The organism is Helicobacter sp. 11S02596-1, assembly GCF_002272825.1.
In the GTDB taxonomy this organism is placed as follows: Bacteria; Campylobacterota; Campylobacteria; order Campylobacterales; family Helicobacteraceae; genus Helicobacter_J.
Genome location: NZ_MLAM01000001.1, coordinates 57672 through 173014, shown reverse-complemented (window position 1 = coordinate 173014; position 115343 = coordinate 57672). Strand labels below are relative to the sequence as shown.

Below are 115343 nucleotides of genomic sequence, written 5' to 3'. Positions count from 1 at the left end.
TCAAGATAAAATAAACATTTCTTATCAAGCCTGACTCCATTGGAGCAATCGACCCCCGTTTAATGGGATGATATTATTTTGGATCAATCGGATTTGGCTCGGGATTGCGGTGTGTTTTTTGTGTAACTTGACTGCCTTTTTTGGGAGTTTTGAGATATTGTAGTTGGTTTTTGCATTGTCGCTGATAAAGGCTTGGAGATTGTGGAGTTTGTCGTGTTTTTCAAAAAGCTCACACAGCATAGCAAGCATATTGGGGGCAGAAAAGATACCCGCAGCGCCATTGTCTTTGAGCTTGTTTTTCTCCAGATGGGGGGCGCTATCAGAGCCAAAGCTTACTTTTGGGTGGGCATTCAAGGCAAGTGCTAAAAGCATATCTCTGTCTTTTGGGGTTTTGAGGATGGGTTTGCAGAAATGATGGGGTTTGAGTCCCGCACCCAAAACATCATCGAGCGTCATTGTGATATGGTGGAGTGTGAGGGTGGCATAAATGTTTTCATAATCTTCTAACAAGGCGATACTGCGGTGATCGCTCATATGTTCGATGATGATTTTGAGCTTGGGGAAATCCTTGGCAATGGCGGCAAATATCGGACCAAATTCGTATTCTCTTTCCATAGAAAAGCCACCCGTTTCGCCGTGAATGGAGAGCATAAAGCCAAGATCTTGAGCGATTTCAAATATTTTTAGCGTTTGAGGCGTGAGGATTTCTGCCAACCCATTATCAGAATTTGTCGTCGCACCTTTGGGATAAAGCTTGAGGATTTTGATCCCATTATTTTTGGCGGTTTTGAGTTCTTCTTCATTGAGGGCGTCGGTGATATAAATAGCGATGAGGGGCATAAAATCTTTGTCTTTGGCACTGCTTTGGATTTCTTCTTTGTATTCCATCGCAAGCTGGGTGGTTGTGATGGGGGTAGAGAGATTTGGCATTACAACAGCGCCGCTGAATTGTGAGGTGGTAAAATCGATGATATTTTTGAGCATTTCCCCTTCTCTTAAATGCAGGTGCATATCCAAAGGGTTTAACAAGGTGATTTCTTCCATAAGCTTGCCTTTAAATTTATCGTTTAATTTTACTATGAATTATTATATAATCAAAATATTTCCCAATATCCCCTAAGAAATGCGAGTATTTTTGCAGACATTTTTATCGATACATAAAATACCGCACGCGAATCCTAATAAGTGTCGTTGTGCTGGGTCGTGGGTAGTCTTTATAAGCGATTTGTATGGTTTTTAGGGTATTGCGATCCAAGATGATATAGCCTGATTTTTTGAGGATTTTTAAACCCGTAATATCGCCGTTAGGGTGGAGATAAAATTCAACAGCATTTTGCCCATCTTGCCCTAGATAGGCGGCAGTTCTGGGGTATTCGAGGTATTTTTGGGTAATCCTGCCAATTTCACGCAGGTTGTTTTCAATAAAATCTTTTTCTGCCTCGCCTAAATCCCCAAATTCTTCGCCATAAAGCTCATCAATATCTTTTTTGGTTTGTCTATCCATTCCTTGATTGTTATCCCCATTGATACTCGCACGTGAAGATGGGGATTGAAAAGCTAAGGATTGTTGTTGGGAGAGCAAAGAAAGGTTTTTGGGATCGATATAGCCTTTTTGATAGGGGTGTAGGGCTTTATTTGGGGAATTTTCTTGTTTTTTTTGCTCGGTGGTGTTATTTTGTTTTTGTTTGTTTTTTAATGGCGGGGCGGGGTTTGGTTGGGTAGAATTGGGAGGTGTTGGGCTGGGCTTATTTGGCGGGGTTTGGGGATTTTGCTGGGGCGTGGGGGTGGTGTTTGTGCTATGGCTTGCCAGCGTTGGAGGCACTGCACCGGGTTTTTGCTTGGTTGGGTCAGTGGAATGCCCGCGTTTTAGGATCAAAAGATTGCTGGGGTCTATTTTTGTGAGTTGGGGTTTTTGTGTGTGGATAAATTTGTTTAAATTATAGATAATCAGAGCAATCAGCAAGTGAATGAGGATGGAGATAAGCAAAGAGATAAGAAAACGTTTTTCAGATTTTTTATCTTGCATTTTTTTTGTTTATAGAATTTTGTTTTTGTTTCAATGACGCCCAGAAATCATCATCAATGATTGTCTTTTTGTTTTCTTGACTATCGAGATCGATTTTATCGATAAGTAAATTTTGTTTATTGCTCAAAAGCACGATATATCGGTAGTTTTGGCTTTGAATGAGGATGATTTTGTTATGGGTATCGATAGTTTTTGTCGAGAGAATTTGTAACGATGTGTATTGATCGAGTTTGTTTTTTCGCCAAGGATTCTCCGAGCTGAATTTTTTTCGCACCAGCACCAGCACGACGATGAGAAATCCCATAATGCCCAGAACTATCCAGTAGGGATAGTCTTCATCGAGTAAAAAATTATGTTGGGGCAGGGTGATGGGCTGGGATTTGATTTGGGGGGTTTTGTTTAAGAGGGCATTGATGTGGCTAGTGGATTCTTCAGGGGTGAAGCGAAATCTCAAGGTGTAGCCATCTTTTGACTTGGAAGCTTGGATTTTAAACGGCTTATTGCTTTTTGGCACGATGTAGAGATTATCATTTTTTGAAAAAATTTCTATGGATTGCAGAACAGAAGATGAAAATTTTTTTTGCCATTTTTCACTGATAGAAAGATTTTTTAGTGCGATGATTTTTTCATTTTGGATTGTGAGGATTTTGGGATGAGAGGAAAAAATGCCATCAGAAAGCAAAAGCAAATCCAAATGCCCTTTGCGATCAAAGGTTTGGATGTCTTTGATTTCGATTGATTGGGCAATACTCAATGCAATCGCAAGGATCAGAAATAATCGCTGTAGCATAAAATTTAGAAATCCTTAGTCAAATAATAAACAATAGCATTGGAGTCTAAAATCTCATTGAGCCTGATGGCAAGATTTTTCTCATATACCATCACTTCTCCCTTGCCAATAACCCTGCCATTCACAAAGGTATCGACGCTTTCGCCTGCGGGCTTTTGCAAATCAATAATCGAGCCTTTTTCAAACTTCAATATTTCTGCTAGTGCGATTTTGGTCGAACCTAGTTCTGCCATAAAGCTGACTTCCATATCCAAAAGCCCTTCATAATTGCTCATTAAATCCTCAAGATACGTAGCCAACTCAATGTCTTTTTGGGAATGGATTTTTTGTTTATCTAAAATAGGGTTTTCTTTTGCCATTATTGACCTCTTATAAAGATACTGCAACGCCCGCTTTGGAGTCTAAAATGCAGACCTTTGTCGTAATTTTTGATGAGTTTGATACCTAGATATTTGGGTGTGGAGATGTCAAAATGACTGCCTTTTTCTTGCACGATGACTTTCGCACGCCCTACCGTGAGGTTGGTAAGCTCTTTTGCCATATCGATAAGCGCGTCTTCTGAGGGGTCTTCCTCTGATAAAAAATGCTTGCACATAATCTTTAAAAACGCTTTGTTAAAAGCCAGATAAACAACGATACCGCTTTGAAGCATTTCGATCGACGATAGATAACCTCTTTTTAGGGGCATAATGGAATCTTGAGGCATCATATCAATGCTTTTTTGGATGATATCAAAAAAACTCTCGTGAATAATTTGCATCCCAAGCCTTTCTTAAGTGTATTCGTAGGATTTTTGATTATACCTAGATTTTCTTTATGCGGGTTTGAAATTGCTCTTTGAGGTGCAGAAATCCACCACAAAACAATTATGGCATTCTGGTTTGATGGCTTTGCAGATATACCTGCCAAAAAGCACAAATGCCTGATGGAGAATGCTCAAATCTGTCTTGAAAAGTTTTGTGAGTTCTACTTCTGTGGCAATGGCGGTTTTTTCTTTGCTTAGCCCCAATCGATGCGATGTTCTAAATACGTGCGTATCCACAGCCATATAATTGGCCTCAAAATATTCGATCAAAACGACATTCGCCGTTTTTTGTCCCACGCCTGCGAGGGTTTTTAGCTCCTCTTGGCTGGTGGGGATTTTGCCATCAAAATCATTGATGATTTGGTTTGCCATTTTGATGAGATTGCTCGCTTTGTTGTTAAAAAACGAAACCGATTTGATGATTTCTTTGAGCTCTTTTATATCGGCTTTTGCGAGCATCTCTGGCGTGGGGTATCTCGCAAAAAGTGCGGGAGTAACGATATTGACCCGCTTGTCTGTGCATTGGGCTGAAAGCATTACACAAACCAATAATTCATAGATATTGCGGTATTTGAGTTCAGTTTTTGGATTGGGGTAATGCTCTAAAAACCGCTTTTTTATCTCTAAAATGCGTTGTTTTTTTGTCATTGTGGCATTTGCTCGACTTCGATGTATTTTGCCTCGTGCTCTCGCAGGGCGATTTGGGATTGGTTGATAGAGATAGCTAGGGTTGATTTTTTTGTCGAGCAATATAGGAGTGTAAAAATTGCATTTTTGGCAATCCCAAATGATATGAAGCGATTTTTTAGAGCATTGTCGCAAAAATCAATATTTTTTATTTTGTATGATTTGCCTTTTTCACATTGATCGAGCGTCATTGCGATCCTTTGATTTGAAATTTTTGCTTATTCATAATTTGATTCATTATAGTATTGAATATTAAATTTAATATTCAAATCAATTTTTTTTCATTTCGTTTTTTATCTCATCGACAATAATATCAATGGGTGTAAAAACCCTACGCAAGATGTTAAATGGTGCTTTGATGGTGTCTTCAGCCAGCGTGATTTCTGTTTTGGGTTTTTCTAGCGTGCCATTGACAATAATATTAGTCGAGATTTTTCCCTCATCACCAAGTATCAGATAGCCCACTACGGGTATTTTGTTGATGATATTGCTGAGATTTTTGATGGTCGATATAGTGAGATTCATATTGATTTCATCTGATCCGAGCTCGATGATACCATTCCCATCGATATCCATCGATTGCCCGATGAGATTGATATGTTCAAATCCGATATATTTGGAGTTGATCGCAAATGTGATACTGCCTTTTTGGATTTCATAGCCATCAATGCCGATATTGGGATTTTTGAATACGATGAGTGAGGGGACGGTATCGATGAGATTAATGATATTTTGCAAAAGTGCAAAATCTTTAAAAAGTGTGTTTTGGAGTTTGAGTTCGCCATTGAAAATATCATCTCTATAAGCGCCTATAAGGGTATAAAGCCCGCCCCTGATCATATTTTTTTTGAGGATTTTATTGACGAAATCACCACTGAAATTATTGGCTTTGATGAGGATATTTTGATGGGCGATGTCAAGATTGGCGACACCATTTTTGTAAGTCCCATCAGCTCCAAATCTCCCATCGCGGATTCTTGCATTGATATTTTCTAAAGGGATTTGATAGCCCTTATACGTGATGGTAGTGTTGTCTGAATCAATCGTAGTGATTTGGGGTTTGATATTGTGGAGGCGTTCATACCTTTGTTTTTCGCGTATAAAATGCGTTTCTTCTTCGATTTGTTTTTGTGTGAGCTTGAGCTTTGATGGGGCAAGCATTTCTTTGATTGCAGGGATGTCGCTTTTGAGAAATTCATCGAGGTTGAAATCAAGATTTTTGAAGGCAATGTTGGTTTGATTGTCTTTGATGTTGAGGGTAATATCTTGGCTTGGAGAGGAAGCGGTGATGACATCATTATTGATATTGCCTGAAATAGCAATCTTATCAAGCTGGCTACCATCTTTTTGGTAAAGTGGGAGATTGAGACCCGATAGTTGGACTTCAAAGTCAATATTTTCAAAACGATGTGTTGCGATTTGGAGGTTGCCATTTTTGATAGCAAGGTATTGCATTAGCGGGGAATAGGGGGCAAATTTGCTTAAATCTTTTGCGTTGAATGTATAAAAATCATCATCCATCTTTGCTTCAATGTCAAACTCAGGTATGTCTAAAATTACGGATTCTGGGTTTGAAAAATCGACGTCAAGAGCAAGCGTGGGGAGATTTTGGCTGTCGGCATAAAAAATATCTTTCGTGAATTTTTTTTGAGATTCTGCTTTGATAGCCTCGATGATTTTTCTTTTGAGGGATTCTGGGTTTTGGGGCGTTTGAGCGGGCAATTTTTGATCATTTTGGTTGGCTTGGGCTGTTTGGTTTGTGGGTATTTCGTTTGGCACTTCTTTATCTATTGATGTTTCTTCATTTGTTGGCGTTTCTTTGTCTGCTGGTGTTTTTTGTGTGTCTTCTTGATGTTCTTGGTCTTTTTGCTCGTTTTGTTCTTGGCTCTCTTTAGCTACTATAGGGGCTTGATAGGGCTGGGTATTGATGTCGTTATTGGTGCTGATTTGGAGTTTGTGGATGGCTGTGCTGGCTTGGAGATTTTTATCTTGGAGATTGAGAGTGATATTCGTGTCAATATCAGCGATATTTTGGTATCTGGTGTGGATCGTATTGATATAAACGTATTTGGATTCAGGCGTGATGTCAAGGGAGACATTGGCATTTTGGATATCTAAGGGGATGTCATATAGCAAGAAATGGTTTTCTTGGGAGCTGATGAGCCCTTTGGCGCTAAAAATAGGCTCAGAATCTTGCAAAAACTGGATAGAAAGATTGATATTTGTATCCAGAGGCGATTCGATGGCTTCTAATGGCAACGTGATGCCATAGACGCCCAGTAAATTTTTGATAGCTTGGGTGTAGCGGGCTTGTTTGGAAATGATCTTTATATCAAGTTTAGGGGATTCAAGCAGATTAGAGACGCTAAGTGCTGAGCCATCTAGGTCGGTATCTCCATACACGGGATTTTGTAAGCCAATAGCAACTTTTTGATTTTCTAGTTTTAGGTTGGCTTGTTTGGCACGGATGGGTTCGAGATTGTTATCAAGATAAATTTCTGGATTTTTTAGACGCATTTGGATGTTGGCATTTTTAATCAATGTTGCTAGAAAGTGCCTTTTTGTGAGCGTTGCTTGAATCTTTGTTGCAAAGATTTGGAGGCTGGAGAATTTTATTTTCTCAAAAATCCATTCTTGCAGTTCGGGTTCGTCGATTTTCTCAAAAAATGGTTGCAAGAATGCAATATCTTTGATTTCAGAGGTTTTGGCTTTGAGTTCAAGCGTTTTGAGATTGGTGATGCCTTGCAGATAAAGCACGGCATTTTTTGATTGCAGTGGGGATATAGCGAGATTGAAACCGAGTTTTCTGGTTTGGGTCGAGTAAATGATATTCCCATCGGTTTGGATACTGGCATTTTTGAAGATGAGGTTGAGGATTTTGAGATGGATATCTTTGCCATCATTTTCGATCGCAAAATCCGCTTGGATATTGGGGAATTTTAGTTGGTATTGCTTGCCATCATAAATCACAGAGGCTTCTCTGTTCTCATCTAAAACGATTTTTTTGATACTGAGTCTTTGGAAATAAGACACCGCCCAAATGCCGTATTTGATATTTTCAGTAAAGGCTTCTATGTCGAGGGGTTGTTGGGTATCTGCTTTGAGATAGGCGGATACATCGAGCTTGCCGATGTCAAGTATGAGCTTATTGTCTAGTTTTAGATACAATGCATCGATATTAATTTTACCAATTTTGAGATGTTGGATAGAAAACCCATCAGATAAAACTTTATACCCTGCAAAAAGAAGTGTGATGATAATAACAAAGAAAATAATGAGGCTAAGTATTTTTTTTGATACGATTTTACTCATAGCGGTGTCGATCTTTTTTTATTTAAGTATTCCTATGCGTTCGAGTAGCGTTATTTATATGCCACAGGGGTCGATTGCTGGGATTATAACATATTTGTCTAAAAATAATTTTGATGTGAATGGTTTTGATAAATATATTTTGCGCATAATGGGAAAGCCACAAAGCGGGTGGATAGATATTGGAGAGACTGAGCTTACTAAGGGCGATTTTTTATACCGCCTCACCAAGTCCAAGGCTGCTTTGAAAGATATTACACTTATACCGGGTGAGACAATGTATTTTTTTATCCGTGATGCGAGCAATATTTTTGGACTCAAAGAAGCTGATCTATGGGAAGCTTACCACCGGTATGCGCCATTTCCAGATGGGGTGATTTTGCCAAATACGTATAAATTACCATTGGGGATTAGTGCGAATTATTTAATGCAATATCTCGTGAGCCAATCAATGAATAAGCATAAAGAATTAGCGATGAAGGTTTTGGGGCGTTTTGATGAGAAACAATGGTTTCGTTATGTAACGCTTGCTTCGATCGTGCAAAAAGAAGCCGCAAATCAAGAGGAAATGCCTATCGTGGCTGCAGTTATCTACAATCGGATAAAAATTGGTATGCCACTACAAATGGATGGATCGCTCAATTATGGGCAGTATTCGCACACAAAAGTAACGCCTGAACGTATCAAAAAAGATACCACGCCTTATAATACCTACAAATATCGTGGTGTCCCTCCCTATCCAGTCGGGAGCGTGAGTATGGATGCGATTTTGGCAGTCATCAACCCAGCAGATGTGAAATATCTGTATTTTGTAAAGACAAGGAATGGGAATCATATTTTTAGCACCACTTACCAACAACATTTGAAAAATATCCGCTAGATTCTATTGAATTTTATAGAGACGATGGTAAGATTTTGATGGCAGATTTTTGAAAGTTTTTTGGATTTGATTTTTTAAGGCTAATAAATTTTTAGAAAGCGCAATGGGTTTCAAAGGCGAAGTCCCATTTTGAAATTTTTGACAAAGATACAATTGGGATTATTCAAGATTTTATGTTACTATTTTTGGATTGAAGGTTGAATCTGCCGTTTTAGGGGTGGGGATTGCTGAACTGAATATGTCAATCAAAGGAGAAAATGATGTCTAATATGGTTGCTCCAAAGGATAAGCCCGTCTGGGTGAATGAAGATCGTTGCAAGGGTTGTGATATTTGTGTTTCTTTGTGTCCTGCTGGTGTTTTGGGTATGCGACTTGATGCGAACAAGGTGCTAGGTAAAATCGTTGAGGTTGCCCATCCAGAGAGTTGTATCGGTTGCTTAGATTGCGAATTGCACTGCCCGGATTTTGCGATTTATGTCGCCGATAGAAAAGAATTCAAATTTGCAAAGGTTTCTCAAGCTGCACAAGAAAGGGCGCAAAAGGTCAGAGAAAATAATTTTATGTTGTTGAATTAAAACTTTATCTAAAAAAGGGAAGATAATGCGAGAAGTTATTTCTGGTGGAAATGAATTAGTGGCGATGGCTGCTATCGAGGCTGGGTGTAGGTTTTATGGGGGTTATCCCATCACGCCATCCTCAGATATTATGCATCAAATGAGTGTTTTGCTTCCAAAATATGGTGGGCATTTTATCCAGATGGAAGATGAGATTAGCGGGATTTCAGTTTCGCTTGGGGCGAGTATGAGTGGTGTCAAATCAATGACGGGAAGCTCGGGACCGGGGATTTCTCTCAAAGTCGAGCAAATCGGGCTGGGCTTTATGGCTGAAATCCCGCTCGTAATCGCTGATGTAATGCGTTCAGGTCCCTCCACGGGGATGCCTACCCGTGTCGCACAAGGTGATATTTCTTTTTTGAAACACCCCACTCACGGCGATTACAAATCTGTCGCTATTGCGCCGGGGAATCTAGCGGAGTCTTATACAGAGGCATTTCGGGCATTCAATCTAGCAGAAGAACTGATGACACCGGTATTTTTGCTAATGGATGAGACGATTGGGCATATGTATGGTAAGACGATGATTCCTGATCTGGAAGAAATGCAAAAAACAATTGTCAATCGAAAAACCTTTGATGGCGATCCTAAGGATTACCAGCCCTATGGTGTCCCTGAAAATGAGCCGGCTGTTTTGAATCCATTTTTCAAAGGCTATCGCTACCATATCACGGGACTTCATCACGGACCTATCGGATTTCCAACCGAAGATGCGAAGCTCGGTCAAGCCTTGATTGATCGCTTGTTTGGCAAGATACAATCCCGCATTGATACCATTAGCAAAAACGAAGAGCTTGATCTTGAAAATGCTGAGGTCGCTATCATTGCGTATGGCTCGGTGTCTTTGGCAGTAAAAGAAGCGATGGTGGAGCTCAAAAAACAAAATGGCAAGAAAGTCGGGCTTTTCCGTCCGATCACGATTTGGCCTAGCCCTGAAAAACAAATCAAAGCGTTGGGTGAAAGATTTGAAAAAATCTTAGTCATTGAGCTCAATAAAGGGCAATATATCGAAGAAATCGAGAGAATCCTGCAAAGAAAAGTGCATTTTATGGGGCAGGCAAATGGGCGCAGTATCTCGCCTGCACAAATTATCTCTAAGCTAAAGGAGATCTAAATGGCATTTAATTATGATGAATATTTACGAGTGGAGAAAATGCCCACTTTGTGGTGTTGGGGCTGTGGCGATGGCGTTATCTTGAAGTCAATCATTCGGGCGATTGATGCGATTGGCTGGAAGATGAATGATGTGTGTTTGGTAAGTGGGATTGGTTGTAGCGGGCGGATGAGTTCTTATGTGAATTGTAACACCGTTCATACCACGCACGGCAGGGCTTTGGCTTATGCTACGGGTATCAAGATGGCAAATCCAGACAAACACGTCATCGTTGTATCAGGCGATGGTGATTCGCTTGCGATTGGGGGGAATCACACCATTCACGCGTGTCGGCGGAATATTGACATCAATTTGGTAGTGGTAAATAACTTTATCTATGGGCTTACAAACTCACAAACCTCACCCACAACACCCAAAGGGATGTGGACGGTAACTGCGCAATATGGGAATATCGATAACAATTTTGATCCCTGCAAACTTGCTGATGCGGCTGGGGCGACATTTGTTGCGAGGGAGAGTGTTTTAGACCCCAAAAAGGTCGAAAAAGTTTTGATTGAGGGATTCAAACACGAGGGATTTAGTTTTTTTGATATCCATAGCAATTGCCATATCAATCTCGGGCGTAAAAACAAGATGGGCGAAGCTGTCCAGACGCTTAAATGGATCGAATCGCGCACGATTTCAAAACGCAAATATGATGAGCTTAGCGATGAAGAAAAAGAGGGGAAATTCCCTACGGGCGTCTTGAAGCACGACACGACAAAAACCGAATACACCCAAGCCTATAAAGAAGTCATCAAAAAAGCCCAAGAAAAAGGAGGGCATTGATATGGAAGCCCAATTGCGATTTACTGGTGTTGGCGGGCAGGGGGTTTTGCTTGCTGGAGAGATACTCGCTGAGTCTCGTATCCGTGGCGGGGGTTATGGTGTGCAGGCATCTACCTATACCAGCCAAGTGCGGGGCGGACCTACAAAGGTTGATATTCTTTTGGATTCTGATGAGATACTTTACCCTTATGCTAATGAGGGCGAGATAGATTTTATGCTTTCTACGGCACAAGTGAGTTATAATCAGTTCAAATCTGGTCTCAAAGCAGGCGGTATTGTGGTGGTTGAGCCAAATCTAGTATTCCCAACGCCAGAGGATTTTGAGAAGTTTCAGATTTATAAGATCCCCATCATCACCATCGCAAAAGAAGAGGTTGGGAATGTCGTAACCCAATCGGTAGTTGCACTGGCAGTAACGGTAACTTTCACCAAATGCGTCGATAGGGACTTGGTATTCAATACAATGATTAGCAAAGTCCCCGCAAAAGTGGTGGATTTGAATAAAAAAGCATTTGATTTAGGCGAAAAACACGCTTTAGAAGCGATGAAAGCTGGCGTAGCAAAATCTTAGAACTCATTTTGATTTGGTGATTTTGCGAATCATCAAATCATCTAAAAATCATCTAATATCAATCGCACGCTTGACGATTTTTTCAAAATCGTTTTTCAAATTTGTATTCAAATCAGTTAGTTTTTTTTGTGTTTCAAGAATGATTTTTGAATCGGCTTTTTTGTGTAGGCAGATTGCAAACAAAAAGTTCTTCTTTTGAGATTTGCTCAAATCCCATTGCTCATAATTGCTGAAAAAATATTCAATCGCCCTTTGAAGTTCTTTATCCGTGCTGTATCTCGAATCAAGCAAAAGCATTACGGTGTTATAATCAATGGGTTTTTCATTGTTTAGGGCAAATTCTTGTTTGTTTTTGCTTAAAAGTTTCAATAGAGTGATAAAAAATACTCCAAAAACAATAACAAATGAAACAATAATAAAAAACTCGTTAGGATTCATTGCACTCTCACCTGTATTTGAATGGTTGTATTAAAGACTTTTAGTTAGAATTGTAGCCTTTTTATATAAATTCTATTAAAGATAAGGACAAAGATGGATTTTTTGAGCCTTGCACAAAAATACAAAACGCCTTTGTATGTATATGACCTCGATAGGATAAAAAAGCAATTTTTGAGTTTCAAAAATGCTTTTTCTGGTAGAAAAAATTTAATCTGCTATGCCCTAAAAGCTAATTCCAATCTCAGTGTCATCCACACGCTTGCAAAGCTTGAAAGTGGCGCAGATTGTGTATCTATCGGCGAGGTGAGGCGTGCGATTTTAGCAGGTGTCAAAAAATATCGCATTATTTTTAGTGGCGTGGGGAAAAGTGATGAGGAAATCTATGAGGCTTTGAAACTAGATATTTTGTTTTTAAATGTCGAATCTAGCGGAGAACTCGAACGTATCGAGACAATCGCAAAAAGCTTGGGTAAAAAAGCCCGCATTTCTATCCGTGTCAATCCCAATATTGATGCCAAAACCCACCCTTACATCTCTACAGGGCTACATCAGAACAAATTTGGCGTGGATAAAGAAACTGCTTTGAAGCTTTATCTTTATGCCAAAAAATCCTCGTTTTTAGAACCTATCGGCATTCATTTTCATATTGGTTCGCAGCTTAGCGATCTCGCACCTATCGCTATGAGTGTCGAAAAAATCGCCGAATTTGCCAGATCACTGCTTGCCCTTAAAATCGATTTGAAATTTTTTGATGTGGGCGGGGGGATTGGGATCGCTTATGATAATGAAAACACTATCGCACTTTATGACTACGCTCAAGCGATTTTAGGGGCACTCAAGGGTTTGGATTTTACCATCATTTGTGAGCCGGGGAGATATATCGTGGGGGAAAGCGGGTATTTGGTAACGAAAGTTTTGTATGAAAAACATACCCAAGAAAAACGCTTTGTGATTGTCGATGGGGCGATGAATGATTTAATGCGCCCAGCGCTTTATGGGGCGAGGCATCGCATAAAAGTGTATCGGCAAAATCACCCCCAAAGTGATACGCAAAATCAAATCCCAGATACCCCAATGCAGGCAGAGAGCCTGTGTGATGTTGTCGGGCCGATTTGTGAGAGTGGGGATTATCTTGCAAAAGATGTTATGCTCCCACCATTGCGTGCAGGGGATTTGATCGTATTTGAGAATGCGGGGGCTTATGGTTTTAGTATGTCGAGCAATTATAACACCAGAAAAAGAGCCGCAGAAGTTGGGATGGAAGCGGGTAAAGATAGATTGCTAAAACATCGAGAAAACTTTGCTGATATGGTGAATGATGAGCTTGAAATTCTTTATGGAGACACGAATGGATCTGACTAAAAAAAGAAATGAAATCGATGCGATTGATGATGCGATATTTGAGCTTTTAAACCAGCGACTTGCCGTTGTTGCAGACATTGGCAAGCAAAAGGTTCAAACAGGCTCTAGCATTTATAGACCCGAGCGAGAAAAGCAAATCATTGAGCGCTTAGCACATAAGAAATCTGCCTATCTTAATGCCTTGGCGATCGAGGCGATTTATCAAGAGATTTTTGCGATTTCTAGGAATTTGGAATTGCCCGAAAAAGTCGCTTATCTCGGACCTTTGGGGAGTTATACGCACCAGGCGGCTGAGGAGAGATTTGGGGCGATGAGTGAATATTTGGCGATGACAAATATATCCTCAGTTTTCAAGGCTGTCGAGCTGGGGCGTGCTAAATACGGCGTCGTCCCTTTGGAAAACAATACCAACGGGATGGTGGGCGATACGATTGATTTGCTGGCTAATTCCGAACTCAAAATCATCGCAGAAATTATCTTGCCGATTCACCATAGTTTTGCAAGTGATTGCGAGCATTTAGGCGATGTCAAGCGTATCTATTCCAAAGATATTGCATTTGGGCAATGCAATGAGTTTATCAAATCCCACCAACTCCAAGACATCGATAGGATTCCTGTAGATTCCACTGCCAAGGCTGCCCAGCTTGCCAAAGAAGATAAAAATGCCGCAGCGATTTGCTCAAAGATTGCTGGGAAGCTGTATCATTTGCCTATTATGTTTGATAATATCGAAGATTCCAACAAAAACAAAACCCGCTTTGTCATCATCAGTGATTTTGTCAATGCCCCGAGTGGCAAGGACAAAACATCGGTTTTTGCGACCCTCAAAGAGTTTGACAAATCCGGAACATTGCTTCTTTTGCTAAAAGATTTTAGCCAAAGGGGTATCAATCTCACTAAGATCGATTCTCGCCCTATCAAGACAAAATCAGATTTTAGTTTTGGTTTTTATATTGATTTTGATGGGCATCGTGATGACGTGCATATCCAGGAGCTTTTTGAAGCACGCAAGGGCGAACTCAAATGGCTGGGTAGCTATGTGAAGATGGATGAAAATGCCTGATGGGTGATAGGGAGAATGGAAGGAAAAAAATGCAAGCAAAAGCACAGGGAAAAATGCAAGAAAAAATGATCGCCTATAAAAAAATTTCCCTAGAAGACAAGCCGTTATTTGACACGTTTTTAAAGAAAGATTTTTTTACTATTTCAGATATTAGTTTTGGCAATCTTTATATTTGGCACACAGCTAGAGAGATTTCTTATGCGATTGTGGAAAATTTTTTGGTGATACGCACGCAGGTTCAAAACCAACCGCCGTTTTATTTCTATCCCATTGGCGAGGGGGACAAAACCCCTTGTATAGAGGCATTGGTCCGAGATTGTGCGATTCGAGATGAAACGCTAGAGTTCCATTCGCTAGAAGAGCGCTGGGCAGAGGAGCTGGAGGCGAAATTCCCCCAAAAATTTCGCATTACCCCCAATCGCGATCGCAGTGATTATGTTTATCATATCCGAGAGCTTATCGAGCTTTCTGGGCGTAAATACCACAAGAAAAAAAATCACCTCAATCAATTTTTGCAAAATTATCCTGATTTTGTTTATACCCGTATCGATGGTTCGAACAAACATCGTGTGCTTGCGGTGTGGGAGAAATGGTTTGCACAGATCCAAGATGGGGCAAGCGAGGGGCTAATAAATGAAAATATCGGGATTATCAATGCACTCAAACATTACGAATCGCTCGACTTTGCTGGCGGGTTTGTGAGTGTGGGGGAAGAAATCGTTGCTTTTAGCTTTGGTGAGGTCATCAATACCGATATGGTCGTCGTGCATATCGAAAAGGCAAATGCGAGCTACCACGGGGCATATCAAATCATCAACCAGCAATTACTTTTGAATGAATTTAGCAATTATGCCTATGCCAATCGTGAGGAAGATCTCGGTATAGAGGGCTTACGCCGAGCAAAAATGAGCTACAATCCTGCATTTTTGGTTGAAAAATTTGAGGCGATTTTTGCGGGATGATTTTTGGCGATAGGGTCTATGAAGATAGCCTAAAAAAACTAATTGCTTTTGATAAAACAGGGCTTCAAAAAGCATTAGAATACATAGACGCACATCGTGAGAATGGGTATTTTCTTGGCTATATAAAATATGAAGCCAAAGATATTTTTTTAGGCAAAGATGTCGTTTCAAAAACCCCGCTTTTGTATTTTGAACATTTTAAAAAAAGCCGTCCTTTTATCCGCCAAAAAAACATTTGGAATGTTTTTTACCCGCATTTAAAATCTTCGATGGATTTTGACACTTATGAGGACAAAATCGCCCAGATAAAAGCCGCTATCGCTAGGGGAGACACTTACCAAACCAATTTTACCTATCCCGTTGATGTGATGACCCATTGTGAAGCGATGAGTATTTTTTCTGCTATTTTAAACAATCAAGATACGCCTTATAAAGCATTGATTATTAATGAATTTGAAAGCATTTTGAGTTTTTCTCCCGAGCTTTTTTTTGAGGTTATTTCTGATGGGGCAAACGACACTATTATTACCAGACCGATGAAAGGCACGATTGCTAGGGGGAAAGACCAAGAAGAGGACGTGAAAAACAAAGAATTTCTCAAAAATGACCTCAAAAATCAAAGTGAAAATGTGATGATTGTCGATTTGTTGCGGAATGATTTGAGTAAAATCGCTTTGAAAAACAGCGTCAAAGTGAGCAAGCTTTTTGAGATAGAAACCCACCCAACACTTCACCAGATGATTTCAGAAATCACTGCCAAGATTCCCAAGCGCACGCCACTTTATAAGATTTTTGCATCCCTTTTCCCCTGTGGTTCGATCACGGGTGCGCCCAAAATCAAGACGATGGAGATAATTAGCGAGCTTGAAAACACCCAGCGGGGCGTTTATTGCGGTGCGATTGGGGTTATCCATCCAAAAGGTATGACCTTTAGCGTGCCTATCCGCACGCTTTATAAACGCCATAATGACAAGGTTTATACGCTCAATGTTGGTGGGGGTATTGTCTGGGATAGCAAGGCAAAAGATGAATGGGATGAGAGCAAACTCAAATCGCTCTTTGTGCGCCCAAAGGTTGATTTTTGTTTGGTTGAGACCCTGCGGGTGCAAGATCTTATGATTGCAGATTTTTCACTCCATCTCAAACGCCTCAAAAATACCGCAGATTATTTTGGTTTCACATTTGATGGCACGCTAGAGGATTTCACGCCTACTCAAGATGGGATTTTGAGGATTTTGTTGGATAGGGATGGACGCACGCACAAACGTTATGCGCCATTTGTGCCTGCAATGAGTAATCAAATCATCTTGAGCGAGGAATTTTTGGATAATCGCAATGATTTTTTGTATCACAAAACCACCTATCGCCCCTGGTATGAGCAAAGTATGCAAAAGATTGCAGCGGGGAAGATTTTTGATGAGGTGTTTTTTAATCAATATGGCGAACTCACCGAGGGTGCTAGGAGCAATCTGGTGCTACAAATTGATGGCGAGCTTTTTACACCCCCTATCAAATGTGGGCTGCTTGCTGGGGTGTATCGAGAAAAACTGCTTACCCAACATCGTTGCACACAAAAAGTCCTGTATCTATCGGATTTGAAAAAAGCCGAGAAGATTTATTGTGTCAATTCGGTTCGGGGGGCTACTTTGGTGGAGGTGTGGCAATGAAAATCGCGATGATTGATAATTATGATTCTTTTACTTACAATCTTGTCCATTATATCGAGGCGCTCGACCATTCTATTGATGTATTTAAAAACGACGCCATCACCTTAGAAGCGCTCGCCCCTTATAGCCATATTTTGATTTCACCCGGATTTGGAAGCCCAAAGGATGCCAAAATCAGCGTGGGTGCTATCAGGCATTATGCCAAGAGCAAAAAGATACTTGGTGTTTGTCTGGGACACCAGTGCATTGCAGAGGCTTTTGGCGGGGAAGTCGCAAGACTTCCTGAGCCTATTCACGGGAAAGCCTGCAGGATTGATTTGCTTCCTTGTGCGCTTTTTGCGGGGTTGGGGACGTGCTTGGAAGTAGGGAGGTATCATTCGTTGCACGTTTGTTCTTTAGGCGAGGAGCTTTTGGGTATCGCTTATGATAAAAATGGGGTCGTGATGGCGCTCAAGCACCGGTGTTATGATATTTATGGCGTGCAGTTTCACCCCGAATCGGTGCTTTCTTTTGGCGGTAAAAAAATATTAGAAAATTTTTTGAATCTTTGAGGGGCTTGATGGGATTTTAGCAAGGTAGTAGGGCGTTAGCGCCCTTTGTATTCTTTTGTGCCACAATAAAAGCGCTTGCGTTTGCTATCAAACTGCGGGCTAAAGATATTTTTGGCTTCGATATTGTCTTTGGTTGTAATACCGATTAGTGGCAGGAGCGATTGGATAAAATCATCCGTCATAAAGGGCTTTTTGAGTGCTGATTTGATTTCTTCGACCTTGTCTTTGTGCTTTGCCATAAAGGTTTTGCTTACATAGATGATAAAAGGAATCTCCACGCCAAAATCTGAACATTGATGCCCGGCAGAATGCTTGGTTTGAAACACATCTTGGGCGTGATCGCTCAGATAAAACACAATTGAATCGCTATCTTGAAAGCGTTCAAATATTTTTGCCAACACATCATCAGTGTAATAAAAAGTATTCACATAATCGCTTACGATTTGGAGGTCTTTTTGGGATTTTATATGCAATCCTTTGGGGTTGATATCGGCGGGGTGAAATTTCGCATAGGATTTGGGAAATCTGCCCGAATAGCGTAAATGCGAACCTATCAAATGAAAAATAATGAAATTTTTATCGCCTAAAAAATGTTTATTTTTATCGTATAGATCGAGCAGTTTTCCATCATAGGTTTGTGGTGCTGTGTTAGTTATATCTGTATAGCGTTGAATATCTGCCCTATCGGACAAGGTGGCTGGGATATTGCCAAAAATGCTAAATTTGCCTTGATTGGAGAGCCACATCGTGTGATACCCCGCCAATCGCATAATATCCAAGAGATTCATCTGGTAGAACCACGGCATTTCTTTATTTTCGTAATCGCTAAAATTTAGTAGCGTGTGAAAAACAGCATTTGTGTTTGCTTCTGGACTGATAACATCATCAAATACAAATGCCTGCCCCCCCCCCAGTAGCCCTTTAGAAGCTTTCTGCAGATTTGGCGTATTGGCGAGATCGTAGCCATAAATCTGCATAAAATCCCTTGAGGCACTCTCGCCGATGACAACCACGACATTGGTGATATTAGCGTTATTTTGGGTGATATAATCGGGGTTATTTTTGAGATTTGCTTCCAGGGCTTGTTTGCTGTTTTTGTATTCATTGAGATAGGTTTTTGTATGAATAATCCCTTCTCCCGCAGAATAGGGGATTTTGAGGATATTTACCCGTTCGGCAAATTTTTTAAGCAGGTGGTAAGGGGGTTTGTCTTTTAAAATCCAATTGCCAATAGGAATCAGAATCGCCACAGCACACAAAATCAAAAATCCATTCACAAATTTTTTGTTGATGGTGAGGATAAAATCTTTTTTGATGACAAAAATTAGCACACAAAGTGCGACATAAATACACATCAAAATGAGATTATCATTCATTCCCAGATAAAAATCTAAAAAATTCTTGATTTCATCGGTTTGTGTTGCTAATAATATATCCATAAACGAAGCAGAAAACGGGGTGTTGAAATTTAAGATACAAAATAAATCTATAAAACCTGCGACCATACACCAGATAATAATAAAATTTTTAAATTTTATTTTAAAATTTTCTTTTTTACTTAAATCTAATAGAGAATAAATAATAAAGATAAATAGGATAGTATTAAAAAGTATTTTTGCACCATTAGCCATTGTCTGAAAAGGTGTTAGACAGGCAATAATAAAATTGATAAGGATAAACGCATAAAATCTTTTGTCAAGTTGCATAGTATTCCTTTGATATGGATTGTTAGATGGGATGGGGTTTGTGAGGCAAAAGCCACGATTTAGCCAGACTGAAACTATGGTTTTAGCCACCCCAAAAGCTTAATGAATTGCCATCAATGTTGCTTAATAGCTTTATTCAATAACCCTATTCGATAATTTTAGGAACGATAAAATACCCATCTCTTGCTTCGGGGGCATTTTTGAGCACATTTTGTGCGATGGTGGGGTCGTTTGCTTTGATGTCTTCTCGCAGGGGCGTTTGTGCCTGCGTGCTTTGTGTGTCGCCATCGTTGAGGTCGAGTTCAGAAATATTTTCTACAAAACCCAAAATATCGTTCAAATCCTTTTTGATCGCTTCTTTTTTATCTGGTGCGATCGCTATCATCCCGAGTTTTTCAAGTTTGCCTAACAATGTTTCATCAATAGTCATTTTTGCCCTCACAATTATGAAATTAAAAGTTTAAAAATGTTATTGTATCGAAATTTGGAGCAACGATAAGCAGGCGTATAAAACAATGTATGAAAATATTGAATTTTGGGTATTTATTGCACTTTGTGTGGCATTTTTTGTCGCGGGCTTTGTCGATAGTATCGCAGGCGGGGGCGGTTTGATCTCGATGCCCTCGTTACTTTTGGCTGGTATCTCCCCCCAGCTTGCCTTAGGCACAAACAAATTTGTCGTGATATTTGGCACGGCAGTGGCATTGGGGAATTTTATCCGCCATAAAAAGCTTATTTATAAAATCACGCTTTTTAGCATTGGATTTTCCCTGATAGGGGCTTATGTGGGGACAAAACTCATTTTGTTGTTTGATGAACGTGATGTAGCGTCGGTTATTTTGTTTTTGTTGCCAGTAAGTGCTTTGGCGATTTTTATCCCCAAAAAATTTTCCAAAACCCATCAAGAGAGCTTTAGCGGGGTGCAAACCTTTGTTTATGCCCCAATGATTAGCTTTTTTATCGGGGCTTATGATGGGTTTTTTGGTCCTGGGACAGGGACATTTTTGATTTTGAGCTTTTATCTTTTTTTGCGTATGGATATGCTCAATGCCGCAGCAACGGCTAAAGCCATCAATCTCGCTTCTGGGATGGGATCATTTTTTGCATTTGCACTTTCGGGGCATATCCTTTATATGCTGGCGTTGCCTTTGGTGGTTGCTAATATCTGCGGGGCTTATATTGGGAGTAAATTTGCCATCAAACGTGGGGCAAAAGTGGTGAGAATTTTTGTCATTTTTTCTTTTTTTGTGATGTTTATTTCTCTTATATTTAAATATTTTTTTTCTTAATATCTTGCGTGAATCCCTATGGGAGACTTGCGATGAAAGTTTCAAGAATCCTAACTAATAAAATTTATTGAAAAGTTTTGGGTAAAATAATAACTTGATTTTTATGTATTTTTATGTGATTGGAGTGCAGATGAAAGAATGGAATCCCAAATCTTGGAGAGATTTTCCGATAAAGCAACACCCGATTTATCCCGATATTGCAGAACTTCAAGCGGTTGAAAACGAGCTTAAAAGCTATCCCCCACTAGTTTTTGCCGGGGAAGCAAGAAATCTTCAAGAAAGGCTCAAAGAAGCTTCTAAGGGCAGGGCTTTTTTGCTTCAGGGTGGGGATTGCGCGGAGTCATTTTCGCAATTTGATGCTATCAATATCCGCGATATGTTTAAGGTTATCATCCAGATGGGGGCGATACTGACATTTGCAGGGAGTTGCCCGATTGTAAAAGTCGGCAGGCTTGCAGGGCAATTTGCCAAGCCAAGGTCTTCTGATACCGAGATTATCGATGGCGTGGAATTGCCAAGCTATCGGGGTGATATGATTAATGGGATGGCATTTGATGTTAGCAGTCGCAAGCCTGATCCGCAAAGATTGCTTCGAGCTTACCATCAGAGTGCTGCAACACTCAATCTCATCCGTGCGTTTGCACAAGGGGGTTTGGCAGATCTCAATGAAGTCCATCGGTGGAATTTGAGTTTTGTCAAAAATAATGATTTTGGGAAAAAATACGAAGAATTAGCCGATCGTATCACGCAAACTTTGGGCTTTATGAAAGCCTGTGGTATCAACACACAAAGCACCCCCATCCTCAAAGAAACCGAGTTTTATACCAGCCACGAGGCATTGGTGCTAAACTACGAAGAACAGCTGGTGCGCCAAGACAGCTTGAGCGGGCAATGGTATGATTGCTCAGCGCATATGCTTTGGATAGGTGAGCGCACCAGAGGGCTAGAGCAGGCACATTTGGAGTTTTTGCGTGGGGTCAAAAATCCTGTGGGCGTAAAGATCGGCCCTAAGGCAACCAAAGAGGATATTTTGGGGATTTGTGAGATACTCAATCCCCATAACGAACCCGGACGCCTCAATCTCATCGTGCGTATGGGTGCAGATGTGATAAGGGAAAATTTACCCAAGCTTTTGAGGCAGATAAATCCTGAGGGTAGGGAGATTCTCTGGAGTTGTGATCCAATGCACGGCAATACCATCAAAGCAAGCTCGGGGTATAAAACACGGGTGTTTGATAGCATTTTGAGTGAGGTAAAAAGCTTTTTTGAGATTCACCAAGCAGAGGGAAGCTATGCTGGGGGTGTGCATTTGGAGATGACAGGGCAGGATGTAACAGAATGCGTGGGGGGGTCTTGTGCGATCACGGAAGCTGGGCTTGCTTGTAACTACAACACCCAGTGCGACCCGAGACTCAATGCCACACAAGCCCTTGAGCTAGCATTTTTGATTGCTGATATTCTCAAAGCTAGAAATTCGGCTTGATGGATAGATTGTTTTGTGGGATTTGATATAATCAAAACGCAAAGAGATTCACAAAAGAATTTTTTTGGAGTTTCAATCTTAGGTTAAAGGAAGGAAGATGTTGCAAGTTTTGATTACAATGGGATTATTGGCGATGGTGTTTTTTAATGGCTGTGCAGTGAATGAGAAAAAAGTTCATCAAGATGAATCGAATTACACCCCATCAGAAAAAACTATTTGGAATGCCGAACAAAAATAAATCAATTCTTAACTATGTTTTACTCGGTTCTGGGCGAACCTGAAGACCATTCACGGGAGCTTAGCCTATGGGTGGGCGGGTCAGTTTCGCTCCTAAAGTAACCATCTCACACCCACCTTTGGCTGTGCGTTCGAGATAAATTTCTAAGGTTTTCATTAATGCTTGCTTGATTCATATTGTGAATCTAAAGACCACCCCGCAAGGCAAAACACTACGTTGTCCTTACTAAAGCAAGTTTTTTGGAGTTTTAATCGGTGGCGGACGGGAAAAAAATGTTACTTTTTTTGAAAAATTCTCAATTTCATCTTTTTTATTCTCCCGCAATCCTTTCAAATATGAATTTATAGTTTATTATTGAGGATAAAAATCTCTAAGGAACGTTAATGAAGCGAATTTTGGTTTTTGGTTTCTGGGCTTTAGTTGCCGTTGTTGGCGCATTTTGTTTTGCTGTTTTGGCGCTAAATAAAGGCGAAAGTATTAGTGCGATATGGTTGGTGCTTGCTAGTGTGTGTATTTATGCTATTGGCTATCGTTTTTATAGCAAGTTTATTGCCTACAAAGTCCTCAGGCTCGATGATTCTCGTGCCACGCCTGCTGTTGTGAATAATGATGGCAAGGATTATGTTCCCACCAATAAAATCATTCTTTTTGGGCATCATTTTGCTGCGATTGCGGGCGCTGGACCGCTTGTTGGGCCTATTTTGGCTGCGCAGATGGGCTATCTCCCTAGTATGATATGGATTTTGGTTGGGGGTGTGTTGGCTGGGGCGGTGCACGATTTTGTTGTTTTGTTTGTTTCGCTCAGGCGTAATGGCAGGTCTTTGGGCGAGATGATAAAAGCAGAAATGGGGCGCATTACCGGTGCATTTGCGATGTTGGGGATTTTTGGGATTATGCTTATTATCATCGCCATTTTGGCAATGGTAGTTGTCAAAGCATTAGCCGATAGCCCTTGGGGGCTTTTTACCATAGCGATGACTATCCCGATTGCTATCTTGATGGGGGTTTATATGCGCTTTATCCGTCCGGGTAGGGTTGGGGAGGCTTCAGTCATTGGTTTTGTTTTGTTGATGGCTGCCCTTTATTATGGTAGCCATATCGCTGCTGATCCTTATATGGCAAGTTTATTCACTTTTGACGCTCCGACATTGGCGATAATGATGATGGCTTACGGCTTTGTGGCTGCGATATTGCCTGTGTGGTTTTTGCTTGCGCCACGAGATTATTTGAGCACTTTTCTCAAGATTGGTGTGATTTTGTGTATGGCGATCGCGATTATTATTGTCGCACCCCCTTTGCAAATGCCTAAACTCACCCAATATCTCGATGGGAGCGGGCCTGTGTTTGCTGGCAGTCTTTTCCCGTTTTTGTTTATCACGATTGCGTGCGGGGCTATCAGTGGTTTTCACGCTTTGATTGCATCAGGCACGACACCCAAAATGATCGAAAAGGAATCCCATAGCCGATTGGTCGGTTATGGATCGATGATAATGGAATCTGGGGTGGCGATGATGGCATTGATCGCTGCTTGTATCTTGCACCCAGGTTTGTATTTTGCTATCAACTCCCCTGAAATCACTATCGGGAGCGACATCGCTTCTGTCGCACAGACGATAACGAGCTGGGGATTTGTCATCTCACCTCAAGAGATAATCTCTCTCACCCATAACATCGGCGAGCAGACTATTTTGAGCCGGACTGGGGGAGCGCCGACGTTTGCGATTGGCTTGGCACTGATTATGCATAAGATTATTGGCGGGGAAGCGATGATGGCATTTTGGTATCATTTTGCGATTTTGTTTGAGGCGTTGTTTATTTTGACAGCCGTCGATGCAGGCACAAGGACTTGTCGTTTTATGGTCCAAGATATTTTGGGGAATATTTATAAGCCCTTAGCCAATACGCATTCTTATGTTGCCGGTGCGATTGCTACGGCGATTTGTGTAGCGGGATGGGGGTATTTTTTGTATCAAGGGGCTATCGATCCTAAGGGCGGGATTTATACGCTTTGGCCTCTCTTTGGGGTCAGCAATCAAATGCTTGCAGGGATGGCGCTCTTGCTTGTTACAGCGATTTTGTTCAAAATGGGTAGGGGCAAATATGCGTGGGTAACGATATTGCCTGCTACATTTGTGCTGGTAGCGACGCTTTATGGGGGTATTTTAAAGGTAATGCCAGCAAGTGGGGATAAGATCGCCGATAGTGTGAGCCACGTTGCAACCGCACAGATTCTCAAAGCCAAGTTGGCAGATTTGGATAATCCTGCGCAAATTGCAGCAACAAAAAATGCGATTACCAACAATATTGTCAATGCGGTTTTGTGTATTTTCTTTATGTTTGTTACATTGTTGGTGATTATTGCTTGCTTTAGGATTTCTTGGAGTTGCTATAGACGCGGGGCTCAAGGCGTGTTGCCTCCATTGGCTGAAAGCCCCTATGTCAAGGTTTCTTAGCGTGAAGTGGTTTGCTAAGATTTTGGAGATTTATCGGCGTTCTGATAGGTTTTTGTATCTTTTGGTTGGGTTGCCAAGCTATGATAAATATCTCGAACATATGCAAAAACATCACCCAGATAAAATCCCCAAAACCCGAAAAGAGTTTTTTACAGAGGCTCAGGAAGCCCGCTATGGTGGGCGTATTGGAAAATGCTGATAGGGATAAAAGGGCGTCGGGAATGCCATACAAAAGCCCCCAAAGGAAGACAAAAGTAAAGTAGAGGAAAGGAAGGCAAAAGAAAACAAAATCTTTAAGTCGCTAACGCTTTGATTTTGTTTGTCCTTATCGCTTTAACAAGGGATTTTCTGAAGCAATCAAGTGGGTTTTAGAACCTCTGATAAAGAGAATATAAAAGCTAAAATAACCCGCAATTGAGATCAATCTCGGTGTAAGATAGGATTTTGATGATAATAAGTGTGCTGATACCTGCAAGTAGCCCAGCGAGTGCGTCATCACCCACGACACCCAAACCGCCTGTGATTTCTCGGTCGATTTTGCCAATATAAGAGGGTTTCCAGATATCATAAAGGCGGAAAAAACCAAATGCTAAAAAGATCCCAACAAGAGAAAAGCCTGCCATCCCCATCGCTAGCCATAAGCCCACGAGTTCATCGATTACAATGCTCTTATCATCGTGGGTCCCGCCGTTTTTTTCATCAAGATCGATTTGTTTAACAGCAATAATCCCGATAAAAATAGCGAGCAAAAAAAGCGTCTCTGCCGAAAAATACAAAATCGGCGCACCGATGATAAGGGCGAGCAAGCTCCCCATCGTTCCGGGTGCAACGTGGGATTTCCCACTATAAAACAGGGTCAAAAATAGTTTTCTCATACAATACCTTAGATTTGAAATGGATTTTGATATAACTGCATTAGTTGGGTATAAAATTCTTCTTCATTCCCATCGCCGAGAATCCCGCTTGAGGGCACGAGATCGTAATAAAGTTTTTTGAGATTTTTAAAGCGATTGGGATAAAAGCTAGAGAGTATCATCGCTGAAATTTCTTCTCTCACCAAGATAGAGGGGGGCAAAATACCGAGTTTGAGGAGTTCGAGAATCGATTCGGCATTGTAGTTGGTGTGGTGGTGATGGCCGTGGGGGCAAGTTGATTTGCTCACGAGTGTTTTGCAAAGCGAGCAATGAACATATTCGCTAATGATTTTGGTTTCGATATCCACGCCTTTGAGCCTATCAAATACCGAATGCCTGATATTATCGGTGTAGTAGATGGAGAGATTGGGTGTATTTTCTCCCACGATGAGCTTGGTGCAGCCGTAATTTTTTGCAACGATGGCGTGCAAGAGCTTTTTGTTTTGACCAGCAAAAAGATAGGTATCATCCAAAGGGAGGATACAGATTTTGTCTTTGAGGAGAAAATGATTGGCGATGTATTGCGTGCATTTTTCTCTCAAAGCATAGCCCATCAGATCCTTTTTGTAGGGCTTTAGAAGAAAGATAACCAACAAATCGCAATCATCAAGTTCCTCACGCAACATCCTTTCGTGCGCCCTGTGGAATGGCTTTGCACTCATCATCACGCCGGTGATTTTTTTTGCATTCAAGAGTTTGATTTTTTGGTGCAAGGTTTCTTTAGCGATTTTGATATCATCAAAAATCACGTTGTATTCCCCACTGATAGCGTATTCTCCAAGTCTTTGGAGTGTCATCGTAGCTTCTTCGGTGGAGAGATCCCCGCCCATTATTTTTTCAAGCCTTTGGAATTTATCGATTTTATAAGATTCTTCGGCAGTGATTTCGCCTACGATTTTGTTTTCACTCACAATATCGAGCGTTTCACCTTTTTTGATCGTTGAAAGCACCTCGTGATTGCGTTTGCCACTAGGGCTGAGTAGAAACGGGCAAGGGAAACTTTGATTTTTGTAAAATCCGGTTTGATTGACTTCTTCCATTTCTTTTTGATTCATCAATGTGCTAACGGGATAAAGCAGTCCCTCTTGCACGAGTGCGAGCGCCCAAAGCGCCTCTTTGTCAATGTATATTTTATTTTTTTCTTGAGATGCCATATTTTTTTCTCTTTTCCCATAGGCTTTTTCGGCTCATCCCGAGTTTTTTTGCTAGCTCAATATCAGGGTATCGCCCTTCAAACTTCGTGATGATGGCTTTTTCGTATTCTCTTATTGAGAGGATTTCTGCTCCGATTTCTTGATTGTTGGGGATATTGGAAATATCCATTATCTGGGGAAAAACGATCTTATCGGTGGATACGAGTGAAATAATCATCGAATGTTTCAAGGCGATTTCAAGAAAATCTTTTCTTTCTTGTTTTTTGAGTTCTTCGAGGTTGGTGATGTAGATCATCGTTGATTTGGGCGGATTGTTTTTCAAAAATGCCTTGTATTTATCTTCTTTGAGTGTGAAAAATTCAAAACAAACATTTTTTTCTCTGGCATATTTCATCGCATAAATATCTGCGCTACGTTGGGAGTTGCTTTTGATGATAAAAGGTGGGTTGTATTGGAATGGCGTCGGGGTATTGAGTTCTTTTTCAATAAAATTAAAATAAGAATTATAAAAATTTATTTTAGTAACAATATTTTTGTAATTTCGATAATGTTCGATTTTTCTTATCAATTCATCAATCATAAAGGGCTTGAGGATATAGTCCTTTGCCCCCGCTTTGATAGGCTTACTCACGGTATCATCGCTCACGTATGAAATCATCATAATGATGATAGATTCAGCATTGTTGCGGATAAATTTTTCATAATCATCCCCGCAGATCCCCGAAGATATAAGGATAACATCATAATCATTTTTGAGGTTGGTATCCATAATCGAAGTTATGTGGCAATCGTGCCCAACATCAGCAAGTTTTGAAGCGATACTTTGGGCGAGATAGGTTTCATTTTCGATGATTAAGATATCCATATATTTTCCTTCCAGTTGATAAATTTCATATGCACATTAGCACTCACGCCAAGCCCCTCTTTTCTGCCGATAAATCCGAGATGTTCGGTTGTTGTGGCTTTGATATTTACACGGGATTTGTCGGTATAAAGGAGCTCTGCGACGCTTTGGCGTATGGCTTGTTTGTAAGGGGCTATTTTTGGGGTTTGTGCGAAGATCGTAATATCGGCATTGATGAGTTCAAATCCCACGCTGATGGCAAAGTCATAGATTTGTTTGAGTAATAGCCTGGAATCAGCGTTTTTGTGGGCTTCTTCTGTGTCAGGAAACCATTCGCCAATATCTCCCCCGCCAATCGCCCCGAGGATAGCATCGCTAAGTGCGTGCAACAAGACATCCCCATCGCTATGGGCTTTGAAACCAAAATCTGAAGCGATAGGGACGCCTCCTAGCACCATCTTTTTGCCCATTTCAAAGCTATGGACATCAAACCCGCTACCGACAAATATCTCCTCTGAGGGCGCTGGCAGGTCTTTTGCGCTAAAGAGATCGTTTTCATTGGTGAGTTTGGCAAGCTTGTGAGAGCCTTTGATATAGGCGACTTTGCCCCCATTTGCTGCTATCGCAGAGCTTTCATCGGTAAATTCTCCGATTGAAAGGGCGTTTTTGAGCGTTTGGGTGTTGCATAGTTGGGGGGTTTGGATGCGTTTGAGGGCATCTCTTTTGATGGTTTGTCCCTCATAAACGGCTGTGTCAGGGACTTCCAAATAGGGTGCGACGCAGTCTATTTCTTCATTCCAGGCAAGGAGGAGATTTTCTAGAACATTTTTGTCTAAATTCCATCTAGCTACATCGCTGATGAGGACTAGGGGCGTTTGGATGTATTCTAGGGCATTTTGAACGGATTCTTGACGGCTTTGTCCCCCGCATACAAACGTATAATCATAACTATTTTGCATATAGGTAAAATCTTGCTTGGAGACAGCGAGGATGATTTGCTTAAAATCTGTGAGTTTTTTAAAGTCATCTGCTACTTTTTGCCACAAAGGCATAGCACCCAAGCGTAGCCATTGTTTTTTGATCCTGCGATGGGGGGGCATATCTGAAGAAAATCGGCTTGAAGCCCCTGCTGCGGTGATAATGAGCGATATTTCTGGTTTATTTTTCATAGTTAATGGTGCTTCCAATTCCTAATGCAACTCCTGATGTGTCAAAACTTGTTACCAAATTATACACAATTTCTGCGTTTTTGAATGTGGATATTTTGTTTGTTTTGAAAATTTTGTTACAAGGTTTGATGTATAATTAAAAGTTAAAAATCTAAAAATATGATGTTGCATAGCTGTTAAGAAGATTTGCCCCACAAACTGGGTAAAAATAATGAAAACCTATAAAACTTATTTCCAATACCCAAGCTTCGCTTGGGTATGAAATGGTTACTTTAGGAATGAACTGGGGCAACGCTTCCGTGAGTGGTCTCCAGATTCGCTTGCGAATCGCTTAGACAACAATGTTTTTTCCATAGCACTATCGCTAGTTGTTATTTCTTATACTAGCTAGTAAGGGGTCAGGGGGGCTTAGAATTGCGAAGACCGCCCCCCTAGACCCCTTAAAACCCCTACCCCCGTCACGCCCCCTTAGTGGGTGAGATGACAAGGCGTAGCGGGCTTTGGTTTGTTAGCAGTTCTAAAACTGCTTGCCTTTGTCGCGCTTGTGTGCTGTGAAAAATCGGAAACAAGGTTGCAGAAGTATAACCGCCGATTTTTCGCAAGGAGACACAAGCAAGCGACTTCCCCGCCCTTGTTTGCCGAAAAGAAAAGCGGAGGCTTATTCTTTTCGGGGTTAAAGGCGGGGTTAGGGGTGGGATAAACCTCTTTTCTTTTGCCATAAGAAAGTTTAAGGCATTAGAAGAGATAGCAGGCGGAAGCCTTTAGGGATAAACACCGATTGAATCGGTGTAAGCGGTCTTCAGGTTCGCTTCAGCGAACCGAGTTAAAATCCTATGAAACTGGGTTGATGATGTGCGAAGCACAGAATAACCCTGAGCTTTAGGAACGTAGGGCAGTTTCACTGCCCGTAGTGGTCTTCAGGTTCGCTTTGAGCGAACCGAGTAAAAAATAATCTTTAGGAGCTAAAATGAGAAAAAAATGGGTAGAACAACGCAAAAATGATAAAATCAAAACACAATTATATTATGCTAAAAAAGGGCTGATCACTCCCGAGATGGAATACATCGCCAATAAGGAAAATTTGAGCGCTGAAAGTGTGCGTAAGGAAGTGGAAAAAGGCAGGCTGATTATCCCGGCAAATATCAATCATACCAATCTTGAGCCGATGGGGATTGGCGTGGCTTTGAAGACAAAAATCAATGCAAATATCGGGAGTTCTGCGATTATTAATTCGATCGATGAAGAAGTCGAAAAGCTCAAAGTTTCGATCAAATATGGTGCAGACACCGTGATGGATCTCTCTACTGGCGGGAATCTCGATAAAATCAGAGAGGCAATCATTGGGGCTTCTAGCGTGCCAATCGGGACGGTTCCGATGTATCAAATCCTCCACGATGTCAAAAATGACGTGATGAAGCTCGATATTGATGTGATGCTTGAGGTGCTAAAGAAGCAAGCCCAACAAGGTGTGAGCTATTTTACGATCCATTGTGGGTTTTTGCTTGAGCATATGCCCTATGTGAGCCGAAGAAAAATGGGGATCGTGAGTCGGGGTGGGAGCTTGATGGCAAGCTGGATGATGCACTATCACAAGCAAAATCCATTCTATGAGGCGTATGATGAGATTTTGAAAATCTGTCAGGAATACGATGTGAGCTTGAGCTTGGGGGATTCTTTGCGACCAGGTTGCTTAGCCGATGCGAGCGATGAGGCACAATTTGCAGAGCTCAAGGTATTAGGCGAGCTTGCCAGACGAGCCTATGAAGCCGATGTGCAGGTGATGATCGAGGGTCCTGGACACGTGCCACTCAATCAAATCGAGCGCAATGTCAAGCTCCAAAAAGAATACTGCAACGAAGCCCCGTTTTATGTATTGGGTCCTTTGGTAACAGATATTGCAGCGGGGTATGACCATATCGCTAGTGCGATTGGGGCGTGTGTGGCGGCGTGGAAAGGCGTAGCGATGTTGTGTTATGTTACCCCAAAGGAACATCTGGGCTTGCCAAATGCCAAAGATGTCAGGGAGGGTATTTTGGCTTATAAGATAGCCGCACACGCTGCAGACATCGCTCGTGGCAGGGTAGGGGCGAGAGATAGGGATGATGCGATGAGTGATGCACGCTATGGATTTGATTGGAACAGACAATTTGAGCTGGCTTTGGACCCTGAAAGGGCGAGGGAATACCACGATGAGGGGCTACCTCAAGAAGTTTTCAAAGAAGCAGAATTTTGTTCGATGTGCGGGCCAAAATTTTGTAGCTATAAAATCAGTCAAGATATTTTTAAAGAATACGCCCAAGAGCCACAAACCCAAGTTTAATAAGTGGGTTTGAGCTGGCTTTCTCGCTTGTCGTTTGTGCTGGATTTGTGAGGATTTGAAACCTATAAAGTCAAACAATTGGGGTATTTTTGTAAAAATACCCGGGGTTTATGGGTAATTAAGCTTGATTGCATTATAAGATTTCTGCATTTTTAGAAAATGAATGTAGGGTAGCTAACCGCCCGAAGTGGTCTTTAGATTTACAACGTGAATCAAGTGGAAACCTTAGAAACCTATTTCCAACACACAAGCACTGCTTGGGTGTGAAATGATAACTTTAGGAGTGAAGCAAGGCTTTGCCTGCTGTAGTGGTCTTCAGGTTTGTTTTTCTAAAACAAACCGAGTAGGCATAATGTTTATGAGGCTTTCGCCTGTAAGCTTTTCTAATGCTTTAAGCTTTCTTATCGCAAAAGAAATTTCACCCGCCCGCCCGTTGTTTAACCCACGAAAAGAATAAGCCTCCGCTCCTTTTCGGCAGGACATTTAAACGATGGGAGGGGAAGTCGCTTGCTTGTGTCTCCTTGCGAAAAATCGGCGGTTACACTACTGCAACCAAGTTTGCGATTTTTCACAGCACACAAGCAACGACAAAGGCAAGGCGGTTCAGAATTTCAAACCTTAGATGGCTTTAAAATCCTATCCGCTCACAAACCCAGTCCGCTACGCCCTGTCATCTCGCCCACTAAGGGGGCGTGCAGTGGGTTTCTGACCCACCCACCCGATTGTTGCAAGGGGGCGGGCGACGCTTCGCAGGTAGAACCCGCCCCCTGCATAGATAAAAAAATAAAGAATAAAGCAGGCTGGGTTTGATATTGGTTTGTGAATAGAAACCTTAGAAAACGGGTTGATGTCCCTGCGAATGCAGGGCATAACTCGGGTGGGTGGGTCAAAAAACTTTAGGAATGAAGCAAGATTTTACATCTTGCGGAGTGGGTCTTCAGATTTGCTAAAGCGAATCAACACCGATAAAACTTATCTCGAATACCCAAAGCAACGCTTTGGGTATGAGATGGTTACTTTAGGAATGTAGCGGGGCTTTGCCCTGCGGAATGATCTTCAGGTTCAGTTTTATAAAACTGAACCGAGTAAAAAAATAATATAAAAGGAACGAAAATGATCACGCAAGATACAATACTAGAAACACTAAAAACGATTATATACCCCAATTTTGAAAAAGATATTGTGAGCTTTGGTTTTCTCAAAAACATCACATTGCACGAGGATAGATTGGCACTTTTGCTAGAGATCCCATCGAGTGCGCCAGAGGTTTGTGAAGAACTCCAAAAAGAAATCAAAGCAAAGGTCTCTGCACTAGGGATCAAAGAATGCCAAATCGATATTAAAACCCCGCCCAAACCCCAAAGCCAAGCCCCCATCACCAAAAATCTCGCCCCGCAAATCAAGCATTTTGTAATGATAAGTTCGGGCAAGGGCGGTGTGGGCAAGAGCACCACGAGTGCCAATATCGCTATCGCATTAGCCCAGCAAGGCAAAAAAGTTGGCTTGCTCGATGCGGATGTTTATGGCCCCAATATTCCTAGAATGCTTGGACTCAATACACAGAAGCCAAATGTCGATAGTAGCGGGAAAAGACTGATCCCGCTGAAAGCATTTGGTGTGGAGATGATGAGTATGGGGGTCTTGTATGAAGAGGGCCAAAGCTTGATTTGGCGAGGTCCAATGCTGATGCGTGCTATCGAGCAAATGCTTACCGATGTGCTATGGAGCGATTTGGATATTTTGGTGATGGATATGCCTCCAGGCACAGGCGATGCGCAATTGAGTATGGCACAAAGTGTCCCGGTGAGTGCGGGGATTACGGTTACCACACCCCAACAAGTAAGCCTAGATGATAGCTCAAGGAGCTTGGATATGTTTGTGAAGCTCCATATCCCTATCGCAGGAGTGATTGAAAATATGAGCGGGTTTGTTTGCCCAGATTGCGGGAAAGAATACGACATTTTTGGCAAAGGCACGAGTGAAGTCATCGCCAAAAAATACCATACCAATATCCTTGCAGAAATCCCTTTAGAGCCAAAGGTCAGAGAGGGTGGCGATAGCGGGAAGCCGATTGTATTTTTTGATCCTGAGTCATTTAGTGCCAAAGCCTATGTCAAAGCCGCGCTTGCTTTGATAGAATTTCTAAAAAAAGTTGAAGAAGAAAAATTGGCTGATAATCAAAGTATCCAGCCTACCCAGGATAATTCCCATCTGCATAGCTAGTCCAAACGGGCTAAAAGTATTTTTTTGGGCTAGGTGCGATGGTTGATTTTTCCAAAATACCAAAAAGCAACGATAGCTAGGATACCCAAAGGGGCTAAAATCCCTATTTCGGGTAAAAATAGCCCGCTGATACTAAGTTTGCCTAGCGCAAAAAATAATCCCCAGATCACAAGTGAAATCACAATAAATTCAAAGCTTAGCAACGCTAAGTTGCCATATCGTGCCAAACTCGGGGTGTAATAGGCGATAATCATCGCAGTCAATGGCACAAAAAAGGGAATCAAAATAAAGCTATAAAGCATTGCACGCACTTTTTCGCTACCGGCATTTTGATGTTTCAATATCACGAGGGATTGGACCGCATCAACGATGGATACAGAGGGTTTGTTTTGATAGATCGTATCTAGGATTTTTGGGCGGAAGCCTTTGAGGATTTTTAACTCTTCAAGATGTGTGATACCTAGCCCCTTGCTACCGAGCAAAAAGACTTCTGGAAGCGTGGAAATACTGGCATTTTGAAGCACCCAATAGCCGTTTTGAAAATGCGCGGTTTCTGCTTGGGTAAAGGATTTTAAAACACTATCTTGGAGCTGGAAAATTTTGATGTTTTGGGCTTTTTGCAGGATCGGATAAATCTTGCCAAAATAAACATAATCTTGCCCGTATTTGACTAGCAAATCTTCTGTGGTATTTGAAAAATTGCCCTGATAGATGATCGCCTCTGCCTTTTCTTGGGCATATACAAAGGGGGTGGCATTCAAACCGATATACCCTAGACTAAACAATAAACTGATGATAAGGATGGGTTTTAGCACGGCTTTTTTGGAAAAACCGATGGCGAGCAAGGCGGTGTATTGGTTGGATTTGATCATACTGATATAAAAAATCACCAACCCCAAAAGCAAGGATATTGGCAGGGTGTAATTGAGCGCATAAAGCCCATCATAGACAAAAAACAAGATGGCGAGGTTGGCAGAATCGGGGAATTTATCGACATATTTGAGGCTGTCAATACTGATAAAAAACATCTCAAGCGCACAAAAAATAATAAAAACATATTTGAGATAATAATACCCCACGAATCGAAAAATCATTGCGATGCCTCTGAATCGATGTTTTTGGGCTGAGTATTTTCGGGCTTGATGTTTTTACTAAAACGCCCTTGCAGGGAAGAAAAATCGTTATTTTGGATGAAAAACTCCAGTGCTTCTGTGGCGTGCTTGAGTGTGTGGGATTTGACTTCAGACTCTGCGGGAGCAAATGCTTGGAGGACATAATCAACCACGGGGATTTTTTCATCCCTGCCAATCCCAAATCGTAAGCGGTAATAATCGCTCCCATAAAGGCTGTCAATGGATTTGAGACCATTATGCCCTCCGCTTGAGCCACCTTTTTTGAATCGCACGCAACCTAGTGGCAAATCAAGATCATCGTGGGCGACAAATAACATCTCGATTTTGTAAAACCCCATCAACGAGGCGATGGACTCACCAGAGAGATTCATAAATGTTTGGGGTTTGCATAAAAATACATTTTTTGAGGGAAATTTTGCGATTTGGGCGTTAAATTTGACAGAAAAATCAAAACAAATCCCAAGATTTGAGGCGAGGGAATCTAAAATATCAAAACCGATATTGTGCCGTGTGTGCTGGTATTTTGCGCCTGGATTCCCCAATCCTGCAATCAAAAGGGATGCCATTATGTTGTTGGCTTATTTGGCTTTGATAACGCCCACAACAGCAACAGATGGATTTTCGATGATCTTTACTTGGGAGGTTTCAGCCAAATCTCTAACCAAAACAGAATCGCCCACATCGAGCTTGGAGACTTCAATATCATAGCTTGCGGGTAGATTTTCAGGTGCGCTTTCTACGGTGATCCGTTTTTTTGAAAGCAACAAAACCCCTTTGTTTTTTAGCCCGACAGGTGTGCCGCTGACTTTTACAGGGACTTTGTATCGGGAAACTACCCCTTTTTGAGCCAAGAGCAAATCAACGTGGATGATTTGGCTAGTTACGGGGTCTTTTTGATACTCTTGCACGACGACTTCAAGGGTTTGTGAGCCCACTTTTACGGGGAAAATCAACGTGGTTTTTGTCTTTATGGTTTTGATAAAGTCATTGACTTTAAAAGCGCAATGAATATTTGCCACCCCTTTGCCGTAGATATTGGCAATTAGATAACCATCATTCTTCAAGGCTTTGGCATTTGCCTTTGAAATACTCTCTCTAATTATTCCTTCTAACATTTTTTATCCTTTTGTGAAATTAAAGCGTTGATTTTAGCCAATAAAGGCTTTAAAGTTTCTAAAATCAGGCTTGAAATTTTAGCTAGAGATGGTGCGCAATAAATCTTCAAACGATTTAATAAAAGCTCCCAAACCCTCTTGCATTAGGGTTTTATAAAGGGTAGGCATATCAATACCTAGATTTTTGATTTTTTGCATTTGGCTTGCTAAATCTTTGGGGCTTAGGGGGGTTTTTAGCTTATGGGATGAGGTTTTTGCAGGGTTTTCTATATAGGCTTGGATGGCATCAAGGGGTGCGGTGTTGATACAATGAGCCAACAAAAGTGCGTCAATGTAGTAGTCTTTGGGGAGTTCGGGGGTTTTTACACCTGTTGAGGCAAAGAGCGTTCGGGTGAATGGGTCGTGCTTTTCTTCGATGAGATGGTAGCATTGCATTGCGTTATAAATCCCGATTTTAGTCTGCAAATCGGGGCATTTTTCTTGCAAGAGGGAATCGATTGCACGATCAAATCGCGATACAAATACACTGATAACCGCACGATTTTGCTCGCAATCTGAGGAGGTTTTGGCATTTTTAAAAATATCTGAACAAATTTTTGCTTGCTGGGGTGAAAAAATCAATGTCGCATTGATGGAGATATTGCTCCTAAAAAGTGCGTCCATCACCTCATAACCCGCCTCTGTGGCAGGGACTTTTATCATCACATTTTCTGCGTCTATGGTTTGAAAAAGTCTCTTGCCCTCATCGATACTTTTGGGGGCATTTTCTCCTAGAAGCGGGTCGATCTCGATACTGATATAGCCATTGTCTTTGTTGGCTTCCCATAAGGGTTTGAGGATAGAAGCAGCTTTTTTGATGTCTGCAATGGCAAGGGCTTCATAAATATCTTTGGCTTTTTTGCCTTTGAGTGAGGTGAGCTGGCTTTTGTAGGCCGGTGAGGTCAAGATCGCATTGGCGAAAATGCTTGGATTACTTGTCGCGCCTTTGATGGCTTCTTTTTGCAATAGGGTTTTGAAGTTATTTTCTAAAAAATCCCTTTCGACAAAATCACACCATAGACTAAAACCTGCCTGTTTTTGGCTTTCATCGATGGTTTGATGGTCAGTTTGATTCGCCATTTTTTTGATGGTCTCCATAAAAACTCCTCTAATTTTTTGGTATTCTAACGGATTTGGGCTTAAGGCTTAAATCCTGCCTAGTTCTGCTAAAGCCTCCCTCACGATTTCTCTATCATCAAAATGATGGCTTTCCCCCGCGATGATTTGGCAAGTCTCATCGCCTTTTCCCAAAATCAACAAGACTTCATCAGGCATTTGTTCCTTTACGGCTTGTTTGATGGCTTTTTTTCTATCGGGTTCTATGGTGAGGCGGTGGGAATGGTTTTGGGGGAAATCTTTTAAATACGATTGGGGGATACCAGCAAGGATGTCATTGATGATGGCATTAGGGTCTTCTGTGCGTGGATTATCAGAAGTGATGGTGATTTTTTGGGCATAGTTGGTAGCACATTCACCCATTTTGGGGCGTTTGCTTTTGTCTCTATCCCCACCAGCCCCAAAAACTACCGAGATTTTTTTGGATTTGAAGCTTTCAAAGATTTGCTTCATCCCATCGTGGGTGTGGGCAAAATCGACAATGATAAGCGGGGTTTGCGAGATGACTTCCATCCTGCCACTCACGCCTGCGAAGTTTTCAAGATGTTTGGCAATATCTTGGAGTGAGGCTTGGGTCAGGCATTTGATACAAGCAAGCGCTGCTAGGATATTATAAAGATTATGAAGCCCATAGAGCGGGGAATCGATCAGGGTTTCTTCGATAGTTGTTTGGGGTGTTTTTTGCCCGTTTTGTTTGGTAGAAAGGCTGGCGTTTTCTTTCCAGTTCAAATGCGCGCTAATCCCTTGAGTGAGCGAGTAAGCATTCACGCTGAGATGGGTTTTTGAGCTGATAGCATAGCCACGGGCGTTTTTGGGATTAAAAAGCGCTTTGGGTTCATCACGATTGATGATTTTTAGCGTTTCATCATCAAAAAAACTATTTTTCACCCGAATGTATTCTTCCAAACTTTTGTGATAATCAAGATGGTCGCTGGTGATATTCGTAAGGATTTTCGCACAAAAGCTTAGCCCCGCAATGCGTTCTTGCTCGATGGCGTGCGAACTCACTTCCATCACAAAATATTCACAACCTAGCAAGGCGGCTGTTTCTATGTCTTTATAGAGTTCTAAAACCCCGGGCGTGGTCAGCCCTTTTGGCTTGATTGGTTTGTCATTGGCAAAAAACCCCCTCGTGCCTAGCAACGCACACGAATGCCCCATATCCAAGAGGATCGAATAAATAATAGCTGCGGTGGTGGTTTTGCCATTCGTCCCTGTGATACCGATGATTTTGGGTGTAAGACTAAAATGGTGCTTTAGATCCCCTGCGTCTAGTATATCAAGCCCTTTGGTGGCAATCTCATCTGCAAATCTTGCGTTTTGCTTCGTGCGAACAAACAAGACATTTGGCTCACTAAGCACGCACCTCGTATCATCGCTCAAAAAAGAATATTCCTTGTGGTTGTATGCAATCTGTTTGGCTATTTTCACTTGGTTTTTCTGACCGCCTTTTGGAGAATTTCGTTGATTTTTTTATCATAAAGCGTGAAATGGCGCATATTTTCGATATAGCTGATAGCCATCTCATAAAAACCATTTTCTACCAAAAGCTCCAAAAAATCATAAAAATCGTTTTTGTTGGTGAAAATAATCTTGCTACTAAACATCAGATTTTGAAATATTTCTTTGAAGTTTTTATTCTGGCACATTTGCTTGAAATCTCTATACAAAATCCCATCAATACTTTCGGCTTTGAAAGCATCTTCATCATAGAGAATATGTGCCATCTTGTTGAGGTTGGCATCAAAAGAATCGATGAGTTCTAAAATCTGTTTTTGCACTTTGGTTCTTTTGGCACGGGGCTGGGTGTCGATGAGGTTTTGATAGAGTTCATAAAAACCACTGGCTTCTCTGGGAAATTCCATCGCCATATCGGCGATAAAAAGACCGATTTTCGCACTCAAATCGTCTTTGTCCAAAAAAAGTGCTTCAGAGAACAAAAACAGCGCACTTTTGTATGCCCCATTCCCAATAGCCTTGAAACCTTTGTTGATAAGAGTTCGTTTTTTAGGATTATTATTGATTTGAAATGTATTTTCCATCAAATCTCCTTGAAATTTTAGAAGTTTTTTGTTTCGCCACCGGGGATATTGATGACTTCAATATCGGGGTGAATATCGGTTTTGAGCTGTTTTTCTACCCCAAATTTGAGTGTATTCGCACTCGCAGAACAACTTCTGCACGCCCCCTCAAGGCGAACATATACTTTGGCGTTTTTGATCCCTAGCAAGGTAATATCCCCGCCATCAAGCGTGAGAGTGGGGCGAATTTTTTGAATCGACTTTTCTACAGGCTTTTTGAGTTCTTCATCGCTGAATGGAAACATCGCTTTCTCCTTGTAGATAATTATAGGTAATTTGGGATTTATAGCATAAATTTTTGTGTTTTTGTAAATATGATTTTAGAAGATAAGTAATCATTTACTAGGTATTTGTCGTTGCTATCAAAATCTCTAAAAATTGGGCTGATAATCGTGTGCTAGCAGGGTATAACTCAGATGGGCGGGTTGAGATACTTTTTAGGAGCGAAGCGAGGCTTTGCCTCTTGAAATATTCTTCAGATTCACGCAGTGAATCGTTTAAACAATAATGATTCTTTTCCATAGCCGTGCAACTAGTAATTTTTTCTCATACTCGCTAGAAAGGGGAATGGGAATTCCCACCCACCCTATCTGACTTGCGAAGCGCTATTGGGTGGGCGGGTAAAAGCTCACCCCTTTAGAACCCCGCCTCCCCCTGCACGCCCCCAATACAATGTAAGATTAAAAAGCGTAGCTGGCTGGGCTTGCGAGCTGATAAGATTTCCAAACCTTAGAAACCTATCTTGAACGCACAGCCAAAGGCTGGGTGTGAGATGATTACTTTAGGAGCGTTTGGAGGCTTGCCACCAAAAAGCGGTCTTCAGGTTTGTTTTTACTTTGGTAAAAACAAACCGAGTAATCAAATAAGTTAGCTTTATTGAAGTTTTTGGTATGATGTGCCGAAATTCTAAGGTTTGGAGATACCAACGTGGAGATCCAGGACATCAATCAGTTTCAAAAAGCGAACAAGAAACTTCAAAAAGAGAGTTCAAAAATCGCCATTGTGATGGTTTTTGCGGTTTTTATTTCCATTATTGCCCTGTATTTTGGAAATACTTCCAATCCTTTGCTTTTAGTTTTTACCACCATTATTGGTGGGTATATGGCGATGAGTATTGGTGCGAATGATGTTGCAAACAATGTCGGGCCTGCGGTGGGTTCCAAAGCCATCACGCTTTTTGGGGCTATCATCATCGCAGCATTTTGTGAGGCTCTGGGCGCTATCATTGCAGGCGGTGAGGTTGTCGATACCATCAAATCAGGCATTATCGATCCCATCAGTATCGCTGATCCCAAAGTCTTCGTGGGTGTGATGATTGCCGCTCTAGTTTCTGGGGCAATCTGGGTGCATTTAGCTACGATCATTGGCGCACCGGTTTCAACGACACATTCTATCGTTGGGGGTATCTTGGGTGCAGGCATTGCTGCAGGTGGCTTGGGAGTTGCCAATTGGGGCGTTTTTGGTAGCATTGTGGCAAGCTGGATTGTCTCGCCGTTGCTGGGGGCTTTGATTGCGATGATTTTCTTGATGGCTATCAAAAAGACCATCACCTACAAACAAAACAAAAAACTCGCAGCCAAAAAGGTTGTGCCATTATTGATTTTTATAATGACGTGGGCATTTACGCTGTATTTGATGTTAAAAGGATTAAAAAAAATTTATTCTATTGATATTTCTTTTGCTTTGGGAATAAGTTTTTTGTTCGCCGTTTTGGTGTATTTTCTCATCAAACCATTGGTAGCCAAAAAGGCTCTTAGCCTCCAAAATACAAAAGAAGACATCAACACCCTTTTTACGATCCCTTTGGTTTTTGCTGCGGCGTTATTGAGCTTCGCACACGGGGCAAATGATGTCGCTAATGCTATCGGTCCGCTTGCTGCTATCAATCAGGCATTAGGCAGTCTTGAAAGTGTCGGTAAAACCGCAAGCGTGCCGTTGTGGATTATGGTAATTGGGGGGCTTGGGATTTCTTTGGGATTGGCACTTTATGGACCCAAGCTCATAAAAACCGTTGGCAGTGAAATCACCGAGCTTGACAAAATACGGGCTTTTTGCATTGCGATGTCAGCGGCTTTGACCGTGTTAGTTGCTTCGGCTTTGGGATTGCCAGTGAGTTCGACGCATATTGCTATCGGGGCGGTTTTTGGGGTGGGATTTTTGCGCGAGTATCTTAAAAAAAGATATTATGAAATGCAACAAACCATCATCAATGCACATAGTGGCAAAGATTCAAAAGCTATTGAGGAATTTTTGGAAAAATTCAATAAAGCTAGCGTAAAACGAAAAGGTGCGATGTTAGAGAGTCTCAAAAAGATGGACAAAAAATCCAGCCTGCCAAATCTCAACAAAAAAGAAAAAAAATCGCTCAAAAAAGTCTATAAAAATGAGTTGGTCAAGCGGAGCGCTATCAATAAAATCGTTGCTTCTTGGATTATTACCGTGCCGGTTTCTGCGGTTTTGGGGGCGGTGGTTTATTTTATCGTGATGGCAGTGGGACCTGAACTTTAAATCATTTGGAATATGTTTTTATGATAAAATATTTTTATTATTAGGACGTATCCGATATTTCGGCACATTGATGGCATTTTAAAATCGCGTTCTAAAATTTAAGGAGTATTAGTTGGACCCGTATGAATCGGTTTTGATGTTTATTTTTGCGATATTTTTGGTGTTTTTAAACGCCTTTTTTGTTCTTTCTGAGTTTGCGATTGTTAAAGTGAGAAAATCCCGTCTTGAAGAACTCTCCAAAACAGGGAGCTTGAATGCCAAGCTGGCTTTGAAGATTTCTCATCAACTCGATACGTATCTGAGTGCGACGCAACTAGGTATCACACTCTCATCTCTTGCGCTTGGTTGGATAGGGGAGCCAGCGGTTGCTAGGCTTATTGGTATCCCACTTGCGATGCTTTTTGGGGAAAATGTTATTTTACTCCATACGATCAGTTTTATCATCGCCTTTACGCTCATCACGCTTTTGCACGTGGTTTTAGGCGAGATTGTTCCCAAATCTATTGCGATTGCCAAATCTGAAAAATCCGCCCTTTTTGTTGCGCGACCTTTGTATTCTTTTTGGGTTATTTTCTATCCTGTTATCCGACTTTTTGATATTTTGGCGGCGTTTTTTCTCAAGCGTATCGGTATCGAGCCTGCCAGAGAAGCTGAAAGCGCGCATTCTGAAGAAGAGCTTAAAATCATCGTCGGGGAAAGCCTCAAAGGTGGCGTGATTGATTCGATTGAAGGGGAGATCATCAAAAATGCTGTTGATTTTTCTGATACGATTGCCAAAGAGATTATGACCCCTAGAAAAGATATGATTTGTCTCAATGCTGAAAAAAGTTATAAAGAGAATATCCATATCGTGATGGAAAGTCGCCACACACGATACCCGTATTGTGAGGGCAGCAAGGATAATATTATTGGGATGATTCATATCCGGGATTTGCTGATGAGCTCGGTATTTGATGCTAACAAGCACGATCTCAAAGCCCTTGTGAGGCAAATGATTATTGTGCCAGAAAGTGCCTCAATTTCTCAGATCCTCATCAAAATGAACAAGGAGCAAATCCATACCGCCCTTGTTATTGATGAATACGGCGGGACAGCGGGATTATTGACGATGGAAGATATTATTGAAGAGATTATGGGCGATATTTCTGATGAGCACGATCTCAAAACAGAAGATATGCACCGCATTGATGAAAATACTTATGAATTTGATGGGATGATGGATCTTGAGAGTGTCGAAGAAGCGATGGGCGTTGCCTTTGATGATGAATGCGAGCAGGTTACGATTGGCGGGTATGTCTTTGGTTTGCTGGGGAGATTGCCGGTTGTGAGCGATCGTGTGAGCGATAAATATTGTGAATTTGAGATTTTGAGTATGGATGGGGCAAGGATCAAAAAACTCAAAGTCCGCAAAATGCCCCAACCTGAGCAGATGGAGACAAAAGAGGCTTGAGGCTTTATATTTTTGGCAAGATTAATGTTTGTGCAAAAAATAAAGTCCCACGCAAATCGCTAGGATCGAAATAGAAAAATAAAGCATATCCACAGAGACCGCAATCCCCATATTGAGGACTTTTGAGAAAAATGCCACAATCAAAGCCATCACGATGACTTTTGCCAGCTTGTCTTTGAGCTGATCGAGTGTATGGATTTCTAGGACCTTTGAGCTATTCTCATCTTTGATGGTTATCTTGCGGATAAAAAGCTCATAAAGCCCGAATGAAAAGATAAGCAACACCACAGCAATCAAATACAAATCAATCGCTGAAACGATGGTATGCAACAAGACATTATGGATATCTGCATCCGCTCCTAGCAAGCCAACATAATATTTGTAAGTATTGATAACCGCCTTGATAACATCGATACTTGCCACGACAAAGAGCAGTGTAGCCCCCACCATCGAAAGCACGACAGCAAGGATGATAAAAAGCCTAGAGTTCCAAAGCAGTTTTTCAAATAATTGTTGGATAAAATTCATTCTCGCACCCTTTGATGGAATATTTTTAGGCGGTAATCATAACAAAAAATATTATGTTTTGCTTTTCATTATGTTTTACTCGGTTTAATTTTTTCTCTGAAAAATTAAACCTGAAGACCATTCCAGCAGGCAGAGCCTGCTTCCATTCCTAAAGTAACCATCTCATACACAAAGCGAAGCTTTGTGTATTTGAGATAGATTTCTAAGGTTTTTAAATCTTATCCGCCAACAAACCAAAGCCCTCTACGCCCTGTCATCTCGCCTACTAAGGGGGCGTGCAGGGGGAACAGGGGTTTAAAGGGGTGAGCGGGGGGGGGGGGGCGCTTCGCAAGTCAGATAGGGCGGGCGGGAATCCTCAACACCCCTTTCTAGCTAGTATGAGAAACAATCACTAGTCGCACGGCTATGGAAAGAATCATTATTTTTACTCGATTCACGTTGTGAATCTGAAGACCACTCACGGGAGCAAAGCCCCCGTTCGCTCCTAAAGTTATTGGGTTATTCCCAGCTACCGCTGGTCATCAACTTGGGGCGGGTGGGTAAAATTTCTAAGGTTTGGAAACCTTATCCGCCAGCAAGCCGAGCCCGCTACGCTTTTTAATCCTGCATTGCATTGGGGGCGTGACGGGGGTAGGGGTTCTAAAGGGGTCTAGGGGGGCGGTCTTCGCAATTCTAAGCCCCCCTGACCCCTTTCTAGCTAGTATGAGAAACAATCACTAGTCGCACAGCTATGGAAAAAAATTATTATTTTTTACTCGATTCAGTTTAAAACTGAATCTGAAGACCACCCCAAGAGGCAAAGCCTCGCTTCGCTCCTAAAGTATTTTGACTCGCCCGAGTAATCCCCTGCTAGCACACGATTTCAGCCCAATTTTTAGTGGTTTTTATAAATATTGTGTTATAGTTACCGCATTTTTAGAGTTTGTGGCATTGTGTAGCAGAGGGGTAGTAGGATTTGCGTGATAAGGCGTATTTAATGAAAAATTTTTTTGTATTTTTTATTTTTTGTATCGTTTTTATTAATGTTTTTGCCGATAGTTTTACCCAAGAAACGCAAGAAAAAAAAGAAACAAAAGAGACCAAGCCAAAAGAAATAAAGCCCAGCACAATTGCTTTGGTGGATGAAGCCATCACGATCAAGCAAGCTTGGGAAAGGGTGTTACAACACCACGATGGTATCAAATCTGAAGAAATCGGTATCCAGCGTGCGCAAAAACTCAGCACAGCTACCAAGCTTTCATTTTTGCCAAGCATTGATCTGAGTGCATTTTACGTGCATTTGGCAAAGCCTATCGAGCTCGATTTGATCCAAGACAAAAGTTTGATTCCTCAAATTCCAACATTGCCACCCATCAACAGCTTTTTGCAAACGCTAGCTTCGCCCATCCCACTTTCCAAACAAGACATCGTAATGGGGGCGTTGAATATCGTTTATCCACTCTATACGGGTGGGGCGAGAATCTATGCGAGCAAAATCGCAGCTTTAGAGATCAAAGATGCAAACGAAGCCCTTCGATTAAAAAAACTCGCAACCTTTGAAGAGCTTGTGAGGATTTATTATGGCGTGGTGCTCCATCAAGAAGTGCTTCACGTCCTTGAAAATATACAAAACGGGCATTACCAGCATTATCAAAACGCCATAAAACTCCAAAAAGCAGGGCAAATCGCAAGGATTGAGGTTTTGAGCGCTCAAGTGGCATATGATCGAGCCAAAAACAAAACCGCAGAGGCAAAAAATTCTTTGGAGATCGCTTATCTGGCGTTTCAGACTATCTTGTCCTCTAAGGACAATCTTTTCCCCAGCTCACCGCTAAATCTTGGAGACAAAACCCTGCATATAACAGATTTTGGTGCGGATTTTTTTGTCAATGAAACACTCCAAACCTATCCGGCACTCAAGACTCTTGAAAACAAAACACTCAGTGCCAATGAAGTCAAAAAGCTCCAAATGAGCAAATTTTTGCCAAAAGTGGGACTTTTTGGGTCTTATGTGATGAAAGATAAGGATTCTATCTTAAACAAAATGATCCCTGATTGGTATGTTGGCATTGGGGCTTCCCTCCCGATCATTACGCCCGAGGGGCGGATTCAAAAATATCAAGCTGCCAAGCTTGCCCAACTCCAGCTTGAAGCACTAAAATCCCAAGCTCGAAAAGAACTCGAGCTTTTGACCCGCAAGACCTACAAACAGGTCGTTTCGGCTATACAAGAGTATGAAAGCTTGGATTCGAGTATCGAGCTTGCTAGAGAAAATCTCAAGCTTCAAGAAGAAGCGTTCAAGCAAGGGGTCGCAACGAGTGCGCAAGTCGTTGATGCTAGGAATGCGCTTTTGGCAGTTTTGATCGAGCAAAAAAGTGTTACATATAAAGCCATCACGTCGTTAGCGGATTTGATGGCTTTGAGCAATCATTTAGATATGTTTTATGATTACCAGCATTAGCCCAAGAGATCAAAAAGCTATGGACATAAAGGATGGTGTATGAAAAAAAATATTCAAATTTGGTTAGCAACTGCCATTGGGCTAGTCCTCTTGATATGGTTGGGTGGGACATTTTATATCGCTTATGCGCCCAAGCCCCAGATACTCCAAGGACAAATTAATGCGAGAGAATACAGCGTGAGTTCCAAGCTTGCGGGGCGGATTGATCAAATTTTTGTCAAAAAAGGCACACAGGTTAAAAAAGGGGATGTGATCTATACCATCAAAAGCCCCGAACTTGAAGCCAAGCTCACCCAAGCCCAAGCGAGCTATGAAGCTGCCAAAGCGATGAGCGATGAGACAAAAAAGGGTGCGCGTGTCGAAACCATCGTCTCCGCTAGGGATTTATGGGAAAGTGCCAAGGCGATGGCAGATCTCGCAGAAAAGACTTATCAGAGAATACAAGGGCTTTATGATAATGGCGTAGCAAGCCTGCAAAGAAGAGATGAAGCCTACGCAACCTACAAAAGTGCAAAATACCACGAAAACACCGCTTACCAGCAATACAAAATCGCGCTTGATGGGGCGAGTGCAGAAACTAAAAAAGCTGCCGAAGAAAAAGAAAGAGCCGCAGCAGGGCAGGTCAGCGAGGTGGAGGCGTATATCAAAGATATTGAAGCGTATGCACCTATCGATGGGGAGGTGAGCAATATTTTGCTTTATAGCGGGGAACTAAGCCCGAGCGGCTTCCCTGTAGTCCAACTTGTCGATATCAAAGACGCTTGGTTGCAACTAAGCATCCCTGAATCTTATCTGAAAGATTTTGCACTAGGATCGGAATTTGAGGGCTATATCCCGGCATTGGGACAAAATGTAAAATTTAAGGTCGATTATGTTTCTGTGATGGGCGAATTTGCCACGTGGAAAGCCACATCAAGCACGCAAGGCTATGATATGAAAAGTTTTGAGATTGAGGCCAAACCCCTAGGTGAGATTGCGGGCTTGAAAGTGGGGATGAGCGTGATGGTAACATTGCATTAAAGCGATGAATGGGCGATGAAACATTTCAAAAAACAAATCCAAAACCTCTGGCAAAATAAATTTTTGGCAATCATTTGCTTTGTTTTGCCCGTGTTTTTGGGGATATTGGTTTATAGTATTTTTTATATGGGCTTACCCCAAAAGCTCCCCATTGGCATTATCGATGATGATAAAAGTTTGCTAAGTAACCAGATCTATTTTAATCTGAATGCAACTTCTACGCTAGAGATAAAAAAAGTCTATGATTCGCTAGAGCGGGCAAAAATCGATCTAAGTAGTGGGGTAATTTATGGCGTTGTGGTTATCCCAGCAGGCTTGGAGCGCCATAGCAAAATCGGGGTGAAAACAACAATCCCTTTTTATTACAATGCCCAATTTGTGCTGATTGGCAAGGCAATCCAGAGTGCTTTTTTGCAAGTGATTGCCACGATGAATGCCAAAGCTCTCTTTGCAAAAGGGCTTGCAAAAAATGCTGACATCAACATTGCTCTATCAGAGGCAATGCCGATTATCTCGAATATCCACGCCCTTTATAATCCTAACAATAGTTACGCCCAGTTTTTATTGACACTGATTTTGCCGTGTATGTGGCAGATTCTCATTGCTTTGGGGATGCTAAATTTTTTGGGTAAGGCTTCAGGATATAAAGACACGCTCTCAGGCTTAATAATAAATAGCGTTATTTTTGTGTGCTGGGGGATGGCGATGATGGCGACTTTTAGCACTTTGGGGTATGCTCATTTTGGCAATATTGGGATAGTGTTTTTGGGCGTGGTGGTGATGGTGGGTGCGGTGAGTTCGGTAGTGATTTGCTTGCAATCTTTCTTGCGCGATAGCACCAAGACGGCGAGTTTTATTGCTGCTTATACCGCACCGAGCTTTGCTTTTGCAGGCATTACCTACCCGCAAAATAGTATGGATAGCTTTGCATTGTTTTGGAGTCATATTTTGCCGATTTCGTATTTTATGAAATTTTATTTACAGCAGGCAAATTACGCCCTTGATGGGCTCTATAGTCTCAAAACTATCGCTTTGATGTTGCCGTTTTTGCTTTTTTTGCCACTGGGTTTGCTCCTAGAAAGTTTGAGGGCAAAAAAATGAGTTTTTTTGCTGTGCTTTTTAAAGAATTTAAAGCCATTTTTACCAATATTTCGGTGGTTTTTGTTGTGGTGATCGGCTCGCTTCTTTATGCTTTTTTGTATCCCTCGCCTTATCGCAATGACATCTTAGATTCGCAAAAAATCGCCGTGGTCGATCGGGATAATACATCGTTATCAAAAAAGTTGATTTTTTTGGTGCAAGCTACGCCCCAAGTCGATGTAAAAGCCGTGTTTATCTCAATGAAAGAGGCAAAAAACTTGCTAGAAAAAGATGAGATTGGAGGGATTTTGGAAATCCCGCAACGATTTGAATCCAATGTGTATCGGGGAATCCCTAGCCGTTTGGATTACTTCGCTAATGCGTCGTATTTTTTGATTTATGGGGCGGTGATTGATGGGATTTTGAATGCAAGCAACGAGCTCTCAAACCAAATCAAGCACCAAAAAATCCTCCTAGAAAAAGACAGAGGGCATCAAAATACGCCACAAGATAGCGAATTGATCCAGCCTAATGCTATCCCGCTCTATAACCCGAGTGCCGGCTATATCAACTATGCTTTGGCTGCGATTTTGGTGTTTATCTTGCACCAGACGATGATTGCTGGGGCGGGGATTTTGGGTGCGTCTCAAAATCAAAAAAACCTTTTAATCCAAAAAAACCTCCAAAAAAACACTTCAGACCAAAAAAATATCGAAGAAAATCTCCAAACAAATTACTTCTATCTCGCCCCCGCCGTTAAACTTGTGCTTGCGAGAATCACGGCTTTTTCGATGATTTATATCGTGTTTTTTATATTTTATTTTGGTTTTTTATTCCAGTTTTATGGCGTCCATATCGGTGCAAATATCATTTCATTTTGGTGCTTTGCATTGATGTTTATTTTGTGTTGTGCGAGCTTTGGGGTTTTGTTTGGATTGCTTCTTTCTCGCCCTGCTTTGCCTACGCAAATTGTTTTGATTACTTCGTTGCCTTTGGTGTTTATGATGGGCTTTATTTGGCCCCTAGATCTCATACCCGCTCCCATCGTGTTTTTGGCACATTTTATCCCGGCATTTCACGGCATTGCTGGCTTTGTGCAGATGAATCAAATGGGCGCACCCCTTTTGGCAGTGATGGGGCATTTTTATTGGCTGGCAGCCTTGTGTGTTGTGGCGACAAGCTTGTCGATAATGATTTTGAAGCACAAAAAACAACATATTGGGGTTTTGAATGGATAAACAAAAGGCTTGGGAGGCACTCAAGGACGCTTTTCCTCATACGATCCCGATTATGCTCGGCTATGTGTTGATGGGGATGGCATTTGGGGTGTTGCTACAAAAAAATGGTTATGATTTTATCTGGGCGTTTTTTATGGCGGTGTTTATCTATGCGGGTGCGATGCAATTTGTCGCTGTGGGGTTATTGGCTAGTGGGGTGGGGATTTGGAGTGTGTTTTTGCTCTCTTTGATGGTAAATGCGAGGCAGATATTTTATGCTATCGGGATGTTGGGGGCGTTTGAAAAGATGGGGAAAAAGTTGCCTTATATGATCCACGCCCTCACAGATGAAACCTTTGCTTTACTCAATCTCAAAAAACCATCTCCTGGCATTGATAAAGCGTATTTTATGTTTTTTATTGCCTTGCTAAACCACATCTACTGGGTGATTGGCTGTGTGAGCGGGGCGCTGTTGGGTTCAAAAATCGTTTTTGATCCTGCGGGTATTGATTTTATTATGACAGCGATTTTTATCGTGATTTTTATCGAACATTGGAAAGCTAACCCTAGCCATATCCCCGCTCTCATCGGACTTATTGTGAGTTTTATTTGTTTGGTTGTGTTTGGTGCGGGGGTGTTTTTGCTCCCGGCGTTGGTGTTGATGACACTGATTTTGGGTTTGCTAAAAAACAAATTGGAGTGATGATGTTGGATGCGATAATGGTGGTGTGCGTGATTGTGGCGACGACATTTTTGATGCGTGTGTTACCTTTTGTAATATTTGGCTCAAAACGCAAAGCCCCTGATTTTTTGTTGTATCTCGGAAAGGTCTTGCCCGGTGCGATTGTGGGGATGTTGATTGTGTATTGTTTCAAGGATGTTGCTGTGAGCACTAGCCCTTATGGGCTCAATGAGCTTTTAGCGTTTTTATGCGTGGCAATATTGCAGATTTTGTTTAAAATGCCGATTGTGAGTATTGTTTCTGGAACACTTTTGTATATGTATTTGCTCCAAAGTTCTATTTTGAATTTGATTTTATAAAATTCTCCCCGAAATTCATCAATAATTAAGTTTTGATTCTGTAAAAATTTAAAAATAAAAATAAATACTATTTTTGTTTTTAAATAAAAAACTAAAAAAGGTCAATTATGAGAAAAATATTTAATCATATGTTATTTTTTGTGCTAACGGGGGGGGGGGGGCAAATCCTCTTAGGTGCTGATGAGCCGGCTGCTTTCACGCTTTCAAAAATCACTGCTACCGCTACGGCAGCAGGGTATGAAAATGTCGATGCGACGACGATTGGCGTGCGCCAAGCTTCGCTATTGCGGGATATTTTGCGCGATATGCCCGGCGTATTTGTCGGCGGGACCAATGGACTCAACCAGCGTGCCTATATCCGTGGGATGAATCAAAGTGCTTTGAATGTCCAGATCGATGGGGCAAGGCAAAGCGGGATCGCCTACCACCATACCCAGTCATTCCTTGTCGATCCCGATATTCTCAAGGCTGTCGATGTGAGCGTGGGGACAAGCTCGATTGTAGGGACTTCTGGCGGGCTTGGCGGGAGTATTTTGTTTAAAACCATCAGTGCTGAAGATATGCTTGAGCCTGATAAAAACTTTGGCTTCAAGCTCAAAAGTGGCTACTACACCAATGATAATCAATTCCAAGAATCGGCGATGGTATATGGGCGCACGGGCGGGTTTGATATTTTGGGTTATGTGAATTGGCGCCATCACGATTTTGGCTTCACGGGTAGCCAATTTAGTCTTGGCAAGCAGTATTATTATTATGAAAAAGAAGATACAAAGAAAAAGACCATTACCCCTACACAAGATACGCGTCGGCATACCGGAGGCAAGGGCTATGAAATCAATACACTTCTCAAAGCCGGCTATCGCTTTGATGAAGCCCAGAGGCTTGAAGCGAGTGCAGAATATATTCGTTATGATGGGCTTTACCCGGTGCGAGCAGAGTTTGGCTCAAGTCCGGATGATTACAAGACAAATAAAGACGTTGATTATGGCCCGCAAGTCTTTGATCGCCAGACTTATACCTTGCATTATGATTATGCACCCAGTGATAATCTCAAGATCAAGGCAAATACTTATTATTCCAATGTTTCTTTGGATAAAAGTAAATATAATTTGGAATATTACAACAGCTCTAAAGTAGAATTATTCCAAGCAATCGCACAAAATTTTGGAGCAAAGGCGGAGGCTTTTCAAAAATTTGACTTCAATCCGACCCTTGCGATGGATCTCATCTATGGTCTGGAGTATTATGGCGTGGTTCAAATCACCAAAAATAATAAAAAAGTGGAATTTAAAGATAAAAAAGTAGATAAAGAAACCGCTATCCCCAATCGCCCATCAGAATCTTCTCACGATGTCAATCTCTACATCCAGCCAACTTTGGCTATCAAGACAGGCGATGTTGGCGTGTTGCGTGTGATTCCTGGATTTCGTGTGGAATATTATCGCCTCAATCAACTCAGAAAACCCGATAAAACAAAAGAGGAATATTCTATCTATGGCGAAAATTATTTCAAACCTTTGGGGGCATTTGGTTTGGACTACAAAACAGATGTAGGCGTGGGCGTGTTTGCCAACTGGACACAGGTCTTCAAAGGCCCGCAAGTAGTCGAAGCCAAACGGCTAGCAGAAGCAGAGATTATTTTTGCTGATGTTGAAAAGCTCAAAGCAGAAACGGGCAACAACTTTGAAGGTGGCTTGACTTATAAAGGCAGATTTGGCAACTATGGGCTTGATGTGATTGCAAAAGGCTTTTATACCAAATATGATAATTTGATCTTGGAAAAACGGGATAGAACAAGTAAGGCTTATACACGCACCAATTCGGGCGAAGCCGATGTTTATGGCTCAGAAGTCGGTATCAAAGGCAAGATCTATGATTTCACAGCGACCTTTGGCTATACGCTGACTAAAATCGACTACAAATACCCACAAGGCAACTCTGATAAAGGCACGAACATCGCCCCAGAAACGGGTGATAAATACACGCTCAATCTGCAGTATTTCATCACACCCATCGATGTGCTAGTCGGCTGGAATACCTTGCTTTATACCAATTACAACAAAAAAGAACACGGCGTTTTTGAACACAAGCCCGGTTATAGCGTTTCAGATATTTATATCAGCTATATGCCGAGCCAAAAGAGCCTGCAAGGGCTAGAAATCGATTTTGGTGTGTATAATCTCTTTGATGAGGCTTATATCGCCCAGACGGCAAAATTTACCTATGTTGATTCCTCTGCGGACTACGAACCCGGCAGAAACTTCCGTGTGAGCGTGTCTTACCAGTTTTGATTATATGGACTCGGTTTGGGTTTTACCCAGACCTGAAGACCGCTCATCTATTTTAAACTCGGTTTAATTTTTTCTCTGAAAAATTAAACCTGAAGACCATTCCAGCAGGCAGAGCCTGCTTCCATTCCTAAAGTAATCATCTCATATTTAAGTTTGCCTTGAATATTGGAGATAATTTTCTAAGGTTTTCATTTTGCTTACTCGATTCGCTTAGCGAATCTGAAGACCACTCACGGGGAATAATTTAAGGTTTGGGCGGACTGCTATGCTCCTTATAGTCGCACATCGCAATCGCCGTGCGGAGCTAGTGAAGCCAAGCAGTTGGCTTAACCTTAACGCTCCTCCTGTTCCTAAAGTATTCTGACCCACCCACCCGTTTTATTCCCAGCTACCGCTGGTCATCAACTTGGGGCGGGTGGGTAAAATTTCTAAGGTTTCTAAATCTTATCCGCCAACAAACCAAAGCCCGCTACGCCCTGTCATCTCACCTATTAAGGGGGCGTGTAGTGGGAGGCGGGGTTAAGGGGGAAACGGGGGGCGCTTCGCAGGTAGAACCTCGCCCCCTGCATAATAAAAAAAATAAAAAGGCGGGAGACCAAAAACATTATTTTAAACTCGATTCGCTTAGCGAATCTGAAGACCCGTTTATTGTTTCTACTCGGTTTGTTTGGAAGCAAACCTGAAGATTGCTACGCAGGGAGTCTGTAGAGAATTGAATAAAATCAATAAAAGCTTTATGGGGTAATATTTTAGGATTCGCAGTGATGGCGTGGTTAAAATAACCCGAATGCACGGCGTTTTTCCAGACTTACTACAGCGATCGCAAATCCCCCATCGTGGCTGATACTCAAATGGATAGATTTGATACGAAAGGCTTGCATTTTGTTTTGTTCTAGCCTCATTATTGGGGCATTTTTGGGGCTTTTGGATAGGTGCATATCAAAAAATCTCAACTCCTCGCTTATCCCCACACCCAAGGCTTTCGCACACGCTTCTTTGGCTGCCCAAAAGCCTGCTACGCTCGAAGCTTTCCAACCCGATGGGGTAGCGAGCAGTTTGATTTCTTCATCTGAAAGAAATTTTTTTAAAAAAATATCGCCATAACGCGCAAGATTTTTTTCAATGCGTGCGATGGAAGCGATGTCAATCCCAATCATTGGATAACAAAATCGGTGAAAAAGACGTTTTTGACATAGCCATCAATGAGAAAATTATTGATACGATTGACGATTTCATCTTTGAGCCTATCTTTGCCCTTTGTGGTGGCGATTTCTTCGATGGATTTCGATGATAGGATCTCAATAATCGTATCTTGAATGATGGTGGATTTCGCTTCGATTTCGTTTTGGAGCTTTTGATTGCTAAGCTCGAGCGTGATAGAGGTTTTGAGGTAGCGCCTCCCGCTTTGGGTTACGAGATTGACAATAAATGGCTGGGCGATGGGATAAAGCGGTCCGACATTCATATAATCGGAATGTCTAGAAGCTGAAGCCTGCGGTTTTTTTTGGACATTTTGAGTTACTGGCGTCGGTTGGGATTCTATGCTTTCCTCTGAACCCCCGCTCAAAAGGAGCATTGCGACAATGCCCCCTAAAATAAGCATAAAAATAACCGCCCCGATGATAATAAAAAGCAGGGCTTTGCTTTTATTTTGCGTTTGTTGCTCGGTGTTTTCTTTTTCTTCAGCCATTGGATTCCTTTGCGTATTGGGATGGGGCGTAATAGCTCAATGAGCTTTTGCCAAATTTTTTTTGCCTTATTATACTGAAATGTCCGATATTTTTGGGTAACTTTTCATCGCTTAGATGTTCAAAAATAATCAAAAATAAATTCAAATCTAAAATTTCTTGCAATAATAAAATACATTTTTCATAAATGCCCGCACAATCTTGTCTAAAACTAAAAGGCGGGTCGAGGTAGATGATTTTTGGGGTTTGGATTTTTCTGATGGCTTCAGGGAGCAGTGCAAAGGTGTCTCCCAAGAAGCAATTCGTGGAGATGGCGGGATCTTTTGCGTGCAAAAAAGCGATATTTTTAGCGAGGGTTTGGAATGCTGCTGGGTTTTGTTCAAAAAACAACGCTTCTTTAGCGCCTCTGCTGAGGGCTTCTAATCCGATAGAACCAATCCCTGCAAACGCTTCGATAAAGCACGTGCCAATGACTTCTGCCCCAAGCGTGTTGAATAGCGATTCTTTGAGGATAGATTTGCTTGATCGTGTCTGCGATGAGGGGGGCATTTCCAGATGGATACCTTTAAATTTACCCGCAATGATCTTGATGGTGGATTTATTTTTTGCTATTTTCATTCCGTTGATTAAGGGGTTTGATTTTTTAGGGTTTGGTAGATTTTTTTTGAAAATTCTTCCAGAATCAAATCGATTTGGGTTTTGAGCTCGGGGTTTTCAAGCAGTTTGGTTGTGATGGCGTTATTTGTGATTTTGGTAGGTTTTATTTTGGAATGATAAAACGTTTGAATATCTCTCAAAAGGCTTGCCTGCGTGAATGGCTTGCAGATGTTGGTATTTTGATCGGCGGTGATGAGACAAACGGGCTTGTGGGCATTCATCGGCATATCGGAGATGACAAAATCACATCCCTCAAAATCACTCAAGCTGTCTTTGAGATAGTAGCTTAGCGCCTCTTGGAGGAGGGTTGATTGGCACATAATAGAAATTTTCACGCATAACTCCGAAAATATTTTGGCTAATCATACAGATTTAACCTTTAAATTCCATACAAGCCAAACAATTACCATCTTGCTTGCAGGCAGATTTTGAATCAATAATTTGATACAATACCCAAAAAATCAAGGTTTTAGTTGATGGCTGGAATGCAACATATACGGAATTTTTCTATCATTGCCCATATTGATCACGGCAAAAGCACGCTTGCTGATCGCTTGATTCAAGAATGTGGCGGGATTAGCGAGCGCGAGATGAGTGCGCAGATTATGGATACGATGGATATCGAAAAAGAGCGTGGGATAACTATCAAAGCCCAGTCGGTGCGATTGAATTATCATCTTGATGGGGAAGACTACGTGCTTAATCTCATCGATACGCCTGGACACGTGGATTTTAGCTATGAGGTTTCTAGGTCGCTAAGTTCGTGTGAGGGGGTGTTGCTCGTTGTCGATGCGACGCAAGGTGTGGAAGCCCAGACGATTGCAAATGTCTATATCGCCCTTGAGAACAACCTTGAGATCATTCCTGTTATCAACAAAATCGATTTGCCCGCTGCAGATCCCGCCCGTGTCGCCGAAGATATCGAGGCTACGATTGGAATTGATTGCACGGATGTGGTTTGCGTGAGTGCCAAAAGTGGCGTGGGTATCGCTACTTTGTTAGAGAGGATTGCCCGCCAGATTCCCCCGCCAAATGGTGATGAAAATGCCCCGACGAAGGCATTGATTTATGATTCTTGGTTTGATAATTATCTTGGAGCGCTCGCCCTTGTGCGTCTCAAAGATGGCAAAATCACGCTAGGTCAGGAAGTCTTGGTGATGAGCACAGGCAAGAAACACGAGGTTTTGGGGCTGTATTATCCCCATCCGGTGCATAAGATTGCTGCCAAAGAAATCCAATGCGGTGAAATTGGTATCATTTCATTGGGTCTAAAAAGCCTTACAGATATGGCAGTAGGCGATACGATAACTGATGCCAAAAATCCCGTGAGTAGCCCTATAGATGGCTTTATGCCTGCAAAGCCATTTGTTTTTGCTGGGCTTTATCCTATCGATACGGATAGGTTTGAAGAACTCCGTGAAGCCCTCAACAAACTGCGTTTGAATGACTCAGCATTGAGTTTTGAGCCTGAAACTAGCGTGGCTTTGGGCTTTGGGTTTCGGGTGGGGTTTTTGGGCTTGTTGCATATGGAAGTTGTCAAAGAACGCTTGGAGAGGGAATTTGGACTTGATTTGATCGCCACAGCCCCGACCGTTGTGTATGAGGTGATACTCACAGATGGGACAACAGCGTGGGTGCAAAACCCCAGCGAACTCCCGCCTGAGCAAAAGATCGCCTGTATCAAAGAGCCTTATGTGCGGGCTTCTATCATCACACCTAGCGAATACTTGGGTAATATCATCACATTGCTATCAAAGCGTCGGGGGATCCAAGAAAAAATGGAATATCTCAATGAATCCCGTGTTATGCTTGTTTATGCCCTCCCAAGCAATGAAATCGTGATGGATTTCTATGATAAATTAAAATCTTGCACCAAGGGTTATGCGAGCTTTGATTATGAACCCATTGCTTATCAAGAGGGCAATCTGGTGAAGCTTGATGTGCGGGTTGCTGGGGAGGTTGTGGATGCGCTTTCTGTGATTGTCGATAAGGACAAGGCTTATGAGAAAGGCAAGGCGTTGGTAGAATCGATGAAAGAAATCATCCCCAGACAGCTATTTGAAGTCGCTATTCAGGCAAGCGTGGGGAATAAAATCATCGCACGCGAGACCGTTAAATCGATGGGCAAAAATGTAACGGCAAAATGCTATGGGGGTGATATTACCCGAAAAAGAAAACTTTTGGAAAAACAAAAAGAGGGCAAAAAACGAATGAAAGCCATCGGCAAGGTCGAACTCCCTCAAGAGGCATTTTTGGCGGTGCTGAAAATCGATTGATTATAAAAAGGTGGCGTTTGTAAATTGTTAGCAAAGGGGGAATAAAAGATGAAAAAGTTTTTATTTTGCTGGGTATTGGCTTCAAATCTTTATGCTGATAATACGATGAATATGATTGAGATAATGCAACGTTTGGAGTATTCGGTTCGTTTGATATTAAAAGGATTTTTACACAACCAACGCCCTTTGATTGATGAGGGAAGAGAGAAAATAAAACAATCTTTTATCGAGCTTCAAGGCATCAATCCTAAGGTTTATCTTCCTTTGGAAAAAAGGCAATTTGATGAGATAATTTTTAATAATTTTTCCCGAATGGATGAGGAAATGGCACTGATGGGGAAATATCTCAATCAAAAAAATATGGCGGGTGCTTACAAGGCTTTTGATGGGATACTTACCGGTTGCTTGCGTTGCCATATCATTGTGCGGGGATGGTAGGCTTTAGTTGATATTGGTATAAACAGCTTGGACATCATCATCATCTTCGATTTTATCGAGCAATTTTTCGACCTCGCCCAGCTGGGTGTCATCTAGCGAAATAGGGCTGTTGGGGATTCTTTTTAGTAGGGCATTTTTGATAGGAATCCCTAGCTTTTCAAAACCCTCTGTGAGCTTGCCAAAATCGGTGTAATCCCCGTAGGCTAAGAGGATTTCTCCCTCTTGAGTCTGGAGACTTTCAAGCTCCTCTAATCCATAATCAATAAGCTCAAGTTCAAGTTCATCAAGCGAAAGCCCAATAGCTTCGATGTTTTGTCTTTCAAACTCAAACACACCTTTTCGTGAAAACATAAATTCTAGCGAGCCATTCGGCACGATACTTGCTCCGGGCGTTTTGTTAAAATAGCTTTTGATGTTAGCGATGGTTCGTGTGGGGTTGTCTGTGGTGCATTCGATGAAAATCAGCACCCCATTGCTTGCCTTGCCCTCATAAGTAACTTCTGAGAATATGCCATCTTTGCCCAAAGCCCGCTTGATAGCGGCATCGATATTATCTTTTGGCATATTTTGGGCTTTTGCATTAGCGATGGCGGTGCGGAGTTTGGCATTCATTTCAGGGTCGATACCACCCTCCTTGGCAGCTACGGTGATGGTTTTGGCAAGTTTGGGGAAAACCTTACTCATCTTGTCCCATCGTTTTTCTTTGGCAGCTCGGCGATATTCAAATGCTCTTCCCAATCTATCCTCCTAGTTTTTAGGCTAGATTATATCAAAAGCGCTATAAAAGTTTCAATGAATACCCGTGATTGCTTGGGATTAAAATCCTAATGCCACCTTGAAAGGATAAATATTTATTTATTCCCATAAAGCATTTTGACCTGCGTACGCGAGTTTGTTCGGTGTGATATAGAAATATCAACGAGTTTTAGCGGTTTTTGTTATAATATTTGATAAATAAGGTTGTGATTTTAAGGATAGGGATGGATAAGATTAAATTTTTGATAATTACTTTATCGTTTGCCACCCTGGGGTTTGCGAGCGATTTGAGGCTGTTTGTCGGTGTGGATACGCGGGGCACAGATAGTATTTATAGCTCCAAGCTTTATGAAGCAGGTGTGGGGTATGTAGATGAAAAGCGCTATGGTTATGCGGGCTATCTTGGAGGCGATATTGGGGTGGAGTATTTTTTTAGTCAAAAAAATGCGATTCGCGCGTCGTTGGGATTGGGGTATTCTAATATCAAATTGCTCAATAGTTTAAATAAATTTGATTTATTTTCTGGAGTGGCGAGCAGGATTGGGGTGGATTATTTGTTTAATTACTACAGCGATGGCAAATTTGATTTTGGATTTTTTAGTGGTTTGGCTTATTTCAATTCCTATCATCGGCGAAAAAATGAAAACATTATCTCCAATCAGCTGTTATTTAATCTCGGGTTGAATATAACTATCAATGGGAGACATCGCCTCGAAACTGGCTTGGGGATACCATTTTTTTCAAAAGGCAAATACGATTCAGACCAATACAAAAATATCCCGATAACGAGGCAATTCAATAACCTTTATTACGGGATTTCTTACCAGTTTTTATTTTCTATCTAAAAGATATTTAGCGACTTCTTTGGCGTGGTAGCTGATGATGATATCTGCACCTGCTCGCTTGAAGCTAAGCATCGTTTCTATCATCACGCTTTCATAATCAATAATCCCAGCCGTTTGGGCGGCTTTGAGCATTGCGTATTCGCCACTGACATTATAGACTGCCAAAGGGAGCAGTGTCCTCTCCCTGATGTCTCGAACGATGTCAAGATAGGCTAGGGCGGGTTTGACCATCAATATATCAGCACCTTCGGCTTCATCATTGAGGCTCTCAAGGATGGCTTCTTTGCGGTTAGCGGGGTCTTCTTGGTAGCTTTTTCTATCCCCAAAGCTTGGGCTTGATTGGGCGACTTCTCGAAATGGTCCATAATACGCACTCGAAAACTTTGTCGAATAGCTCATTATTGGGATATGGCTAAAACCTGCCTTATCAAGTTGGTTTCTAATCATCCATACCATACCATCCATCATCGTGCTGGGTGCGATGATATTCGCTCCCGAGCTACAAAGCACCACAGCTTGCTGGGCTAAGATTTCAAGCGTGGCATCATTATCGACGGTTTTGAGTTTGGTATCAATAATACCGCAATGCCCGTGATCAGTGTATTCGCAAAAGCAAAGATCAGCGGTGATGGTAATATCAGGGTGTTTTGCTTTGATAGCACGGATGGTTTTAGGCACAATGCCCGTATCACTCAAGGCTTCACTCCCGCAAGAATCCTTGTGTGAGGGGATTCCAAATAACAAAATATGATAAATCCCAAGCGTTTTGAGTTGCTCGCATTCTTCTACGATAACATCTGGACTCATTTGATAAACGCCTGGCATTGAGGGGATTTCATTTTTTATGCCATTGCCACTAATTGCAAAAAGCGGGTAAATAAAATCCCTAATATCAAGCCTTGTTTCTTTGATTAGTTCCCTAATATTTGAGCTTAGGCGCAAACGGCGCAATCTTTTGAACATCTTTTTCTCCTTGTCTTAGTATTCAATCCCCGCACTTTTGAGTTTTTCACGCAGATAGCGCATCTGGATATTTTTGTCAAAGCACCATTTTGGGGCGAGCAATGTCTCATCGTGTGCGCCTGCACTCACGCGCTGGACAACAACATCTGTGGGGATAATCTTGAGTGATGCAACGATCAAATCAGCGTAGTCAGCAAGCGCAATGGGTGTGTAGTTTTTGGAAAGATAGAGTTTTTCTAAATACGTGCCAGAGACAACATAAAGGGGGTGGATTTTTAGCCCATCAACGCCCCATTGCAAAATCGTTTTTAACGAATGCAACATCATTTCAGGCGTCTCTTTGGGTAGCCCATAAATAAGGTGCGCACAGACTTTGATCCCTCGTTGTCTCGTTTTTTTGAAAAGTTCTGCCATCCCTTGTGTGGAATGCCCTCGATTGGTGGCTTTTAGCGTTTCATCATAAACCGATTGTATGCCGTATTCCAGCCAGATTTCTTTGCCTTTTTTGACATAATCACCCAGTAAATCTAATACCCTATCTTCGACGCAATCAACCCGTGTGCCGATACTCATCCCCACGACATTTGGCAAGGCAAGGGCTTCTTGATAGAGCCGTTTGAGCGTGTCAAATGGGGCATAGGTATTGGTGTAGGATTGAAAATACACCAGATATTTTCTGACTTCAAATTTATTTTTGTGAAATTCTGAATGCCATTTGAATTGTTCTTTGAGCTGGGCGACTTGATTTTCTAACAGCGGGTTTTGTGTGATTTTGAAATTCATCTCAATTTTTGGTGCATTCGCTGGTGTGTCTAGGTTGGAAATCTTGACAATACTGGGTGAGAAGCTCTCATTCCTGCAGTAGATACACCCGCCTTTGGCGACGCTCCCATCGATATTGGGGCAAGTAAATCCTTGTAGTGAAATGGGGATTTTTCTGACCCTTTGCCCAAATCTGGATTTGAAATATCTTCCAATAGTGAGTATTTTTTTCACTTTTTATTCCTGCGGTATAGTGATATAGTTGCCATCAAAACAGGCTTGGCAAAATGCTTCATCATCACTGCTTTGAATGCTTTTTTTAAGCCCCTCTAAGGATAAAAATGCCAATGAATCCGCACCGATAAACTCTCTGACTTCTTCAAGGGTATGATTCGCACAGATGAGCTGGGATTTCTCTGGAGTATCTACGCCATAATAACAAGGAGAAATCGTTGGGGGCGAACTGATAAAAAGATGGATTTTTTTTGCACCGGCTTGTTTGAGTATCTTGATAATTTGCTTGCTAGTCGTCCCACGCACGATGGAATCATCGATAACAATGATTTCTTTGTCTGCGATGAGTTCAGCGATGGGGTTTAATTTTAACTTTACTTTTAGTTCTCTGGCGGTCTGGGTGGGTTCGATAAATGTCCTGCCAACGTAGTGATTGCGGATGATACCAAGCTCAAAAGGCACGCCACTCTGTTTTGAAAACCCGATGGCAGCAGCTACCCCGCTATCAGGGACAGGGATAACCATATCGGCTTGGATGTTGTGTTCTTTAGCAAGCTCGATACCCATTTGTTTGCGGATTTCATAGACATTTCTTCCAAAAACCTTGCTGTCTGGGCGGGCAAAATAAACATATTCAAAGATACAGGGTTTGGGGTTTGGTTCAAAGATTTTGATGGATTTGGGTATGGGGATATGCTTGGAATACGCCCCTTCAAAAACAAGCATTTCGCCAGGATTGACATCACGGATATATTCAGCCCCGATGAGATCAAACGCACAGGTTTCGCTCGCAACGATATAGCCGATACTGCCATCGGGATTGGTGATTTTCCCTAAGCTCAAGGGGCGTAGCCCATATCGGTCGCGCACAGCAAACATTTTGGTTCGGGACAAAAATACCAGCGCATACGCCCCTTCTATTTTGCCTAGGGCGTCAGTGATCCTATCGACAAGTTGGGATTTGTGGCTTTTTGCGATGAGGTGGATGAGGTTTTCGGTATCAAGATGGCTTTGAAATATCGCCCCCTCATCAATCAAGCCTTTTCTGACTTTTTTGGCGTTAGTGAGGTTGCCATTATGGACAATTGCTAGCTCACCGAGGCTGTATTTTGCAAAAATCGGCTGGCAATCATCGATAGAGTCTTCCCCCGCTGTGGAGTAGCGGTTGTGTCCGATACTTGCGATTCCTTGGAGTTTTTTTAGGGTGGGTTCATCAAAAACTTTGGTTACAAGCCCATTATTTTTGTGGGTAAAGATTTTTTCTCCATTTGCAGCACTGATACCGCTGGCTTCTTGCCCCCTGTGTTGCATTGCAAAAAGTGCGTAATAACTGAGTATCGAAGCGTTGTGAGCGTTGTAGATGCCGACGACGGCGCATTTTTCATTCCAATCTTTCAAGCGAGTCTCCCTTTTAGCTCAAGCATTATTCCATAATGTAACCAATAAAATGATAAAGGCATTTTATGTCTGTGGGCGGGATTTTTTCGGCACGATACAGAAATTTTCGACAATACAGCCGTGAATGATAAAATAATTTGTGCCCTCTTTGTGTTCATAGGTGATATTAAAGCCTTGCGCATCTAGGGTGTTTTTGATGATATACATTCCCAGCCCGAAGCCTTGTGAAGTGCCTTTTGTGGAATCTTTGAAATAGGGTTTGAAATATTCTTTGAAATGCATTTTCAAGGGGTTGCCTTTGTTGGCGATGATGAGGCTATATTTGTCGGTATTGATGAGGACTTTGCCATCGGAGCTGTATTTGATGGCATTATCCAAGATGTTTTTGACCGCCATAGCAAAAAGCTCAAAATCAGCCTTGATAAGGTCGTTTGGCGATAAAAGCGTGATAGGGTCGCAACTCATTTTGTCGATCAGGAGCATTTTTTTGGTGTGTTCGATGAGTTCATCGACTAAAAATTCTCTTTTGTGGATTTTGTAGGTTTGCGAGGAGAGTTGCTCGATTTGGGCAAATTGATTGATAAGGGTGTTGAGGCGCTCAAATGCTGAGGTCAAGCGTTCTTTTTGCAAGGGATTTTCAACCATTTCTGCGGTGATTCTGCCTTTTGTAATCGGGGTTTTGAGCTCGTGCATTACCGATCTTAGGAATAACGTTCGTGATTCATTCAAGGCACTGATTTTTTTGATGGCATTGTTAAATTCATTCGCAAGCTCGCCAATCTCATCTTGTTGGTTGATTTTGCAATTGATATTGAGTTTGCCATTGGAAAAATAGCGGATTTCTTGGCGAAGTCTTTTGAGTGGCAAGAGGCTTTTGATGACAAGTGTGAATAAAAATATCAATAGAAGTATGCCCGCAAATGTGATGAGGTAATAGTTTTGATAAGAGGTTTTGAACGTATCTTTATAAAGCGTGGCTTTGTCTTGGGTCTCCAAAAGGATAAAAATTTCGTTATTGTTTTTGATGGTTTTAGCGAGTAAGCCACTAAATCCAGGCGGGAGTTTTTTGTAATTAAGCAAGGCTTGCTTGATATTGGCTTCTGAAGTTGTCTCAAAGCCCAAATCTTTGAGGTATTTTTCAATGAGTTCGATACTGCCATTATGGGCGATGATTTGGTTGATGGTGGAGGTGAATTGGCGGTATTTGATTTCAGATTGGTTGTTTTCGTATTCGATTTGGGTTTTGATAAAATAAAATGAAAAGGCGGAGAAACTAAACAGGGCAAATAAAAATAAAATGGTAATCTTAAAAAATATCGAGGTTTTCATTGTGGGGCTTTTAGGATTCGAGTTTGTAGCCTACGCCCCGAACAGAAATGATGTATTGTGGTTTTTTGGGATCTTCTTCAATTTTGGCACGCAATCTCCCGATGATGACATCAATGCTTTTGTTTGAACTTTCGGGGTTGATGGATTCTGATTCGATCGCAATGGCTTCTCGTGAGAACACGTGTCCTTTTTTGCTGATAAGGAGCGTGAGGATTTCGTATTCTGCACGGGTGAGTTCGAGTTTTTTGTCTTTAAAAAACACTTCTCGGCTGTCTTTGTCTATCCTGAAAATGGTGCTTTTATCTTTTTCTTCGTTTTTTGCACCTTTTTTGTTGTATCGTCTCAAAAGAGAATGGATTCTCGCAAGCAATTCTTTGGGGTCATACGGCTTGGGAATATAATCATCAGCGCCGTATTCAAGGGCTTTGACTTTGTCATCAAGATCGCTTCTAGCAGATGAAATGATAATAGGGATATTTTTTTGTTTCGCAACACGTTTGCAAACCTCAAGCCCATCAAGGTTTGGCAGTGTCAAATCCAGCAACAAAAGATCATAGGGCTGGGTCGCAATCGCACTCATTCCCGTATAAGGCTCATCATAATTGGTAACTTCAATATCGTGGGCTTTGAGGTATTCGCTCAAGATCTCTGCGAGTTCTATATCATCTTCTATCATCAATACTTTTAGCATTTTTTACCTTATATAAGAGATATTTTTTGGTCTGAATCATACTATAAATTTTATAAATAACAGATATTTTTTCCAAGTAAAAACATAGGGCAAAAGCATACGCAATGAGGGGCTTTGTATGTGTTAGCATAAAATGACTAAAAGTCTTGCGCTTTGGTAATATCAACGAGGGATTTAGCCTTTTAGTTTCTCATCAATCATACAAAGCTGGTATTGCAGATAGTTGATTACAAGATCGAGTTTCATTGGCAAATCCTTGATTTGTGGGGATTGCAACCCCTCAAACAGCACGAGCGTTTTTTCTCTCAAAGAATGCAGTAATTCCAGCTCGCTTTTGGGTAGATGGGATGGATTTTGGGCTACAGAGACATTCGCTTTGTCTGTGTCATCGCTTTGAGAATTGCTAGGAACGTTTTCTATTTCTGAGAGGGTTTGGAGAATCATATCTTTTAATTCCATTGTAATAACCACCTTTCAAATGTTTTTAATTCTTCTTGGCTGGAGGCGTGTATAAATAATTCTTTGGCTTTTATGTTTGTTGTGGCGGGTTTGGGGGTTTTGGCATTCTCGCTGAGGCGCTTGATCCCGCTTTTTGCTTCGTGATTATCCGGGTCTGTTTTGAGGATATTTTCATAAATCTCTAATGCTTCTTCTTTGAACCCTTGAAGCTCATAAATGCTTGCCAGCGTGATGGTTTTAAAACTCATTGCGACCTCATTGCACGTTTTTTGCTATCAGATCGCCCATCTGGGAGGTGCTACAAACTTCTTTTGCACCAAATTGTGCGATGTCTTGGGTGCGATAGCCATCTTTGAGGACTTTTAGGACCGCATTATTGATTGCTTGGGCTGCTTGGGATTCTTTGAGTGTGTGCTGGAGCAACATTGCAGCACTGAGTATTGCTGCAATCGGGTTGGCAATTCCCATCCCAGCGATGTCAGGGGCTGATCCGTGAATGGGTTCATACAAGGCGGCCTTCCCGCCAATGCTTGCAGAGGGGAGCAAGCCGATCGAGCCGGTAAGCATACTGGCTTCATCGCTCAAAATATCCCCAAAAAGATTCCCTGTCAAAATCACATCAAATTGTTTGGGATTTTTGATGAGTTGCATACTGGCATTATCGATGTATTGATGGGTAAGCTCGACTTCGGGGTATTCTTTTGCGATTTGCTTAACGACCTCACGCCAAAGCTCGCTGACATCAAGCACATTTGCCTTATCGACTGAGCAGAGTTTTTTTCTTCTGTTTTTGGCAAATTCAAACCCCACCCTGGCGATCCTCTCAATCTCTGCTTTGGTATAAACCATCGTGTTGTAGGCTCGATTTTCATCTTTGCCCTTGGGTTCTCCAAAATAAATACCCCCGACAAGCTCTCTAATAACGATAAGATCGACGCCTTTGATGACTTCAGGTTTTAGCGTGCTAGCTTCCAAAAGTTCGTCAAATACGATAGCAGGGCGGATATTCGCAAATACTTCGAGCTTTTTTCGCAAAGACAAAAGCCCGCTTTCAGGGCGCATTTCTCGGGGTAGATTATCCCATTTGCTCCCCCCAATCGCCCCAAAAAGAATGCCATCAGCTTGGAGGCAGCCTGTAATAGTCGCTTCTGGCAAAGGGGTTTTGTGCGCTTCATAAGCACATCCCCCCATCAAAAAATCCTCATATGCGAGCCTAAAGCCATAAATCTGGCTGGCTCTATCTAAAACTTTGGTAGCTTCAGCGATGACTTCAGGTCCGATACCATCGCCTTTGATGAGGGCTATATTGTAGGTTTTCACATACTTTCCTTTATCTGTTGTTTCGCATAAGCCATCAAGCCCCCGCACTCAAGCAACTCCAGCATAAATGGCGGGATTTTGGCATAAGCGTATGTGAGATTTTTTGTGAGATTGGTGATTTTGTTTTCTGTGAGATTGATTTGGAGTTTGTCGCCCTCAGCGATGGTGTCGATGTCATTTTGGGCAACTTCTAAAATCAATAGGCCGGTGTTGAAAGCATTGCGATAAAAAATCCTTGCAAACGATGGGGCAAGCACTGCTGTGATACCGGCTTCTTTGAGTGCTAAGGGGGCGTGTTCTCGGCTACTGCCACAACCAAAATTTTCATCAGCGACAATAAAATCCCCCGGGGAAATCAGGTGCGAAAAACCACTCCTAGCATCTTCCATAATATGTTTTGCTAATTCTTTGCCATCGCTGGTGTTGAGGTATCTGGCTGCGATGATAATATCAGTATCGATGTTTTTGCCAAATTTCCAAACACTTCCTGTTTTGTTTTCCATAGCCACTCCCAGTCATTTAGTTTTTGTTGATTTTAGCAAGTTTGATTTAAAAATTCCTTTATTTTTGACCCATATTGCCAAAAAATTCAAGTTTTGCCTTTGATTTTTTTTATCCAATCGTGGAGATTTTTTTCAAACCCTTTTTGGGTGTGCTTGAGGAAAACGAGGGGCTTTTGTAGGTATTTTTGCTCGATCCAGCCACCATAATCGTGGGGATAGCGGTAGGTTTTTGAATGGGGGAGGATGTTTTTTGGGATAGGGAGAATCTCACCTTTATTGATGGTGGCTATAGTGTCATTAATAGCGGTGTAAGCGCTGTTTGACTTGGGTGAGCAGGACAGATAAATCACGCATTGTGAGAGGATGATTCTGGCTTCAGGATAGCCGATTTTAGATACCGCTAGCATTGTTGAGGTGGCGAGATTGAGCGCATTGGGGTTGGCATTACCGATGTCTTCACTTGCCAAAATCACCAGTCTTCTGGCGATAAATTCAGGATTTTCGCCCCCGCAAATCAATCGGGCAAGATAATAAAGTGCGGCATTTTCATCACTGCCTCGGATAGATTTTATCAATGCGCTCGCTAGGTTGTAATGCGTGTCATCATCGCTACTGCCGTCATTGAGGCTAGTTGGGCGTAGGGATTTGAGCGTGGTGATGGTGATGGGGGTTTTTTGATTTTTCTCATCAACCACCCCACTCATTGCGACATCCAATAGATTAAGCATCGCACGAGCGTCCCCACCACTTGAGCTGATGAGGTAATCTTTGGCTTCTTCTTCGATGGGATAGGGATAATGCTTGAGGGCATTTTGCAAGACTTGATCCATTTCAGAGGTTTTTAGTCGGCTAAATTCAAACAAAAATGCACGGGAGCGAATCGCCCCTGTCAGGCTGTAGTAGGGATTTTCTGTGCTTGCACCCAAGATCAGTGCGTCGTGATTTTCCATAATGGGAAGCAAGCATTCTTGTTGGTTTTTGCTGAGGCGATGGACTTCATCGATAAAAATAACGGGTTTTAGGAGTGCGTTTTGGTATTGCTTTTGTGCGAGGCGAAATTCTTCGAGCTTGAAATGCGTGGCATTGTATTGCAAAAAAGGTCTTTGCAACTCTTGTGCGATCAATCTTGCGAGCGTGGTTTTGCCTGTGCCAGGAGGTCCCCAGAAAAATGAATGCGGGAAATTCCCTGTTGCTATGGCGTTTTTTAGGGGGGTATCTTGCCCGATAATCTGGCTTTGCCCGATGAATGCCTCAAGGGTTTTTGGACGCAAGAGATTGGCTAGATTTTTCATAAAACGCCGTTTAAATATTATTTTTTAAACAAAATAAGTTCATACGAGCTTTGTTTGATACTTACGTTACTGCTGGTGGTATGGGATTTTTTTTGGAGATTTGAGCGCAATTCTTCATTGATGGTATCGAGTTCATCAAGCTTTTCTTTGAGGCGCAAGATAATATCCACCCCAGCGAGATTGACCCCCATATCACGGGTGAGGCGGAGAATGGTTTTGATTTTGTCGATGTCTCTTTGAGAGTAAAGTCGCATTTTTCCATCGGTGCGACCTGGTTCGATCAAGCCCTCTTTTTCGTATTGCCTGAGTGTTTGGGGGTGGATTTCAAGTATTTTTGCAACAACGCTGATAAGATACACGGGTTCATCATAGCTATACATTGGGGTTGTTTCCTTTCAATATTTTTTTCCTCGTTTTTTGCTTCCATTTTTTAAGAAAACCTTAGGGCAATTGTTCCTCAAGGGTTTTTTTGAGTTCATCAGAAAGGGTGTCTGTATGGGGTAGCACGATGTTTGTCTTGAGATACAAATCGCCCATCTGACCGGTTTTTCTGTTTTTGACCCCCAGCTCTTTGATACGGAATCGCTGGGCGTTTTTCGTATTGGCTGGGATCTTGAGACTGACTTCTTTGTGCAGGGTGGGGATACTGACTTTCCCCCCAAAAAGTGCGATTTTTAGCGGGAGATCAAAGGTTTTGGTTAAATCATTACCATCTCGTGAATATGTGCCATCATCAGCGATGGCGATTTTTAGCAACAAATCCCCTTTGCCCGCTCTGCCAGCCTTGCCCTTTCCTCTGACCCGAATGGTTTCGCCACTTTGGATGCCTGCGGGGATTTTGATATCAAAGCTATCATTTTGTATATTGATATGGTGTTTTCCCCCAAGCACGGCTGTTTCAAAAGGAATAGTGAGATTGGCACGGATATCCAAATCAGGCTCAAAGCCAAAACCACCGCCAAATCCAAAGCTATTTGCCCCCGAGCTAAACCCCCCGCCATTGCCAAAAATCTGTGAGAGAATGTCATCGAGATTGATACCTGATCCCCCTTGTGAGCGGGCAAAATCGCTGAAATTCTGCCCGCCGAACATATTGTCGCCAAATTGGTCGTATTGGGCGCGTTTTTTTTCATCGCTCAAGATTTCATAAGCAGCGTTAATTTCTTTGAATTTTTCTTCGGCTTCTTTGTCTTTGTTGATGTCGGGATGATATTTTCTCGCTAGTTTTCGGTAAGATTTTTTGATCTCATCAGCCGTTGCATTTTCGCTGACATCAAGAGTTTCATATAAACTTTTACTCATCGAATGCTCCAGATAGTTTGTTTGAGTTTTATTGTATCATAAAAGTTTAGTATAAGTCAATCAACTTTATTCATATTGATTTTGTTCGATCGGATTGTGGAATCCTTTTTGCTAGGGTATAGATTAAATTATCAAGAAGTCTTATTGTCGCTTATTGAGATAAAAGGATATGAATGCTTAGGAAGCTTGTTTTGTGTTGTTTGTATGGAAGTATTGTTTTTTCAGCAGGTCCTAGAACTCCCCAAGAAGCATTGATGAAAGGCGTTATCAATGGGCATATCGGGGCTTTTTTCCAGCAATCAACAAAAGAAGATCCTACTTATGGGGATTTGAATATGGCGCTATCCTATGATAGCCAAAGGTTTATGGGCTATAAGATTGGTGCGCAAGCCTGGTTGGTCCCCAAACTCTATGAGGCAAGGGGAGGGGATTTTAAGCGTGCGCAAGAATTTTTTGTGATTTCTCGGGTTTATGCTGATTTTTATAATGAATATGAAAAATTCCAGTTGAAGCTCGGGCGTTATGATATTGATGAAGAGTGGATGACCCACGATACTGAGGGTCTAAGCGTTTCTTATGATAAATTTGAGAATATCTCGCTGTCTTTTGTGTGGGCGCTTCGGAATGCTTGGGTAACGAATTATTATTTGAGTGATTTTAGAAAAATGTTTGATTGGTCGGGTGCGCTTTTGTTTCGTGGTGATATCCAAATACCCAATGCCCCTGTGAAAATCAAGCCCTATCTTTATATCGCACCGGGATTTTTTATTTCTCCGGGATTAAAAGTTGAATTGCATTTGCCACTCAAATCAGGGATCTATTTTGATAGCCATATCCATTTGCTTTCTTATGTCGCAGACAAGCGATATTATGGCAAATCTAGCAGTAGTGGCTTGGTTTGGGCTGAAGGGTTAGTAGGGTGGAATGGCTTGGAGGGTGGTGTTGGTATCATAACCGTTGGGGGCGGGGCTGGGGCAAATCGAATTGATGCGTTTGGACAGCATACGCGGTTTGAAAGGACCGTGGGGATGTTTTATGGCAATGCGGTAACTGCTTATGGATTTGCTTCTGCATCAATAACGCACTATCTCTCGTTGTATGGGGCGATGAGGGGAACATTTATCAATAACAAAAATATCTTGAACTGGGATCTTAAAGTCAATTTCAATCTTCAAAAAGGCATTGAATTGGGATTTGGGCTTTTAGGAATGTTTAATCAAACTGATGCAACTGGATATTTTGGCGGGACAAAAGATTATTTAATGGGACGCGGGTTTATTCAATATAGTTTTTAGTTTCAATTGGTTATAATTTAGTTTAAAATCTCAAAAAGTGTAAAGGAGTTTTATGAAAAGAATTATTTTCAGTTCAATGCTTTCGTTTAGTTTGTTGGGTATTCACTTTGCCAAAGCACTCGAGGTAACCGTCGATCCGTTTGGTTATTTGGGTGTTTTATACAATCAAGGTATCCAATCTGCCCCGCATAGCTATATCGGGCTCAATGCACGGGCGGGAGCAAATTTTATGCTTGATAATAATTGGAGCTTAGGGCTTGGAGCGATTGGGGCTTGGAGCGTGTTTAGCTATAGGGATAGTAATGCCCCTTACGCAAACAGCGGGGATATTTCGGATGCTTATGTGCGTTATGATACCGAAAAGCTTAAATTTGCCCTTGGGAGATATAACACCAATTTCCTTGAATTTGACTGGATTGCCGGCAATGTGCAAGGGGCTTCTATCAAAATTCACGACAGAAAGATGAACTATTGGGGAATCTTTATGGATTCAATGCTCTATAATGGCTATCAAACCAGCGGGCAACAAGGCAATCGGATTGCTACGGATTTGAATGCTTTGGTCGCTTACAATCCGGGTGCAAAGACAGGCATAGTTGGCGGGGAGGTGATCGCTGGTGGGGTGGATTATACGTATAAGGGGTTTCGTATCTCTCCTTTTGTGCTGATTGATACCCAGCTCCCAACACGCACAAAAGGGGTTTTGGTCCAGGTTGGAGCAAAAGCAGGGTATGCGACTAATATTGGCAAGGAGTTCAAATCCACGACGCTTTTGCGTGGGATGTTTCAATATGGCGATACTGATGGCTTGGCTGGGGATGATATTGCAGGGTTGATTTGGATTGATCAGACTTTCCAGCACAAAATATTTAATTTTGGTGCGGGCTTTTATGCCGTTCCTGGTGCAGACAAAAAAGGCTCGCTTTGGACATTTGCTGATAGGACGAAATTTTATGGCAGGGGAATCAACTCTCCGGGTGTGCCAGCGGTTTATTTTGCCAATGCTACGATCACGGGTTATTTCTTTGGTGGTTTAGAGACTAATAAGGTCCGTGTCGATGCGATGGTGGCATTTGGAAACTATCAGGAATATTCTGTGATGGCAGATTATAAGTTGTGGCACTATCGGAATATGCGATTTAATGCCGGCGGGGGCTATGTCTATTCGCATTCTTCAAAAGTTGCCAATGGTATCGGTGATAGCTCGTTGCTATTTTTTGGAAAATTTTCATATTGATTCAAACAAGATGTAAATTGGTCGATATAGAAATGTTTGATAATTATCTAACAAAACTTGTTTATTAAGGATGGTGAAATGAAAAATAAAGTTGTTCGATCGATTGCGCTAGCAGGAGTTCTTTTGAGTGGAGCAGGAGCAGCGGATTTTGATGTTTTTGGGCATATCGGAGGCTTTTTTGACAAGGGTTTTGGCGATGGTAACAAAATGATTGATGCCAAAGATGGCAAAAATAAAAATGCTGATTATGCCGGTATCACCGCACAACTAGGCGTGGATGTGGGATTTGGAAATCTCCATATTGGTGCGGCAGGCTGGGGGGCTTTCCCTGTGTATGGCGCTCCCCAAAAAGCTTTTGGGACAAATGATAACTATGCCCAACATATGTATACCACCGATTATGCTGATTTATCTGATTTGTATGTGAAGTATGATGGCGAGATCCAGCTTGCAGTGGGTCGTTTTGATAATGAATTTTTGGATTCTGATTGGATAGTCGGGCATACCCAAGGGGTGGCTGCAAAATGGGATACCAAATATTTTGGTGCTTGGGCTACTTGGGTGAATGATTATTCTACCTTTGGTTATCAACCCAATCGTTTTGGCTCTGAGCTTAGCAGGTTCAATAGATATTCTTCTAGCTTCAATCACTTTGACATCGGCAACCGAGATCTTTTTGCCGGCGGGATTAATATTGATTTAGGATTTTTAAAGATCGATCCATTTGTGCATTATTGGTTGGGTGGTAACTATTATGATACCAATCATTCAATGATCCAAGCAGGAACTAAAGTTGCTCTTGAATTAGGCAATGATAATGGTATCAAGTCGATTTCATCAGTCCGATTTTTGTGGCAGAATATTTTAGATGTCAATAAAGATGACACAACGCTAATTTGGCTCGATGAAGAACTCCGCTTTAAAAATATGGTCAAAGTAGGTGCGGGCTGGTATAGCGTGGGCAATCACAATAGTATTTATGCCATCAATGATAAGAGTAGATTCTACGGCTGGAGATACTTGACTGGCAATAGCAGTAATTATTATTTTGGCTCTAATGAAAGCAGTTGGTATGCTTTTGCTGGACTTGAGACAAAAGTCGTGAATTTTGATTTGCTTTATGCCAATGGCGATTATAATGAATTTTCTGCGATTATTTCTTGGAATGTTTTTGAGATGAAAAACGATATGGGTCTTCAAATCGGTGGGGGCTATGTCAGCAATGGTTTCCAATCCAAGCAAAAACAGCAAAATAATGCGGTTGTTTTTGCTAAGTTTTCTTTCTAAACACGCTTCATTTTCTTCTGACCATCTTCGGATGGTCGCTTCTTTATTCTTGACTTAAGTCTAAAAAATTCTTTTTGATTATTTGTAATATTCCTCGTCTCAATCAGACGTAACAAAAAGGAGTGAGAATGAAGAAAAAATATTTTGGTTCGATGGTGTTAGCGCTTGTGGCGGGATTTAGCCTGAGTAATGCGATGGAGCTCAAGCAATTTGGCTGGGTCGCTGGATTTTATAATCAAGGGCTACACAATACCGAGACAGCAGGTAGCAACGCACAAAGCTCTTATGCGGGTCTTCAATCACGGGTTGGTGTGAGTTGGAATATGGGTTCTGGCTGGAGTTCTGGTGCGGGTGTGGTCGCTGTGCTTCCTCTTTTCTATAGTTCAGAGGCTTATTCAAAGTCTTACTATACCGATTTGGGAGATTTTTCTGATTTGTATGTGCGGTATGGCAATGAGGGATTCAAGTTTGCTTTGGGTAGATTTATGTCTGATGAGTTTATCGGATCAGATTGGATAGCTGGACCCATCCAAGGGGGTGCGATTCGCTATACAAGTGGGTTTTTTGATGTGTGGGGAACCCTGATGGATTCAAAGCTTGGTCTTGGGAAACAGCTAGGCAGATATGGTTCAGAACTCAGCTGGATGAAAACTTACAATCCCACAATCAAAGAAAAAGTTATCGGTGGAGAGGTTTTGTCTGGGGGTCTTGGATTTAAAGCATCCGGCTTTAGCTTCAATCCGTATGTTCTCTATAATACCAATGTTGTTTCAGCCGGCGGTGTTTATAATAATAAAGGTCTTTTGCAAGCGGGCTTCAACGCTGGTTATACTTATTCTAATGATTCTTTCAAAGCCACTACAACGTTGAAATTTATGTTCCAAAATACGGAAGCTAGAAATGTTTCTATAGGGGTTTATGGCAATTTGCCCTATAATGATACTGCTAATGCAAAAAGCAAAGGCGATAATACGTTTCTGGTGCTGATTGAAGAAGAGTTGAAATACCAGGCTTTTAAGGCTGGGGCAGGGTATTATCAGGTTGATAGCGGGGCAGGCATTTGGTCAGTGAATGACAAAATGAGATTTTATGGAAAATATGTCAATGGCTTGGGGTCTTCGAATTATCTGGCTAGAGGGGCTTACTCGGGTTATGTCTTTTTAGGCTATGATACCGATAAATTCAAGATCGATTTTCTCTATGCCGGCGGGTCTTATAATGAAATTTCTTTGGCAACGATGTATCGTGCCTATAAAGGCAAGGACGCTGCTTTGGATGTTGGGGGTGCTTATGTAAATTCTGGCGGTTCTCTTTCAAAAAATGCTAATTCCTTAGTGCTGTTTAGCAAACTTTCTTTTTAAGTATTTTCCAAATAGGGTGTTTCTATCCTATTTGGGCGATTGATTTTAGTGCTTTATCCCCTTGTTTTTGATACTATTGATTCATATTCTGCTTGTGTGTTGTTATCGTGTAAAATCCTTTTCAAGACTTGTAAATCCTAAAGAAATGATAAAGGACTTGACTTTTTGAAATTGTTTTTAAGATTCATAAGGTCGTAATAAAAACCATAGGCGTGGGGTAATATGCCACAAAGCTATAAAATAACCACGCAAACGGGTAAAATATTTTTTAAATACAATCATTGGCTTTTGTTGTTAGAAAATAGTTTTTGGATTTCTTTATAAATCTTGATAAAACCTATGCAGCTTGTCTTGAATACACAAACTCATCACTCCAGCGTGAGAAGCGATTTTAAGAACGAATGAGGGCTATTTGGTGCGAGCAATCTTTAGGATTTGGGCTTTTAAACAGCGAGTTGGGCAAAATATAAACGTATCAAATTTCCAAACTATAGCAGGGTGTTTATCACCCTATTTTGATTTTTCTTTCACATCTTTCGATGGTGCTGAGTCTGTGGGCGATGACAAGGAGGGTTTTATCCTTGGCGATTTTGTAGATTTCATCCATTATTTTTGTCTCCGTGTCCGTATCTAGGGCGCTTGTAGCCTCATCAAGCACGAGGATTTCAGGGTTGTCATAAATTGCCCTTGCGATCCCAACACGTTGTTTTTGCCCCCCGCTGAGTTTGATACCCCCATCGCCTACAAGCGTATCCAAGCCATCTTTCTCCATCAAAAAATCATAAATATTTGCCATTTTGCACGCCCAAATCAGCCTGTCTTTGTCTATTTTGCTCCCAAAAGCTACATTTTCTGCGACACTGCCATCAAACAAATAAATGCTTTGGGGGATATAGCCTATTTTTTTTCTCCACGTTTTGATATTTTTGTTTGTGAGCTTGGTTTTATCGATAGTGATTTCCCCAGAATCAGGCTCATAGATGCCAATAATCACATCAATGAGCGTCGATTTTCCTGCCCCGCTTGGACCGATAAAAGCGATTTTTTCACCTTTTTGGATAGTGAGGTTAAAATCCTTGATAATAGGTTTTTGGGGTGTATAGCCAAAAGTGATATTTTTGAGTGTGATACTATCGTTAAAATCAAGTTTTTCATTCCCTTCTTCTTGGTTTTTGTAAGTCAATTCACTATAGATGACATCGAGGGATTTTTGGCAAAAAGCTACAAAGCTATAGCTTTGCATTATTTTATTTATGGAGGGTAAGATACGATAGAGCGCTAAGGCATACATCGAAATGATAGGCAACACGGCACTGGCATCATTGTATTGATAAAGCACATATGCCACGCTTCCAATGAGGATACCAAAACCCACGGTTTCTAAGATATTTTTAGGGATCTGCCCGACGACTTGATAGATGGTTTGGGCATTGGCTCGTTTTTTGCCCGTATCATCAAAGGCTTCATAAACATTTTCTTCATTGCCCTTGAGTTTGATAATCTTAAAATTTCCCAGATTTTTTGAGAGGATTTTAAAAAATCTTTCTTCCATTTGCACACGGATATCGCCTTGATTTTTGATGACTTTGGAGAGCCATTTTGTGATAAATAGTATCTTGATCCCCAAAATCACACTCAAAACGATCGTCATCTTCCAGCTCACCAAAAGCAAGAGAACATACAAAAGCAAGACGGTAAAAATTTCTGAAACTATAATCAAAATATGATTGATAGAGTTGGCAACCACAAGGCATTCAGAAACGATGGCACTCCGAATCTTGTCGGCATTTTTGTTGGTAAATTCCAGATAGGTCAGATCCATATTTTTGCAAAAAAGTTTGTAAGAAAAATAATGGTATTTTCTGAAAGCAAAGCGGTTGATGGCGTAGGTATAGCCAATATTGTAAAATGCTCTGAAGATATAAAAAACAATCAATCCAAAGCTAAAAGTAAGCATAAAACTTAATGTTGAACCAAAGCCAAAAAAATCATAAATAAATTTTGAAATCTTGTTTTGAAAAATCATATCCGGCGTGCTGGCAAATGTGATGAATGGCATAATAATGCTGATACCAAATGTTTCGATGACTGAAAGCAAAATGGTCGCAATCAATAAAAAGATAATGATAATTTTATCTCTCCGATTGATAAGCTGGCGGAATTTTTTTATACTGCCAAAAAAAATACTTTTTTTCATTTTTGTTTTAGATACCATTCATATACCTTTTGAATACCTTGTTCAAGCGTGATTTTGGGTCGCCAGCCGAGTTGATTGAGTTTTGAGGAATCTAGGAGTTTTTGATACGTGCCATCAGGTTTTGAGGCATCAAAAATGATTTCGCCTTCAAAGCCCACGATTTTTTGCACCAACAAAGCCAGCTCTTTGATACTAATATCGCTTCCATAACCGATATTGATGTGCGTATTTTTGACTTCTTGGGATTCTTTTATTAGGTCTTTAAAATCGATGTTTTCCATCATATAAACACAAGCTTCTGCCATATCAAGACTATGGAGAAATTCCCTCCTAGGCGCGCCAGTGCCCCACAGAGTTACGGAATTTGCGGAGTTTGTTTTGGCTTGGTGGAATTTTGCAATCAAAGCGGGCAAGACGTGGGAGGTTTCCAGATCAAAATTATCATTTTCCCCATAGAGATTTGTAGGCATTGCGGCGATAAAATTGCAATCATATTGGAGATTAAAAGCCTCGCACATCTTCAATCCTGCGATCTTGGCAATAGCGTAGGGTTCGTTTGTGTATTCAAGTTCATTGCTAAGCAGGTAGGATTCTTTGATGGGCTGGGGGGCATTTTTGGGATAAATGCAGCTTGAGCCCAAAAACAAGAGTTTTTTTGTTTGGTGCTGGTAGGCATTATAGATGATATTGTTTTGGATAGAAAGATTTTGGTAGATGAAATCAGCGCGGTAGCGATTGTTTGCATAGATACCCCCGACCTTTGCAGCTGCTAAAAAAACATATTCAGGGGCTTCTTTTTCAAAAAAGGCTTGCGTTTGGGCAAAATCGCACAAATCAAGCTCGGCGTGGGTTTTTACAATGAGATTGTCATAACCTTTTGCTTTTAAGGCATTAATAATAGCTGAACCTACCAATCCTTTGTGCCCAGCGACGAATATTTTAGAATTTTTATCCATTTTTTTCCTTGGTTTTAAAAGCTTTTGAGGGGTTTATTCAAAATAACTCAAGATCTCATAACCGCCATCTTGGAGATATTTGTCTTTTTGCATTAGTTTGAGATCGGCACACATCATTTCTTTTACGAGTGTTTTTAGATCGTATTCAGGGATCCAACCCAATTCGTTTTTGGCTTTACTAGCATCGCCAATGAGCAGATCGACTTCTGTAGGGCGGAAATATCGAGCATCTACGCAGACGACTTCTTTGCCAATAGGGAGCTGGAAATCTTTGTTTTCGCATTGGGCGATGTAGCCTTTCTCATCTATGCCCTCGCCTTTGAACTCAATCGTAATGCCCACTTCTCCAAACGCCATCTTGACAAATTCACGCACTTCTGTCGTAACGCCTGTAGCGATAACCCAATCATCGGCATTCTGGGCTTGGAGTATCATCCACATCATCCGAATATAGTCTTTGGCGTGTCCCCAGTCCCGCTTGGCAGAGAGATTCCCAAGATAAAGTTTGTCTTGAAGTCCAAAGGCAATTTTTGCCACAGCCCGTGTGATTTTTCGTGTTACAAAAGTCTCGCCACGAATCGGGCTTTCGTGATTGAATAAAATGCCATTGCTTGCAAAAATCCCATAAGCTTCTCGGTAATTTATTGTGATCCAATAGGCATAAAGCTTGGCGCACGCATAGGGAGAACGGGGGTAAAATGGGGTGCTTTCTTTTTGGGGGATTTCTGCTACTTTGCCAAAAAGTTCGCTTGTTGAGGCTTGGTAGATTCTGGTTTTTTGGATTAAGCCTAGCAATCTCACAGCTTCTAAAATCCTCAAAGTCCCAATACCATCGGCATTTGCGGTGTATTCGGGGGTTTCAAATGAGACGGCTACGTGGCTCATTGCTGCGAGATTGTAGATTTCATCGGGCTGGACTTCTTGGATAATGCGTGTGAGATTCATCGAATCGGTCATATCGCCATAATGGAGGATAAAATCGCGATTGTGAATATGGGGGTCTTGATAGAGGTGATCGATACGATCGGTGTTAAAAAGTGAGCTTCTGCGTTTGATCCCGTGGACTTGGTAGCCTTTTTTGAGTAAAAATTCTGCTAAATAAGCCCCGTCTTGTCCGGTGATACCTGTAATCAATGCGACTTTCATCTAGTGCCTTTCGTTTAATGTTTTTATTTGAGATCTTTTGGGTCGGGATAAAAATTTTGCCTTATTTTAACATATTTAACGGCATTGGCTTGATTATATGCTTGCTCGGTTTGTTTTGCCAACAAATTTGAACTCACTATCAGGATAAATCGCCCTGCATTCTTAAGGGATTTTGATTCTCTCGCCCCAATGTTGTTTTGTGCTTATGCCACTTGTTTAACTTGCGGGGAGTGGGTTTTCTAAGGTTTTGTTAATGCATCCTTTAGATGGGTTTTGTGTGTCGTTAGCACCTTTTGAAATCATCTTCAATCCTGATAATATCGTCTTCACCAAGGTATTCCCCAACTTGTATCTCGATGATTACCAGATCGATTTTGCCTGGATTTTCCAAGCGGTGGAGCTGCCCCATCGGGATATAGGTAGATTCATTGGCTTTCAAAAAGATTTGCTTTTCCCCGATGGTAACCACAGCACTCCCGCTGACTATGGTCCAGTGTTCGTTGCGATGAAAATGTTTTTGCAGGCTGAGGCGGGATTTGGGCTTGACAATGATTTGTTTGATTTTGTAGTTGGGGGATTCGAGCAAAACGGTGTAATTTCCCCACGGGCGATAGGCGGTTGTGTGGATTTGGGCGAGATTGGGGTGGGAGATTTTGAGTTGCTTGAGGACATCTTTTATTTTTTGGGATTGCCCTTTTTTGGTGATAAGTAACGAGTCATTTGTATCGATAGCGATGAGATCATCGACCCCAATGGTAACGACAATTTTATCTGAAATGACAAAATTATTTTTGCTTTCTGTGGCGATGAGCGTGCTTTTGGAAGCATTGCCATTTTCGTCTTTTTCCCATTCTTCATCGAGGGATTCAAAGCTCCCTACGTCATTCCAGCAAAAATCCCCGATGACACATTTGACATTTTGGCTTTTTTCCATCAGGGCATAATCAATGCTGATATCAGGGATTTGTTTTGATATTTCAGGGTCTAGGCGAATGTATTGCCCATCTTTTTTGGATATTTCATAAACACTTTTGCAGATTTCATAGATTTCTTTTGCGTAACGTTGCATTTCATCAAGCAAACAGGAAGCCTTGAAACAAAACATCCCGCTATTCCAAAAATAATTTTTCTCTTCAAGATAGGTTTTGGCAAGCTCCAAACAGGGTTTCTCGACAAATTTTTCGACATCTTCGTTGTTTTTGCATTGGATATAGCCATAGCCAGTATGGGGGCTTGATGGCTTGATACCAAAGGTTACAAGATAGCCTGCTTGGGCGTATTGCACAGCTTTTTTGATAGCGTCTTGGTAGTTTTGGGTATTTTTGATCAAATGATCGCTAGGCAATGCCAAAATAATCTCATCTTCTTCATAATTTTTGATCGCATCTAATGCGCTAAAAACAAGCGCTGGTGCGGTGTTTTTGCCGATGGATTCTAAGATATAGTTTGCGATATTGACACCGGCTTTTTTGGCTTGGTCTTGGGCGAGAAAATAATGATCTTGATTGGCAATGATTTGATAATGCCCCCCGAAAGCCTCGATAATGGGGATATTTCTCAGCAATGTTTGTGTGAAAAATGATTGATTGTCTAAAAGTGGGACAAACTGCTTGGGCAATAATGATCGTGAAAGTGGCCACAATCTTGTCCCTGAACCCCCACAAAGTATGGCTATTGTCATAAGAATTTTTCCCTTCCGGAGTGAAATTTCTTCAATTGTATAGCTTTATGGATTAAAACTATATCAATATTTATAGCCGAATTCTATCCAAAATTGCCTTCCTAGTTGATAAACATTGGTTTGGACAATATTGATATTGTCTAGGAGATTATAAATATCAAGATTGACAAATAGCTTGTTTTTGCCACCCATTTTCACTTCTGCGCCTATGTGGGTATCCCAGTTGAATGAATCTCTAAAGCTTACTTTTTCATATTCATCTAGCCCGCTTTCGCTTTGCTTTTGGTTTCGCCCTATAGGCGTGGCATAGGCGACTTGAACAATGTCTTGATAGCCTGAAGAGTAATTGAAAAAATTTGTCCAAGTGAAGTTAAAAGGGGCAATACTAAATTGTGAAATGGTCGTGATTCTGCCTGTCCAGGGTTTTGCGAAGTTGCTTGCAGGGCGTTGTGAGTAAAGAATTTTTTTGCCATCATAAAGAATATAGGGATCTTGGTATTGGCTTTTATTGAGGCTTTCTGCATAGCTATTAAAATCCCTCTGGATCATACTAAAATCTGCTCCTAGTATAATAGAATGATAGGTATGGAGGATTTCTAGGGGCTTGGTCGTAGAGAGATTGAAGGTAAAAATATCGCTATTGCTCTTGCCGTTATTCGTCCAGATGGCGTATCGTGGCAAGCAGGTTTTGCTAGAACACAATGCATCATACTCAGGGTCAATGGGTAATTTGGCAGTAGAGGAATGCACTTTTGTGATTTGATCGCGTCCATTTCGCCTGACATATTTAAAATTACTTTCAAATTGCCAAAATTTCTGAGAAATCCCAGCAACAAATTCATCATTGTAGGGAACTTTAAGTTCTCTGAATTTGGTATTGCTTTTATTTACCACAAGTGTTCCATCCCGCCAGTCTATATTGGCGGCAGTCCTTGTGTATTGCTTCTTTAGAGCATTTCTGCCATCATAGAGCCTATAAGCAAAAAGATTCCTGCCATAATAGCGATTGTAGCCTGCAATGATGGAGGTATTTGCGTATTGATTGTTGAAAACCTCATAGCGCAAGGCTATTCTGGGGGCAAGTGTGATTTTATGCATATACGTATCCCCATCAAGACGCAAACCCGGTCGGAAGTGAAATCGCCATATCTGCATATCATCTTCGATATAAGCACCATAGTTGAGGTTGTCTAGATTGATTTTGCCTTTTTCATAAAGGGTAACCATACCAAAAAATTGCCCTCCGGGGGTTTCAATGAAAGTATTGGTTCTAGGGTTTAATCTTTTTACGGGCGAATTAGAACAAAAATCATTTTCAACGCACTTGGTATCAGCTGTTGTGATGAGTCTTTGGCTTGAGCCAACCAGATGGTCTTGCGCTCGTTCATAATACGCATTTGTATAGCCTATCTGAACTCCTGTGTTGAAGTTGTGGGTGGTATGAAAAATACGAATTTCATCAAAGTTTAAATCGCTTTTAAGATTTAATGCCATTTGATTTTCTTTTATATTTCCGTTTGCGCCTTCTGTGCTATTTTCTCCAACTTTTGGCGACCAGTTTTTTTCCTCTGAATAAAACCACGATTTGTAGTAATTTGCCTCTGATTTTCTGTTGTTTGATAGATTTGAGAAGCTAAGATGGTTGCTCCAACTAGCAAAGCTGAAGATGTATTTTTCTTTGAGTGATGCTTGAATGCCCCCTGTTTGGATATTAAATCCAGAATTAATCCCATTGAAAATGAAATACTCGCTGTCAGAAGGTGCATAAATGATGGAAGATTCTAAATAGAGATTTTCTATCGGGTTGTAAGTGGCTTTTAGAAAATAATTAGCAATATTGCGATGCTGGTCTTTGTCTGTGGATTCGCCATAGATTTTTGCATTGTATTGCTTGAGGGGTATGGTTGATAAGGTGGTGCTAAAGCTTGCTATGAGACCAAAATTTTTTGTGATAGGACCACTGGCGCTTGCACGAATGATTTGCTTGAAAAATACGGGTTGCGCACTTCGGTCAAAGGAGTTGTCAAAGTCTGTTTGTGAAAGCGTCCCAATATGGTATTTTGTCATTGATGAAGCGGTGGTTTGATAAGAGGCTTTTGCGCTGAAATTTTTGTCAGGATTTTTCGTAATAGCCTCCACCACGCCCCCTTCAAAATTTCCATAACTTGCTGAAATATTGCTATCATAAACATTGAGCGATTTAATCAGAGAAACATCTATCCCCAAACCTTGCGATTGACCTGGAACATCTGTGGTGCTATTTGGATTGTTGCTTGCAGGATCAAGGTCATTGTTCATATTTACACCATCAATTTGGAAGTTGTTTTGATAATAGAGTGCGCCATTGATCGATATATCTGCAGGGCTGATTTCGCCCGGAGTTTTTGAGCTTAATTGTTGATTGTCAAACTCGACATTGGGATTGATTTTGAGTAATGAAGTGATATCCCCATTGCCTCTAAGAAAATTATTGATAAAACTTTCATCGATATGCCCCCCCCCCCGTTAGATTATAATTATCTATTTTGTTGCCTTCAAGTGTAAGCGGAGGAAGTTTATAAGATTTTATTTTATCATTTATAGAATTTGTTTCTTCTTGGGCATTTGAAAATACGAGGCATATGCCTAGTGCGAATAAGATTTTTTTCATTTTATTTGATCCTTATCTATAGTTATAATACTGATAATATTTATTAAAATTATAAATGTATAAAACTTAAATTTTTATTAAAACTATATGAATATGGAGAAGATTTTTAGATAACTGATGTTTTTTGCTACCTAAATTTTTATATGGCTATAATCGAAATGCCATAAATAGCATTTGGTTTTAAATCTGCTAGGCAATAAAAATAGGCTAGATTCTCTTGACAAAAAGTTTCTAAGATTATATAATTCCACCCTTTTTTGAATATTTTTGCTGGTTTAGCTCAGTTGGTAGAGCAGCTGCCTTGTAAGCAGCAGGCCGGGGGTTCAAGTCCCTTAACCAGCTCCATATTGTTTTTTCAAACCCTAAAACAGAATTCTTCTGAATCAGTGTTTGACCAGTTTTTGCTATAGCTTTTAGTTGTCTGGTGAGATACTCAAGTGGCCAACGAGGGCAGACTGTAAATCTGCTGACTATGTCTTCCGTGGTTCGAATCCACGTCTCACCACCACTAACTTTAAATCTTTTTAAGGTTTATAGCGCTAAGTTATGGTTTTGAATTTTAAGATGCGGGAATAGCTCAGTTGGCTAGAGCATCAGCCTTCCAAGCTGAGGGTCGCGGGTTCGAGCCCCGTTTCCCGCTCCAATTTACTGGGAGCTGAACTTCTATTAATCATAGTGTCGTTATAGCTCCAAGATGCCCATATAGCTCAGTGGTAGAGCACTTCCTTGGTAAGGAAGAGGCCGGCGGTTCAATCCCGCTTATGGGCTCCAGTTTTTCTAAATAAAGATTTTGATACCTGTGTTTTTTAATGTTTTTTTAACGTTAATGTAAGAACATTTTTATTAAAATCAAATTCCAAATTTTAATTTTAGGAGAAAACAAATGGCGAAGGAAAAATTTGTCAAAAACAAACCCCACGTTAATATTGGGACTATTGGACACGTCGACCACGGTAAAACTACATTAAGTGCCGCTATTTCTGCTGTTTTGTCTCTTAAGGGTCTTGCTGAAATGAAAGACTATGACAATATAGACAATGCCCCAGAAGAAAAAGAGAGAGGTATCACGATTGCGACTTCTCACATTGAGTATGAAACAGAAAATAGACACTATGCTCACGTGGATTGCCCTGGACACGCAGACTATGTAAAAAATATGATCACAGGTGCTGCACAAATGGATGGTGCGATACTCGTTGTTTCTGCTGCAGATGGCCCTATGCCTCAAACAAGAGAGCATATTCTTTTATCTCGACAAGTAGGTGTTCCTTATATTGTTGTGTTTTTGAACAAACAAGATATGGTTGATGACCAAGAATTGCTTGATTTGGTTGAGATGGAAGTCAGAGAGCTCTTGAGTGCTTATGATTTCCCTGGTGATGATACGCCAATCGTTGCAGGTTCTGCTTTGAAAGCATTAGAAGAAGCTAAGAGTGGCAATGTTGGCGAATGGGGCGAAAAAGTCCTTAAATTGATGGCTGAAGTTGATAGCTATATCCCAACTCCAGAAAGAGACACAGATAAGACTTTCTTGATGCCTGTTGAAGACGTATTTTCTATCGCTGGTAGGGGAACGGTTGTTACAGGTAGGATTGAAAGAGGTGTAGTAAAAGTCGGCGATGAAGTTGAAATCGTAGGTATTCGAGACACTCAAAAGACCACTGTTACAGGTGTTGAGATGTTTAGAAAAGAGCTAGACAAGGGCGAAGCTGGAGATAATGTTGGCGTTCTCTTGAGAGGAACCAAAAAAGAAGATGTTATCCGAGGGATGGTTTTGTGTAAGCCCGGTTCGATTACGCCTCACAGGAAGTTTGAAGGTGAAATTTATGTCCTTTCAAAAGAGGAAGGTGGTAGGCATACGCCATTCTTTGATGGGTATCGACCCCAGTTTTATGTGCGCACCACAGACGTAACCGGCTCTATCAAATTGCCAGATGGTGTTGAAATGGTAATGCCTGGAGACAATATCAAAATTAATGTTGAACTCATTAGCCCGATTGCATTGGAACTTGGAACAAAGTTTGCAATTAGAGAGGGCGGACGGACCGTTGGTGCAGGTGTTGTAACAAAAATTATTGAGTAAATTTGGGAAAAAAATATGAAAGTTAAAATAGGGCTGAAATGTTCTGAATGTGGTGATATCAACTACAGCACAACAAAGAATGCTAAAACAAATACAGAAAAACTGGAGCTCAAAAAGTTCTGCCCTAGGCTTAATAAACATACTATCCATAAGGAAGTTAAGCTGAAAAGCTAGGATTCTTCCTAGCTTATAGGTCAGTAGCTCCAATGGTAGAGCGTCGGTCTCCAAAACCGAGTGTTGGGGGTTCGAGTCCCTCCTGGCCTGCCATTTTTAAATCGGGGCATAATTTAGAAGTGAGATTTTATGAAAAAAATATTCGTATATTATCGATTAGCTAAAGAAGAATTATCAAAAGTAATTTTCCCAACCAAAGAACAGATAAGAAATGCTTCTATATCTGTTGTTGTAGTTGTAACGATTATTACTTTATTTTTAGCATTGGTTGATCTTATTTTGTCTGCTTCTGTATCTAGTATTCTGTAATAGGAGATTTTATGTCATTGGATTGGTATGCTATACAGACTTATTCGGGTAGCGAGCAGGCTGTCAAAAGGGCAATTGAGAATCTTGTCAAAGAAAACAACATTGGTGATCGGTTAAAAGAGATTGTAGTTCCTACAGAGGATATTATTGAGGTTTCCAAAAAGAGCAAAAATAAAGTAACCGAGCAAAGCTTATACCCGGGTTATGTTTTTATCAAGGTTGATTTAGATACCGCTCTTTGGCATATGATACAGTCTCTCCCTAAGGTTGGTAGGTTTATTGGTGAAAGTAAAAAGCCCACACCACTGAGTGAGGCTGATATTAATCATATTCTTGAAAAAGTCAAGAATCGTGCTGCACCCAAGCCAAAGATCTCGTTTGATCCCGGAGAAGTTGTCCGAATCGTGGAAGGTCCTTTTGCGAATTTTACAGCAACGGTTGAGGAATATGATATTGAACATAGAAAATTAAAACTAAATGTTTCTATTTTTGGTAGAAATACTCCGATAGAAATACTATATTCACAAGTAGAAAAAATAGTATGATTGAAAAATATCTTTTAAGGAAGTAATATGGCAAAAAAAATTGTTGGCGAACTTAAATTGCAAATTCCTGCCGGTAAGGCAAACCCTTCTCCACCTGTTGGACCTGCTTTGGGGCAAAGGGGTGTGAATATTATGGAATTTTGTAAGGCTTTCAATGAGAAAACAAAGGATATGGGTAATTTTAATATCCCTGTGGTGATTACGATCTATCAAGATAAAAGTTTTACATTCATCACAAAAAAACCTCCCGTTACAGATTTGATCAAAAAAGCTGCGGGTATTACGAAAGGTTCTGATAATCCGTTAAAAAACAAAATCGCTAAACTTACCCAAAAACAGGTTGAAGAAATAGCGACCCTTAAGATGGAAGATTTAAACGCAAATACACTTGATGCTGCTAGAAATATCATCGCTGGTAGCGCAAGAAGTATGGGCGTAGAAGTCGTTGATTAGTTAAATATAATATGATGGAGTTTATGGTATGGAAAAAAAGGTAGCCAAAAGATTACAAGGTTTGCTTTCAAAAGTTGATAGCGATCGTATATATGACATAAGCAGTGGAGTCCGCACTGTCAAATCGTTAGCATCTGCTAAGTTTGATGAGACGGTAGAGGTGGCTCTTAGGCTTGGCGTAGACCCAAGACATGCCGATCAGATGATAAGGGGTGCTGTTGTATTGCCTCACGGGACAGGTAAAAAAGTCAGGGTTGCTGTTTTTGCGAAGGGTATCAAAGCTGATGAGGCGAAAAGTGCCGGAGCAGATGTGGTTGGGGATGAAGATTTGGCAGAAGAAATCAAAAATGGCAATTTAAATTTTGATATGGTTATTGCAACCCCTGATATGATGGCTCTTGTTGGTAAAGTTGGTCGGATATTGGGACCCAAAGGGTTGATGCCAAATCCCAAAACAGGAACCGTAACAATGGATATCGCCAAAGCGGTTACAAATGCCAAAAGTGGTCAGGTTAATTTCAGGGTCGATAAAAAAGGCAATATTCACGCTCCAATCGGGAAAGCAAGCTTTGCAGAAGAAAAAATTAAAGAAAATATGTTGGAGCTTTTGCGAACGGTCAATCGCTTGAAGCCTGCAAGTGCCAAAGGAAAATATATTCGTGGTGGCATTTTGTCATTGACGATGTCCCCATCAGTTAAATTAGATTCTCAAGAATTAATGGACGTTAAATAAAAATTAGATATTTGATTTTATCTTTAGACTCAAGATCACAAGGGCATTTTGCTTAATTTGTTGAAACTCCTTGTCGAAGTCTAGTCTAGAAAGGAGGAAAGAATGACCAAAACTCAAAAAAATCAAATGGTTGCCTATCTGACATCAGAGTTTGCCAATACGTCTGCGTTGATTGTCTGTGATTACAAAGGTCTCGCCGTTAGAAATCTAGAAGCACTCAGAAGTTCTGCTAGAAGCTTGGATATCAAGGTTCAGGTAGTCAAGAATACATTGGCAAAAATCTCTATGCAAAATGCGGAGTATCCTGATTTGGATTTAAAAGATACCAATATTTTCATTTGGGGACAAGATCAGATCGCATTGTCGAAGTTGGTTGCTAAATTTGCACAAGACAATAAAGACAAATTTGTGCCTAAAGTTGGATGTTTTGACAAAGAAAAAGTCGATGCCGACCATATTATTGCAGTTTCGAAGTTGCCAAGCAAAGAAGAACTTATTGGAATGCTTTTGTCTGTTTGGACAGCGCCAGCGAGATATTTTGTTACCGGATTGGATAATCTTAAAAAACAAAAAGAACAAGAATAAAAATTAAGGAGGCCATTATGGCAATCACAAAAGAAGAAATTTTAGATTACATTGGGAATTTGTCAGTTCTTGAACTCTCAGAACTTGTAAAAGCTTTTGAAGAAAAATTTGGTGTAAGCGCTGCTCCAACCGTTGTTGCTGGAGCTGTTGCTGCCGGCGGTGTTGCAGCGGTTGAAGAAAAAACTGAATTTAATGTTGTTTTGCTTGATAGTGGTGCGAATAAAATCAATGTCATCAAAGCAGTCCGAGAAATCACAGGTCTTGGCTTGAAAGAAGCCAAAGAAGCTACTGAAAACACACCCCATACGCTAAAAGAAGGCATCAATAAAGAAGATGCTGAGGCTTTCAAGAAAAAACTTGAGGAAGCTGGTGCTAAGGTTGAAGTTAAGTAACTTGAATAAAATTGCATTCAAACACCCAAAAAACAGGCAATTCTGTTTTTTGGGTTATTGTAATTTATAGACACTCTAAATAATCTTAAATTGGATTCCCAAATTGAGCTTATTTGGAGTGTTTGACTCTTCAAAATTCCACTGAACGAAGGTTTAAAAATATGCCAACGAAAGTTAAAACAAAAAATAGATTACGAATAGATTTTACAAAGTTGCCCCAAAGTTTGGAAGTGCCAAATTTATTGTTGTTGCAACGGGATAGTTATGATTCTTTTTTATCTCCAAAAGGCGATAAAGAAAGTGGAATAGAAAAAGTTTTCAAGTCTATTTTTCCGATTCAAGATGCTCAAAATAGAATTACTCTCGAATATGCAGGGTGCGAATTTGGAAAGCCTAAATATACGATTCGTGAGGCAATGGAGAGGGGCATTACTTATGCTATCCCATTGAAAATAAAAATCAGGCTTATTTTGTGGGATAAGGATGAAAAAGGTGAAAAAATTGGGATGAAAGACATCAAGGAACAGAGTATTTTTATTCGAGAGATTCCTTTGATGACCGATCGAACTTCTTTTATTATCAACGGCGTTGAACGCGTTGTTGTTAATCAGTTGCACCGAAGCCCAGGGGTTATTTTCAAAGAAGAAGAATCAGCAACGTCTTTTAACAAACTCATTTATACCGGTCAGATTATCCCTGATAGAGGTTCGTGGCTGTATTTTGAATATGACGCAAAAGATACATTATTTGTGCGGATCAATAAACGTAGAAAAGTCCCCGTAACGATTTTGTTCCGTGCGATGGGATACAGCAAACAAGATATTATCAAAATGTTTTATCCTTTATTGAAAGTTCGATCTGAAAAAGGTAAATATTTGATACCTTTTAATGCCAGCGATTTTGATGGCAGGATTGAATTTGATATTAAAAATCCTGATGGTGAAGTTGTAATCCCTGCTGGAAAGAGACTGACTGCCAAAAAAGCCAAAGAGCTTCAAGAAAAAGGCTTGCAATGGATAGAATACCCGACCGAAGTTTTGCTCAATCGTCATTTAGCAGAGCCTATTATCGACAAGAAGACTGGAGAGGTGATTTTTGATACACTTACCCAGATTGATGAAAGTAAGCTAAAAAAATTCTCAGAAATTAAGGTCAAAGATTTTGTAATCGCCAATGATTTGGCATTAGGTTATGATGCTTCGATTATCCATTCATTTGTTGCCGATGCGGAATCATTGCGACTTTTGAAGCAGACTGAAAAGATTGATGATGAAAATGATTTGGCTGCTATCAGGATTTATAAGGTAATGCGCCCTGGTGAGCCTGTAACAAAAGAGGTAGCCAAGCAATTTGTCAAACAATTGTTTTTTGAGCCTGAAAGATATGATTTGACCCGAGTGGGTAGAATGAAAATGAATCATAAGCTTGGCTTGAGTGTGCCTGATTATGTAACAGTGCTAACGCACGAAGATGTCATTGAGACCGTGAAATATTTGGTAAAAGTCAAAAACGGGCAAGGTAGGATTGATGATCGTGATCACTTGGGTAATCGAAGAATCCGTGCTATTGGCGAGCTTCTAGCAAATGAGTTGCACACCGGGCTTGTTAAAATGCAAAAAGCCATCAGGGACAAGCTCACCACAATGAGCGGGGCTTTTGAAACAATTATGCCCCACGATTTGATCAATTCCAAAATGATCACAAGCACGATTATGGAATTTTTTACCGGTGGCCAGCTTTCGCAATTTATGGATCAAACCAACCCGCTTTCTGAAGTTACACACAAAAGAAGGCTTTCTGCTTTGGGCGAGGGTGGCTTGGTAAAAGAAAGAGTTGGGTTTGAAGCACGGGATGTCCATCCTACCCATTACGGCAGGATTTGCCCGATAGAGACCCCAGAAGGGCAAAATATCGGTCTTATCAATACATTATCCACCTTTACACGAGTCAATGATCTTGGCTTTATCGAAGCCCCTTATAAAAAGGTCGTGAATGGAAAAGTAACCGATGAAATCGTTTATCTGACTGCTACCCAAGAAGATGGGCATATCATCGCACCAGCGAGCACCAAGCTCAATGATAAAGGTGCGATTATTGAAGATTTGATCGAAACGAGGGTTGGCGGGGAGATTATGCTTAATGAAAAAAATAAAGTTACGCTTATCGACCTTAGCCCGAGAATGCTTGTGGGCGTTGCTGCGTCATTGATCCCATTTTTGGAACACGATGATGCTAACCGCGCATTGATGGGTTCGAATATGCAACGCCAAGCTGTGCCGTTATTGAAACCAGATGCGCCCATTGTGGGGACTGGGATCGAGGGGATCATCGCTAGGGATTCTTGGGAGGCTATCAAGGCGATCAGACCCGGTATTGTCGAAAAAGTCGATGCCAAAAATATTTATATTTTAGGCGAAGATGAAAATGGTGCTTATATCGATACGTATTCGTTGCAAAAAAATCTCCGCACCAATCAAAATACAAGCTTTACCCAAAAACCCATCGTGATGACAGGTGATGTTGTCCAAAAAGACCAGATTATCGCAGATGGTCCGAGTATGGATAATGGCGAGCTTGCCCTTGGCAAGAATATCCGTGTGGCGTTTATGCCTTGGAATGGATACAATTTTGAAGATGCGATTGTTGTGAGCGAAAAGGTGATCCGAGAGGATGCTTTCACCTCGATTCACATTTATGAAAAAGAAATTGAAGCCAGAGAGCTTAAGCACGGGGTTGAAGAAATCACATCGGATATTCCTAACGTGAGGGAAGAAGAAATCGCTCATCTTGATGATAGCGGGATTGTCAAAATCGGGACTTATGTGAGCGGGGGAATGATACTTGTAGGCAAGGTTTCTCCCAAAGGTGAAGTCAAGCCTACCCCAGAGGAACGGCTTTTGCGGGCTATTTTTGGAGAAAAAGCAGGTCACGTTGTGAATAAATCGCTTTATTGCCCGCCGTCCTTAGAGGGGACCGTTGTGGGTGTGAAGATTTTCACAAAAAAAGGCTATGAGAAAGATTCACGGGCGATCAGTGCTTATGAAGAAGAAAAATCCATATTGGATATTGAACATCACGATCGTTTGACAATGCTTAACAAAGAAGAAATGTTGCGAATTGGCTTGATGCTTTCAAAAGAAAAACTCAACGCTGATGCTGTTGTGAGCGAAAAGAAATACAAAAAGGGCGAAATGATTCCAAAAGAGCAAATCGCTAACATCAATCGTTTTGCCCTTAATACCTTGATAAAAAGTTATTCAAAAGCCGTGCAGGGCAAATACGAGCAAATCAAGACCAATTTCTTGGAGCAAAAAAAGACACTCGGAGAAGAACACGAAGAAAAGCTTTCGATTTTAGAGAAAGATGATATTTTGCCTAGCGGGGTGGTTAAGCAGGTCAAGATCTATATCGCTACAAAGAGAAAGCTAAAAGTTGGGGATAAAATGGCTGGAAGACACGGGAATAAGGGTATTGTATCTAATATTGTCCCTGATGTCGATATGCCCTATACTGCCGATGGCGAGCCGGTGGATATTGTGTTGAATCCTCTAGGTGTGCCTAGCCGTATGAATATCGGGCAAATCCTAGAAGTGCATTTGGGTCTGGTGGGCAAAGAATTTGGTAATCAGATTGCGCTTTTGCTTGAGAAACAAACCGGGGCTTTTATCAAAAATCTACGAGCCAAGATGCTTGAAATTGCTGAAGTTGTCAATCAAAACGAACCCCAAATTATCGATGTCCTCAAGCAATGTAGCGATGAGGAATTATTAGGTTATGCCCAAGATTGGAGCAAGGGGGTTAAGTTTGCTATCCCTGTATTTGAGGGCATTTCTCAAGAAAAATTCAATAAGCTTTTTGAGATGGCAAAAATCTCAATGGATGGCAAAACCGATCTTTACGATGGCAAAACGGGTGAAAAAATGCGCGAGCGCGTGAATGTGGGCTATATGTATATGCTTAAGCTCCATCACCTCGTGGATGAAAAAGTCCACGCTAGAAGCACAGGACCTTATTCGCTTGTTACCCAGCAACCTGTTGGCGGGAAAGCACTCTTTGGGGGTCAGAGATTTGGAGAAATGGAGGTTTGGGCGCTTGAGGCCTATGGGGCAGCCCATACCCTTAAAGAAATGCTAACGGTCAAGTCCGATGACATCAAAGGCAGGGAGAATGCCTATCGTGCTATCACCAAAGGCGAACACGTTGGGGAATCAGAAATCCCTGAGACATTTTATGTTTTGACAAAAGAACTCCAGTCTTTGGCATTAGATGTCAATATTTTTGGGGATGATGTCGATGAGGATGGCAATCCTAAGCCAATTGTGGTCAAAGAAGAGGAGCGTCCAAAAGATTTCAATTCGTTTCAATTGGTTTTAGCCAGTCCAGAAAGAATCCATTCTTGGAGTCACGGGGAGGTTAAAAAACCTGAAACTATCAACTATCGAACACTCAAACCCGAACGAGATGGCTTATTTTGCACCAAGATTTTTGGTCCTGTGCGGGATTATGAATGCTTGTGCGGGAAATACAAAAAACCTCGCTACAAAGGCATTATTTGTGAAAAATGCGGGGTGGAAGTTACGAGTTCAAAAGTCAGGCGTTCGCGGATGGGGCATATCGAGCTTGTAACGCCGGTGGCACACATTTGGTATGTTAGCTCTTTGCCTAGTCGTATCGGCACATTGCTTGGCGTGAAGATGAAAGATCTCGAACGCGTGTTGTATTATGAAGCTTATATTGTTAAGGAGCCTGGAGAGGCATTTTATGATAATGAATCCACAAAACCCGTGATGAAATATGATGTTTTGAATGAAGAGCAATACCAAAATATCCACCAGCGATTTGAAGAGACAGGTTTTGTTGCCCAGATGGGTGGCGAGGCGGTAAAAGAGTTGCTTGAGCAGCTTGATTTGACAATTTTGCTTCAAAATCTCCGAGAAGAAGTCAAAGCTACCAACTCTGAAGCAAAAAAGAAAACCATTATCAAGCGCCTAAAAGTCGTAGAAAGCTTTTTAAATTCTGGGAATCGCCCCGAGTGGATGATGCTTACCGTGTTGCCTGTGTTGCCCCCTGATTTGAGACCTTTGGTTGCGCTTGATGGCGGGAAATTTGCTGTCAGTGATGTCAATGATTTGTATCGTCGGGTTATCAATAGAAACCAGCGCCTCAAGCGATTGATGGAGCTTGATGCGCCCGAAATCATCGTCAGGAATGAAAAAAGGATGCTGCAAGAGGCTGTGGATGCGCTCTTTGATAATGGCAGGAATGCCAATGCGGTCAAAGGGGCAAACAAACGTCCTTTGAAATCGCTTTCTGAAATCATCAAAGGAAAGCAAGGGCGCTTCAGACAAAATCTCCTTGGAAAGCGGGTGGATTTCTCTGGAAGGAGCGTCATTGTCGTTGGGCCTAATTTGCGAATGGATGAATGCGGGTTGCCAAAAAATATGGCACTAGAACTTTTCAAGCCCCATCTACTAGCGAAGCTCGAAGAAAAAGGCTATGCAACAACGCTCAAGCAAGCCAAAAAGATGATCGAACAAAAAACCAATGAAGTTTGGGAATGTTTGCAATCCATCGTAGCGGGCTATCCTGTGTTGCTTAATCGTGCACCTACGCTCCATAAGCAGTCTATACAGGCATTCCATCCCAAGCTTATTGATGGCAAGGCGATCCAATTGCACCCGCTGGTTTGTTCGGCTTTCAATGCCGACTTTGATGGCGATCAGATGGCAGTGCACGTGCCTTTGTCTCAAGAAGCCATCACAGAATGCAAGGTATTGATGCTAAGCTCGATGAATATCTTGCTCCCTGCGAGTGGTAAGGCAGTAGCTGTGCCAAGCCAAGATATGGTTTTGGGCTTATATTATCTTTCTTTGGAGCGATCGGGCGTAAAGGGCGAACACAAGTTGTTTGGGAATATCGATGAGATTATGATTGCCCTTGATGCAGCAGAACTTGATATTAATGCCAAGATTCGAACCGTCATTGATCGTAGAGTGCTTCATACCACAGCGGGTCGATTGATTCTCAAATCCAGCTTGCCTGATTTTGTTCCGACTGCTTTGTGGAATCGTGTGATGAAGAAAAAAGACATCAGCGCATTGATTGATTATGTTTATAAAGAAGGTGGCATTGGTATCACAGCGACGTTTTTGGATAACCTCAAGAGTCTGGGCTTCAAATATGCCACAAAAGCGGGGATTTCGATTTCAGCTGCTGATATTATTGTCCCGGATGACAAGGAAAAAGTTGTCAATGTAGCCAAAAACGAAGTCAAAAAAATCCAAGCCCAATATGATCAGGGATTATTGACCGAACAAGAGAGATATAACAAAATCATCGATATTTGGACAGATACCAACAATAAAATGGGCAAGCAGATGATGGCATTGGTCGAAGCGGACAAGGGCGGGTTCAACTCGATTTATATGATGGCAGATTCTGGTGCGAGGGGTTCGGTTGCACAGATTAGGCAGTTGTCGGCAATGCGGGGTCTGATGGCGAAGCCTGATGGCACGATCATTGAAACCCCGATTATTTCAAACTTCAAAGAGGGCTTGAATGTATTGGAGTATTTCAACTCCACTCACGGGGCGAGAAAAGGTCTAGCAGATACCGCACTCAAAACAGCGAATGCGGGTTATTTGACAAGAAAGCTTATTGATGTTTCTCAAAATGTCAAAGTTGTGATGGAAGATTGCGGGACTCACGAGGGTATTGAGATTACAGATATTACCGTCGGTAGCGAATTGATCGAACCTTTGGAGGAGAGGATTTTTGGAAGGGTGCTAGCTGAAGATGTCATCGATCCTATCACCAATGAAATCCTTTTGAGTGCTGGCACGCTCATCAATGAAGAAAAGGCTAAAAAGATTACCGAAGCAGGCGTAAAATCCGTCATCATCAGGACACCGGTTACCTGCAAGGCCCAAAAGGGTGTTTGTGCGAAATGCTACGGATTGAACTTGGGTGAGGGCAAAATGTCTAAACCCGGCGAAGCTGTCGGCGTGGTCGCTGCCCAATCAATCGGTGAGCCAGGCACGCAGCTCACATTGCGGACATTCCACGTTGGTGGGACAGCTTCTAGAGGTCAAGAGGAGCGCGAGATCTTGGCTGAAAAAGAGGGCTTTATTAGGTATTATAATCTCAAGACCTACAAAAATAAAGAGGGAAAAAATATCGTTGCCAACCGAAGAAATGCCGCAATTTTGGTTGTTGAACCCAAGATAAAAGCCCCATTTGATGGGGTGCTCAAGATTGATAGCGCCCACGATGAGACGATTGTAAGTATCAGCAATGCCAAACAAGAGGCTAAATTTGTCCTCAGAAAGGGTGATGTTGCAAAACCCAACGAACTCGCTGGGGTGAGTGGTAAAATCGAAGGAAAAATCTATCTCCCTTATGGGACAGGACATCGTGTCAAAGCAGGTGGCAGTATCGTTGATATTATCAAAGATGGCTGGAATATCCCCAATCGTATCCCGTATGCGAGTGAGGTTATTGTCGATGACAATGCCCCGATCGCCGAGAAAATCTATGCCAAAGAAAAAGGCGTGGTGAAATATTATGTTTTAGAAGCTGATCATTTGCAAAGGACTAGAGACATCAAAGCCGGCGATATTGTCAAAGAAAAGGGTATTTTTGCGGTGGTTGCTGATGAGAATGATAGAGAGGCGATCCGACATTATCTAGCAAGAAATTCAAAGATTTTGGTTGGGGATAATCATCAGGTCGAACCCAAAACATTGATCGCCCAGCCAGATACGGATATCAAAAACGTGATCGCTGTTTGGGATCCTTATAACAATCCTATCATCGCAGACAAGGCGGGTGTTGTTACGTTTGAAGATGTGATCCCAAGCGTTACGGTAGCTGAAAAAGAAGATGAAAACACCGGTATTACCAATCTTGTCGTGAATGAATATATCCCAGCAGGCTATAAGCCTAGTATTTTGATTGATACAGGGGCAGGAGAAATCTTGCGCTATGCTCTTGAACCGAAAACCTCGATTTCTGTGTTAGAAGGGGCAAAAGTAGAAGTTGCTGATATTTTGGCAAAAACGCCAAAAGCGACAGTCAAATCCCGAGACATCACGGGGGGTCTTCCTAGAGTTTCTGAACTTTTTGAAGCTAGAAAACCAAAAGATATTGCGATACTTTCTGAAATCGATGGTATTGTGAGCTTTGGCAAACCCATTAGGAACAAGGAGAGGATTATTGTTACCTCCGATGATGGCAGGAGTGCGGAATATCTTGTGGATAAAAACAAGCAGATTTTGGTGCATACCGATGAATTTGTGCACGCTGGCGAAGCGATGACAGAGGGTGTGACATCAAGCCACGATATTTTGAGGATCAGTGGTGAGAAAGAATTGCATAAATACATCGTGAGCGAGGTCCAGCAGGTCTATCGAAGACAAGGCGTAAGTATTGCTGATAAACATATAGAAATCATTGTTTCTCAGATGTTACGCCAGGTAAAAATTGTCGATAGTGGCAATACCAAGTTTATTGAGGGCGATTTGGTAAGCAAGAGACATTTCAAGGAAGAAAATGAAAAAACCATCCGATTAGGTGGGGAGCCTGCTATTGCTGAGCCGATTTTGTTGGGTATCACCCGAGCAGCAATCGGTAGTGATAGTATCATCTCTGCAGCTTCTTTCCAAGAGACGACAAAGGTTTTGACCGAGGCGAGTATCGCAGCGAAAAAAGACTTCTTGGAAGATCTCAAAGAAAATGTTGTCTTAGGGAGGATGATTCCTGTCGGGACAGGGCTTTATAAGAACAAGAAATTTGTTGTCAAAACAGATACGCAAGATTGATTCTTGTCTATCTCTAAGATAAATAAAAGATTTTTTGGTGTAAAATTAGACCATTTTTAATTTAAATTTTAGAAAAAGGAATTCAATAGTGCCAACCATCAATCAGTTAGTCAGAAAAGAGAGAAAAAAGGTTATCAAGAAAACAAAGTCTCCTGCTTTGTTGGAGTGTCCTCAGAGGAGAGGTGTTTGCACACGTGTTTATACCACAACACCAAAGAAGCCTAACTCGGCATTAAGAAAAGTCGCAAAAGTGCGTCTTACAAGCAAAGTCGAAGTCATTAGTTATATTCCAGGAGAAGGTCATAATCTCCAAGAACACTCTATCGTGTTGGTTAGAGGTGGCAGGGTAAAAGACTTACCGGGTGTGAAATACCATATCGTTAGGGGTGCCTTAGATACCGCAGGGGTTGCAAAAAGGACGGTTTCTCGAAGCAAGTATGGCGCCAAAAAAGCCAAAGCTGGCTCTGATAAAAAATAAGGAAAGACACGATGAGAAGAAGAAAAGCTCCGGTAAGAGAGATTTTGGGTGATCCAATCTATAACAATAAAGTCGTTACCAAGTTTATCAACAAAATGATGTATGATGGCAAAAAAAGCATTGCAGAAAAAATCATTTACGCTGCTTTTGGCAAGATAGAAGAAAAGAGCGGGGAAAAAGGGATTGAAATCTTTGAAAAAGCCCTTGATAAAGTCAAGCCTTTGGTTGAAGTCAGGAGTCGGAGGGTAGGCGGGGCTACTTATCAAGTCCCTGTGGAGGTCAGACCTGTGCGACAGCAATCTTTATCGATTCGTTGGATACTTGAAGCCACAAGAAAAAGAAATGAAAGAACAATGATTGATCGTTTGGCAAACGAATTGATAGATGCTGCAAATGATAAGGGTGCAGCATTTAAGAAAAAGGAAGATGTGCATAAGATGGCGGAAGCTAATAAAGCTTTTGCACATTATCGATGGTAATTTGGGCGAGATTTTCGCTCTCTTCTTTTATCCTTCAGCACAAACTGAAATAGATATAAAACTTTTGACATAAGGAAACAAATGGCACGAAAAACACCATTAGACAGGATCAGAAATATCGGAATCGCTGCTCATATTGATGCGGGGAAAACAACCACATCAGAGAGGATACTTTTCTATACAGGCGTTAGCCACAAAATAGGCGAGGTTCACGATGGTGCTGCAACAATGGACTGGATGGAACAAGAAAAAGAACGAGGGATTACGATCACTTCTGCAGCTACGACTTGTTTTTGGAAAGACCATCAAATCAATCTCATCGACACTCCCGGACACGTGGATTTTACTATAGAAGTTGAAAGATCGATGCGGGTTTTGGACGGGGCGGTTGCTGTATTTTGTTCTGTAGGTGGTGTCCAGCCTCAAAGCGAAACCGTTTGGAGACAGGCCAATAAATATGGTGTTCCCAGAATGGTATTTGTAAATAAAATGGACAGGATTGGGGCAAATTTTTATAATGTTGAGTCTCAAATCAGTCAAAGACTCAAAGCCAACCCTATCCCTATCAATATCCCCATAGGTGCGGAAGACACGTTTAAAGGTGTTATTGATTTGGTTGAGATGAAAGCGATCGTTTGGAATAATGAAGCGATGGGCGCTCAATATGATGTGGAGGAAATCCCAGCAGATTTGATGGAGAAAGCCAAAGAATACCGAGAAAAGTTGCTTGAAGCCGCTGCTGAGCAGGATGAAGCATTGATGGAAAAATATTTGAGTGGGGAAGAGCTTAGCGTTGCTGAAATCAAAAAAGGTATCAAGATCGGTTGCCATAATATGAGCTTGATCCCAATGTTATGTGGATCATCTTTCAAGAATAAAGGCGTCCAGACATTGCTTGATGCGGTTGTGGATTTTCTGCCTGCTCCGACTGAAGTTGTTGATATTAAAGGGATTGATCCAAAAACCGAAGAAGAGATCCACGTCCAATCAACCGATAATGGCGAGTTTGCCGGGCTTGCGTTTAAGATTATGACCGACCCTTTTGTTGGCCAACTCACTTTTGTGCGTGTTTATCGTGGGATGCTTGAATCAGGTAGCTATGTTCTCAATTCTACAAAAGGCAAAAAAGAGCGTGTGGGGCGACTTTTGAAAATGCACTCGAATAAGCGCGAAGATATTAAAGAGGTTTATGCGGGTGAAATTTGTGCTTTTGTAGGCTTGAAAGAAACCTTGACAGGTGATACGCTTTGTGATGAAAAAGCCCCAGTTATTCTTGAGAGAATGGAGTTTCCAGAGCCAGTCATTCATATTGCTGTGGAGCCAAAAACCAAGGCAGATCAAGAAAAAATGGGCGTTGCTTTGGGTAAGTTGGCTGAAGAAGATCCAAGTTTTAGGGTCAGCACCCAAGAAGAAACCGGTCAAACACTTATCGGTGGTATGGGTGAATTGCACTTGGAGATCATTGTCGATCGCTTGAAGAGAGAATTTAAAGTCGAAGCTGAAATCGGGCAACCTCAAGTTGCTTTTAGAGAAACCATCAGGGCTTCTGTCAATAAAGAGTGCAAATATGCTAAGCAGTCTGGGGGTAGGGGGCAATATGGTCACGTATTTATCAAGCTAGAACCCAAAGAGCCCGGCAGTGGCTATGAATTTGTGAATCAAATTTCAGGTGGTGTTATCCCCAAAGAATATATCCCTGCGGTGGATAAGGGGATTCAAGAAGCAATGCAAAGCGGTGTTTTGGCAGGTTATCCCGTAGTGGATTTTAAAGTAACGCTTTATGATGGTAGTTATCACGATGTGGATTCTTCGGAGATGGCATTCAAGATTGCTGGTTCGATGGCATTTAAAGATGCCTGCAGGGCTGCTAATCCTGTGTTGCTTGAACCAATGATGAAAGTTGAAGTCGAAGTCCCTGAAGAATATATGGGTGATGTCATTGGTGATTTGAATCGTAGGCGCGGGCAAATCAATTCGATGGATGATCGGATGGGGCTTAAGATCGTGAATGCTTTTGTTCCCCTTGCTGAAATGTTTGGTTATTCTACCGACCTGCGTTCTGCGACACAGGGTAGGGGGACTTATTCGATGGAGTTTGACCATTATGGAGAGGTTCCTGGAAATATTGCTAAGGAAATCGTGGAGAAGCGAAAAGGCTAATCCCTTTTTCTAGCAATTCTCGCTCTTTTGTTTTTTAACTTCTTTTTCAAAAATATTTTTCTTCAATAAAATATTCCTTATCAAAACTAGCTAAAAATAATTAGTTATATTTTAACCGCTCAAATTAACGCTAAATATAATATTATTATGTAATTTTTTATTTATAAAATATAAAAATTTATAGATAAAAAATAAATATTATTAAATTAGGAAAAAAGTTATGCCATTAATGATATCAATAGTTTTTTCTTTTGTTATTTTTTGTATTGAAACCTCTGCGGTAATGGTCGCTCCAATGGAATTTGATTTGGCACATTATTTTGGGGTTGGTATTTCTGAAATTGGTTATTTGGTGTCTATCTTTGCAGTATCTGCTTCGATCTGTGGTGTTGTTTTTAGTTTAGTGTTATTTAAATTTTCAAAGAAAAAAGTTTTGCTTTGGATGATTTTTGTCTTTTTGGTGGGTAATATTCTCACTGGTTTCGCCCAAACTTATGCAATGATAGCAATCGGGCGTTTTATTTCTGGCTCTAGTTTTGTTATCATTATTGGCTTTGCCTTGAATATTGCGATGGGTTTGACTTCAGAAGAAAACCACGGAAAAATCGCCTCGATCATTCTTGCAGGGTTTTTGTTTGCCCCTGCTTTTGGGATTCCTTTGGTTAGCTTTGCATCCCATTTTTTGGAGTGGCGTTATTTGTTCCATTTGGTCTCGCTCATCTTGGTGGTATCGTTTGTTTTTGTTGCTTGGAAAGTTCCAGCTACTCAAGCCATTGAAGCGAGCTTCAAGAATGAATTTGTTTCATTTGGGCGTGTTACTCTTTGGATGGGGTATCTCACGATAGCCTTACTCACTGCTTCGGTCTTTGCGGCTTATTCTTATCTTGTCCCTATTTATGAAAATATTTCTCATATCCCTGCGAGCTATATGCCGATTCTTTTTTTCTTGTATGGCGTGTGTATGGTGGTGGGAAATTTTATTGTCGGACGCCTTGCCCACCAACACGTTATAAGCATTCAGGTGATTGGATTTATCTGTCTTGCTTGTGTGTTTGTGGTTTTTGCTCTCTGGGCTGATTCGCAAATATTTGCTTTTGTTTGCACGATGGGGATGGGGCTTTTTGGTTTGGCGCTCAATCCCGCTATGGTTACAAGGATCGTGCGTTCTTCAAACAATTCTGCTTTTGTCAATGTTTTTATGGCAGTGGTTGCCAATGGGGGCATTACGCTGGGGAGCTATCTGGGAGGCTTGGCACTTCAAAAAGGATTTTCTGCTGTCTCGCCTTTGCAGATAGCATCTTTTCTTGCACTGATGGGATTTCTTAGCGTTTTGCCCTATCTAAAAGAGAGATTTTGAAGTCTGTTAGGGCGTTTAATTTTTTGGGGCAACGATTGCCCCCGTTTTTTTATCATCTTTTTATCATCAGAGCCACGCACCCTAAGTTGCACTAAGCATTTTTGCCTTGAGCGATAGCAATGATTTCTTTGACGATATTTGGATTTTCCAATGTGCTGGTGTCTTGCTTGATCGGTTCTCCTCTAGCGATATTCCTCAGCAAGCGACGCATTATCTTGCCACTGCGTGTTTTTGGAAGCCCGGGCACATAAAGGATATTGTTGATTTTGGCTATCGGTCCGATTTCTTCACGGATGAGGGCATTGAGCTCGGGCAAGAGACTCATATGCTGTTTGAGGTCGCAACTCGTGTTTGGGGTGGTAACAACAAACGCAAATAGCGATTCGCCCGTGATAGGATCAAGCGTGCTTACGATCGCAGACTCAGCAATGTCTTTGTGTTTAGCGATTGCCGATTCCACTTCAGCTGTCCCGATTCGATGCCCTGATACATTGATAACATCATCGGTTCTCCCGATGATGGTGATATAGCCCCTTTCATCATAAAAGGCCGCATCCCCGCTGAAATAGATAGGTTTCCCATCTTTGGATTTGACTTGAGAAAAATACCCCTCTGCATAGCGTTGTGGATTCCCCCAAACGCCCCGAATCATCGAGGGCCAAGGCTTGGTGATACACAAAAGTCCGGGTTCGCCGACATCTTTTTTATTCCCCTCTTCATCGAGGATTTCAGCCTGGATACCCGGCAAGGGGAGCGTCGCACAGCCGGGTTTCATCGGTGTGGCCCCAGGTAGCGGGGATATCATATGCCCGCCAGTTTCTGTTTGCCACCAGGTATCTACGACCGAGCATTTGCCCCGTCCGATTTTTTCATAAAACCATTTCCACGCACTTGGATCAATAGGTTCGCCCACCGTGCCGAGTATGCGGAGCGAAGAAAGATCATAATTATCAGGTTCATCAGGCGCATCTGCGTGGAGCATTCGGATGGCTGTGGGTGAGGTATAAAACTGATTCACACGATATTCTTCTATCATCTCCCACCATCTGGAATGATTGGGATATGTTGGGGTGCCCTCATACATAATCGTTGTCGCCCCGATAGCCAAAGGTCCATATACGATATAGGTATGCCCGGTAATCCAGCCAATATCCGCTGTGCACCAATAATTATCGCTTTCTTTGACATCAAAGACCCATTCCATTGTCATTTGCGCCCACAAAATATAGCCCGCACTGCTGTGTTGCACGCCCTTTGGCTTGCCTGTAGAGCCTGAGGTGTAGAGCAAGAATAATGGGTCTTCTGCATCCATTGGTTCGGGTTCGCATTGCGATGATTCTAGCGTAACGATTTCGTTATAAACATAATCCCTGCCTCGGATATATTCGATGGGTTCGTTATTGCGGATAACGATGAGGACTTTTTCTACGCTAGGGCATTGATTGTCTTCGAGTGCCTTATCTACGGCTGGTTTTAGCATATAGGGTCTGCCTCTCCTAAAAGCCCCATCAGCGGTGATGACAAGCTTGGCTTGGGTGTCATTGATACGATCCCGCAAGGCTTCTGGGCTAAACCCTCCAAAAACAACCGAATGGATCGCCCCAATACGCGCACACGCCAGCATCATAATAGCCGATTCAGGAATCATCGGCATATAGATAATGACACGATCGCCTTTTTTTATCCCGAAGCGATTTTTGAGTAGATTTGCTGTTTGATTTACCTCACGATACAGCCTGCGGTAGGTATAAACCTTGTAATCACCCATCTCCCCTTCAAAAATAATCGCTACTTTGTTTTTTCGCTTTTGGATATGGCGATCGACGCATTGGTAGCAAACATTGAGCTTCCCGCCGACAAACCATTGATAAAAAGGGGCTTTGCTCTCATCTAAGACTTGTTTGAATGGCTCTATCCAGCTGATTTTTTCTCTAGCGAGATTCCCCCAGTAGGCTTCATAGTCTTCTTCTGCATCCAAACACAAATCCTCGTATTCGCAAATATTTTTGATTCTGGATTGTTTGGATAATGCACGATTGGGTTTAAAAATTGTCTGCATCAATTCTAAGTCATTATTGATATTTTCCATCGTTTCTCCTTGTTGCAATAATGTTGGATTCGGTTGTTTATCCATCATAGTTGAAATTTCTTCAGAATCGCGAAAAAATGCGTAATTTTGAAAATTTTTTATTTTATTTTGTTTATTTTAGAAACATAGAGTTTTGGTTGGAAAATTTACATTTTTGTTTTTAAATTCACTACAAAAGTCGTTAAAATTCGTTATTAATTTTTTTGGAGAATACAATGTTTTGGGAACAGCATTTCAGCGAAGTTGCTAAAAATTCTCGCCCCTCACCGGTTCGCGAGATTATCAAGGTATTGAGCAATGAGGGGATGATTTCTCTTGCTGGGGGGATGCCTGCGCCTGAGGTTTTCCCTATTGATGAGTTTTATGAGGGCGTGGGGATTTTAAAAGAGCAGGGCAGGGATATTTTGCAATATTCTTTGACAGAGGGCGATAAAAATCTCAAGGCATTCCTTGCCTCTTGGAATGCTAAACGGCTTGGCAGGGAGGTGCGTGCAGAAGAAATGTTGCTTACTAGTGGCTCGCAACAAGCATTAGATCTTATCGCGTGGAGTATTTTAGATCCCGGTGATGTCGTGATCGCTGAAGACCCCACGTATCTGGCAGCGTTGAATGTGTTTTCTAACCATCAAGCCGAAGTGGTGAGTATCCCGATGGATAAGCAAGGGCTTCAGACAGATTTTCTCGAAAACAAGATTGAAGAACTCCTCAAAAGGGGTAAAAAAGTAAAGTTGATCTATACGATTGTGAATTTTCAAAACCCTGCGGGGGTTTGCCTGAGTGAGGCAAGACGTGCCAAGCTCGCTCAAATCGCCCAAAAATACGATATTGTCGTGCTTGAAGATGATCCTTACGGGTATTTGCGTTATGAGGGCGAGCATATCGCTTCGGTTTATTCGCTTTGCAATGAAAATGTCGTTTATGTCGGATCATTTTCCAAAATCCTCTCGCCTGCTGTGCGTATTGGCTGGGTTGTTGGGGATGAAAAGATTATCCGTGCGATGACGATTTTCAAGCAAAGTATTGATATTTGTTCTAGTGCGATCACCCAGAGCCTCACGTATGCGTATTGCCAAAAGGGGCATTTAGATACCCATCTATCCAAAATGCTCCGTATCTACAAGGCAAAAAGGGATAAAATGCAAGAATGTTTGGAGGCTTATCTATCGCCTTTGGGCGTGGTTTGGGAAAAGCCTTTGGGGGGCTTTTTCTTTTGGCTAGATTTCAAAAAACTTCGCATTGATACTAATGAGCTTGCACAAAAGGCTTTGGAAAATCAAGTCGCCATCATCCCTGCGACGCCGTTTTGTGTCGATCCAGCCAATGTAGCTCGATTTGCTCGGATCAATTTTTCTTATCCGGATGAAGCCACTATTAAAGAAGGTATCAAGCGGCTTGCCAAAACGATAGAGGCATATCAAAAATAAAATGATTTTTTGGAGGCAAGATTTGCATAAGACTGCAAGGTTAGGGCGTTGATGAACGATGTTTTGGTGCGTTCAAGCCAGATTTATTATGATTTTTTGGAGCAAAATGCTCTAGGATTAGAAGAAATCAAAATAATTTCCTTTACCCTTACGCCCGAAGAGGTGCATTTTTCGCTAAGAGGCAAGATTTTTAACCCTGAAAGCTTGATATTAAAGGTGGGCGAGGAAGAATTTTTGATCGGACAAGAGGGGCTGGAGCAAAAATATTTTGATGAGCGTAGCAATGTTTTATGCCTTTTTATTGATGAAGCTATGCACAAAAAACTCAAAAAAACCAAGAAAAATGATATTTTTTTGTTTAGTGATCTGAAGTTTTTGGTAAAAAATGTCGAGGATTATTTCAGCACCACGCCCAAAATAGCCCTGCCTAATCGCTGTGTCGGCGTAGAGCCTATCATCTCAAAAGACCCTACGCTTGAGCAAGCCGAAGCGATCAGGGCTATTTTCTCCCATCCAGCGACTTATGTGTGGGGACCTCCAGGGAGTGGCAAAACCCAAATCGTTTTGTTTGAATCCCTCTTTAGCCTGATTCAAGCGGGCAAAAAAGTCTGCGTCCTTGCCCCTACCAACAACGCTTTGGAGCAAGTTTTAAAGACCCTTATCAAAAAATTTGACACTCTGGGGCTTAATCGTGAAAAGATTTTGCGATTAGGGATGCCAACAAGTGGGTTTTTGAACGCCTATGTAGAGGTTTGCGATCCTAATGTATTAAAAAAAGTCGCCCCCCAAAGCCTTTTTAGCTTTGCATCTGGTTTTAAAGATAGGCTCAAAGAGGCGCTTGTTGTGGGGATGACTATGGATGGATTTATCCGCAAATATAAGAGCTTGGAAGTGAAATTTGACCATATATTTTTGGATGAATGTGCTTTCACGCCCCTGATTAAGGCGTGTGCGTTGTGCGTGGATAATACGCCCCTGACTTTTTTGGGCGATCACAAGCAGTTAAGCCCGATTTGTGAAATGCCCCAAAAAGACATCGCTCAAAATGACAATTTTTATGCCAATCTCTGGAATCTCTCCGCACTCAATCTTGAAGAATTGTTTAAAAGCACGGATTTTGAGCGAAAAAATCCACTTTTTTCCAAAAGCCAATACCAAGATGTGGCGTTTGAAAACATATGCGTAGCAAAATTGACCAAAACCCATCGATATGGCGATAATCTCGCAAGCATTTTGGATAAGCATATCTATAAAAACGGGCTTCGGGGAGTTGTGGGGCAGACCGAGCTTTTTTATGTCGATAGCAAGCGTGAGCAGGGTGATAGCGATCATATTAGTCTCAATGAAGCAAAAAATGCCCTCAATTTGGTGCGGGCATTTTGGGGGAGTGATTATGCGGTTTTGACGCCATTTGTGAAGCAAAGACGGCAGATGATTGAGCTAGGCATCCCACGGGATAAGGTTTGGACGATCCATAGCTCGCAAGGCCAAGAGTTTGACACGGTGATTTTTTCTCCTGTTTGCTTGCATTATCATCTCACCAATTCCCAGAATATCAGGGCTTTGCACGCCCTAAATGTCGCAATCAGTCGGATAAAAAAACGCCTGGTTATTGTTTGTGATTATGATTTTTGGAAACTCCAAAATGGGCAATTCATCAAGCATATCTTGGAATCTTGCCGTCCTTTTTGATTGTCCTTATGCGGTTTGTTTTTCCAAAACAAACCCGAAGACCGCTCATCTATTTTAAACTCGGTTTAATTTTTTCTCTGAAAAATTAAACCTGAAGACCATTCCAGCAGGCAGAGCCTACTTCCATTCCTAAAGTAACCATCTCATATTTAAGCTTGCCTTGAATATTCGAGATAGGTTTCTAAGGTTTTCATTTTGCTTACTCGATTCGCTTAGCGAATCTGAAGACCACTGCGGGCGAGTGAATTAAGGTTTGGGCGTCTTGCGGTGCTCCTTATAGTCGCACAACGCAATCGCCGTGCGGAGCTAGTTAAGCCAAGCAGTTGGCTTTAACCTTAACGCTCCTCCTGTTCCTAAAGTATTCTGACCCACCCACCCGTTTTATTCCCAGCTACCGCTGGTCATCAACCCAGTTAAAAGTCTTTTTATTTCTGTAATAAACCTAAAGGGTGAATTAAAAAATCCCTAGTTTTGTTTTCTTCTTGAGAGGGGACAAGGGGCTTAAATTGCGAAGTCCGCCCCTTATCCCCCTCAAACTCCCCCAAACCCTGACCCGCCCCCTTATCGGATATGATGACACAGCGTAGATTGCTTTTTTGTTAGCAATTCTTGAGCTACTAGCAAACCAAAGCTCCCTACGCACTTTCAGCCTGCAGGCTAGGTGGGTGGCTTAAATGCGATGCTTGTGCGTTGGAAATAAATTTTTAAAGGTTTTTATTATGTTCTACCCAATTCGCTCCAGTGAATCGAATAAAACATAATGTTCTTTTTGATATGATTTCAAAAACGATTGGAAAATCATATGAAAGGTTCTTGTATGCATAGGGTTGAGATTTTGGTTTTGGATTTTGGTAGTCAATACACACAGCTTATCGCTAGGCGATTGCGTGAATACGGGGTTTATACCGAGATTGTGCCGTATTTTGAGACATTGGAGGCTGTTCGTGCAAAAAATCCCAAAGGTCTGATTCTAAGTGGCGGGCCTGCGAGCGTGTATGCCCCCGATGCTTACAAGCCCGATAGTCGGATTTTTGATCTGGGTATTCCTGTGCTTGGGATTTGCTATGGGATGCAATATATTGCGGATTTTTTTGGTGGGCGTGTTGTGCCTGCGTGCGCCCAAGAGTATGGCAAAGCGACGTTGGAGCTATTGGGGCAGGACACAGAGACAAATCCGATATTTAGGGGTCTCAAGCCCAAAAGTATCGTCTGGATGAGCCATAGTGATAAAGTCGAAGTGATCCCAAAAGGCTTTGTTGAGCTTGCAAAAAGTGGCAATACCCAAAATTGTGCGATTGCTGATTTTGCCCGCCAGATTTATGCGTTTCAATTCCATCCTGAAGTCGTTCAGAGCGAATGTGGTGGGGAAATGTTGCAAAATTTTGCTGTGAAAATCTGTGGGGCAAGCACGACTTGGGATATGCGCCGATTTGCCCAGAGTGAAATCGCCAAATTGCGTGAGATGACCGCAGATGGCAAGGTTTTGTGTGGCGTGAGTGGCGGGGTGGATTCTTCGGTGGTGGCGACTTTGTTGTATCGGGCTATCGGGGAGCGCTTAGTGCCAGTTTTTGTCGATCACGGGCTTTTGCGCTTTGGTGAGCGTGAGGCGGTTGAAAAAATGTTCCAAGAAAATCTCGGCATCCCGCTTATCAGTGTCGATGCTAGCGAGCTTTTTTTGGCTAAATTAGCCGGTGTGAAAGATCCAGAAAAAAAGCGCAAGATCATTGGAGAGACGTTTATTGAGGTCTTTGAAAAAGAGGCAAAAAAGTATCACCAAAATGGTGCAATCAAATTTTTGGCACAAGGCACGCTTTATCCTGATGTTATCGAATCTGTGAGCGTGAAAGGTCCTTCTAAAACCATCAAATCCCACCATAATGTCGGCGGCCTGCCTGAATGGATGAATTTTGAGCTGATTGAGCCTTTGAGGGAACTTTTCAAAGATGAAGTCCGCCAGCTAGGGCGTGAGCTGGGGATGCCAGAACATATGCTAATGCGCCACCCATTCCCCGGACCTGGTCTTGCGATTCGTATTATGGGCGATGTCAATCGCACGGATTTGGATTTGCTCCAGAAAGCCGATGCGGTGTTTTTGGATGAATTGCACAAAAGCGGTTATTATGACAAGGTGTGGCAGGCATTTTGCGTGCTACTCAATGTCAAATCTGTCGGCGTGATGGGGGATAATCGCACCTATGATAATACGATTTGTGTGCGTGCGGTAGTCGCAACTGATGGGATGACAGCGAGCTTTGCCCATCTGCCTCACGAGCTTTTAGAAAGCATTTCTACTCGCATTATCAATGAAGTCGCTGGGATTAATCGTGTGGTCTATGATATTACTTCAAAGCCTCCGGGAACGATTGAGTGGGAATAAGTCTTTTTGTTGATTGCAAATTGGCTATATTTTGTCAATAACTACATTCGTATAAAAAATAGGAAAATACGCAATGATTACAGGCGAAATCCGCAACAAGATAGACAAAATTTGGACAGATATGTGGGCAGGTGGCATCACCAACCCGCTCACCGTTATTGAGCAACTTACCTACCTAATGTTTATCCGCTCCTTGGATGAAAAGGACTTGGAAGCCGAGCAGTTTGAAGCCATCAGTGGTGAGAAAATGTCAAAAATCTTCCCGCAAGATGCCCAAGGTCAGGCGATGCGATGGAGTAAGTTCAAAAACCGCGACCCTCGTGAGATTTATGAAATCGTAGGGCAAAAGGTGTTCCCCTTTATCAAAGCCATTGGCGATGATGCAACCAAAGAGCAGGCTGCCTTTTCTCGCTATATGAAAGATGCTATGTTTCTCTTCCCGGAGGGGAAAAAGCAACTTTTGCAAAAGGTTGTCACTGCCCTTGATGAACTCTATGAGTATGACATCAAAGACAAAGATATGCTAGGCGATCTCTATGAATATATGCTCGGCAAGCTCGCCACTGCCGGGCAAAATGGGCAGTTTCGCACGCCCAAGCATATTCGTGAAATGATGGTAGCACTGGTAGCCCCTACTCCCGATGACCATATCTGTGACCCTGCTTGTGGCACAGCGGGATTTTTGGTGTCCTCTGCAGAATATATTCGCAAGCATTATGAGAGTGATATGACTACCGAGCAGTGGGAGCATTTTGCCGGAAATGCCTTTAGTGGCTTTGATTCTGATAATACGATGCTACGTATTTCTGCAATGAATCTAATGCTCCATTCCATCACCAACCCCGATGTGGATTATAAGGATAGTGTTTCCAAGCAAAACGATATCTCCTCCCGCTATGATGTGATTTTAGCCAATCCACCTTTTACCGGCACACTAGATGCAGAAAGCATCAATGACAACCTCAAAGCAGTATGTAATACCAAAAAGACCGAACTGCTGTTTTTAGCACTTTTTATCCGTATGCTAAAAAAGGGCGGGCGCTGTGCGTGTATCGTGCCTGATGGGGTGCTGTTTGGCACATCAAAAGCACATATTGCCATCCGCAAGGAATTGGTAGAAAATCACCATTTGCGAGCGGTGGTGTCTATGCCTAGTGGTGTGTTTAAGCCCTATGCGGGGGTTTCCACCGCCGTGCTGGTATTTACCAAAACAGGCGCTGGTGGCACGGAAAACGTTTGGTTTTATGATATGAAAGCCGATGGGTTTTCGCTAGATGATAAGCGTAGCGAAATCGCCGAAAACGACATCCCTGATATTCTTGCTCGCTTTGGAGATTTGGAGGGAGAAGCGGACAGAGCCAAAACCGAGCAGAGCTTTTTTGTGAGCAAAAACGAGATTGCAGAGAACAATTATGACCTTTCTATCAACCGCTATAAAGAAATGGTGTATGAAAAGGTAGCATATGATGCGCCCTCAGTGATATTAGATAAGCTTGTTATGCTAAATGCAGACATCACCGCCAAGACTGAGGAACTGCGGGGGCGGATTTGATGGGTAAATGGGAGATGGTGAGGCTAGGGGATGTTGGAACCATAGTAACAGGAAGCACCCCACCTAAAAAAGAAACTATATTTTATGATTCTGATGACATCCCTTTTTTCAAGCCTAATGATTTTTCGGAGGATACTATTGAGAAACTCACCATACCAAATGAGTATGTGTCAGAAAAAGCACGTAAAAAAATCAGACTTTTACCTGTTGGTTCAGTACTAGTTACGTGTATTGGAACAATAGGGAAGGTTGGTATTGCCACATGTGAAAGTACTTGCAATCAACAGATAAATGCTATTATTCCTCATGACAAGGTTATTGTTAGCGAGTACCTAGCAAATGTGGTTCTAACAAGAAGAGCATATTTGAAACAAATTGCAAATGCTCCTGTCGTACCTATAATCAATAAAAGTAATTTTTCGGAAGTTCTAATCCCCCTCCCGCCCTTAGACGAACAAAAGCGTATTGCCAAAAACCTTGACCTTGCCAGCGAGATAGTCAAGGGCTACAAGGAACAGCTTACCGAGCTAGATAAACTGGTGCAGTCGGTGTTTTATGAGATGTTTGGTGACCCTGTGATTAACGAAAAGGGTTGGGAAATTCAGTCTTTGCAAAGTGTATGTGATGTAAGAGATGGCACACACGATTCCCCTACTTATGTTAGAGATGGGTATCCTTTAGTGACTTCTAAAAATGTAAAGCAGGGCTACATCGATTTTTCTACAGCCAATCTGATTTCATCCGAAGATTTGATGAAGATTAACCAACGCTCAAAGGTAGATAATGGTGACATCATTATGCCAATGATTGGAACAATAGGAAATCCGGTTATTGTAAATGTCAATCAGGAATTTGCCGTTAAAAATGTAGCTATTATAAAGTTTGCGGATTCAATTATGTGTAACACATTTATTAAGACATTGTTATCTTCTTCTTTTTTTGAGAATGCAATTCAAAAGGTAAATCGAGGCGGAACACAAAAATTCATAGCATTAGGCGATATTAGAAAACTTCCTATACCTATCCCACCACCAGATACACAAACCCGCTTTACCAACATTGTAATTGAAATCGAAGCGCAAAAAGCCCAAATAAAGCAAGCGCTAACTGAGGCGGAAAACCTCTTTAACAGCCTAATGCAAGAATATTTCGAGTGAGGTGAGAGTATATGGAAAAGCTTACTTTGCAAGAACAGCTAGATTTATATTATCAAAACCTTTTGAAGCTTCAGTTTGGGGCATCAGAAGATATTTCTCACAATCCTACCAAAGGCAGTATGCGAGAAGAATTCATTAAAGACTTTTTAGAAAAGTCATTTCCACAAATTAAATTAGGGAGGGGACTCTTGACAAAGGGAAGTTGGCAAAGCACTCAAATTGACTTGCTAAAGCTTAAACCGAATGCAAGAGTATATATATTGGGTGGTCAAAATTTGGTTGAGGTAGATGACTGCATGATTATAATGGAAATCAAGAGCAATGGTCGCACAAAGGAACTTGAGGAATTTGAAGAAGTAGCCAAGATGGTCAAGGGACTTTCTCCATCCGTGATGTGTGGTATATTCTGTTACAATATAGATTTGACACCCAAAACACTCTTGGAGCGTTTTGGGTTTAAGTACAAAAAGAAGCCTTTGGATTTGTATATTAAATCAGGGAAATCCATTCTGTATCCTCATATAGACTTTATTTTCACGTTAGAAGCAAAAAAAGAAGATGGGATACCTTACCTCATCATTAAAAACATTGATGGTGAATATTACATTCCAAAAGATAATCCAGTTATTAAGCATTTTCTGGACATATTCAAAGATATTTCATAAATAAAATGAGGTAAAACGATGGCAAACTTTAGCTTTTTAGAACATCAAACCGAATACGCTCTCTTTTCTTCTGCCTGTATCGAGGCGGAGCGTGTTTTGGCGTCCTCGCCTGCGATGGCAGCAGTTGGGGCACGAAAAGCCTTGGAGCTTGGTGTCAAATGGGTGTATTCTGCCGATAGCACGATGCAGATGCCTTATAAAGAAAATTTACAATCCCTCATCCACGAACCAAGCTTTCGTCTTGCCCTAGACTATAAGACTTGGAGAAAGTTGCCCTTTATCATCAAGCTAGGCAATTTGGCAGTCCATACCGAAAAGCAGGTATCCAAAAGCGATGCAATGCTCTCCCTTGCGGGGCTGTTTGAGTTTATTGAATGGATTGATTACTGCTATGGCGCAAACTATGAGGAGCGGAAGTTTTCTGAGGCACTCATCCCTGCTGAAAAATTGGTGGTCGATGAAAAAGCGATCAAAGAACATCAAAGCATCATCGCCCAAAAGGACGAAGAGATTGCCCGCTTGCAGGCACTGGTTGCCACACACTCCAAGCAGTTTATGGAGCTTAAAGCAACCCAAATGCCCCAGCGTAGCTTTACGCCGGATGATATTTCTGAGTTTGTCACACGCAAAAAATACATAGATGTGGATTTGAAGCTGTTGGGATGGGTATTTGAGGGTGAAAACAAGGATTGTATCGAGGAATATCCTGTGGTGGATATGGCGGGTGTAGATGGGCAAGCTGGCTTTGTGGATTATGTGCTTTTGGGTAAGGATGGATTGCCCCTTGCTGTGGTGGAAGCCAAACGCACCAGCAAAGACCCCAATATCGGTCGCCAGCAGTGCAAGCTGTATGCCGATGCGATTGAGCGCAAGTGTAAGAGGAGACCGCTGATGTTTTGCACCAACGGCTTTGAAACCTATTTCTGGGATGATTTGAGTTATCCGCAACGTCAAGTCAGCGGGATATTTTCAAAAAGCGACTTAGAAAAGCTCATTACACGACGGGATGAACGGCGCGCGCTTAGTCAAATTGTCATTGATGATCGCATTACCGATCGCTATTACCAAAAAGAAGCCATCCGTGCGGTGTGCGATAATATTGCTACAGGTCACCGCAAAAGCCTTTTGGTAATGGCAACGGGCACAGGCAAAACCAGGACGGCATCGAGCCTCACGGATGTGCTTTCCCGTGGCGGGCATATTACCAATGTCTTGTTTTTGGCTGATCGCACAGCGCTAGTCAAGCAGGCAAAGGATGATTTTAAAAATTACCTACCGGATATGTCTCTTTGCAATTTGCTTTCTAACAAGGATGACAAAAATGCAAGAATTGTGTTTTCTACCTATCCAACGATTTTAAATTCGATCGATACTGCCAAATCCGAAAACGGGCAACGGCTTTTTACGCCTGCTCATTTTGATTTGATTATTGTAGATGAAGCCCATCGCAGTATTTTCAAAAAATATCGTGCGATTTTTGACTATTTTGATTCTCTTGTGGTGGGCTTGACTGCCACGCCAAAAACCGATGTCGATCGCAATACGTATGATTTTTTTGAGATAAAAAATGGTGTGCCAACCTATGCGTATGACTATGAAACCGCTGTGGAGACAGATCACGTGTTGGTGCCATACTATAATATTGAAGTGGAGATGAAGTTCTTGGAAGAAGGAATCGTCTATGAAGATTTGAGCGATGAGGACAAACAGCGATATGAGGAAGATTTCACAGAGGATGATGGGGGATTGCCTGATTCTATTTCCCCATCAAAGCTCAATGAAATTGTGTTTAATGAAGACACCATAGATATGGTGCTACAAGACCTTATGACAAAAGGTATTAAGGTCAAGGGTGGGGATCGTATCGGAAAAACGATTGTATTTGCCCAGAACAAAAAGCACGCCCAGTTTATTCTTGAGCGCTTTGATGCGCTGTATCCGCAGTATAAGGGGGACTTTGCCCGCCGTATTGTCTGTGAGGATAGCTATGCCCAAACTTTGATTGATGACTTTAAACAACCAGACAAGTTGCCCCAGATTGCCGTTTCGGTGGATATGATGGATACTGGCATTGATGTGCCAGAGGTCCTCAATCTGGTGTTTTTCAAGAAAGTGCGTTCCAAGACAAAGTTTTGGCAGATGATTGGGCGAGGCACAAGACTTTGTAAAGGGCTTGAGTGTATCGACTCAAAAGATGGCACATACGCTGACAAACGGCGTTTTTATATCTTTGATTATTGTCGTAATTTTGAATTTTTCCGCACGAATGCCAATGGCATAGAAGGCAAAGAAACCCAAACGCTTTCGGAAGCAATTTTTGCAAAGCAGGTGCGATTGGTCTCGCTTCTGCAAGAGGTAAATTTTGGGGATGAGACACACCAGGGCTTGCGAAAAAAGCTGGTAGCAATTCTTGCTAGTCAAGTCGCGGGACTGAATACAGAACTGGTATCTGTGCGTTTGCACTTAGGAGCGGTGGAAAAATTCAAAGTGATTACGGCGTTTGAGAGAATCAGCGAACAGGACAAGTATGACTTGATACGCCGTCTCGCACCATTGGTATTCAATGAAGAGCAGGACG

General features: G+C 41.7%; 101 protein-coding genes and 5 tRNA genes (2 of these 106 cut by a window edge). 58 read left to right on the top strand and 48 right to left on the bottom strand.

Annotation, left to right across the window (positions count from 1 at the left end; translation table 11 throughout):
- The 9 genes from BJI48_RS00815 to BJI48_RS00775 form a co-directional block, all read right to left on the bottom strand.
- On the bottom strand, nt 1–28 hold the start of the coding sequence (locus BJI48_RS00815) for a sialidase family protein (RefSeq protein WP_257874332.1). Its footprint begins 1142 nt before the window's first position; 28 of the gene's 1170 nt are visible here — the first part of the coding sequence; its start codon is at nt 26–28; its stop codon lies beyond the left edge, outside the window.
- Nucleotides 25–1044, bottom strand: a complete 1020-nt coding sequence (pyrC, locus tag BJI48_RS00810; RefSeq protein ID WP_095330837.1) for a dihydroorotase — start codon at nt 1042–1044, stop codon at nt 25–27. The genes BJI48_RS00815 and pyrC overlap by 4 nt, the downstream gene beginning before the upstream one ends.
- A gap of 103 nt (nt 1045–1147) precedes the next feature.
- Nucleotides 1148–2026: an energy transducer TonB gene (locus BJI48_RS00805; protein ID WP_095330835.1), complete on the bottom strand. Its 879-nt coding sequence runs from the start codon at nt 2024–2026 to the stop codon at nt 1148–1150.
- Complete coding sequence (locus BJI48_RS00800) at nt 2016–2816, bottom strand: hypothetical protein (protein ID WP_095330833.1); 801 nt, start codon at nt 2814–2816, stop codon at nt 2016–2018. Before BJI48_RS00800 ends, BJI48_RS00805 begins: the two co-directional genes overlap by 11 nt.
- 5 nt (nt 2817–2821) lie before the next feature.
- Nucleotides 2822–3175 (bottom strand): flagellar motor switch protein FliN, encoded by a 354-nt coding sequence (gene fliN, locus BJI48_RS00795; protein WP_095330831.1) that lies wholly within the window; start codon nt 3173–3175, stop codon nt 2822–2824.
- Nucleotides 3175–3576 (bottom strand): chemotaxis protein CheX, encoded by a 402-nt coding sequence (locus BJI48_RS00790; RefSeq protein WP_095330829.1) that lies wholly within the window; start codon nt 3574–3576, stop codon nt 3175–3177. The genes fliN and BJI48_RS00790 overlap by 1 nt, the downstream gene beginning before the upstream one ends.
- Nucleotides 3577–3630: 54 nt before the next feature.
- Nucleotides 3631–4269 carry an endonuclease III gene (gene nth, locus BJI48_RS00785; protein ID WP_095330827.1) on the bottom strand — a complete coding sequence of 213 codons (639 nt, stop codon included), beginning with the start codon at nt 4267–4269 and terminating at the stop codon, nt 3631–3633.
- A complete protein-coding gene (locus BJI48_RS00780; protein WP_095330825.1) occupies nt 4266–4499 on the bottom strand; it encodes a FeoA family protein in 234 nt (77 codons plus the stop codon). Before BJI48_RS00780 ends, nth begins: the two co-directional genes overlap by 4 nt.
- A 79-nt stretch (nt 4500–4578) precedes the next feature.
- A complete protein-coding gene (locus BJI48_RS00775; RefSeq protein ID WP_095330822.1) occupies nt 4579–7620 on the bottom strand; it encodes a DUF3971 domain-containing protein in 3042 nt (1013 codons plus the stop codon).
- Here BJI48_RS00775 and mltG point away from each other — a divergent pair.
- The 5 genes from mltG to BJI48_RS00750 all read left to right on the top strand — a co-directional run bounded on the left by mltG (nt 7583) and on the right by BJI48_RS00750 (nt 11624).
- Complete coding sequence (gene mltG, locus BJI48_RS00770; RefSeq protein WP_257874331.1) at nt 7583–8497, top strand: endolytic transglycosylase MltG; 915 nt, start codon at nt 7583–7585, stop codon at nt 8495–8497. The two genes, BJI48_RS00775 and mltG, sit on opposite strands and share 38 nt — an antisense overlap.
- A gap of 260 nt (nt 8498–8757) precedes the next feature.
- A complete protein-coding gene (locus BJI48_RS00765; protein WP_095330818.1) occupies nt 8758–9072 on the top strand; it encodes a 4Fe-4S binding protein in 315 nt (104 codons plus the stop codon).
- A 25-nt stretch (nt 9073–9097) separates the two neighbouring features.
- A complete protein-coding gene (locus BJI48_RS00760) occupies nt 9098–10225 on the top strand; it encodes a 2-oxoglutarate synthase subunit alpha (RefSeq protein ID WP_095330815.1) in 1128 nt (375 codons plus the stop codon).
- Complete coding sequence (locus tag BJI48_RS00755; protein ID WP_095330813.1) at nt 10226–11053, top strand: 2-oxoglutarate ferredoxin oxidoreductase subunit beta; 828 nt, start codon at nt 10226–10228, stop codon at nt 11051–11053. It begins immediately after the preceding gene.
- 1 nt (nt 11054) lies between these two features.
- Nucleotides 11055–11624, top strand: coding sequence for a 2-oxoacid:acceptor oxidoreductase family protein (locus tag BJI48_RS00750; protein ID WP_095330811.1), 570 nt, complete (start codon nt 11055–11057; stop codon nt 11622–11624).
- A gap of 48 nt (nt 11625–11672) precedes the next feature.
- On the opposite strand, the gene BJI48_RS00745 is transcribed toward BJI48_RS00750, so the two are convergent.
- On the bottom strand, nt 11673–12062 hold the full coding sequence (locus BJI48_RS00745) for a hypothetical protein (RefSeq protein ID WP_095330809.1): 390 nt from the start codon (nt 12060–12062) through the stop codon (nt 11673–11675).
- A 93-nt stretch (nt 12063–12155) separates the two neighbouring features.
- Between BJI48_RS00745 and lysA the strand changes: the two genes are divergently transcribed.
- The 5 genes from lysA (at nt 12156) to BJI48_RS00720 (ending at nt 17667) form a co-directional block, all read left to right on the top strand.
- Nucleotides 12156–13424 carry a diaminopimelate decarboxylase gene (lysA, locus tag BJI48_RS00740; protein WP_095330807.1) on the top strand — a complete coding sequence of 423 codons (1269 nt, stop codon included), beginning with the start codon at nt 12156–12158 and terminating at the stop codon, nt 13422–13424.
- Nucleotides 13411–14487, top strand: a complete 1077-nt coding sequence (gene pheA / locus BJI48_RS00735) for a prephenate dehydratase (protein WP_095330805.1) — start codon at nt 13411–13413, stop codon at nt 14485–14487. The genes lysA and pheA overlap by 14 nt, the downstream gene beginning before the upstream one ends.
- A 65-nt stretch (nt 14488–14552) precedes the next feature.
- Complete coding sequence (locus tag BJI48_RS00730) at nt 14553–15449, top strand: phosphatidylglycerol lysyltransferase domain-containing protein (protein WP_095331074.1); 897 nt, start codon at nt 14553–14555, stop codon at nt 15447–15449.
- Complete coding sequence (locus tag BJI48_RS00725) at nt 15446–17116, top strand: chorismate-binding protein (RefSeq protein ID WP_095330803.1); 1671 nt, start codon at nt 15446–15448, stop codon at nt 17114–17116. The genes BJI48_RS00730 and BJI48_RS00725 overlap by 4 nt, the downstream gene beginning before the upstream one ends.
- On the top strand, nt 17113–17667 hold the full coding sequence (locus tag BJI48_RS00720; protein WP_095330801.1) for an aminodeoxychorismate/anthranilate synthase component II: 555 nt from the start codon (nt 17113–17115) through the stop codon (nt 17665–17667). The genes BJI48_RS00725 and BJI48_RS00720 overlap by 4 nt, the downstream gene beginning before the upstream one ends.
- 35 nt (nt 17668–17702) lie before the next feature.
- Here BJI48_RS00720 and BJI48_RS00715 read toward each other — a convergent pair whose 3' ends face one another.
- Nucleotides 17703–19373, bottom strand: a complete 1671-nt coding sequence (locus tag BJI48_RS00715) for a phosphoethanolamine transferase (protein WP_095330799.1) — start codon at nt 19371–19373, stop codon at nt 17703–17705.
- A 145-nt stretch (nt 19374–19518) separates the two neighbouring features.
- Nucleotides 19519–19803, bottom strand: a complete 285-nt coding sequence (gene gatC, locus BJI48_RS00710; protein WP_095330796.1) for an Asp-tRNA(Asn)/Glu-tRNA(Gln) amidotransferase subunit GatC — start codon at nt 19801–19803, stop codon at nt 19519–19521.
- An 85-nt stretch (nt 19804–19888) separates the two neighbouring features.
- Here gatC and BJI48_RS00705 point away from each other — a divergent pair, with 85 nt between their 5' ends.
- The 5 genes from BJI48_RS00705 (at nt 19889) to kcuS (ending at nt 25035) form a co-directional block, all read left to right on the top strand.
- Nucleotides 19889–20662, top strand: coding sequence for a TSUP family transporter (locus tag BJI48_RS00705; protein WP_095330793.1), 774 nt, complete (start codon nt 19889–19891; stop codon nt 20660–20662).
- A gap of 130 nt (nt 20663–20792) precedes the next feature.
- Nucleotides 20793–22145, top strand: a complete 1353-nt coding sequence (locus tag BJI48_RS00700) for a 3-deoxy-7-phosphoheptulonate synthase class II (RefSeq protein ID WP_095330790.1) — start codon at nt 20793–20795, stop codon at nt 22143–22145.
- Between the two features lie 97 nt (nt 22146–22242).
- Nucleotides 22243–22383 (top strand): hypothetical protein, encoded by a 141-nt coding sequence (locus BJI48_RS09370; RefSeq protein WP_095330788.1) that lies wholly within the window; start codon nt 22243–22245, stop codon nt 22381–22383.
- A 383-nt stretch (nt 22384–22766) separates the two neighbouring features.
- Nucleotides 22767–24836 carry a carbon starvation CstA family protein gene (locus tag BJI48_RS00690; protein WP_095330786.1) on the top strand — a complete coding sequence of 690 codons (2070 nt, stop codon included), beginning with the start codon at nt 22767–22769 and terminating at the stop codon, nt 24834–24836.
- Complete coding sequence (gene kcuS / locus BJI48_RS00685) at nt 24820–25035, top strand: KCU-star family selenoprotein (protein ID WP_095330784.1); 216 nt, start codon at nt 24820–24822, stop codon at nt 25033–25035. Before BJI48_RS00690 ends, kcuS begins: the two co-directional genes overlap by 17 nt.
- A gap of 199 nt (nt 25036–25234) precedes the next feature.
- Here the strand turns inward: kcuS and BJI48_RS00680 are convergent, their stop codons facing one another.
- Genes BJI48_RS00680 through BJI48_RS00665 form a run of 4 tightly spaced genes read right to left on the bottom strand, consistent with a single transcriptional unit; the run spans nt 25235 to nt 28917 of the window.
- Nucleotides 25235–25711, bottom strand: a complete 477-nt coding sequence (locus tag BJI48_RS00680; RefSeq protein WP_095330782.1) for a phosphatidylglycerophosphatase A — start codon at nt 25709–25711, stop codon at nt 25235–25237.
- Between the two features lie 8 nt (nt 25712–25719).
- Nucleotides 25720–26904 carry a sulfate adenylyltransferase gene (locus BJI48_RS00675; RefSeq protein ID WP_095330780.1) on the bottom strand — a complete coding sequence of 395 codons (1185 nt, stop codon included), beginning with the start codon at nt 26902–26904 and terminating at the stop codon, nt 25720–25722.
- On the bottom strand, nt 26882–27769 hold the full coding sequence (locus tag BJI48_RS00670; protein ID WP_095330778.1) for a response regulator: 888 nt from the start codon (nt 27767–27769) through the stop codon (nt 26882–26884). Before BJI48_RS00670 ends, BJI48_RS00675 begins: the two co-directional genes overlap by 23 nt.
- Nucleotides 27757–28917 (bottom strand): bifunctional 2-C-methyl-D-erythritol 4-phosphate cytidylyltransferase/2-C-methyl-D-erythritol 2,4-cyclodiphosphate synthase, encoded by a 1161-nt coding sequence (locus BJI48_RS00665; RefSeq protein ID WP_095330776.1) that lies wholly within the window; start codon nt 28915–28917, stop codon nt 27757–27759. The genes BJI48_RS00670 and BJI48_RS00665 overlap by 13 nt, the downstream gene beginning before the upstream one ends.
- 967 nt (nt 28918–29884) lie before the next feature.
- Between BJI48_RS00665 and thiC the strand changes: the two genes are divergently transcribed.
- Complete coding sequence (gene thiC / locus BJI48_RS00660) at nt 29885–31237, top strand: phosphomethylpyrimidine synthase ThiC (RefSeq protein WP_095330774.1); 1353 nt, start codon at nt 29885–29887, stop codon at nt 31235–31237.
- A 1113-nt stretch (nt 31238–32350) separates the two neighbouring features.
- The gene (locus BJI48_RS00650; protein ID WP_095330770.1) at nt 32351–33460 is read left to right on the top strand and encodes an Mrp/NBP35 family ATP-binding protein; all 1110 of its coding nucleotides are present in this window, start codon (nt 32351–32353) and stop codon (nt 33458–33460) included.
- Nucleotides 33461–33489: 29 nt separating this feature from the next.
- Here the strand turns inward: BJI48_RS00650 and BJI48_RS00645 are convergent, their stop codons facing one another.
- The 7 genes from BJI48_RS00645 to BJI48_RS00615 all read right to left on the bottom strand — a co-directional run bounded on the left by BJI48_RS00645 (nt 33490) and on the right by BJI48_RS00615 (nt 39189).
- Nucleotides 33490–34554 (bottom strand): LptF/LptG family permease, encoded by a 1065-nt coding sequence (locus tag BJI48_RS00645; protein WP_095330768.1) that lies wholly within the window; start codon nt 34552–34554, stop codon nt 33490–33492.
- Nucleotides 34551–35159: an aminoacyl-tRNA hydrolase gene (gene pth / locus BJI48_RS00640; protein ID WP_095330766.1), complete on the bottom strand. Its 609-nt coding sequence runs from the start codon at nt 35157–35159 to the stop codon at nt 34551–34553. The genes BJI48_RS00645 and pth overlap by 4 nt, the downstream gene beginning before the upstream one ends.
- Nucleotides 35160–35171: 12 nt before the next feature.
- A complete protein-coding gene (locus BJI48_RS00635; RefSeq protein WP_095330764.1) occupies nt 35172–35708 on the bottom strand; it encodes a 50S ribosomal protein L25/general stress protein Ctc in 537 nt (178 codons plus the stop codon).
- Between the two features lie 78 nt (nt 35709–35786).
- On the bottom strand, nt 35787–36827 hold the full coding sequence (locus BJI48_RS00630; protein ID WP_095331072.1) for a transaldolase: 1041 nt from the start codon (nt 36825–36827) through the stop codon (nt 35787–35789).
- A 66-nt stretch (nt 36828–36893) separates the two neighbouring features.
- A complete protein-coding gene (locus BJI48_RS00625) occupies nt 36894–38294 on the bottom strand; it encodes a UDP-N-acetylmuramoyl-L-alanyl-D-glutamate--2,6-diaminopimelate ligase (RefSeq protein WP_095330762.1) in 1401 nt (466 codons plus the stop codon).
- The gene (locus BJI48_RS00620; RefSeq protein WP_095330760.1) at nt 38291–38905 is read right to left on the bottom strand and encodes a histidine kinase; all 615 of its coding nucleotides are present in this window, start codon (nt 38903–38905) and stop codon (nt 38291–38293) included. The genes BJI48_RS00625 and BJI48_RS00620 overlap by 4 nt, the downstream gene beginning before the upstream one ends.
- 17 nt (nt 38906–38922) lie before the next feature.
- Nucleotides 38923–39189, bottom strand: a complete 267-nt coding sequence (locus BJI48_RS00615) for a NifU family protein (protein WP_095330758.1) — start codon at nt 39187–39189, stop codon at nt 38923–38925.
- 682 nt (nt 39190–39871) lie between these two features.
- Between BJI48_RS00615 and BJI48_RS00610 the strand changes: the two genes are divergently transcribed.
- Both BJI48_RS00610 and BJI48_RS00605 read left to right on the top strand, forming a co-directional pair.
- On the top strand, nt 39872–41452 hold the full coding sequence (locus BJI48_RS00610) for an inorganic phosphate transporter (protein WP_095330756.1): 1581 nt from the start codon (nt 39872–39874) through the stop codon (nt 41450–41452).
- A gap of 136 nt (nt 41453–41588) precedes the next feature.
- On the top strand, nt 41589–42902 hold the full coding sequence (locus tag BJI48_RS00605) for a hemolysin family protein (protein WP_095331070.1): 1314 nt from the start codon (nt 41589–41591) through the stop codon (nt 42900–42902).
- A gap of 21 nt (nt 42903–42923) precedes the next feature.
- Here BJI48_RS00605 and BJI48_RS00600 read toward each other — a convergent pair whose 3' ends face one another.
- Nucleotides 42924–43430, bottom strand: coding sequence for a YqhA family protein (locus tag BJI48_RS00600; RefSeq protein ID WP_095330754.1), 507 nt, complete (start codon nt 43428–43430; stop codon nt 42924–42926).
- Between the two features lie 976 nt (nt 43431–44406).
- Between BJI48_RS00600 and BJI48_RS00595 the strand changes: the two genes are divergently transcribed.
- From BJI48_RS00595 to BJI48_RS00565, 7 genes are all read left to right on the top strand, one after another.
- Nucleotides 44407–45870, top strand: coding sequence for a TolC family protein (locus BJI48_RS00595; RefSeq protein ID WP_095330752.1), 1464 nt, complete (start codon nt 44407–44409; stop codon nt 45868–45870).
- A gap of 39 nt (nt 45871–45909) precedes the next feature.
- Entirely contained in the window at nt 45910–46890 is a 981-nt protein-coding gene (locus tag BJI48_RS00590) for an efflux RND transporter periplasmic adaptor subunit (RefSeq protein WP_095330749.1), read from the top strand.
- Between the two features lie 15 nt (nt 46891–46905).
- Nucleotides 46906–47991 (top strand): ABC transporter permease, encoded by a 1086-nt coding sequence (locus BJI48_RS00585; RefSeq protein WP_095330747.1) that lies wholly within the window; start codon nt 46906–46908, stop codon nt 47989–47991.
- A complete protein-coding gene (locus BJI48_RS00580) occupies nt 47988–49208 on the top strand; it encodes an ABC transporter permease (protein ID WP_095330745.1) in 1221 nt (406 codons plus the stop codon). The genes BJI48_RS00585 and BJI48_RS00580 overlap by 4 nt, the downstream gene beginning before the upstream one ends.
- The gene (locus BJI48_RS00575; RefSeq protein WP_095330743.1) at nt 49201–49890 is read left to right on the top strand and encodes an AzlC family ABC transporter permease; all 690 of its coding nucleotides are present in this window, start codon (nt 49201–49203) and stop codon (nt 49888–49890) included. The genes BJI48_RS00580 and BJI48_RS00575 overlap by 8 nt, the downstream gene beginning before the upstream one ends.
- Nucleotides 49890–50228: an AzlD domain-containing protein gene (locus tag BJI48_RS00570; RefSeq protein WP_095330741.1), complete on the top strand. Its 339-nt coding sequence runs from the start codon at nt 49890–49892 to the stop codon at nt 50226–50228. The genes BJI48_RS00575 and BJI48_RS00570 overlap by 1 nt, the downstream gene beginning before the upstream one ends.
- A gap of 107 nt (nt 50229–50335) precedes the next feature.
- On the top strand, nt 50336–52519 hold the full coding sequence (locus BJI48_RS00565) for a TonB-dependent receptor (protein ID WP_095330739.1): 2184 nt from the start codon (nt 50336–50338) through the stop codon (nt 52517–52519).
- Between the two features lie 773 nt (nt 52520–53292).
- Here the strand turns inward: BJI48_RS00565 and acpS are convergent.
- The 4 genes from acpS to BJI48_RS00545 are packed head-to-tail and all read right to left on the bottom strand — an operon-like array spanning nt 53293 to nt 55199.
- Entirely contained in the window at nt 53293–53676 is a 384-nt protein-coding gene (acpS, locus tag BJI48_RS00560) for a holo-ACP synthase (RefSeq protein WP_095330737.1), read from the bottom strand.
- A complete protein-coding gene (gene fliL / locus BJI48_RS00555; protein WP_095330735.1) occupies nt 53673–54209 on the bottom strand; it encodes a flagellar basal body-associated protein FliL in 537 nt (178 codons plus the stop codon). Before fliL ends, acpS begins: the two co-directional genes overlap by 4 nt.
- Nucleotides 54202–54825 carry a 16S rRNA (guanine(966)-N(2))-methyltransferase RsmD gene (gene rsmD, locus BJI48_RS00550; RefSeq protein WP_095330733.1) on the bottom strand — a complete coding sequence of 208 codons (624 nt, stop codon included), beginning with the start codon at nt 54823–54825 and terminating at the stop codon, nt 54202–54204. Before rsmD ends, fliL begins: the two co-directional genes overlap by 8 nt.
- An 8-nt stretch (nt 54826–54833) precedes the next feature.
- Nucleotides 54834–55199 (bottom strand): hypothetical protein, encoded by a 366-nt coding sequence (locus BJI48_RS00545; RefSeq protein ID WP_095330731.1) that lies wholly within the window; start codon nt 55197–55199, stop codon nt 54834–54836.
- Between the two features lie 150 nt (nt 55200–55349).
- Between BJI48_RS00545 and lepA the strand changes: the two genes are divergently transcribed.
- Nucleotides 55350–57140: a translation elongation factor 4 gene (gene lepA / locus BJI48_RS00540; RefSeq protein ID WP_180763010.1), complete on the top strand. Its 1791-nt coding sequence runs from the start codon at nt 55350–55352 to the stop codon at nt 57138–57140.
- 48 nt (nt 57141–57188) lie between these two features.
- The gene (locus tag BJI48_RS00535) at nt 57189–57578 is read left to right on the top strand and encodes a hypothetical protein (RefSeq protein ID WP_095330726.1); all 390 of its coding nucleotides are present in this window, start codon (nt 57189–57191) and stop codon (nt 57576–57578) included.
- 3 nt (nt 57579–57581) lie between these two features.
- Here the strand turns inward: BJI48_RS00535 and BJI48_RS00530 are convergent, their stop codons facing one another.
- Nucleotides 57582–58316, bottom strand: coding sequence for a YebC/PmpR family DNA-binding transcriptional regulator (locus BJI48_RS00530; RefSeq protein ID WP_095330724.1), 735 nt, complete (start codon nt 58314–58316; stop codon nt 57582–57584).
- A gap of 242 nt (nt 58317–58558) precedes the next feature.
- Here BJI48_RS00530 and BJI48_RS00525 point away from each other — a divergent pair, with 242 nt between their 5' ends.
- A complete protein-coding gene (locus BJI48_RS00525; protein WP_095330722.1) occupies nt 58559–59179 on the top strand; it encodes an outer membrane beta-barrel protein in 621 nt (206 codons plus the stop codon).
- On the opposite strand, the gene hemB is transcribed toward BJI48_RS00525, so the two are convergent.
- From hemB to BJI48_RS00465, 12 genes are all read right to left on the bottom strand, one after another.
- Entirely contained in the window at nt 59165–60142 is a 978-nt protein-coding gene (gene hemB / locus BJI48_RS00520; RefSeq protein ID WP_095330720.1) for a porphobilinogen synthase, read from the bottom strand. The two genes, BJI48_RS00525 and hemB, sit on opposite strands and share 15 nt — an antisense overlap.
- Nucleotides 60143–60157: 15 nt before the next feature.
- Nucleotides 60158–61138: a TIGR01212 family radical SAM protein gene (locus tag BJI48_RS00515; protein WP_095330718.1), complete on the bottom strand. Its 981-nt coding sequence runs from the start codon at nt 61136–61138 to the stop codon at nt 60158–60160.
- Nucleotides 61139–61141: 3 nt separating this feature from the next.
- Entirely contained in the window at nt 61142–62536 is a 1395-nt protein-coding gene (gene purF, locus BJI48_RS00510; protein ID WP_095330716.1) for an amidophosphoribosyltransferase, read from the bottom strand.
- Between the two features lie 63 nt (nt 62537–62599).
- The gene (locus BJI48_RS00505) at nt 62600–63865 is read right to left on the bottom strand and encodes an ArsS family sensor histidine kinase (RefSeq protein ID WP_095330714.1); all 1266 of its coding nucleotides are present in this window, start codon (nt 63863–63865) and stop codon (nt 62600–62602) included.
- Between the two features lie 10 nt (nt 63866–63875).
- Nucleotides 63876–64556: a response regulator transcription factor gene (locus BJI48_RS00500; RefSeq protein WP_095330712.1), complete on the bottom strand. Its 681-nt coding sequence runs from the start codon at nt 64554–64556 to the stop codon at nt 63876–63878.
- A 174-nt stretch (nt 64557–64730) separates the two neighbouring features.
- Nucleotides 64731–65015 carry a hypothetical protein gene (locus BJI48_RS00495; RefSeq protein WP_095330710.1) on the bottom strand — a complete coding sequence of 95 codons (285 nt, stop codon included), beginning with the start codon at nt 65013–65015 and terminating at the stop codon, nt 64731–64733.
- A complete protein-coding gene (locus BJI48_RS00490) occupies nt 65006–65263 on the bottom strand; it encodes a tetratricopeptide repeat protein (protein WP_095330708.1) in 258 nt (85 codons plus the stop codon). Before BJI48_RS00490 ends, BJI48_RS00495 begins: the two co-directional genes overlap by 10 nt.
- 7 nt (nt 65264–65270) lie before the next feature.
- A complete protein-coding gene (gene leuB / locus BJI48_RS00485) occupies nt 65271–66335 on the bottom strand; it encodes a 3-isopropylmalate dehydrogenase (RefSeq protein WP_095330706.1) in 1065 nt (354 codons plus the stop codon).
- Nucleotides 66332–66838 carry a 3-isopropylmalate dehydratase small subunit gene (locus tag BJI48_RS00480; RefSeq protein WP_095330704.1) on the bottom strand — a complete coding sequence of 169 codons (507 nt, stop codon included), beginning with the start codon at nt 66836–66838 and terminating at the stop codon, nt 66332–66334. The genes leuB and BJI48_RS00480 overlap by 4 nt, the downstream gene beginning before the upstream one ends.
- An 86-nt stretch (nt 66839–66924) precedes the next feature.
- The gene (locus BJI48_RS00475) at nt 66925–68130 is read right to left on the bottom strand and encodes a replication-associated recombination protein A (protein WP_095330702.1); all 1206 of its coding nucleotides are present in this window, start codon (nt 68128–68130) and stop codon (nt 66925–66927) included.
- Nucleotides 68131–68147: 17 nt separating this feature from the next.
- Entirely contained in the window at nt 68148–68510 is a 363-nt protein-coding gene (locus tag BJI48_RS00470) for a helix-turn-helix transcriptional regulator (protein WP_095330699.1), read from the bottom strand.
- Between the two features lie 61 nt (nt 68511–68571).
- Nucleotides 68572–69432, bottom strand: a complete 861-nt coding sequence (locus tag BJI48_RS00465) for a J domain-containing protein (protein WP_095330695.1) — start codon at nt 69430–69432, stop codon at nt 68572–68574.
- 173 nt (nt 69433–69605) lie between these two features.
- Here BJI48_RS00465 and BJI48_RS00460 point away from each other — a divergent pair, with 173 nt between their 5' ends.
- From BJI48_RS00460 to BJI48_RS00445, 4 genes are all read left to right on the top strand, one after another.
- On the top strand, nt 69606–70727 hold the full coding sequence (locus BJI48_RS00460; RefSeq protein ID WP_095330691.1) for an outer membrane family protein: 1122 nt from the start codon (nt 69606–69608) through the stop codon (nt 70725–70727).
- Between the two features lie 52 nt (nt 70728–70779).
- Nucleotides 70780–71964, top strand: a complete 1185-nt coding sequence (locus BJI48_RS00455) for an outer membrane family protein (RefSeq protein WP_257874330.1) — start codon at nt 70780–70782, stop codon at nt 71962–71964.
- A gap of 78 nt (nt 71965–72042) precedes the next feature.
- Nucleotides 72043–73251 (top strand): hypothetical protein, encoded by a 1209-nt coding sequence (locus BJI48_RS00450; RefSeq protein WP_095330687.1) that lies wholly within the window; start codon nt 72043–72045, stop codon nt 73249–73251.
- 128 nt (nt 73252–73379) lie between these two features.
- Nucleotides 73380–74612 (top strand): hypothetical protein, encoded by a 1233-nt coding sequence (locus BJI48_RS00445; RefSeq protein ID WP_095330685.1) that lies wholly within the window; start codon nt 73380–73382, stop codon nt 74610–74612.
- 505 nt (nt 74613–75117) lie between these two features.
- Here the strand turns inward: BJI48_RS00445 and BJI48_RS00440 are convergent.
- The 6 genes from BJI48_RS00440 to BJI48_RS09365 all read right to left on the bottom strand — a co-directional run bounded on the left by BJI48_RS00440 (nt 75118) and on the right by BJI48_RS09365 (nt 83242).
- Nucleotides 75118–76827, bottom strand: a complete 1710-nt coding sequence (locus BJI48_RS00440) for an ABC transporter ATP-binding protein (protein ID WP_257874329.1) — start codon at nt 76825–76827, stop codon at nt 75118–75120.
- Nucleotides 76806–77765, bottom strand: coding sequence for a GDP-L-fucose synthase (locus BJI48_RS00435; RefSeq protein WP_095330682.1), 960 nt, complete (start codon nt 77763–77765; stop codon nt 76806–76808). Before BJI48_RS00435 ends, BJI48_RS00440 begins: the two co-directional genes overlap by 22 nt.
- A gap of 33 nt (nt 77766–77798) precedes the next feature.
- Nucleotides 77799–78911, bottom strand: coding sequence for a GDP-mannose 4,6-dehydratase (gene gmd, locus BJI48_RS00430; RefSeq protein ID WP_095330679.1), 1113 nt, complete (start codon nt 78909–78911; stop codon nt 77799–77801).
- Between the two features lie 283 nt (nt 78912–79194).
- A complete protein-coding gene (locus tag BJI48_RS00425) occupies nt 79195–80592 on the bottom strand; it encodes a mannose-1-phosphate guanylyltransferase/mannose-6-phosphate isomerase (RefSeq protein ID WP_095330675.1) in 1398 nt (465 codons plus the stop codon).
- A 63-nt stretch (nt 80593–80655) separates the two neighbouring features.
- A complete protein-coding gene (locus BJI48_RS00420) occupies nt 80656–82890 on the bottom strand; it encodes a hypothetical protein (protein ID WP_343286664.1) in 2235 nt (744 codons plus the stop codon).
- 184 nt (nt 82891–83074) lie between these two features.
- Nucleotides 83075–83242, bottom strand: a complete 168-nt coding sequence (locus BJI48_RS09365; RefSeq protein WP_180762996.1) for a hypothetical protein — start codon at nt 83240–83242, stop codon at nt 83075–83077.
- Nucleotides 83243–83511: 269 nt separating this feature from the next.
- Between BJI48_RS09365 and BJI48_RS00415 the strand changes: the two genes are divergently transcribed.
- The 18 genes from BJI48_RS00415 (at nt 83512) to BJI48_RS00330 (ending at nt 101809) form a co-directional block, all read left to right on the top strand.
- Nucleotides 83512–83587, top strand: a tRNA-Thr gene (locus BJI48_RS00415).
- 78 nt (nt 83588–83665) lie between these two features.
- Nucleotides 83666–83750, top strand: a tRNA-Tyr gene (locus tag BJI48_RS00410).
- Between the two features lie 58 nt (nt 83751–83808).
- Nucleotides 83809–83885: transfer RNA gene (locus BJI48_RS00405), tRNA-Gly, on the top strand.
- A gap of 53 nt (nt 83886–83938) precedes the next feature.
- Nucleotides 83939–84013 (top strand) — tRNA-Thr (locus tag BJI48_RS00400).
- Between the two features lie 112 nt (nt 84014–84125).
- Nucleotides 84126–85325: an elongation factor Tu gene (gene tuf, locus BJI48_RS00395; protein ID WP_095330669.1), complete on the top strand. Its 1200-nt coding sequence runs from the start codon at nt 84126–84128 to the stop codon at nt 85323–85325.
- Between the two features lie 15 nt (nt 85326–85340).
- Nucleotides 85341–85499 (top strand): 50S ribosomal protein L33, encoded by a 159-nt coding sequence (gene rpmG, locus BJI48_RS00390; protein ID WP_095269274.1) that lies wholly within the window; start codon nt 85341–85343, stop codon nt 85497–85499.
- 17 nt (nt 85500–85516) lie between these two features.
- Nucleotides 85517–85592: transfer RNA gene (locus tag BJI48_RS00385), tRNA-Trp, on the top strand.
- Between the two features lie 36 nt (nt 85593–85628).
- Nucleotides 85629–85808, top strand: coding sequence for a preprotein translocase subunit SecE (secE, locus tag BJI48_RS00380; RefSeq protein ID WP_095297548.1), 180 nt, complete (start codon nt 85629–85631; stop codon nt 85806–85808).
- A 17-nt stretch (nt 85809–85825) separates the two neighbouring features.
- Entirely contained in the window at nt 85826–86353 is a 528-nt protein-coding gene (nusG, locus tag BJI48_RS00375; RefSeq protein WP_180763009.1) for a transcription termination/antitermination protein NusG, read from the top strand.
- A gap of 27 nt (nt 86354–86380) precedes the next feature.
- Entirely contained in the window at nt 86381–86806 is a 426-nt protein-coding gene (gene rplK, locus BJI48_RS00370) for a 50S ribosomal protein L11 (RefSeq protein WP_095330664.1), read from the top strand.
- Between the two features lie 28 nt (nt 86807–86834).
- The gene (gene rplA, locus BJI48_RS00365) at nt 86835–87539 is read left to right on the top strand and encodes a 50S ribosomal protein L1 (RefSeq protein ID WP_095330662.1); all 705 of its coding nucleotides are present in this window, start codon (nt 86835–86837) and stop codon (nt 87537–87539) included.
- A gap of 102 nt (nt 87540–87641) precedes the next feature.
- The gene (gene rplJ / locus BJI48_RS00360; RefSeq protein ID WP_095330660.1) at nt 87642–88124 is read left to right on the top strand and encodes a 50S ribosomal protein L10; all 483 of its coding nucleotides are present in this window, start codon (nt 87642–87644) and stop codon (nt 88122–88124) included.
- Nucleotides 88125–88141: 17 nt separating this feature from the next.
- Nucleotides 88142–88516 (top strand): 50S ribosomal protein L7/L12, encoded by a 375-nt coding sequence (gene rplL, locus BJI48_RS00355; RefSeq protein ID WP_095330657.1) that lies wholly within the window; start codon nt 88142–88144, stop codon nt 88514–88516.
- 161 nt (nt 88517–88677) lie between these two features.
- Nucleotides 88678–97335 carry a DNA-directed RNA polymerase subunit beta/beta' gene (locus BJI48_RS00350; RefSeq protein WP_095330654.1) on the top strand — a complete coding sequence of 2886 codons (8658 nt, stop codon included), beginning with the start codon at nt 88678–88680 and terminating at the stop codon, nt 97333–97335.
- 88 nt (nt 97336–97423) lie between these two features.
- Entirely contained in the window at nt 97424–97813 is a 390-nt protein-coding gene (rpsL, locus tag BJI48_RS00345; protein WP_095330650.1) for a 30S ribosomal protein S12, read from the top strand.
- Between the two features lie 11 nt (nt 97814–97824).
- The gene (gene rpsG / locus BJI48_RS00340) at nt 97825–98292 is read left to right on the top strand and encodes a 30S ribosomal protein S7 (protein WP_095330647.1); all 468 of its coding nucleotides are present in this window, start codon (nt 97825–97827) and stop codon (nt 98290–98292) included.
- Between the two features lie 81 nt (nt 98293–98373).
- Complete coding sequence (fusA, locus tag BJI48_RS00335) at nt 98374–100452, top strand: elongation factor G (protein ID WP_095330645.1); 2079 nt, start codon at nt 98374–98376, stop codon at nt 100450–100452.
- 220 nt (nt 100453–100672) lie between these two features.
- Entirely contained in the window at nt 100673–101809 is a 1137-nt protein-coding gene (locus BJI48_RS00330; RefSeq protein ID WP_095330643.1) for an MFS transporter, read from the top strand.
- Between the two features lie 91 nt (nt 101810–101900).
- Here the strand turns inward: BJI48_RS00330 and acs are convergent, their stop codons facing one another.
- Nucleotides 101901–103898, bottom strand: coding sequence for an acetate--CoA ligase (gene acs / locus BJI48_RS00325; RefSeq protein WP_095330641.1), 1998 nt, complete (start codon nt 103896–103898; stop codon nt 101901–101903).
- Between the two features lie 215 nt (nt 103899–104113).
- Between acs and BJI48_RS00320 the strand changes: the two genes are divergently transcribed.
- The 7 genes from BJI48_RS00320 to BJI48_RS00290 form a co-directional block, all read left to right on the top strand.
- A complete protein-coding gene (locus BJI48_RS00320) occupies nt 104114–105322 on the top strand; it encodes a PLP-dependent aminotransferase family protein (RefSeq protein WP_095330639.1) in 1209 nt (402 codons plus the stop codon).
- Nucleotides 105323–105373: 51 nt separating this feature from the next.
- Entirely contained in the window at nt 105374–107014 is a 1641-nt protein-coding gene (locus BJI48_RS00315) for an AAA domain-containing protein (RefSeq protein ID WP_095330637.1), read from the top strand.
- Between the two features lie 817 nt (nt 107015–107831).
- Nucleotides 107832–109391 carry a glutamine-hydrolyzing GMP synthase gene (gene guaA / locus BJI48_RS00310; RefSeq protein ID WP_095330635.1) on the top strand — a complete coding sequence of 520 codons (1560 nt, stop codon included), beginning with the start codon at nt 107832–107834 and terminating at the stop codon, nt 109389–109391.
- 73 nt (nt 109392–109464) lie between these two features.
- A complete protein-coding gene (locus tag BJI48_RS00305; protein WP_095330633.1) occupies nt 109465–110943 on the top strand; it encodes a class I SAM-dependent DNA methyltransferase in 1479 nt (492 codons plus the stop codon).
- Nucleotides 110943–112100, top strand: a complete 1158-nt coding sequence (locus BJI48_RS00300; RefSeq protein ID WP_095330631.1) for a restriction endonuclease subunit S — start codon at nt 110943–110945, stop codon at nt 112098–112100. The genes BJI48_RS00305 and BJI48_RS00300 overlap by 1 nt, the downstream gene beginning before the upstream one ends.
- Nucleotides 112101–112111: 11 nt before the next feature.
- Nucleotides 112112–112765 (top strand): DUF6602 domain-containing protein, encoded by a 654-nt coding sequence (locus BJI48_RS00295; protein ID WP_095330629.1) that lies wholly within the window; start codon nt 112112–112114, stop codon nt 112763–112765.
- Nucleotides 112766–112783: 18 nt separating this feature from the next.
- Nucleotides 112784–115343: the 5' portion of a DEAD/DEAH box helicase family protein gene (locus BJI48_RS00290; RefSeq protein WP_095330627.1), read on the top strand. 812 nt of this gene lie beyond the right edge of the window; 2560 of the gene's 3372 nt are visible here — the first part of the coding sequence; its start codon is at nt 112784–112786; its stop codon lies off the right edge, out of view.

Excerpts from the sequence above, each read along its gene's own strand:
- pyrC (WP_095330837.1), bottom strand. The coding sequence starts at position 1,044 with ATGGAAGAAATCACCTTGTTAAACCCTTTGGATATGCACCTGCATTTA.
- BJI48_RS00805 (WP_095330835.1), bottom strand. The coding sequence starts at position 2,026 with ATGCAAGATAAAAAATCTGAAAAACGTTTTCTTATCTCTTTGCTTATC.
- BJI48_RS00800 (WP_095330833.1), bottom strand. The coding sequence starts at position 2,816 with ATGCTACAGCGATTATTTCTGATCCTTGCGATTGCATTGAGTATTGCC.
- fliN (WP_095330831.1), bottom strand. The coding sequence starts at position 3,175 with ATGGCAAAAGAAAACCCTATTTTAGATAAACAAAAAATCCATTCCCAA.
- BJI48_RS00790 (WP_095330829.1), bottom strand. The coding sequence starts at position 3,576 with ATGCAAATTATTCACGAGAGTTTTTTTGATATCATCCAAAAAAGCATT.
- nth (WP_095330827.1), bottom strand. The coding sequence starts at position 4,269 with ATGACAAAAAAACAACGCATTTTAGAGATAAAAAAGCGGTTTTTAGAG.
- BJI48_RS00780 (WP_095330825.1), bottom strand. The coding sequence starts at position 4,499 with ATGACGCTCGATCAATGTGAAAAAGGCAAATCATACAAAATAAAAAAT.
- mltG (WP_257874331.1), top strand. The coding sequence starts at position 7,583 with ATGAGGCTAAGTATTTTTTTTGATACGATTTTACTCATAGCGGTGTCG.
- BJI48_RS00775 (WP_095330822.1), bottom strand. The coding sequence starts at position 7,620 with ATGAGTAAAATCGTATCAAAAAAAATACTTAGCCTCATTATTTTCTTT.
- BJI48_RS00765 (WP_095330818.1), top strand. The coding sequence starts at position 8,758 with ATGTCTAATATGGTTGCTCCAAAGGATAAGCCCGTCTGGGTGAATGAA.
- BJI48_RS00760 (WP_095330815.1), top strand. The coding sequence starts at position 9,098 with ATGCGAGAAGTTATTTCTGGTGGAAATGAATTAGTGGCGATGGCTGCT.
- BJI48_RS00755 (WP_095330813.1), top strand. The coding sequence starts at position 10,226 with ATGGCATTTAATTATGATGAATATTTACGAGTGGAGAAAATGCCCACT.
- BJI48_RS00750 (WP_095330811.1), top strand. The coding sequence starts at position 11,055 with ATGGAAGCCCAATTGCGATTTACTGGTGTTGGCGGGCAGGGGGTTTTG.
- BJI48_RS00745 (WP_095330809.1), bottom strand. The coding sequence starts at position 12,062 with ATGAATCCTAACGAGTTTTTTATTATTGTTTCATTTGTTATTGTTTTT.
- lysA (WP_095330807.1), top strand. The coding sequence starts at position 12,156 with ATGGATTTTTTGAGCCTTGCACAAAAATACAAAACGCCTTTGTATGTA.
- pheA (WP_095330805.1), top strand. The coding sequence starts at position 13,411 with ATGGATCTGACTAAAAAAAGAAATGAAATCGATGCGATTGATGATGCG.
- BJI48_RS00730 (WP_095331074.1), top strand. The coding sequence starts at position 14,553 with ATGATCGCCTATAAAAAAATTTCCCTAGAAGACAAGCCGTTATTTGAC.
- BJI48_RS00725 (WP_095330803.1), top strand. The coding sequence starts at position 15,446 with ATGATTTTTGGCGATAGGGTCTATGAAGATAGCCTAAAAAAACTAATT.
- BJI48_RS00720 (WP_095330801.1), top strand. The coding sequence starts at position 17,113 with ATGAAAATCGCGATGATTGATAATTATGATTCTTTTACTTACAATCTT.
- BJI48_RS00715 (WP_095330799.1), bottom strand. The coding sequence starts at position 19,373 with ATGCAACTTGACAAAAGATTTTATGCGTTTATCCTTATCAATTTTATT.
- gatC (WP_095330796.1), bottom strand. The coding sequence starts at position 19,803 with ATGACTATTGATGAAACATTGTTAGGCAAACTTGAAAAACTCGGGATG.
- BJI48_RS00705 (WP_095330793.1), top strand. The coding sequence starts at position 19,889 with ATGTATGAAAATATTGAATTTTGGGTATTTATTGCACTTTGTGTGGCA.
- BJI48_RS00700 (WP_095330790.1), top strand. The coding sequence starts at position 20,793 with ATGAAAGAATGGAATCCCAAATCTTGGAGAGATTTTCCGATAAAGCAA.
- BJI48_RS09370 (WP_095330788.1), top strand. The coding sequence starts at position 22,243 with ATGTTGCAAGTTTTGATTACAATGGGATTATTGGCGATGGTGTTTTTT.
- BJI48_RS00690 (WP_095330786.1), top strand. The coding sequence starts at position 22,767 with ATGAAGCGAATTTTGGTTTTTGGTTTCTGGGCTTTAGTTGCCGTTGTT.
- kcuS (WP_095330784.1), top strand. The coding sequence starts at position 24,820 with ATGTCAAGGTTTCTTAGCGTGAAGTGGTTTGCTAAGATTTTGGAGATT.
- BJI48_RS00680 (WP_095330782.1), bottom strand. The coding sequence starts at position 25,711 with ATGAGAAAACTATTTTTGACCCTGTTTTATAGTGGGAAATCCCACGTT.
- BJI48_RS00675 (WP_095330780.1), bottom strand. The coding sequence starts at position 26,904 with ATGGCATCTCAAGAAAAAAATAAAATATACATTGACAAAGAGGCGCTT.
- BJI48_RS00670 (WP_095330778.1), bottom strand. The coding sequence starts at position 27,769 with ATGGATATCTTAATCATCGAAAATGAAACCTATCTCGCCCAAAGTATC.
- BJI48_RS00665 (WP_095330776.1), bottom strand. The coding sequence starts at position 28,917 with ATGAAAAATAAACCAGAAATATCGCTCATTATCACCGCAGCAGGGGCT.
- thiC (WP_095330774.1), top strand. The coding sequence starts at position 29,885 with ATGAGAAAAAAATGGGTAGAACAACGCAAAAATGATAAAATCAAAACA.
- BJI48_RS00650 (WP_095330770.1), top strand. The coding sequence starts at position 32,351 with ATGATCACGCAAGATACAATACTAGAAACACTAAAAACGATTATATAC.
- BJI48_RS00645 (WP_095330768.1), bottom strand. The coding sequence starts at position 34,554 with ATGATTTTTCGATTCGTGGGGTATTATTATCTCAAATATGTTTTTATT.
- pth (WP_095330766.1), bottom strand. The coding sequence starts at position 35,159 with ATGGCATCCCTTTTGATTGCAGGATTGGGGAATCCAGGCGCAAAATAC.
- BJI48_RS00635 (WP_095330764.1), bottom strand. The coding sequence starts at position 35,708 with ATGTTAGAAGGAATAATTAGAGAGAGTATTTCAAAGGCAAATGCCAAA.
- BJI48_RS00630 (WP_095331072.1), bottom strand. The coding sequence starts at position 36,827 with ATGGCGAATCAAACTGACCATCAAACCATCGATGAAAGCCAAAAACAG.
- BJI48_RS00620 (WP_095330760.1), bottom strand. The coding sequence starts at position 38,905 with ATGGAAAATACATTTCAAATCAATAATAATCCTAAAAAACGAACTCTT.
- BJI48_RS00615 (WP_095330758.1), bottom strand. The coding sequence starts at position 39,189 with ATGTTTCCATTCAGCGATGAAGAACTCAAAAAGCCTGTAGAAAAGTCG.
- BJI48_RS00605 (WP_095331070.1), top strand. The coding sequence starts at position 41,589 with ATGTTTATTTTTGCGATATTTTTGGTGTTTTTAAACGCCTTTTTTGTT.
- BJI48_RS00600 (WP_095330754.1), bottom strand. The coding sequence starts at position 43,430 with ATGAATTTTATCCAACAATTATTTGAAAAACTGCTTTGGAACTCTAGG.
- BJI48_RS00595 (WP_095330752.1), top strand. The coding sequence starts at position 44,407 with ATGAAAAATTTTTTTGTATTTTTTATTTTTTGTATCGTTTTTATTAAT.
- BJI48_RS00590 (WP_095330749.1), top strand. The coding sequence starts at position 45,910 with ATGAAAAAAAATATTCAAATTTGGTTAGCAACTGCCATTGGGCTAGTC.
- BJI48_RS00585 (WP_095330747.1), top strand. The coding sequence starts at position 46,906 with ATGAAACATTTCAAAAAACAAATCCAAAACCTCTGGCAAAATAAATTT.
- BJI48_RS00580 (WP_095330745.1), top strand. The coding sequence starts at position 47,988 with ATGAGTTTTTTTGCTGTGCTTTTTAAAGAATTTAAAGCCATTTTTACC.
- BJI48_RS00575 (WP_095330743.1), top strand. The coding sequence starts at position 49,201 with ATGGATAAACAAAAGGCTTGGGAGGCACTCAAGGACGCTTTTCCTCAT.
- BJI48_RS00570 (WP_095330741.1), top strand. The coding sequence starts at position 49,890 with ATGATGTTGGATGCGATAATGGTGGTGTGCGTGATTGTGGCGACGACA.
- BJI48_RS00565 (WP_095330739.1), top strand. The coding sequence starts at position 50,336 with ATGAGAAAAATATTTAATCATATGTTATTTTTTGTGCTAACGGGGGGG.
- acpS (WP_095330737.1), bottom strand. The coding sequence starts at position 53,676 with ATGATTGGGATTGACATCGCTTCCATCGCACGCATTGAAAAAAATCTT.
- fliL (WP_095330735.1), bottom strand. The coding sequence starts at position 54,209 with ATGGCTGAAGAAAAAGAAAACACCGAGCAACAAACGCAAAATAAAAGC.
- rsmD (WP_095330733.1), bottom strand. The coding sequence starts at position 54,825 with ATGAAAATAGCAAAAAATAAATCCACCATCAAGATCATTGCGGGTAAA.
- lepA (WP_180763010.1), top strand. The coding sequence starts at position 55,350 with ATGCAACATATACGGAATTTTTCTATCATTGCCCATATTGATCACGGC.
- BJI48_RS00535 (WP_095330726.1), top strand. The coding sequence starts at position 57,189 with ATGAAAAAGTTTTTATTTTGCTGGGTATTGGCTTCAAATCTTTATGCT.
- BJI48_RS00525 (WP_095330722.1), top strand. The coding sequence starts at position 58,559 with ATGGATAAGATTAAATTTTTGATAATTACTTTATCGTTTGCCACCCTG.
- hemB (WP_095330720.1), bottom strand. The coding sequence starts at position 60,142 with ATGTTCAAAAGATTGCGCCGTTTGCGCCTAAGCTCAAATATTAGGGAA.
- BJI48_RS00505 (WP_095330714.1), bottom strand. The coding sequence starts at position 63,865 with ATGAAAACCTCGATATTTTTTAAGATTACCATTTTATTTTTATTTGCC.
- BJI48_RS00500 (WP_095330712.1), bottom strand. The coding sequence starts at position 64,556 with ATGCTAAAAGTATTGATGATAGAAGATGATATAGAACTCGCAGAGATC.
- BJI48_RS00495 (WP_095330710.1), bottom strand. The coding sequence starts at position 65,015 with ATGGAATTAAAAGATATGATTCTCCAAACCCTCTCAGAAATAGAAAAC.
- BJI48_RS00490 (WP_095330708.1), bottom strand. The coding sequence starts at position 65,263 with ATGAGTTTTAAAACCATCACGCTGGCAAGCATTTATGAGCTTCAAGGG.
- BJI48_RS00480 (WP_095330704.1), bottom strand. The coding sequence starts at position 66,838 with ATGGAAAACAAAACAGGAAGTGTTTGGAAATTTGGCAAAAACATCGAT.
- BJI48_RS00475 (WP_095330702.1), bottom strand. The coding sequence starts at position 68,130 with ATGAAAAATCTAGCCAATCTCTTGCGTCCAAAAACCCTTGAGGCATTC.
- BJI48_RS00470 (WP_095330699.1), bottom strand. The coding sequence starts at position 68,510 with ATGTATAGCTATGATGAACCCGTGTATCTTATCAGCGTTGTTGCAAAA.
- BJI48_RS00465 (WP_095330695.1), bottom strand. The coding sequence starts at position 69,432 with ATGAGTAAAAGTTTATATGAAACTCTTGATGTCAGCGAAAATGCAACG.
- BJI48_RS00460 (WP_095330691.1), top strand. The coding sequence starts at position 69,606 with ATGCTTAGGAAGCTTGTTTTGTGTTGTTTGTATGGAAGTATTGTTTTT.
- BJI48_RS00455 (WP_257874330.1), top strand. The coding sequence starts at position 70,780 with ATGAAAAGAATTATTTTCAGTTCAATGCTTTCGTTTAGTTTGTTGGGT.
- BJI48_RS00450 (WP_095330687.1), top strand. The coding sequence starts at position 72,043 with ATGAAAAATAAAGTTGTTCGATCGATTGCGCTAGCAGGAGTTCTTTTG.
- BJI48_RS00445 (WP_095330685.1), top strand. The coding sequence starts at position 73,380 with ATGAAGAAAAAATATTTTGGTTCGATGGTGTTAGCGCTTGTGGCGGGA.
- BJI48_RS00440 (WP_257874329.1), bottom strand. The coding sequence starts at position 76,827 with ATGGTATCTAAAACAAAAATGAAAAAAAGTATTTTTTTTGGCAGTATA.
- BJI48_RS00435 (WP_095330682.1), bottom strand. The coding sequence starts at position 77,765 with ATGGATAAAAATTCTAAAATATTCGTCGCTGGGCACAAAGGATTGGTA.
- gmd (WP_095330679.1), bottom strand. The coding sequence starts at position 78,911 with ATGAAAGTCGCATTGATTACAGGTATCACCGGACAAGACGGGGCTTAT.
- BJI48_RS00425 (WP_095330675.1), bottom strand. The coding sequence starts at position 80,592 with ATGACAATAGCCATACTTTGTGGGGGTTCAGGGACAAGATTGTGGCCA.
- BJI48_RS00420 (WP_343286664.1), bottom strand. The coding sequence starts at position 82,890 with ATGAACAATGACCTTGATCCTGCAAGCAACAATCCAAATAGCACCACA.
- BJI48_RS09365 (WP_180762996.1), bottom strand. The coding sequence starts at position 83,242 with ATGAAAAAAATCTTATTCGCACTAGGCATATGCCTCGTATTTTCAAAT.
- tuf (WP_095330669.1), top strand. The coding sequence starts at position 84,126 with ATGGCGAAGGAAAAATTTGTCAAAAACAAACCCCACGTTAATATTGGG.
- rpmG (WP_095269274.1), top strand. The coding sequence starts at position 85,341 with ATGAAAGTTAAAATAGGGCTGAAATGTTCTGAATGTGGTGATATCAAC.
- secE (WP_095297548.1), top strand. The coding sequence starts at position 85,629 with ATGAAAAAAATATTCGTATATTATCGATTAGCTAAAGAAGAATTATCA.
- rplK (WP_095330664.1), top strand. The coding sequence starts at position 86,381 with ATGGCAAAAAAAATTGTTGGCGAACTTAAATTGCAAATTCCTGCCGGT.
- rplA (WP_095330662.1), top strand. The coding sequence starts at position 86,835 with ATGGAAAAAAAGGTAGCCAAAAGATTACAAGGTTTGCTTTCAAAAGTT.
- rplJ (WP_095330660.1), top strand. The coding sequence starts at position 87,642 with ATGACCAAAACTCAAAAAAATCAAATGGTTGCCTATCTGACATCAGAG.
- rplL (WP_095330657.1), top strand. The coding sequence starts at position 88,142 with ATGGCAATCACAAAAGAAGAAATTTTAGATTACATTGGGAATTTGTCA.
- BJI48_RS00350 (WP_095330654.1), top strand. The coding sequence starts at position 88,678 with ATGCCAACGAAAGTTAAAACAAAAAATAGATTACGAATAGATTTTACA.
- rpsG (WP_095330647.1), top strand. The coding sequence starts at position 97,825 with ATGAGAAGAAGAAAAGCTCCGGTAAGAGAGATTTTGGGTGATCCAATC.
- fusA (WP_095330645.1), top strand. The coding sequence starts at position 98,374 with ATGGCACGAAAAACACCATTAGACAGGATCAGAAATATCGGAATCGCT.
- BJI48_RS00330 (WP_095330643.1), top strand. The coding sequence starts at position 100,673 with ATGCCATTAATGATATCAATAGTTTTTTCTTTTGTTATTTTTTGTATT.
- acs (WP_095330641.1), bottom strand. The coding sequence starts at position 103,898 with ATGGAAAATATCAATAATGACTTAGAATTGATGCAGACAATTTTTAAA.
- BJI48_RS00320 (WP_095330639.1), top strand. The coding sequence starts at position 104,114 with ATGTTTTGGGAACAGCATTTCAGCGAAGTTGCTAAAAATTCTCGCCCC.
- BJI48_RS00315 (WP_095330637.1), top strand. The coding sequence starts at position 105,374 with ATGAACGATGTTTTGGTGCGTTCAAGCCAGATTTATTATGATTTTTTG.
- guaA (WP_095330635.1), top strand. The coding sequence starts at position 107,832 with ATGCATAGGGTTGAGATTTTGGTTTTGGATTTTGGTAGTCAATACACA.
- BJI48_RS00305 (WP_095330633.1), top strand. The coding sequence starts at position 109,465 with ATGATTACAGGCGAAATCCGCAACAAGATAGACAAAATTTGGACAGAT.
- BJI48_RS00300 (WP_095330631.1), top strand. The coding sequence starts at position 110,943 with ATGGGTAAATGGGAGATGGTGAGGCTAGGGGATGTTGGAACCATAGTA.
- BJI48_RS00295 (WP_095330629.1), top strand. The coding sequence starts at position 112,112 with ATGGAAAAGCTTACTTTGCAAGAACAGCTAGATTTATATTATCAAAAC.